At 71.3% G+C, this 86,749-nt stretch carries 67 protein-coding genes, 1 tRNA gene and 1 pseudogene; 21 read left to right on the forward strand and 48 right to left on the reverse strand.

Translation table 11 applies throughout. From position 1 onward, the window contains the following. Positions 1-1,330, reverse strand: a pseudogene (locus tag IH68_RS0143160) (homocysteine S-methyltransferase family protein); the annotation flags it as partial. 295 nt (positions 1,331-1,625) lie between these two features. On the opposite strand from IH68_RS0143160, the gene IH68_RS0143170 reads away from it, so the two are divergent. The 8 genes from IH68_RS0143170 to IH68_RS0143210 all read left to right on the forward strand — a co-directional run bounded on the left by IH68_RS0143170 (position 1,626) and on the right by IH68_RS0143210 (position 11,664). Beyond that, positions 1,626-2,390, forward strand: coding sequence for an IclR family transcriptional regulator (locus IH68_RS0143170; protein ID WP_030947599.1), 765 nt, complete (start codon positions 1,626-1,628; stop codon positions 2,388-2,390). 387 nt (positions 2,391-2,777) lie between these two features. Beyond that, a complete protein-coding gene (locus IH68_RS0143175; RefSeq protein ID WP_030947607.1) occupies positions 2,778-3,578 on the forward strand; it encodes an MIP/aquaporin family protein in 801 nt (266 codons plus the stop codon). A 79-nt stretch (positions 3,579-3,657) separates the two neighbouring features. Continuing rightward, positions 3,658-5,199, forward strand: coding sequence for a glycerol kinase GlpK (gene glpK, locus IH68_RS0143180; protein ID WP_030947610.1), 1,542 nt, complete (start codon positions 3,658-3,660; stop codon positions 5,197-5,199). Positions 5,200-5,251: 52 nt separating this feature from the next. Next, a complete protein-coding gene (locus tag IH68_RS0143185) occupies positions 5,252-6,868 on the forward strand; it encodes a glycerol-3-phosphate dehydrogenase/oxidase (protein WP_030947614.1) in 1,617 nt (538 codons plus the stop codon). A gap of 352 nt (positions 6,869-7,220) precedes the next feature. After that, entirely contained in the window at positions 7,221-7,892 is a 672-nt protein-coding gene (locus IH68_RS0143195) for a FadR/GntR family transcriptional regulator (protein WP_030947615.1), read from the forward strand. A gap of 161 nt (positions 7,893-8,053) precedes the next feature. Next, complete coding sequence (locus IH68_RS0143200; protein WP_030947617.1) at positions 8,054-9,034, forward strand: PAC2 family protein; 981 nt, start codon at positions 8,054-8,056, stop codon at positions 9,032-9,034. 256 nt (positions 9,035-9,290) lie between these two features. Then, a complete protein-coding gene (locus tag IH68_RS0143205) occupies positions 9,291-11,012 on the forward strand; it encodes a S8 family peptidase (RefSeq protein WP_030947620.1) in 1,722 nt (573 codons plus the stop codon). A 34-nt stretch (positions 11,013-11,046) separates the two neighbouring features. Beyond that, positions 11,047-11,664, forward strand: a complete 618-nt coding sequence (locus tag IH68_RS0143210) for a hypothetical protein (protein WP_030947624.1) — start codon at positions 11,047-11,049, stop codon at positions 11,662-11,664. Positions 11,665-11,764: 100 nt separating this feature from the next. Here the strand turns inward: IH68_RS0143210 and mshC are convergent, their stop codons facing one another. The 4 genes from mshC to IH68_RS0143230 all read right to left on the reverse strand — a co-directional run bounded on the left by mshC (position 11,765) and on the right by IH68_RS0143230 (position 15,376). Continuing rightward, positions 11,765-12,994: a cysteine--1-D-myo-inosityl 2-amino-2-deoxy-alpha-D-glucopyranoside ligase gene (gene mshC, locus IH68_RS0143215; RefSeq protein WP_030947627.1), complete on the reverse strand. Its 1,230-nt coding sequence runs from the start codon at positions 12,992-12,994 to the stop codon at positions 11,765-11,767. Between the two features lie 200 nt (positions 12,995-13,194). After that, complete coding sequence (locus IH68_RS0143220) at positions 13,195-14,025, reverse strand: SCO1664 family protein (RefSeq protein ID WP_078912874.1); 831 nt, start codon at positions 14,023-14,025, stop codon at positions 13,195-13,197. Next, the gene (locus IH68_RS0143225; protein ID WP_030947631.1) at positions 13,989-14,579 is read right to left on the reverse strand and encodes a DUF3090 domain-containing protein; all 591 of its coding nucleotides are present in this window, start codon (positions 14,577-14,579) and stop codon (positions 13,989-13,991) included. Before IH68_RS0143225 ends, IH68_RS0143220 begins: the two co-directional genes overlap by 37 nt. 110 nt (positions 14,580-14,689) lie before the next feature. Beyond that, the gene (locus IH68_RS0143230) at positions 14,690-15,376 is read right to left on the reverse strand and encodes a histidine phosphatase family protein (RefSeq protein WP_030947633.1); all 687 of its coding nucleotides are present in this window, start codon (positions 15,374-15,376) and stop codon (positions 14,690-14,692) included. 62 nt (positions 15,377-15,438) lie between these two features. Between IH68_RS0143230 and corA the strand changes: the two genes are divergently transcribed. Then, positions 15,439-16,437, forward strand: coding sequence for a magnesium/cobalt transporter CorA (corA, locus tag IH68_RS0143235; RefSeq protein ID WP_030947636.1), 999 nt, complete (start codon positions 15,439-15,441; stop codon positions 16,435-16,437). 1 nt (position 16,438) lies between these two features. Here the strand turns inward: corA and IH68_RS0143240 are convergent, their stop codons facing one another. Next, positions 16,439-17,227 (reverse strand): ferritin-like domain-containing protein, encoded by a 789-nt coding sequence (locus tag IH68_RS0143240; RefSeq protein ID WP_030947638.1) that lies wholly within the window; start codon positions 17,225-17,227, stop codon positions 16,439-16,441. Positions 17,228-17,492: 265 nt separating this feature from the next. Beyond that, positions 17,493-18,548, reverse strand: coding sequence for an LLM class F420-dependent oxidoreductase (locus IH68_RS0143245; protein WP_030947642.1), 1,056 nt, complete (start codon positions 18,546-18,548; stop codon positions 17,493-17,495). A 112-nt stretch (positions 18,549-18,660) separates the two neighbouring features. On the opposite strand from IH68_RS0143245, the gene IH68_RS0143250 reads away from it, so the two are divergent. Both IH68_RS0143250 and IH68_RS0143255 read left to right on the forward strand, forming a co-directional pair. Further along, entirely contained in the window at positions 18,661-19,647 is a 987-nt protein-coding gene (locus IH68_RS0143250) for an aldo/keto reductase (protein ID WP_030947644.1), read from the forward strand. Further along, a complete protein-coding gene (locus IH68_RS0143255; protein WP_030947646.1) occupies positions 19,644-22,037 on the forward strand; it encodes a helix-hairpin-helix domain-containing protein in 2,394 nt (797 codons plus the stop codon). The genes IH68_RS0143250 and IH68_RS0143255 overlap by 4 nt, the downstream gene beginning before the upstream one ends. Before the next feature lie 196 nt (positions 22,038-22,233). Here IH68_RS0143255 and IH68_RS0143260 read toward each other — a convergent pair whose 3' ends face one another. Beyond that, positions 22,234-22,944 carry a hypothetical protein gene (locus IH68_RS0143260; RefSeq protein WP_030947649.1) on the reverse strand — a complete coding sequence of 237 codons (711 nt, stop codon included), beginning with the start codon at positions 22,942-22,944 and terminating at the stop codon, positions 22,234-22,236. Between the two features lie 47 nt (positions 22,945-22,991). On the opposite strand from IH68_RS0143260, the gene IH68_RS0143265 reads away from it, so the two are divergent. After that, positions 22,992-23,180: a DUF5703 family protein gene (locus tag IH68_RS0143265; protein WP_005485166.1), complete on the forward strand. Its 189-nt coding sequence runs from the start codon at positions 22,992-22,994 to the stop codon at positions 23,178-23,180. 114 nt (positions 23,181-23,294) lie between these two features. Here the strand turns inward: IH68_RS0143265 and IH68_RS0143270 are convergent, their stop codons facing one another. The 3 genes from IH68_RS0143270 to IH68_RS0143280 all read right to left on the reverse strand — a co-directional run bounded on the left by IH68_RS0143270 (position 23,295) and on the right by IH68_RS0143280 (position 26,084). After that, the gene (locus IH68_RS0143270; protein ID WP_030947651.1) at positions 23,295-24,245 is read right to left on the reverse strand and encodes a chaplin; all 951 of its coding nucleotides are present in this window, start codon (positions 24,243-24,245) and stop codon (positions 23,295-23,297) included. Positions 24,246-24,386: 141 nt separating this feature from the next. After that, the gene (gene chpH / locus IH68_RS0143275; protein WP_030947654.1) at positions 24,387-24,620 is read right to left on the reverse strand and encodes a chaplin ChpH; all 234 of its coding nucleotides are present in this window, start codon (positions 24,618-24,620) and stop codon (positions 24,387-24,389) included. Between the two features lie 138 nt (positions 24,621-24,758). Beyond that, complete coding sequence (locus IH68_RS0143280; protein ID WP_030947656.1) at positions 24,759-26,084, reverse strand: M20/M25/M40 family metallo-hydrolase; 1,326 nt, start codon at positions 26,082-26,084, stop codon at positions 24,759-24,761. 187 nt (positions 26,085-26,271) lie between these two features. On the opposite strand from IH68_RS0143280, the gene IH68_RS0143285 reads away from it, so the two are divergent. From IH68_RS0143285 to IH68_RS0143300, 4 genes are all read left to right on the forward strand, one after another. After that, a tRNA-Leu gene (locus tag IH68_RS0143285) sits at positions 26,272-26,359 on the forward strand. A 264-nt stretch (positions 26,360-26,623) separates the two neighbouring features. After that, positions 26,624-28,759, forward strand: coding sequence for a glycogen debranching protein GlgX (glgX, locus tag IH68_RS0143290; protein WP_234341775.1), 2,136 nt, complete (start codon positions 26,624-26,626; stop codon positions 28,757-28,759). A 4-nt stretch (positions 28,760-28,763) separates the two neighbouring features. Next, entirely contained in the window at positions 28,764-30,911 is a 2,148-nt protein-coding gene (locus IH68_RS0143295; RefSeq protein WP_030947661.1) for an AGE family epimerase/isomerase, read from the forward strand. Between the two features lie 66 nt (positions 30,912-30,977). Further along, positions 30,978-32,192 (forward strand): transposase, encoded by a 1,215-nt coding sequence (locus IH68_RS0143300; protein ID WP_051834019.1) that lies wholly within the window; start codon positions 30,978-30,980, stop codon positions 32,190-32,192. Here the strand turns inward: IH68_RS0143300 and IH68_RS0143305 are convergent. Next, positions 32,135-33,847, reverse strand: coding sequence for an ABC transporter family substrate-binding protein (locus IH68_RS0143305; protein WP_063763593.1), 1,713 nt, complete (start codon positions 33,845-33,847; stop codon positions 32,135-32,137). The two genes, IH68_RS0143300 and IH68_RS0143305, sit on opposite strands and share 58 nt — an antisense overlap. Positions 33,848-34,021: 174 nt before the next feature. Between IH68_RS0143305 and IH68_RS0143310 the strand changes: the two genes are divergently transcribed. The 4 genes from IH68_RS0143310 (at position 34,022) to IH68_RS0143330 (ending at position 39,805) form a co-directional block, all read left to right on the forward strand. Continuing rightward, positions 34,022-35,005 carry an ABC transporter permease gene (locus IH68_RS0143310; RefSeq protein ID WP_030947670.1) on the forward strand — a complete coding sequence of 328 codons (984 nt, stop codon included), beginning with the start codon at positions 34,022-34,024 and terminating at the stop codon, positions 35,003-35,005. Further along, entirely contained in the window at positions 35,002-35,880 is an 879-nt protein-coding gene (locus IH68_RS0143315; protein ID WP_051834008.1) for an ABC transporter permease, read from the forward strand. Before IH68_RS0143310 ends, IH68_RS0143315 begins: the two co-directional genes overlap by 4 nt. Beyond that, complete coding sequence (locus IH68_RS0143320; RefSeq protein ID WP_234341777.1) at positions 35,877-37,976, forward strand: ABC transporter ATP-binding protein; 2,100 nt, start codon at positions 35,877-35,879, stop codon at positions 37,974-37,976. Before IH68_RS0143315 ends, IH68_RS0143320 begins: the two co-directional genes overlap by 4 nt. A 467-nt stretch (positions 37,977-38,443) precedes the next feature. After that, entirely contained in the window at positions 38,444-39,805 is a 1,362-nt protein-coding gene (locus tag IH68_RS0143330) for a helix-turn-helix domain-containing protein (protein WP_030947676.1), read from the forward strand. A gap of 40 nt (positions 39,806-39,845) precedes the next feature. Here the strand turns inward: IH68_RS0143330 and IH68_RS0143335 are convergent, their stop codons facing one another. From IH68_RS0143335 to IH68_RS0143405, 14 genes are all read right to left on the reverse strand, one after another. After that, complete coding sequence (locus IH68_RS0143335) at positions 39,846-40,451, reverse strand: DJ-1/PfpI family protein (protein ID WP_030947678.1); 606 nt, start codon at positions 40,449-40,451, stop codon at positions 39,846-39,848. A 2-nt stretch (positions 40,452-40,453) separates the two neighbouring features. After that, entirely contained in the window at positions 40,454-42,133 is a 1,680-nt protein-coding gene (locus tag IH68_RS0143340; RefSeq protein WP_030947680.1) for a thiamine pyrophosphate-binding protein, read from the reverse strand. Positions 42,134-42,163: 30 nt separating this feature from the next. Next, a complete protein-coding gene (locus IH68_RS0143345; RefSeq protein WP_030947682.1) occupies positions 42,164-43,009 on the reverse strand; it encodes a type 1 glutamine amidotransferase domain-containing protein in 846 nt (281 codons plus the stop codon). Between the two features lie 231 nt (positions 43,010-43,240). Beyond that, a complete protein-coding gene (mdlC, locus tag IH68_RS0143350; protein ID WP_030947685.1) occupies positions 43,241-44,893 on the reverse strand; it encodes a benzoylformate decarboxylase in 1,653 nt (550 codons plus the stop codon). A gap of 5 nt (positions 44,894-44,898) precedes the next feature. After that, entirely contained in the window at positions 44,899-46,287 is a 1,389-nt protein-coding gene (locus tag IH68_RS0143355) for an FAD-binding oxidoreductase (RefSeq protein WP_051834009.1), read from the reverse strand. A 102-nt stretch (positions 46,288-46,389) separates the two neighbouring features. Continuing rightward, a complete protein-coding gene (locus tag IH68_RS52140; protein ID WP_051834010.1) occupies positions 46,390-46,686 on the reverse strand; it encodes a hypothetical protein in 297 nt (98 codons plus the stop codon). Next, positions 46,683-47,315 carry an NADPH-dependent F420 reductase gene (locus IH68_RS0143365; RefSeq protein ID WP_030947689.1) on the reverse strand — a complete coding sequence of 211 codons (633 nt, stop codon included), beginning with the start codon at positions 47,313-47,315 and terminating at the stop codon, positions 46,683-46,685. The genes IH68_RS52140 and IH68_RS0143365 overlap by 4 nt, the downstream gene beginning before the upstream one ends. A 12-nt stretch (positions 47,316-47,327) precedes the next feature. Beyond that, the gene (locus IH68_RS50790) at positions 47,328-47,726 is read right to left on the reverse strand and encodes a cupin domain-containing protein (protein ID WP_051834011.1); all 399 of its coding nucleotides are present in this window, start codon (positions 47,724-47,726) and stop codon (positions 47,328-47,330) included. 19 nt (positions 47,727-47,745) lie between these two features. Continuing rightward, positions 47,746-48,981 (reverse strand): MFS transporter, encoded by a 1,236-nt coding sequence (locus IH68_RS0143380; protein WP_051834012.1) that lies wholly within the window; start codon positions 48,979-48,981, stop codon positions 47,746-47,748. Further along, positions 48,968-49,675, reverse strand: a complete 708-nt coding sequence (locus IH68_RS0143385; protein ID WP_030947699.1) for an EthD family reductase — start codon at positions 49,673-49,675, stop codon at positions 48,968-48,970. Before IH68_RS0143385 ends, IH68_RS0143380 begins: the two co-directional genes overlap by 14 nt. Positions 49,676-49,708: 33 nt before the next feature. Continuing rightward, positions 49,709-50,017, reverse strand: a complete 309-nt coding sequence (locus IH68_RS0143390) for a muconolactone Delta-isomerase (protein ID WP_030947702.1) — start codon at positions 50,015-50,017, stop codon at positions 49,709-49,711. A gap of 24 nt (positions 50,018-50,041) precedes the next feature. Then, positions 50,042-51,076: an ankyrin repeat domain-containing protein gene (locus IH68_RS0143395; RefSeq protein WP_051834013.1), complete on the reverse strand. Its 1,035-nt coding sequence runs from the start codon at positions 51,074-51,076 to the stop codon at positions 50,042-50,044. Beyond that, entirely contained in the window at positions 51,073-51,510 is a 438-nt protein-coding gene (locus tag IH68_RS57445) for a nuclear transport factor 2 family protein (protein ID WP_030947708.1), read from the reverse strand. The genes IH68_RS0143395 and IH68_RS57445 overlap by 4 nt, the downstream gene beginning before the upstream one ends. Before the next feature lie 38 nt (positions 51,511-51,548). After that, a complete protein-coding gene (locus IH68_RS0143405; RefSeq protein ID WP_030947711.1) occupies positions 51,549-52,001 on the reverse strand; it encodes a nuclear transport factor 2 family protein in 453 nt (150 codons plus the stop codon). Positions 52,002-52,356: 355 nt separating this feature from the next. Here IH68_RS0143405 and IH68_RS0143410 point away from each other — a divergent pair, with 355 nt between their 5' ends. Beyond that, the gene (locus IH68_RS0143410; RefSeq protein WP_030947714.1) at positions 52,357-53,232 is read left to right on the forward strand and encodes an LLM class F420-dependent oxidoreductase; all 876 of its coding nucleotides are present in this window, start codon (positions 52,357-52,359) and stop codon (positions 53,230-53,232) included. A 53-nt stretch (positions 53,233-53,285) separates the two neighbouring features. Here IH68_RS0143410 and IH68_RS0143415 read toward each other — a convergent pair whose 3' ends face one another. The 22 genes from IH68_RS0143415 to IH68_RS0143530 form a co-directional block, all read right to left on the reverse strand. After that, complete coding sequence (locus tag IH68_RS0143415) at positions 53,286-54,182, reverse strand: LysR family transcriptional regulator (protein ID WP_030947716.1); 897 nt, start codon at positions 54,180-54,182, stop codon at positions 53,286-53,288. Positions 54,183-54,293: 111 nt separating this feature from the next. Continuing rightward, complete coding sequence (locus IH68_RS50795) at positions 54,294-55,307, reverse strand: LuxR C-terminal-related transcriptional regulator (RefSeq protein WP_051834014.1); 1,014 nt, start codon at positions 55,305-55,307, stop codon at positions 54,294-54,296. A gap of 130 nt (positions 55,308-55,437) precedes the next feature. Next, positions 55,438-56,421 carry a TauD/TfdA family dioxygenase gene (locus IH68_RS0143425; protein WP_199931989.1) on the reverse strand — a complete coding sequence of 328 codons (984 nt, stop codon included), beginning with the start codon at positions 56,419-56,421 and terminating at the stop codon, positions 55,438-55,440. Between the two features lie 5 nt (positions 56,422-56,426). Then, positions 56,427-57,530 (reverse strand): aspartate kinase, encoded by a 1,104-nt coding sequence (locus IH68_RS0143430; protein ID WP_030947723.1) that lies wholly within the window; start codon positions 57,528-57,530, stop codon positions 56,427-56,429. Next, positions 57,527-58,570 carry an aspartate-semialdehyde dehydrogenase gene (locus IH68_RS0143435; RefSeq protein WP_030947726.1) on the reverse strand — a complete coding sequence of 348 codons (1,044 nt, stop codon included), beginning with the start codon at positions 58,568-58,570 and terminating at the stop codon, positions 57,527-57,529. The genes IH68_RS0143430 and IH68_RS0143435 overlap by 4 nt, the downstream gene beginning before the upstream one ends. Then, on the reverse strand, positions 58,567-59,466 hold the full coding sequence (locus IH68_RS0143440) for a DMT family transporter (protein ID WP_051834023.1): 900 nt from the start codon (positions 59,464-59,466) through the stop codon (positions 58,567-58,569). Before IH68_RS0143440 ends, IH68_RS0143435 begins: the two co-directional genes overlap by 4 nt. A 100-nt stretch (positions 59,467-59,566) precedes the next feature. Then, the gene (locus IH68_RS0143445) at positions 59,567-60,511 is read right to left on the reverse strand and encodes a transporter substrate-binding domain-containing protein (RefSeq protein WP_030947730.1); all 945 of its coding nucleotides are present in this window, start codon (positions 60,509-60,511) and stop codon (positions 59,567-59,569) included. Positions 60,512-61,058: 547 nt separating this feature from the next. Then, positions 61,059-62,336, reverse strand: a complete 1,278-nt coding sequence (locus tag IH68_RS0143455) for a methylaspartate mutase (RefSeq protein WP_037886225.1) — start codon at positions 62,334-62,336, stop codon at positions 61,059-61,061. Beyond that, positions 62,336-62,800 carry a cobalamin B12-binding domain-containing protein gene (locus IH68_RS0143460; protein WP_234341778.1) on the reverse strand — a complete coding sequence of 155 codons (465 nt, stop codon included), beginning with the start codon at positions 62,798-62,800 and terminating at the stop codon, positions 62,336-62,338. The genes IH68_RS0143455 and IH68_RS0143460 overlap by 1 nt, the downstream gene beginning before the upstream one ends. Before the next feature lie 86 nt (positions 62,801-62,886). Beyond that, positions 62,887-63,108, reverse strand: coding sequence for a helix-turn-helix domain-containing protein (locus tag IH68_RS0143465; RefSeq protein ID WP_030947744.1), 222 nt, complete (start codon positions 63,106-63,108; stop codon positions 62,887-62,889). A 27-nt stretch (positions 63,109-63,135) separates the two neighbouring features. After that, positions 63,136-64,497: an acetyl-CoA carboxylase biotin carboxylase subunit gene (gene accC, locus IH68_RS0143470; RefSeq protein ID WP_030947748.1), complete on the reverse strand. Its 1,362-nt coding sequence runs from the start codon at positions 64,495-64,497 to the stop codon at positions 63,136-63,138. 19 nt (positions 64,498-64,516) lie between these two features. Continuing rightward, positions 64,517-65,014: an acetyl-CoA carboxylase biotin carboxyl carrier protein gene (locus IH68_RS0143475; RefSeq protein WP_037886227.1), complete on the reverse strand. Its 498-nt coding sequence runs from the start codon at positions 65,012-65,014 to the stop codon at positions 64,517-64,519. After that, positions 65,004-66,710: an acetyl-CoA carboxylase carboxyl transferase subunit gene (locus tag IH68_RS0143480; protein WP_030947754.1), complete on the reverse strand. Its 1,707-nt coding sequence runs from the start codon at positions 66,708-66,710 to the stop codon at positions 65,004-65,006. Before IH68_RS0143480 ends, IH68_RS0143475 begins: the two co-directional genes overlap by 11 nt. Further along, positions 66,707-67,201: a DUF4188 domain-containing protein gene (locus IH68_RS0143485; RefSeq protein WP_063763595.1), complete on the reverse strand. Its 495-nt coding sequence runs from the start codon at positions 67,199-67,201 to the stop codon at positions 66,707-66,709. The genes IH68_RS0143480 and IH68_RS0143485 overlap by 4 nt, the downstream gene beginning before the upstream one ends. 20 nt (positions 67,202-67,221) lie before the next feature. Further along, positions 67,222-68,637, reverse strand: coding sequence for an aldehyde dehydrogenase family protein (locus tag IH68_RS50800; RefSeq protein WP_234341779.1), 1,416 nt, complete (start codon positions 68,635-68,637; stop codon positions 67,222-67,224). Next, complete coding sequence (locus tag IH68_RS0143495) at positions 68,634-69,263, reverse strand: RNA polymerase sigma factor (protein WP_051834015.1); 630 nt, start codon at positions 69,261-69,263, stop codon at positions 68,634-68,636. The genes IH68_RS50800 and IH68_RS0143495 overlap by 4 nt, the downstream gene beginning before the upstream one ends. A 140-nt stretch (positions 69,264-69,403) precedes the next feature. Then, positions 69,404-70,213 carry a 4'-phosphopantetheinyl transferase family protein gene (locus IH68_RS50805; protein WP_051834016.1) on the reverse strand — a complete coding sequence of 270 codons (810 nt, stop codon included), beginning with the start codon at positions 70,211-70,213 and terminating at the stop codon, positions 69,404-69,406. 7 nt (positions 70,214-70,220) lie between these two features. Further along, positions 70,221-71,978: an acyl-CoA dehydrogenase family protein gene (locus tag IH68_RS0143505; protein WP_030947771.1), complete on the reverse strand. Its 1,758-nt coding sequence runs from the start codon at positions 71,976-71,978 to the stop codon at positions 70,221-70,223. After that, on the reverse strand, positions 71,975-74,116 hold the full coding sequence (locus tag IH68_RS52145) for an acyl-CoA dehydrogenase family protein (protein ID WP_051834017.1): 2,142 nt from the start codon (positions 74,114-74,116) through the stop codon (positions 71,975-71,977). The genes IH68_RS0143505 and IH68_RS52145 overlap by 4 nt, the downstream gene beginning before the upstream one ends. Then, on the reverse strand, positions 74,113-75,720 hold the full coding sequence (locus tag IH68_RS0143515) for a PfaD family polyunsaturated fatty acid/polyketide biosynthesis protein (RefSeq protein WP_030947777.1): 1,608 nt from the start codon (positions 75,718-75,720) through the stop codon (positions 74,113-74,115). The genes IH68_RS52145 and IH68_RS0143515 overlap by 4 nt, the downstream gene beginning before the upstream one ends. Positions 75,721-75,853: 133 nt before the next feature. Further along, a complete protein-coding gene (locus IH68_RS58705; protein WP_063763596.1) occupies positions 75,854-84,079 on the reverse strand; it encodes a beta-ketoacyl synthase N-terminal-like domain-containing protein in 8,226 nt (2,741 codons plus the stop codon). A gap of 23 nt (positions 84,080-84,102) precedes the next feature. After that, positions 84,103-86,749 (reverse strand): SDR family NAD(P)-dependent oxidoreductase (locus tag IH68_RS0143530; protein ID WP_234341780.1); only part of this gene is annotated, 2,647 nt, incomplete at its 5' end.

An 86,749-nucleotide genomic window follows, 5' to 3' on the forward strand; every position in this document is an offset into this window, starting at 1 on the left:
CCGGTACAGATGGTGAAGGTCAGGGTGTCGATGAGGATGTCCGACTCGTGGATGCCCCAGGTGCCGGTCAGGTCGCCGATCAGCCGCTCGGCGATCTCGACCTTCTTCTCCGGGGTGCGGGCCTGGCCCTCCTCGTCGATGGTCAGCGCGATCAGCGCCGCGCCGTGCTCGCGGGCGAGCCGGGTGACCTTCGCGAAGCGGGAGGCGGGGAGCGGCCGGCCAGCATCGCCTCACGGAACTTCTTCGAACCGTTGGCATTCGTCCGCTCACCGATCGCCAGGTAGGAGGTGTCCTGACGGAACGGCACACTCTGGTACAGGGAGGCCGCACCCGGCTCGGGCTGCGGGTTGCGCTCGGTCGGGGTGAGGTCGCGGACGCGCTCGACGACCTGGCGCAGATGCTCGGGGGTGGTGCCGCAGCAGCCGCCGATGAGGGAGAGGCCGTATTCGCGTACGAAGGTCTCCTGGGCGTCGGCGAGCTCCGGCGCCGTGAGCGGGTAGTGGGCGCCGTCCTTGCCGAGGACCGGGAGGCCCGCGTTGGGCATGCAGGACAGCTGGATACGCGAGTGGCGGGCCAGGTAGCGCAGGTGCTCGCTCATCTCGGCGGGGCCGGTCGCGCAGTTCAGGCCGATCATGTCGATGCCGAGCGGCTCCAGTGCGGTGAGCGCCGCGCCGATCTCCGAGCCGAGCAGCATGGTGCCGGTCGTCTCCACTGTCACCGACACGATCAGCGGGACCTGGTACCCGGCGGTCTCCATGGCCCGGCGGGCGGCCAGGACGGAGGCCTTGGTCTGCAGCAGGTCCTGGGTGGTCTCGACGAGCAGCGCGTCCGCGCCGCCCGCGAGCAGGCCCTCGGCGTTCTGCTGGTAGGCATCGCGGATGGCGCCAAAGGTGGTGTGGCCGAGGGTGGGCAGCTTGGTACCGGGGCCCATCGAGCCCAGCACCCAGCGCTGCCGGCCGTCGCGGGCAGCGAACTCGTCCGCCGTCTCGCGGGCGATGCGGGCGCCGGCCTCGGAAAGCTCGGCGACGCGCTCGGGGATGTCGTACTCGCCGAGAGCGGTGAGGTTCGCGCCGAAGGTGTTGGTCTCCACGCAGTCGACACCCGCGTCGAAGTACGCGGAGTGCACCGAGCGGACGATGTCGGGGCGGGTCACGTTGAGGACCTCGTTGCAGCCCTCCAGCTGCTGGAAGTCGTCCAGCGTGGGGTCCTGCGCCTGCAGCATGGTGCCCATGGCTCCGTCGGCGACCACCACTCGGGTGGTGAGCGCCTCGCGGAGCGCGGACACACGGGTCCGGCTGTCGGCGGAAGGGGTCAGTGGCGACGAGGCCATTAAGGGGCTCCCTTAGGTGCGACGGCTGTCGGCTTTGCGTCTGTCCGGGAACTGCCCCCGGTAGGCGCACCTCGCCAGGGTAACCGGGGTCGGCCGGGGATGGTCAGGGGCGTCCACGGGGCGGACGAGGATGACGGGCAGGTCACTCCCGGGATACGAGTGACACAACAGAACCCGACGGATGCGGACCGACCATTAGCGGGAGGTCGGCATCGACCGGTAGTGTTCGACATTGCCGAACAGCGGCAGCGACGTCGCTACGTCGACGGTCGAAGGGGACGGAGGCAGTACGGCGATGGCACGGAACATCCAGTCGCTCGAACGGGCGGCCGCGATGCTGCGGCTGCTCGCGGGCGGCGAGCGACGGCTCGGCCTCTCGGACATCGCCTCGTCACTGGGCCTCGCCAAGGGCACCGCCCACGGGATTCTGCGCACCCTCCAGCAGGAGGGTTTCGTCGAGCAGGACGACGCCTCCGGGCGCTATCAGCTGGGCGCCGAACTGCTGCGCCTGGGCACCACCTACCTCGACGTGCACGAACTGCGGGCGCGCGCCCTTGTATGGACGGACGACCTGGCCCGGTCCAGCGGGGAGAGCGTGTACCTCGGCGTCCTGCACCAGCAGGGCGTACTGATCGTGCACCATGTCTTCCGGCCCGACGACAGCCGTCAAGTGCTGGAGATAGGGGCCATGCAGCCCCTGCACTCCACGGCCCTGGGCAAGGTCCTTTCGGCGTACGACCCGGTCGCGCACAGCGAGGCGATCGAGGCCGACCGCAAGCCCTTCACCGACCGCACCGTGTGCGAGCCGGCGGACTTCGAGCACATCCTCGACATGTCACGCGCGCGTGGCTACGCGGCCGACGTCGAGGAGACCTGGGAGGGCGTCGCGTCCGTCGCCGCGCCCATCCACGACCGGCGGCGGATGCCGGTGGGCGCGGTAGGGATCACGGGCGCCGTGGAGCGGCTGTGCCGGGACGGCGAGCTGCGCCCGGAGCTGATCGCCGCGGTGCGGGACTGCGCCCGTGCGGTGTCGCGGGACCTGGGCGCCGGGCGGTTCTGAAGGACCTGGCAGGACACAGGAGAAGGCCGGGACGTCGGGCGGCGTCCCGGTCTCGGTCGTGCCCGGACGCGACCAGGCGAACCATCCGGTCGGTACGCGCCGCGCTTGTTACCCGGCCGTACGCAGTCATAGGCATCTGACCTGCAAGATCGACTGTTCACAGTCGATCGATAACGATCGCATTTTCGCCAACACAGGCCTTGACGCACACCTGACGCCGGAGCAAGACTCCCGTCCATCGGTCGGCATTGTCGAACACCTACCGGCAATACGCGCTAGAGTGTGACAACGCCAAGGGCCGGTATTCGCTCTCACCCCCGAGGGCAGCTCGAACTCCCGGAGGGACCCGGGGTTCGGTCCCCTGGACGAAGGACAAAGGAGTCGCGGGTGTCCAGCTCCGACATCTTCATCGGCGAGACCATCGGTACCGCCATACTCATCCTGCTCGGCGGCGGCGTCTGCGCCGCCGTGACGCTGAAGGCCTCCAAGGCCCGTAACGCCGGCTGGCTGGCCATCACCTTCGGGTGGGGCTTCGCGGTACTCACGGCGGTCTACACCTCGGCACCGCTCTCCGGTGCCCACCTGAACCCGGCCGTGACGCTCGCGCTCGCGCTCAAGAAGGACGGCATCGACTGGAGCGACGTCCCGATCTACTGGGGCGGGCAGCTGCTCGGCGCCATGATCGGTGCGGCCCTGGTCTGGGTCGCCTACTACGGCCAGTTCCACGCGCACCTCACCGACAAGGAGATCGTCGGTGGTCCGGGCGCGCAGGCCACGGCCGCCAAGGCCGTCGAGGCGCAGGAGAAGGGCGCAGGCCCGGTCCTGGGCATCTTCTCCACCGGCCCCGAGGTCCGGGTCGCCTGGCAGAACGTCGCCACGGAGGTCATCGGCACCATCGTGCTCGTGCTCGCCGTCCTCACGCAGGGCCTCAACGACAGCGGCAAGGGCCTGGGCGTCCTGGGCGCCCTGATCACCTCGCTCGTCGTCGTCTCCATCGGTCTGTCCCTCGGCGGTCCGACCGGTTACGCGATCAACCCGGCCCGTGACCTCGGTCCGCGTGTCGTGCACGCCCTCCTGCCCCTGCCCAACAAGGGCGGTTCGGACTGGGGCTACGCCTGGGTCCCGGTCGTCGGTCCCCTGATCGGCGCCGCGCTCGCTGCAGGCATCTACAACGTCGCTTTTGCTTAAGAGCACCGGACTTCACCGCACTTAAACAGCACCGCGCCGTACAGACAGCCCTCCCTTCCAAGGACTTCAGGAGCACACCGTGACCGACGCCCACACCGCCGGCCCCTTCATCGCCGCGATCGACCAGGGCACCACCTCCAGCCGCTGCATCGTCTTCGACCGCGACGGACGTATCGTCTCCGTCGACCAGAAGGAGCACGAGCAGATCTTCCCGAAGCCGGGCTGGGTCGAGCACAACGCCAACGAGATCTGGACCAACGTCCAGGAAGTCGTCGCCGGAGCCATCCAGAAGGCCGGCATCACCCGCGACGACATCAAGGCCATCGGCATCACCAACCAGCGCGAGACCACGCTGCTCTGGGACAAGAACACCGGTGAGCCCGTCCACAACGCCATCGTCTGGCAGGACACCCGCACCGACGCCCTGTGCAAGGAGCTCGGGCGCAACGTCGGCCAGGACCGCTTCCGCCGCGAGACCGGCCTGCCGCTGGCCTCCTACTTCGCCGGTCCGAAGGCCCGCTGGCTGCTCGACAACGTCGAGGGCCTGCGTGAGCGCGCCGAGCGCGGCGACATCCTCTTCGGCACCATGGACAGCTGGGTCATCTGGAACCTGACGGGCGGTGTGAACGGCGGTCACCACGTCACCGACGTCACCAACGCCTCCCGCACCATGCTGATGAACCTGCACACGCTGGAGTGGGACGAAAAGATCGCCGAGTCGATCGGCGTCCCGCTGGCGATGCTGCCGGAGATCCGCTCCTCCGCCGAGGTCTACGGCGAGATCAAGGGCGGCAAGCTGGGCGACCTGCTCGGCGGCATCCCGGTCGCCTCCGCGCTCGGCGACCAGCAGGCGGCCCTGTTCGGCCAGACCTGCTTCGCGGAGGGCGAGGCCAAGTCGACGTACGGCACCGGCACGTTCATGCTGCTGAACACCGGCGAGAAGATCATCAACTCGTACAGCGGCCTGCTGACCACCGTCGGCTACCGCATCGGCGACGACAAGCCGGTCTACGCCCTGGAGGGCTCGATCGCCGTCACCGGTTCGCTGGTGCAGTGGATGCGCGACCAGATGGGCCTGATCTCCACCGCCGCCGAGATCGAGACGCTCGCGCTCTCGGTGGAGGACAACGGCGGCGCCTACTTCGTGCCGGCCTTCTCCGGTCTGTTCGCCCCGTACTGGCGCTCCGACGCCCGCGGTGTGATCGCCGGCCTGACCCGCTACGTCACCAAGGCGCACCTCGCGCGCGCCGTCCTGGAGGCCACCGCCTGGCAGACCCGTGAGATCACGGACGCCATGACCAAGGACTCCGGCGTCGAGCTCGCGGCCCTCAAGGTCGACGGCGGTATGACCTCCAACAACCTGCTGATGCAGACCCTCTCGGACTTCCTGGACGCCCCCGTGGTGCGCCCGATGGTCGCCGAGACGACCTGCCTCGGTGCCGCCTACGCCGCCGGTCTCGCCGTCGGCTTCTGGACCAGCACCGACGACCTGCGTGCCAACTGGCGCCGGGCCGCGGAGTGGACCCCCCGCATGGACGCGGACACCCGCGACCGTGAGTACAAGAGCTGGCTCAAGGCCGTCGAGCGGACCATGGGCTGGCTCGAGGACGAAGAGAGCTGACGAGGCCTCTGCCAAGGCCCTCGTAAGCTCTGATGAGGAGTAAGAACCCGAAATGACCAGTCAGCCCACCCTGCAGTCCGTGCCTGCCCTCGGTACGCGCCCGGCCTCCGGCTCCAACCCGAGCCGCGCCGAGACCCGGGAGCAGCTCGCCAAGGCGTCGTACGACCTCCTCGTGATCGGCGGCGGCATCCTGGGCATCTCCACCGCCTGGCACGCCGCGCAGTCCGGCCTCAGGGTGGCGCTGGTCGACGCCGGCGACTTCGCCGGCGCCACCTCTTCCGCCTCCTCCAAGCTCCTCCACGGCGGTCTGCGCTATCTGCAGACCGGCGCGGTGAAGCTGGTGGCGGAGAACCACTTCGAGCGCCGTGCGGTGTCCCGCCAGGTGGCCCCCCACCTGGCGAACCCGCTCACGTTCTACCTCCCCGTGTACAAGGGCGGGCCGCACGGCGCTGCGAAGCTCGGGGCGGGCGTCTTCGCCTACTCCGCGCTCTCCGCGTTCGGTGACGGCGTGGGCCACCTCCTGTCCCCCGCGAAGGCGGCGCAGGACGTGCCCGAGCTGCGCACCGAGAACCTCAAGGCCGTCGCCGTCTACGGCGACGACCAGATGAACGACGCGCGCATGGCGCTGATGACGGTCCGCGCGGCCGTCGAGGCGGGCGCCGTCGTCCTGAACCACGCCGAGGTGACCGGACTCCGGTTCACCAAGGGCCGGGTGACGGGCGCGGACCTGAAGGACCGTACGACGGGTGACGAGTTCGGCGTCAACGCCCGTCTGGTGCTCAACGCGACCGGCCCCTGGGTCGACCACCTGCGTCGTATGGAGGACCCGAATGCCGCTCCGTCGATCCGGCTGTCGAAGGGCGCGCATCTGGTCCTGAAGCGCACCTCCCCGTGGAAGGCCGCGCTCGCCACCCCCATCGACAAGTACCGCATCACCTTCGCCCTCCCCTGGGAGGACATGCTGCTTCTCGGCACCACCGACGAGGAGTTCGAGGGCGACCCCGCGGATGTCTCGGTCACCGAGAAGGACATATCCCAGATCCTGGACGAGGCCGCGTTCTCGGTCCGGGACCAGCAGCTCAGCCGTGACCTGATCACGTACTCCTTCGCGGGTCTGCGGGTGCTGCCGGGCGGCCCCGGCGACACCGCGAAGGCCAAGCGCGAGACCGTGGTCACGGAGGGCCGTGGCGGGATGCTGTCCGTCGCGGGCGGCAAGTGGACGACCTTCCGGCACATCGGCCGTACGGTGATGCAGAAGCTGGAGGCGCTGCCGGGCGCTCCGCTGGGTGACGACTTCGAGCCCATCTCCTCGCTGCCGAAGAAGCTGCCGCTCCCGGGTGTCGCCAACCCGCGTGCGGTCGCCCACCGGCTGCTGGTCGACAACCCGGCGCCCGGTCCGCGTATGGCGGCCGACACCGCCAAGCACCTGGCCACGCACTACGGTTCGCTGTCCTTCGACATCGCCCGCCTCGCCAACGAGAACCCGGAGCTGGGCGAGCGTGTCCACCCCGACGCTCCGGAGATCTGGGCGCAGGTCGTCTACGCCCGGGACAACGAGTGGGCCGAGACGGCGGACGACGTGTTGCGCCGTCGTACGACGCTGACGATCCGCGGCCTGGCCACGGACGACATCCGCGCCAAGGTCCAGGGCCTGCTCGACAAGAAGTGACCTCGCGCCGGCCCCTTCCCTGACCAGGGCCGGCACGATCGGGGAACGGCCCCTCTCCCCTAGGGGGCCGGATCCGCGAGAGGGGCGACTCCGCGCCGACGGAGCCGCCCCTTTTGCTTGTGTTGCGTCGTGAGTCGTCTGCGGGTGTGTGTGGGCTGGTCGTGGCCACGCGGCGGAGCCGCACATGCGGGACCGTGGGCTGGGGACCCTCGGCGAGGGCGCCGTCCTCGCCCACCTGGAGGTTCTCGCCCTGAGCTGAGCATTCGGCCCTCCGTTCAGCCCACTGAACCCCCATAATGGCCTGATACATCGGATGTCTGAACGACAGGTCTGAACGACAGGGAGGCCGCCCATGGCAGTCACCGACGAGGCGATCGAGAAGATCAAAGGGATGATCGTCTCCGGCGCGCTGCGCCCCGGCGACCGGCTGCCCAAGGAGAGCGAACTGGCCGCCGAGCTGGGACTGTCCCGCAACTCCCTGAGGGAGGCCGTGCGTGCCCTGTCGCTGATCCGGATCCTGGACGTGCGGCAGGGCGACGGCACGTATGTGACCAGCCTCGATCCGCAGCTGCTGCTGGAGGCACTGAGCTTCGTCGTCGACTTCCACCGCGACGACACGGTGCTGGAGTTCCTGGCGGTGCGCCGCATCCTGGAGCCGGCCGCGACGGCGATGGCCGCCTCCCGGATCAGCGAGCAGCAACTGGACGCGCTGTCGGCCCAGTTGGAGAAACTCGGGGACGCCCCCTCCGTGGAGGAACTGGTCGCCTGCGACCTCGACTTCCACCGGGGCATCGTGCAGAGCTCCGGCAACTCGGTGCTCTGCTCGCTGCTGGACGGCCTGTCGGGGCCGACCACCCGGGCCCGCATCTGGCGCGGCCTCACCCAGGAGGACGCGGTCAGCCGCACCCTGCACGAGCACCGCGCGATCCTGGCCGCCCTGCGCGACCGGGACGCGGAGGCCGCGCGGTCCTGGGCGACGGTGCACATCGCGAGCGTGGAGCAGTGGCTTCGCTCGACGCTCTGAGCGGCTGCGCGCGGTGGGGCCGCGGTGACGATCATGGGTGTTCGAGGGCCCCGGACGGGGCAGTGATCCGTTCACTCCCCCGTGCAAGGGGGCTGCGGGCGCCCCCGCCGCACGCCGTAAGGTTGGGTGGTCAAGCGAGGGCACGTCGGAAGGAGGCCTGGGTGATCGAGCTCGAGGGGGTTCCCGAGCTGATCGACCCGGTCATGGTGGCCGCGTTCGAAGGCTGGAACGATGCCGGCGACGCCGCCTCCACCGCGGTCGCGCATCTGGACAGGGAGTGGAAGGGCGAGGTGTTCGCGGCGCTGGACGCCGAGGACTACTACGACTTCCAGGTGAACCGCCCCACGGTGTGGATGGACGGCGGCGTGCGCAAGATCACGTGGCCGACGACAAGGTTGTCGGTGGTCCGGGTCGGCGGCGAGAAGCCGCGCGACCTCGTACTCGTCCGAGGTATCGAACCGTCGATGCGGTGGCGCTCGTTCTGCAACGAGCTGCTGGGCTTCGCGCACGAACTGGGTGTGGAGCTGGTGGTCGTGCTGGGCGCCCTGCTGGGCGACACCCCGCACACCCGGCCGGTCCCGATCAGCGGCACCACGTCCGACTCGGACCTGGCGCAGCGCATGGACCTGGAGGAGACCAAGTACGAGGGCCCGACGGGCATCGTCGGTGTGCTGCAGGAGGCCTGTACGCACGCGGGCGTGCCGGCGGTGTCCCTGTGGGCGGCCGTGCCGCACTACGTGTCGCAGCCGCCCAACCCCAAGGCGACGCTGGCCCTGCTCAACCGCCTGGAGGACCTGATCGACGTGCGCATCCCGCTGGGCGAACTGCCCGAGGACGCGCGCGCCTGGCAGGTCGGCGTGGACCAGCTGGCCGCCGAGGACAGCGAGGTCGCGGAGTACGTGCAGACGCTGGAGGAGGCCCGCGACACCGCGGAGCTGCCGGAGGCGTCGGGCGAGGCGATCGCCCGCGAGTTCGAGCGCTACCTGCGGCGCCGGGACGGCGGAGGTCCGTCGAGCGGCGGACACGCGACCGCGGACGGCAGCGACAGCACGTCGTATCTGCGGGACAACCCGAGCGGTCGTACGAAGCCACCGAAGCCACCGAAGCCGGGTCCGGACGACGAGGAGTCGTCGGAGGAATAGCCGGGTCGACCGAATGAGGGCGGTGCGCAGCTTGCGCACCGCCCTCTTTGCGTTCTGCCGCCCCATCCCATGACTGACAACTCTTCAGTCTTTGGCCGGTTTGCTACGTGACCTCTATTTCAGGACGGATTGCACACGCTACCCAATTCAACTTGTTTTCAAACCGAGTTGGTGAAGACGGGGTGGACGGACCGCCGAGGGCGTGCTTGGTTGTGCAGCGATGGCGCACCCGCACGGACCGAAGGGAGCGGTACCGATGAGCGACCAGGTACAGCCGGCGCAAGGGCCGGGAACGTCCGGGCCGGGGCCCGACGGAGCGGGATTCACCTATCGAGGAGCCGAGCGGGAACTGATCGTCGTCGCCCGTCCCGAGGCCCGGCTGCGCGCCCAGGCCGAGGGCGTGCGCTCGGCGGCGGGAGCCGACGTATCCGCTCTCAACATGTTCCTCAGCGATGAACAGCTGGCCCTGGAGCCGCTGTTCGGCAGCGAGGAGCGGCTGCAGCAGTCCGCCTCGCCGAGCGACGGCAACGTGCCAGACCTCGCGATGTTCTACCGGGTGCGCGGCGGCGAGAGCCGCGCCGAGGAACTGCGCTCGCGGATCGCCGCGCTGCCGGGCATCGAGACGGCGTACATCAAGCCCGGTGCCGTACCGGCGTCCTTGGCGGAGGAGAGCGGCCGGCTGAAGGAAGGGGCGCCCGTCACCCCCGACTTCAGCAGCCGGCAAGGCTATCTGCGCCCCGCGCCGGAGGGGATAGACGCCCACTGGGCCTGGCAGCGCCCCGGTGGGTCGGGTCAGGGTGTGACGGTCATCGATGTCGAGGGCGCCTGGCAGTTGGGCCATGAGGACCTGGCCGCCAAGCTGGCCGGCGTCGTGGTCGGCACCCCGCTGACCGATCTCGCCTGGCGCAACCACGGCACGGCCGTGATCGGCGTGATCGGCGGCGACCGCAACGAATACGGCGTCAACGGCATCGTGCCCGAGGCGGTGACCGCGGCCGCGTCCTTCCAGGGCATCGGCACGGCGGCCGCGATCCACGCGGCGGCCGACCGGCTCGGCCCCGGCGACGTCGTACTGATCGAACTGCACCGCCCCGGACCGCGGTTCGAGTACGCCGAGCGCGACGACCAGCGCGGCTATGTCGCCGTCGAGTGGTGGCCGGACGACTACGCGGCGATCCGGTATGCCACCGCCAAGGGCGTCCTCGTCGTCGAGGCGGCCGGCAACGGCGGGGAGTCGCTGGACGATGCGGTCTACGAGCGCCGCCCGGACGAATTCCCCGAGTGGTGGCGCAACCCGTTCAATCCCTCCAACCAGTCCTCCGGTGCCGTCCTGGTCGGGGCGGGCGCACCGCCGCCCGGCACGCACGGCCGCGACCACGGCCCGGACCGCTCCAGGCTCGCGTTCTCCAACTACGGCGCCCGGCTGGACGCCCAGGGCTGGGGACGCGAGGTGACGACCACCGGCGGCTTCTGGGACAAGCCCGGCGATCTGCAGGGCGGGCCCGAGGAGATCGCCTGGTACACGGACACGTTCTCCGGGACCTCCTCCGCCTCCCCGGTGGTGGTCGGCGCCCTGGCGGCACTGCAGGGCATGCTCAAGGCGGCCGCCCAGCAGCCGATGTCCCCGGAGCGGGCCCGCGAGGTGCTGCGGGCCACGGGCTCCCCACAGCAGGACGCGCCGGGCCGGCCCGCCTCGCAGCGGATCGGCAACCGGCCCGACATCAAGGCGGCGGTCACCCATCTGCTGCCGGAGGCGGTCGGCTCGGGCCAGGCCGAACGGTACTGGGACGAGCTGCTGCCGTACCCCCGTGAACTCCCGCCCAGGCTGAGGCTGTTCGTGGCCGGTGCCTGGCGGAACCTGAACCATCCGTCCCCGGAAATCCGCCAGGCGGTGCACTCCGCCTTCGCAGGGGGACGGCCCGACGTCCGAGTGTGGTTCTCGGACGACGAGATCGTCGGCCTGGTCGTCACGGGCTGACGCATCCCAACCATCAAGGGAAGGTGACACCCGCATGAGCACCACCCCGCAGATGAGCCAACTGGGACAACAGCAAGGCCAGCAGTTCCCGAGCACGTCGCCCTACCAGCAGCACCAGCAGCAGCCGTTCGGGCAGCAGCAGGGCTACGGCCAGCAACAGCCGTTCGGGCAGCAGCAGGGCTACGGCCAGCAGCCGTTCGGACAGCAGCAGCCCATGGGTATGGGCGGCTCGCTGGAGCAGCTCCAGCAGCTCGGCCAGCAGCAGCCCTTCCAGCAGCTGCTTCAGCAGCTCGGCCAGCAGCAGCACATGGGCCAGCAGCAGATGAGCCCGCAGCAACAGGCCGAGCAGCAGGTGCAGCAGCACCTCCACCAGATCGCCCAGGCCGCCGCGCAGCACGCCCAGCAGCAGGTGCAGGCTCAGGTGCTGCAGGCCGGCGTCGCGGACGGCTACATCGACGTCGTCCAGCCGCTGCCCGGGCAGCCCAGCCTCATCGCGCTGCGCATCAACGGCCAGCTGAGGATCTTCGCCAACCCGAACGCCCAGACCCACGACCAGGTCCAGGAGGCCTTCGCGTTCGGCCACCAGGTCGTCGGCATCTGGGACTCCGGCTCACCGCAGGTCCTGCGCAGCATCCAGATCCGCAGGATCTGATCCACAGGTCTGATCCACACGGTCCGACCCGCGCGAAGTGACACGAGGGGCGCTTCCTCCACGGAGGAAGCGCCCCTTTCCTGTGCCTTGCCAGCTGCGGCTACAGGGCCACGCCCAGCAGAGCGTCCACCGCCCGCGACACGACACCGGGTGCGCCGATGTCCGTACCGCCCTCGGTGTCCTGCTGTGCGGCCCAGCGGTCGACCGCGGCGAGCGCGGCCGGAGCGTCCAGATCGTTCGCGAGAGCCCCGCGGATCTCCTCGACCAGGGCCTCCGCGGGCGGCCCGTCGGGCCGGGAGACGGCGGCGCGCCAGCGCCCGAGCCGGGCCACGGCGTCCTCGAGGACCTGGTCGGTCCACTCCCAGTCGGCCCGGTAGTGGTGGGCGAGCAGCGCCAGCCGGATCGCGGCCGGGTCCACGCCGTCGCGGCGCAGCTTGGACACGAAGACCAGGTTGCCCTTGGACTTGGACATCTTCTCGCCGTCGAGGGCGACCATGCCGGCGTGGACGTATGCCTTGGCCATGGGGAACTCGCCGGTCAGCACCTGGGCGTGCGAGGCGCCCATCTCGTGGTGCGGGAAGGCGAGGTCGGAGCCGCCACCCTGCACGTCGAAGGTCATGCCGAGGTGGTCCAGGGCGATGGCCACGCACTCGATGTGCCAGCCGGGGCGGCCCCGGCCGAGCGATGCGCCGTCCCAGCTGGGTTCGCCCTCCCGGGCGGCCATCCACAGCATCGGGTCGAGCGGGTTCTTCTTGCCCGGACGGTCCGGGTCGCCGCCGCGCTCGGCGGACAGCAGCCGCATGGCGGCGGCGTCCAGGCCGGACACCTTGCCGAAGTTGGGGTCGGACTCCACGGAGAAGTAGATGTCGCCGTCGAGTTCGTAGGCGGCGCCCGCGTCCCGCAGCCGCTCGACGAGCGGCACGATGCCGGGTATCGCCTCGACGGCGCCTATGTAGTGCTGCGGCGGCAGCATTCGCAGGGCGGTCATGTCCTCGCGGAAGAGGGCCGTCTCCTGCTCGGCGAGGGCCACCCAGTCGATGCCGTCACGGTGCGCCCGCTCCAGCAGCGGATCGTCCACGTCGGTGACGTTCTGGACGTACTGAACCTGCCGCTTGGTGTCGAGCCACACGCGCTGAACGAGGTCGAACGCGTTGTAGGTCGCCGCGTGACCCATGTGGGTCGCGTCGTACGGCGTGATGCCGCAGACGTAGATACGGGCGACGGGACCGGGGTCGAGGGAGACCAGACCGCCGGTCGCGGTGTCGTGGATCCTCAGGTCGCGGCCCTGACCAGGCAGGGCGGGGACCTCGGAAGCGGGCCAGGCATGCATGTCATGAGCGTAACCGGACGGAAGTTCCGCATACGAACCGGACCGGGCCGGATGGCCGGTAAGGCGCTCTTGCGCGATATCGCTCCGCTGGGGTAGGGGGTACACCGCGGGCCGGTGGGGGCTTGTCGCGCCCACGCGGCGGAGCCGCATATCGATACAGCCCCGCGCCCCTTTGGGGGCGCGTAACCCCACCGGAGTTCTCAGACGGGCGGCCAGGGGATTGCCGGCCACTCGCCGCTCGGCTCAGGATGCTTGCCCGTCTCCAGGAGTACGGCGACACGCGCGCGCGTGGCTTCGAGTTCGGCCTCCGTGATCAGCCCCGCCAGCCGCGTGGCCAGGGCTCCTTCGGCGCCCAGGGCCTCCTGGAGGGCCTTGAGGACGTCGACCGCCTCCGGCTCCAGCGGCTCCCCCGCCCAGCCCCACAGCAGCGTCCTGAGCTTGTTCTCGGTGTTGAAGGTCACCCCGTGGTCGATCGCGTACAACCGGCCGTGGGCCGTGGGCAGCAGATGGCCGCCCTTGCGGTCCGCGTTGTTGATCACGGCGTCGAGCACGGCGAGTCGGCGCAGCCGCTCGTCGTCGGCGTGCACCAGCAGCGCCGTCTGCCCGTCGCCGACCTCCGCGAAGCCGATCGCCTTCCAGCCCGGCTCCGGCTCCTCACCGTCGACCAGGGCGAGCAGCTCGGCCTCGGGGCTCACCTCGATCCACAGCTGGACCATGCCCTCGCCGTACGGCCCCTCCCGCAGCACGGTGGGCGGAACGAGCCCCCAGCCGGTCGCCTCGGAGACCTCGTAGGCAGCCACCTCGCGCCGGGCGAGATTGCCGTCGGGGAAGTCCCACAGGGGCCGCTCACCGGCGACGGGCTTGTAGATGCAGGACGCTTCCCGGCCGTCGTGGGAGATCGTGCAGTACAGCGCCGCGTTGGACGCCTCGCGGATACGGCCGCGCACAGTGAGCTCGCCGTGCGTGAGCAGGTCGGCGAGCGGCTCGTCGGTCGTCACGCTCCGCGGCGGTATCCGTTCTGGCGCGGACATACGTGTCCTTCCGGGTCGAGCGGGAGGCTGCACAGCGGGCACGGCGGCCGCCCGGCGTTGACGACGTCGAGGGCGCGCTTGGCGAAGGCCCGTGCCTGCGCGCCGGTCAGCCGGACCCGCAGCATCGGGGGCCCGTTCTCCTCGTCCTGGAGCAGGCGCTCCTCCGCCTCGGCGAGGTCCTCCTCGGAGTCGGCGTCGAGCTCCACGAGAGCCTGCGCCTCGACGATCATGCGCTGTTCCTCGCCGTCCCAGGCGAGGGCCATGGTGCCGACCCGGAACTCCTCCTCGACGGGGGTGTCCAGCGGATCGGTGTCGGAGATCTCGGCGGGCGACACGGCCGGGACGGCGGCGCTGCCGCCACTGCGCCGTACGACCTCGTCGAGCAGTTCGTCCATGCGCTCGGCCAGGGCGGCGACCTGGGTCTTCTCCAGGGCCACGCTGGTCACGCGGGGGCCCGCGGTGGCCTGGAGGAAGAACGTACGGCGTCCGGGCATACCGACCGTACCGGCCACGAAGCGGTCCGGGGGGTCGTAGAGGAACACCTGACGGGACACGTCCTGTCTCCTGGAATCGTGGATCGACATCGGACCGGATGACCGCACGGACTGCTGGTGCGGACGGGTGCGGGGCTACTGCGACCGCTTCACCCTACTGCGCCCGACGATCACGGTGCGCCCGCACCGCCCCCGACCGTGGCGTCGTCGGCCGGGGGTTCCTCGCGCGGCGCCAGCGAGGCGAAATCGCCGGTGTCACCGAGCCGTACGAGAAACGGCCTCAGACGTGTGTAACGGATCGCGGTGATGGAACACGGTTCAACGGAAATCCTCTGGAAAAGGTCGAGATGAAGTCCGAGTGCATCCGCGACGAGCGACTTGATGATGTCGCCGTGCGAGCACATGACGTAGACGGCGTCGGCGCCGTGGTCGCGCTCCACGCGCGCGTTCCATTCTCGTACGGCTTCGGCGGCGCGGGTCTGCATCGCACGCATCGATTCACCGCCGGGGAACGCGGCGGCCGACGGGTGCGCCTGCACGACCTCCATCAGCGGCTCGTCCTTGAGCTCGGCGAGCTTGCGGCCGGACCAGTCGCCGTAGTGGGCCTCCCCGATCCGCTCGTCGGAATGCGCGGTCAGCTCGGGGCGGGCGTCAAGCAGCGGCCGGATCGTCTCCTGGCAGCGCTGCAGCGGGCTGCTGACGACCTCGGAGATCGGCAGCGCGGCGAGCCGCGCGGGCAGTGCGGCGGCCTGTGCGGCGCCGCGCTCGTCGAGAGCGACACCGGGCGTCCAGCCGGCGAGCACCCCCTCGGTGTTGGCGGTGGAACGTCCGTGCCGGACCAGGATCAGCGTGGGCATGCGGCCAAGGGTAGGCATACGCGGGGGTGCATCGGCGGGCGTGGGGCGGGAGAATACGCTCCGTGATCGTCGACTGCGCCATCTACCGGGACGGGCACCGGACGGAGGGGCCTGCGGACTTCTCGCACGCCCTGGCGCAGTGCCGTCGCGGGCGCGACGCCTTCGTCTGGATCGGCCTGTACGAGCCGACGGAGAAGGAGTTCGACCGGGTCTCGGAGGAGTTCGGGCTGCATCCGCTGGCCGTCGAGGACGCCCTGAACGCGCATCAGCGGCCCAAGCTGGAGGTGTACGACGACTCGCTGTTCATGGTCCTCAAGCCGGTCGGGTACGAGGCGAAGAGCGACATCGTCACCTCCGGGGAGGTCATGGTCTTCATCGGCGACTCGTTCGTGGTGACGGTGCGGCACGGCGAGGAGGCGCCGCTCGCGGCCGTGCGGCACCGGCTGGAGGAGGAGCCCGAAATGCTCCGGCACGGCCCCACGGCGGTGCTGTACTCGATCGCCGACGCCGTGGTCGACCACTACGTGGAGGTGGCCGGCGAGCTGGGCACCGACCTGGAGGAGCTGGAGGCGGAGGTGTTCTCGCCGACCGGCGGGGGCTCGCGACACACGGCGTCCCGCATCTACGCCTTCAAACGGCAGATCCTGGAGTTCCGCAGGGCCACTGGCCCGCTGGCGCAGCCGCTGGCCCGGCTGGCGGGCGGCGGCGTCTTCAGCGCCCGGGTGCCCTTCGTGCACGAGAAGGCGCAGCCCTTCTTCCGGGACGTGAGCGACCACCTGACGCGCGTGAACGAGTCGGTGGAGGGCCTGGACCGGCTGGTCTCGGACGTCCTGTCGGCGCATCTCGCGCAGATGAGCGTGCGGCAGAACGACGACATGCGGAAGATCTCCGCGTGGGCGGCCATGGCGGCGGTCCCCACGATGATCGCGGGGGTCTACGGGATGAACTTCAGGCACATGCCGGAGCTGCGCTGGGGGTGGTCGTACCCGGCGGTGATCCTGGCGATGGCCGCCCTGGAGGTGCTGCTGTACCGCCTCTTCAAGCACCGGGACTGGCTGTGACTCACGCGAATCCGGGTGCCGTCGTGGCGGGTGAGCCGAGTGCGTCGCGCCGCTCGGGCATCCGCAGGCTCACCATGCGCCGCCAGCCCGCGCACCGCTCGTACGCGTAGACGGCGTGGATGCCGGCGGCGAGCAGCGCCGACTTGGCCCTCGGCCAGCCGAGGATGCGCCCCATGTGGTCCATGACGGCGAGGCTGACGTCCCGGTAGATGCGGATCTCCGCGAGCGCGCACTCCCGCAGCGTGCGCTGGATGGCGCGGCCGTGTCCTGCGTACGCGAAGCGCAGCAACTCCTCGTGGCAGTAGGCCAGGTGGTTGTCCTCGTCGTCGGAGATCATCCGTACCGCCCGGCCGATGTCGGGGTGGTCGGCGAAGTGCCGGCGCAGGAGTTCCATCTGCTCGGAGGCGCGCTGCTCGGTGACCCGGCTGTGGGACAGGTAGGCGACGATGTCCTGCACGGTGAGCGGCTCGTCGCTCTTGAGCTTCTCGTGGGGGAGACCGATGCCGTTCTTCTCCAGGAGCATCGTGTAGTCGGTCTCGGGCGGTACGGGGACGGGTTTGAGACCGCGCTTCTTCATCAGGGCGTTGAAGATCCGCCCGTGCTTGTCCTCGTCTGCGCCGTGCCGGGTGATCTTGGAGGCGAGGGCGCGTTCGCTGTTCGGGACGAGCGCGGCGATCCGCCCGTTCTCCCAGCCACCCTGGGACTCCCCGCTGGCCGCGATGGAGCAGAACAGGGCGAACGACTCGTCGTCGTCGAGGATCTCCTGGAAAAGACTCCTGGCCGAAAGCATCGTGGGCACCTCTCTGCCGGTCTCTGTCCTGCCGGTCCCCGCCGCATTCCGCGGGCTTCCGCAAAGAACGAGTCAAATGCGGCGTAAGAGGTGCTGCAACAGCTGTGTCGGACAACTCCGCCAAAAGGAGGACCCAAGGGGTCGGTTCGGAGGCGTAACCGTGCGCGCCCGGGCGCGTTGTTCCCCGTGACGGCCGTGGCGGGGAAGACCCCCGAGCCCCCACCACGGCCGCAGAAACCTCTCCCCTGCCGCCCCGGACCGTGCGTTACGCCAGTCCGGCGCGCTCCAGGGCTTCGGTGCCGGCGCGGAGCGAGGCGATCCGCTCCTCCAGCGTGAAGCCGGCCGGGTTCAGGCTCAGGGTGGTGACTCCGGCCGCCGCGTACTCCTTCATCCGGTCCGCGATGCGGTCCACGGAACCGAGCAGCGCCGTCTTGTCGATCAGGTCGTGCGGGATCGCGGCCGCGGCGCCCTGCTTGTCGCCGGACAGGTACTTCTCCTGGACCTCTGCGGCCGCCGCCTCGAACCCCATGCGCTGGGCGAGCTGGTTGTAGAAGTTCTGCTTGGCGCTGCCCATGCCGCCGACGTACAGCGCGGTGTAGGGACGGAACGCGTCGGCAAGGGTGGCCACGTCCTTGTCCTCGCCCACGGAGAGCGGGAGCGTCGGGCAGACGTCGAAGCCGTCGAGGGTCTTGCCGGCCTTCTCGCGCCCTGCGCGCAGGTACTTGATCGTGGTCTCCTCGAGGTGCTCGGCCGAGGGGAAGATCAGCAGGGCGCCGTCGGCGATCTCACCGGTCTGCTCGAGGTTCTTCGGGCCGATCGCGGCGATGTACAGCGGGATGTGCTCGCGCTCGGGGTGCACGGTCAGCTTGAGCGGCTTGCCCGGGCCGCCGGGCAGCGGCAGCGTCCAGTGCTCGCCCTCGAACGAGAGCCGCTCGCGCGTCATCGCCTTGCGCACGATCTCGACGTACTCACGCGTGCGTGCCAGCGGCTTGTCGAACTTGACGCCGTACCAGCCCTCGGAGACCTGCGGTCCTGAGACCCCGAGGCCGAGGCGGAAGCGGCCGCCGGAGAGCGAGTCGAGGGTGGCGGCGGTCATCGCGGTCATCGCGGGCTGGCGGGCCGGGATCTGGAAGATGGCCGACCCGACGTCGATCCGCTCGGTCTGGGCGGCGACCCAGCTGAGCACGGTGGCCGCGTCCGAACCGTAGGCCTCGGCGGCCCAGCACACGGCGTACCCGAGCCGGTCGGCCTCCTTGGCGACCTCCAGGTTGTCCGCGTCCATTCCGGCACCCCAGTAGCCGAGGTTGATCCCGAGCTGCATGCGCCTGCCCCTTACCGATCAGTAACGTCCCTGTTCGGCAGACCCTAGCGCGTGGAAACTGGTTGTCCACAGGCCCCCACGCCGATGGTTCAGGCCAGTAATCTCGGCGTTCATGGAGCAGAGGTATCTCGGCCGGACCGGCCTTCGTGTGTCCCGTATCGGACTCGGCACGCTCACCTGGGGCAGGGACACCGACGAGCACGACGCCGCGGACCTCTTGAAGACGTTCTGGGAGGCGGGCGGAAGCCTTGTCGACACCGCGGACGTGTACGGCGACGGAGAGGCCGAGTACCTGCTCGGACGCCTGATAGAAGGCCTGGTTCCGCGCCGGGACCTGGTGATCTCGACCAAGGCGGGCAGTGTGCCGGACCCGGACCGCAGGGTCGACGGCTCGCGCGGGCACCTGCTCTCCGCGCTGGACGCCTCGCTGACCCGGCTCGGCACGGACTACGTCGACGTCTGGCACATCCACGCCTTCGACCCGTACACCCCGCTCGAGGAGACCCTCCAGGCCCTCGACCTGGCGGTCAGCAGCGGCCGGGCGCGCTATGCCGGCGTCTCCAACTTCTGCGGCTGGCAGCTCGCCAAGGCGGCGACGTGGCAGCTGGCGGCTCCCGGGCTGCGGACCCGGCTGGCGAGCACGCAGATGGAGTACTCGCTGCTGCAGCGCGGCGTGGAACGCGAGGTGCTGCCGGCCGCGCTGGACCTGGGCATCGGCCTGCTGCCGTCCTCCCCGCTGGGCCGCGGGGTCCTGACGGGCAAGTACCGGGGCGAGGCCGTGCCCTCCGACTCGCGCGGCGCCTCCGAGCACCTGGCGCCCTTCGTCGAGCCGTACCTCGACGACACCGCGAGCCGCATCGTGGACGCCGTGCAGACCGCGGCGGACGGGCTCGCGGTGACTCCCCTCCAGGTCGCCCTCGCCTGGATCCGCGACCGGCCCGGCGTGGCCGCACCCGTCGTCGGTGCGCGCAACTCCCAGCAGCTCACGGCGGCATTGTCAGTGGAGGCCCTTACTCTTCCTGACGAGATCTGCCGGGCGCTCGACGACGTGTCGGTGCCCGTGCACCGCTATCCCGATCACGACTGGAGCACGCTGTGAGCACGGAGCCCGAGCCCACCGAGGACGCAGAGAACGCCGAGCCGGGGACGCCGGGCGCCGCGGGGCAGAGCGGCGAACCCGACGTCCCGGTCCCGTCGGCCGGAACAGGCGGTGACGGCGACTCCGCGGCTCAACTGTCCGAAGCCGAGGCCGAGCTGGCGGCTCAGCGGCTGGAGCGGGAGCGGATCGAGCGGCGCAAGGCGGAGAAGGCGGGGCCCGTCGAGGCCGGAGCGAAGCTCAGCGGGAAGGCCGCCGATCTGCTGGCCGCCGTCCGTGCCGTGGAGAGCGGCGAGAAGCCCGTGGCCACCGTGTTCAGCGAGTCCGCTCCGCGCCGCCCCGCCCCCGAGCCGGTACGGCGTCCGCAGTCGGCGCCCGCGGCCGCGCCCGCTGCTCCCGCGCCGGAGGCCGTCGACGCGGTACGGGGCGTGCTGAGCGACGGCGGCGCACCGGACGCGCTCGCACCGCAGGTCGCCGCGGTCCTCGGCGAGGGCGCGGACGGAGTTCTGCGGGCGGATCCCTGGCTGCTGTTGCGCGTCGGCGGTGTGCGGCCCGAGCAGGCCGACGGCTTCGCGCGGGCGCTGCTCGGCGCGGAGTGCCGTCCGGACGACGAGCGGCGGGGCCGGGCGCTGACGGGGTGGCTGCTGGAGCAGGCGGCGCTCGCGGGGCACACGGCGCTGGAGATGCCGGCGCTCACCGCGGCGCTGTCCCAGCGGGGCGTGACCGACGCAGACGCGGCCGTGCAGAGCGCTGTCGCGGAGGGCGAGGCCCTGGTCTTCCAGGACGCCCTCGACCCGACCGCTCCGGCACCGCAGACGGCCGAGGAGGGCGAGGAGGCCGAGGAGCGTCCGGTACGGATCCTGGTCGGCCTGGAACGCTGTGCGCTCGCGGAGGAGAGCCTCGCCGACGGACTGGCCCGCCTGATCAACTCGGTGCCGAAGGAGGACGGTTCGGCCGAGGCCTGGGAAAGCGAGGCCGCCGCCGCGCCGGACTCCACCGCCGAGCTCATCCGCGCGGTCGCGGGCCACGGCCTGGTCCTGCACACCGGCGGCGAGGCGTCCCTGGCCGAACCGGCGGCACTGCTGCAGACAGCAGCCGCCCTCGGCCTGCGCGCCTGGGCCGCCACACACAGCCCCGCCGGCCGCGACCGCTTCGCAGCGTTGAGCGGGTCCCTGCCGGGCGGCAACGAAGGGAGCGGCACCGCTGCGGACCGGGTTCCAGAGGGCGACACCACGCCGGCCCCCACCGGGGCGAGCGGCGGCACGTCCAACGGCCGCACCCCGGACGACACCGCAGGGGACGGGCCCGCGCCGGGCGGCGGCACGGCGGGCAGCACCACGCCGGACCACACCGCAGCAAGCGGCGCCCTGCCCGACAACCGCACGCAGGGTCGATCCGGGTCCGAGGTGGACGGGGCCGCAGGCGGGCTCGCTGCGTCCGGCGTCGTCAGCGTCGCCGGGCTTCTCTCCGGTGACGAGGGGCCCGGGCGGGACGCGGAAGGGGCGCTGGATCTGGATCTTCTCATCGTGCTCGACGCGCCCCAACTGGACGTCGAGACGGGGGCCCTGCTCGTCGAGTCGTTGCCCGACGGTGCCCGGCTGGTGCTGGCCGGGGATCCGGGGGTGCTGTGGTCGGCCGGGCCCGGGCGGGTGTTCGCCGATCTGCTGGCGGCACGGGTCTGCCCTCGGATCGCCTCGCGGCGGCCGGACCTCGGCCCCCTGGGCGAGCTGGTCTCAGGCATCGGCATCGGTGAGCTCAACCAGGTCGAGGCCCCCGGCAAGGAGGTCGTGATCGTCCCCGTGCGGGACGCGGGCGAGGCGGTCCACCGGACCGTTCAGCTCGTCGCCGACTCGGTGCCCCGGGCGATCGGCGTGCCGCCCGAGCAGACCGTGGTGATCACGCCGGGCCACGGCGGCGCGGCCGGCACCCGCGCGCTCAACGCGGCGCTGAAGGAGCGCCTCAACCCCGGCCCCGGCCGCTTCGGCGGCTTCGACCCCGGTGACCGGATCGCCTACTCGCCCGCACCCGGCCGTACGGCAGCGGGCACGGTCGTGACGGCCGACGCCGACGGACTGCACCTGTCATGCGCGGGCACCCCCGTCGTCGTACCGAAGGAGCGGGTGGAGCAGTCCGTGCGGCACGGGTGGGCGCTGACCGCGCACCAGGCGGTCGGCACCCGGTGGCCCGCGGTGGTCGTGGTGCTGCCCGGGGACGCGGCGCAGTCCCTCAGCCGGCCGTGGGTCTACACGGCGTTCGGCAGGGCGGACCGCCACCTGTCCGTGGTCCACGGCGTGGACCAGGCACTCCCCCGGGCCGTCGCCGAGGTCCCGGCCAAGCCGCGCACGACCCGCCTGCCGCTACTGCTCAGCACACAGGTACCGGCCACCGGCTGACCGGGGGTCCCGACAGCCTCCCAAGGGGCGCGGGGCTGTGTTGAATGTGCGGCTACCGCCGCGTGGGCGCGACCAGCCACAGACGCCCCGCAGCCAGGCACCCACCACGCGCACGAACAGCGGCGGCGTTCACGGAGATCATCCGTGAACGCCGCCGCAGCGACAGCTCGGCCCGACCCGGCCTCAGCGGCCCGCGCTAGCGGTCCGCGTCCAGTGGCTCCAGGTCCTCGTCGCCGTCCAGATCGGTGTCGAGGTCGTCCTCGAGGTCGTCGTCGTCCACGCCGGCCAGGCGGCCGTCGTCGATCTCGTCGTCGAAGACCGCGCTGACATCGAAGCGGCAGACCACCCGCTGCGGATCGATCTGCTCGAACGGCGCCTCCAACCAGTCGCCCGGCTCGGCCGGTTCGTCCGCAGCCGTCACCCAGAGCGTGGAGTCGCCCTCCTCAAGGCCGAACTCCTTGTGTCGCGAGGCGATCTCGTCCGGTTCGAACTCGCCGAACAGGACGCTCAGCGCCCCGTGCACGGTCGCGGAGGTCTCCGCCCCCCGCCCGTCGTCGTCCGCCGCCTCCACCCGCTGCGCCTGCGCCAGCAGCCGATGCGGTTCCGCCACGGCGTAGTCGCGGCGGATCAGCACACTCAGCGCGTTCGGCTCCTCGGGGCCCGTGTACGGCGGCAGCGTGTCCTCCGCACCGGGGATCTCGAAGGGCGTGACCTCGTCATAGCGGTCGTAGAGCAGCTCGTCGTACGTCTCGGCGGCCGCGGCCAGCTCGTTGAACGCCTCGTAGACGGCCTGGTCATCCTCCCCGGACCTGCGTTCGACCGCGGCCAGGTGGCGGTCGAGCGCGGTCTTGACCGCCTCGGCGGCGGCTCGTACCTCGGCAGCGGTGGGCTGCGCAGCATCAGACATAGTGCAGACGCTATCCGTACCGGGCCCCAGCCCGCACAATAGATGCGATGCCGGAATACGAATTTGTCGACGTGTACGTACCGCGCGGGGTTTCCCGCAAGGACGCCACACGCCTGCTGACGGACCATGCCGAGTACGGACACTGGGAGTTGGACCGTCTGAGCCTGCTGCGCGACGGCAGCCGCCGGGTGCGGTTGCGCCGGCGGATCATCCGCCAGGTGCGGGCCACGTGGTGAGCTGAGGCGACGACGGAGACGACGGAAACGGAGCGGGCCCCGCCAGCACGGGGCCCGCTCCGTTCTGTGCACCGTAGGGGAAGATTGCGGTGCTTGACGTGGAGATGCGCCGGTTCAGACCGAAGCGCGCGCCTTGCGGTACATGACCGCGCCGGCCAGCAGTGCCCCGGCGCCCACCGGGAGCACGACGCCGATCGGCAGGTCGCTGCCGGTGTGCGCAAGCTGTGCGCTGCCCTGCGGCTGGGTCACCGTCTGGGTGCCCGGGTGGTTGGTGTGCGAGGAACCGCCCGGCGTGCTCGGGTTGCCGGGGTGACCGGGCTGGTTCGGGTTGCCCGGGTGGCCGGGGCTGCCCGGATGTCCGGGGTGACCCGGGTGACCCGGGTGACCGGGGTGACCCGGGTGCCCGGGCGGCGGCGTCTGGTGGCCGCCTCCCGGAGGTGTCGAGTGCCCGCCGCCCGAGCCGCCGTTGGCGCACTCGTTGTCCTCGGCGGCGTTGCCGATGCCGACGATGTTGACGCTGTTGCCGCAGACATTGACCGGCACGTCGACCGGCGCCTGGACGGTGTTGCCCGAGCCGATGCCGGGCGAGTCACTGGCGTGTCCGTTGGCCTGGGATCCGCCGCCGGAACCGCCGTGCCCGCCGGACGAACTGCCGCCGCCCCCGTTGCTGCACTCGTTGCCGTGCGCCGGGTTGTGCAGTCCGACGACGTTGACCGTGTTGCCGCAGACGTTCACCGGCACGTCGACCGGCGCCTGGACAGTGTTGCCCGAGCCGATGCCGGGCGAGTGACTGGAGTGTCCGCCGGCGTGGGCCCCGCCGCCGCCCTCGTTGCTGCACTCGTTGCCGCTCGCCGGGTTGAGGAGTCCGACGACGTTGACCGTGTTGCCGCAGACGTTCACCGGCACATGTACCGGCGCCTGCACCGTGTTGCCGGACAGTACGCCGGGCGAGTCCGAAGTGGAGCCGTTGGCTCCCGAGTCGGCGTGGGCGTAACCGCCCGCCGCGGCGAGCACACCGGTCGCCGCCATCACCGTCATCAGGCCCTTGCGGGTGACCTGTCGCATTGCTGAATTCTCCCTGCCTTCATTCCTGACCTGGAATCTCGCGACATCTCGCGTGGAAATTCGCGAAAAGGCCGGTCGGCTCCGGAGCGCATGGCGCGCGCTCCGGAGCCGACGGGCGTGACGACCCTCAGCGGGTCGACGTCACTTGTTGATGCAGGTGTTGCCGAAGGCGGGGTTCAGCAGCCCGATCACGGAGATCGTGTTGCCGCAGACGTTCACGGGGACGTGAACGGGCACCTGAACGACGTTGCCGGAAGCGATACCCGGGGAGTGCACCGCGGCACCCTGAGCACCGGCGTCGGCGACGGCCAGGCCCGCACCCGCGAGAACCAGACCACCAGTGGCAGCCGCAGCAGCGACGACCTTCTTGAGCATTATTCCTCCTTGTTGGCAAAAGCGATCTCGTGTTGCTGATCGCATTACCTGTAACGAGGAGGAAGTAATGGAGCTACGAGCTGATGGTCGCATTCACCCTTCTCGGTCCCGCTCCGCACGTGCGGACGATTACGAAGGTCACGAGGCGTCGATGAAGCGGTCCAGCACGCGCACGCCGAACTTCAGGCCGTCGACCGGCACCCGCTCATCGACACCGTGGAACATGCCCGCGAAGTCCAGCTCCGGGGGCAGCTTGAGCGGTGCGAAGCCGAAGCCGCGGATGCCCAGCTCGTCGAAGGACTTGGCGTCCGTGCCGCCGGAGAGCATGTACGGGATCGCCTTGGCCGCCGGGTCCTCGGCCACCAGCGCGGACTGCATGGCGTCCACCAGCGCTCCGTCGAAGGTGGTCTCGACGGCCTTGTCGGCATGCACGTCCTCGCGCTGCACCTTGGGCCCGAGGATCTTGTCCAGGTCGGCGAGGAACTCCTCCTCGAACCCGGGCAGGAAGCGGCCGTCGACATGCGCCGTGGCCTCGCCGGGGATGACGTTGACCTTGTAACCGGCGCCCAGCTGTGTGGGGTTGGCGGTGTTGCTCAGGGTCGCGCCGATGAGCTTGGCGATGCCGCCGAGCCTGGCCAGGGTCCCCTCCATGTCCTCCGGGTCCAGCTCGGTGCCGAGCGCGTCGCCGAGTTCGTCGAGGAAGGCCCGGGTGGTCTTCGTCACCCGCACCGGGAACCTGTGCCGCCCGAGCCGCGCGACGGCCTCCGACAGCTCGGTGATGGCGTTGTCCCGGTGGATCATCGAACCGTGACCGGCGGTGCCTGCCACGGTCAGCTTCATCCAGTGCATGCCCTTCTCGGCGGTCTGGATCAGATAGAGCCGCCGCTGCTCGTTGACCGTGAAGGAGAAGCCGCCGACCTCGCTGATCGCCTCGGTGACGCCCTCGAAGAGACCGGGGTGCTTCTCGACCAGGTGCCGGGCGCCGAACTTGCCGCCCGCCTCCTCGTCGGCGAGGAAGGCGAGGACGATGTCGCGCGGGGGCCGGCGCCCGCTGCGCAGCCGGTCGCGCACGACCGCCAGGGTCATCGCGTCCATGTCCTTCATGTCGACGGCCCCGCGGCCCCACACGCAGCCGTCGGTGACCTCGCCGGAGAAGGGGTGGTGGGTCCAGTCGTCGGCGTTGGCCGGTACGACGTCGAGGTGGCCGTGGATGAGGAGGGCGGGCCGTGACGGGTCCTCGCCCTCGATCCGGGCGACCGTGGAGGCCCGGCCCGGGTGCGACTCGAAGATCTTCGATTCGAGACCCACCTCGGCGAGCTTCTCCGCGACGTACTCGGCCGCCTCCCGCTCACCCGGACCCGAGTGGTCGCCGTAGTTGCTGGTGTCGATCTGGATCAGCTCGCGGCAGAGGTCCACGACCTCGTCCTCGCCGGTGACGCCCCTGGCCGTGTCCGTCTCGCTCACGCTGCTTCCTCCCGCTGTCACTGCTGGTGGTTCCCCTCATCCTCCCTCCCCGCCCGGCCCCTCCCCAAGACCGGACCCGGCCCGTCACACGCCGTTCACGCCGGACGGGGGGTGACCGGGGACCTCTCGAAAGCCTGGTAATGTTTCCTTCGTCGCCGCGGGGGAAACCCCGCACGACAGACACCTTGTCCGGGTGGCGGAATGGCAGACGCGCTAGCTTGAGGTGCTAGTGCCCTTTATCGGGCGTGGGGGTTCAAGTCCCCCCTCGGACACCAGCCGAAGCCCCCGGCCGCTCAAGCGGCCGGGGGCTTCGTCGTACCTTCACGGCCGCTCTGGCCACAACCCGCCGCCCGCCGCTGTCCCGGTGCGGATTCCGCAAGATTCCCCGAGGTCCGGCGAAGCCCCAGCTCCCTCCATGCGCTCCGGCGCGCGCCGGGCTCCGTGACGCCCTCCGGATTTACAATTCACTTGACTCGACCTTACAAGGCTTGTTGACTGGTTCGGAGCCAGTACTCCCAGGTGACAAGAGGTGAAGCTCTGTGAAGACCCAGGGAAGCCTGACGATGGAGCGTCGGCCGGAGGCCGTCCCGAGAGTCACACCGGGGCGCCCACAGCCACTGGGCGCCACCGTCGACGCCGACGGCGTGAACTTCTCGCTCTTCTCCGAGCACGCGACACGCGTCGACCTGCTGCTGTTCGACCGCTGTGACGCGCCCCTCCCGTCCCGCGTCGTGCGCCTGCACCCCGAGCGGCACCGCAGTTTCCACTTCTGGCACTGCCATGTGGCCGGGGTCGGCCCGGGGCAGGTGTACGCGTACCGGATCGACGGCCCCCGCAACACCCACCACTCCGGGGCCCGTTTCAATCACCGCAAGGTGCTCCTCGACCCGTATGCGCGGGCCAACATCAACAGCTGCTGGGACCGCACGCACGCCATCGGCGGCGGGGACAACGTGGAGCACTGCATGCGCAGCCTGGTCGTCGACCTCGACGACTACGACTGGGAGGGCGACCGTCCGTTGCGGACGCCGATGACGGACACGGTCATCTACGAGATGCACGTCCGCGGCCTGACCGCGTCACCCACCTCGCGCGCCGCCCACCCCGGCACCTTCTCCGCGGTCGTGGACAAGATCCCGGAGCTGAAGCGGCTCGGCATCACCGCCGTGGAACTGCTGCCCGTCTTCGACTTCGACGAGACGCAGATCCTGCGCACCGGCCCGGACGGCACACTGCTGCACAACTACTGGGGCTACGACCCGTACGGCTTCTTCGCCCCGCACACCGGCTACTGCGCCGAGCCCCACCTGGCCGGGCACATCACCGAGTTCCGGGACATGGTCAAGGCGCTGCACCGGGCAGGCATCGAGGTCATCCTCGACGTGGTCTTCAACCACACCAGCGAGGGCAACGAGTACGGGCCGACGATCAGCTTCCGGGGCCTCGCCAACGAGGCGTACTACCACCTGTGGCCGCAGGACCGCAGCCGCTACATGGACTTCACGGGCTGCGGCAACGCGGTCAACGCCAACCACCCCATGGTCACCAAGTTCATCCTGGAGTGCCTGGAGTACTGGGTGACCGAGCACCATGTCGACGGCTTCCGCTTCGACCTGGCCTCGGAGATGTCCCGCGGGCCCATGGGGTACGAGATGGCCGTACCGCCGGCCCTCTGGGCGATCGAGCTGTCGCAGGTGCTCGCCGAGACGAAGATCATCGCGGAGCCGTGGGACGGCGGCGGCCTGTACCAGGTCGGCCGGTTCCCGGGGAAGCGCTGGGCGCAGTGGAACGGGCCGTTCCGGGACGACGTACGGCGTTTCGTACGCGGGGATGCCGGCCTGGTCGGGGAGATCGCCTCCCGGCTCGGCGGTTCTGCGGACCTGTTCTTCCCGCAGCAGGTGCTGCCCACCAACAGCATCAACTTCGTGACCTGCCACGACGGGTTCACCCTCAACGACCTGGTCTCGTACCAGCACAAGCACAACCACGCCAACGGCGAGTCGAACGCCGACGGTGCGCACGAGAACTTCAGCTGGAACTGCGGGGTGGAGGGCCCGACGGACTCCGAGGAGGTGGAGCGGCTCAGGGTGCGGCAGATCAAGAACTTCCTGTCGATCCTGATGCTCAGCCGGGGCGTGCCGATGCTGCTCGCCGGGGACGAGTTCCGCAACAGCCAGCAGGGCAACAACAACGCGTACTGCCAGGACAACGAGACCTCCTGGCTGGACTGGGGCCAGGCGGAGAAGGAAACGGAGATACGTTCCTTCACCGAACGGGTCATCGGGCTGCGGAAGCGTTTCAGGACCTTCCGTGAGGCCCGCTTCTTCACCGAGCGCCGCAATGAGCGGGGTCAGGCCGACGTCACCTGGCACGGCACCAAGCTGCTGTGCCCCGGCTGGGACCACGACGACGCGCGGGTGCTTGCGGCCACGCTCGGCGGCTTCGACGGTGACCCCGATCTGCATCTGATCCTGAACATGTACCACCTGGGCCTGGACTTCGAGCTGCCGCCCGTCGAGGGCCACCGCTGGTTCCGGGTCCTGGACACGGCCTGCTCCGGGCCGCACGACCTGCTGCCCGCCGGCGCTGAGGAGCCGGTCGACGGGGCCGTCTTCCACGCCCACGGCCGCAGTGTCGTCCTGCTTGTGGCGCTACCCGACGAGAAGGGCACATGACGAGATGAGTGCCACCACCGACCGCCGTATCTTCTCCGACACCCTCGCGGGATATGTGACATACCACAGCCCCACCCAGCACCGTTTCGGGCTGCGCACCTCCGACGGCCGCGAGTTCACCGTGCATCTGGCCCGCAACGTCGTCTCCCGCATCGTCCGCAACCTGGGCGACCCCTACCAGGACACCACCTCGCGCACCCGGGACATGCTGGGCACCGGGCGCTTCCTGTTCGCGTACGGGATCTTCTACGAGTGGGAGGGCGGCGCGCGCTTCGAGGCGAAGGAGATCACCTTCCCCGAGGAGAGCCGCGGCCACTACGTCTTCGAGCATCCCAACTGGTGGGTGCAGCAGGCCGCCGCGATCGCCGACTTCTATCTGCGCGGCCAGTTCCCCGACGGCAAGTTCGACTGGCGCAACTACCGCACCCATCTCACGCTCGACGGGGCGCACCTGCCCGAGCACGCGGGGGAGAACGTGCGGCAGGAGACCGACACCATCTCCCGGCTGGTGTACGGCCTTTCGACCGCCTATCTGCTGACCGGCGAGGACCGGTTCCTGGACGCGGCCGAGAGCGGAACCGAGTACTTACGGCAGTACATGCGCGTCGACGACAAGCAGGACGGGATCGTCTACTGGTACCACGGCATGGACATCACGCCCACCGGGCGGCGCAAGGTGTACGCCTCGGAGTTCGGGGACGACTTCGACGCCATCCCGATGTACGAGCAGATCTATGCGCTGGCCGGGCCGACCCAGACGTACCGCGTGACCGGCGATCCGCGGATCCTTGAGGACATCGACCGCACGGTCGCCCTGTTCCAGCGGTACTTCCGTGATGAGGAGCGCGGGGGCTTCTTCTCGCACATCGACCCGATCAACCTCAGCCCCTGCGACGACGCGCTGGGCCGCAACCGCTCCCGCAAGAACTGGAACTCGGTCGGCGACCACGCCCCGGCGTATCTGATCAACGCCTATCTGGCCACCGGCCGCGAGGACTTCGCCGAGCTCCTGGAGGAGACCGCGGACACCATCGTGGCCCGCTTCCCGGACGAGCCGGACAGCCCGTTCGTGCAGGAGCGCTTCCACGAGGACTGGAGTCCGGACCGCACCTGGGGCTGGCAGCAGGACCGGGCGGTGGTCGGGCACAACCTGAAGATCGCCTGGAACCTGACCCGGATCCGAGCCCTGCACGACAAGCAGGAGTACGCCGAGACCGCCCGGCGGATCGGCGAGATCATGCCGCCGGTCGGCAGCGACCAGCAACGGGGCGGCTGGTACGACGTGGTGGAGCGGCGGGCGGATGCGGACAGCGGCATCCACCGGATGGTGTGGCACGACCGCAAGGCCTGGTGGCAGCAGGAGCAGGCGATCCTCGCCTATCTGATCCTGGCGGGGACGGCGGACGACCCCGAGTCGCTCAGGCTGGCGCGGGAGGCCGCCTCCTTCTACAACGCCTTCTTCCTCGACCACCAGGACGGCGGGGTCTACTTCAACGTGCTGGCCGACGGGATCCCGTATCTGGTGGGCACCGAGCGGCTCAAGGGCTCGCACGCCATGGCCGGCTACCACTCGCTGGAGCTGTGCTACCTGGCGGCCGCCTACACCGGTCTGCTGATCAGCCACGAGCCGCTCACCCTGTACTTCCGGCCCCGCCCCGGCGACCTGCCCGAGCGCGAACTGCGGGTGGCGCCCGACCTGTTGCCGCCCGGGACGGTCGAGCTGACCCGGGTCTGGGTCGACGGGCGCGAGCACCATCACTTCGACGCCAAAGAGCTGACCGTGAAGCTCCCCGAGAGCGACGGGCCGGTGCGGGTGCGGGTGGAGCTGGAGCCCGTGCAGATGCGCCTGAGGATGCGCAGCGAGTTCGACGGCGGCACCGCGCACGTCCGCTGCGGCGGCGCGGTCGACGGCGGCGAACTGGACAAGTTCCGCCGGGTCCTCGGCGAGGTGATGGCCGCGGGTCCCCGGCGTGTGGAGTTCCATCTGTCCGAGGTCAGCGAGATGTGCCGGCCCGCGGTCAACGAACTTCTCGTGCAGCGCACCAAGGCAGGGCTCGACGTCGACTTCGTCGTCGTCGGCGCCGTTCTGCCCGAGGTCCGCGAAGCCCTGATGGCCACCGACGCCTTCCTGCTAGAGGGCGAGGAGGACTGAACCGTGACCACCACCCTGCCCCCCGGAATCCTTGCCGCGGAGCCGGACTTCGGCCCGCCCTACGAGGTGCCCGTAGAGCCGGTGGACCTGTCCGCCTACTGCCAGGACCTCTTCGGCACCCTCAGCCGCTCCGACCAGCGGCGCTGGGGAGAGGTCTATGTCCGTGGACTGCTCGGCGTGCCCGGCCGCAAGACCCCGGCCCGGATCTCCGAGCAGGTGCTGGGCCGCCGGGCCGTGCAGCAGATCCAGCAGTTCGTCAACCAGAGCCCGTGGCCGTGCGGTCCGGTGCGCCGGCGGCTCGCCGGGCAGCTGAGCCGGGCCTTCCGGTCGGAGGCCTGGTGCGTCGACGAGGTCGTGTTCGCGAAGAACGGCGACCGCTCCGTGGGCGTGGCCCGACAGTACGCGCCCTCGCTGGAGCGCACGGTCAACTGCCAGCTGGCGCTGGCCACTTCGCTGGTGGGCCGGCACGGCGGGGTTCCGGTCAGCTGGCGGCTGATGCTGCCGGCCCGCTGGGACCGCGACGAGCGGCTGCGCACCCAGGCGCATCTGCCGCCGGAGGAGCGCTCCCGGCCGCGCTGGCGGTACGTCCTGGAGGCCGTCGACGAGATGCTGGAGGAGTGGTATCTCGAGCCGCTGCCGGTGCTGGTGGACTGGAGGGGTGAGGCCGATGTGGCGCCCCTGCTGCGCGGGCTCGAGGCGCGGGGGCTGGCGTATCTGGTCGAGGCCTCGCCCAGCACCGCGGTCACCCTGCCCAGGCCGTGCGCCGGATCCCCGTACGGCAGCGGGACGTTGACGGAGCTCGCCGTGCACGCCGTGCAGCACCGCAAGCGGATGCCGATCGCCTGGCAGGACCGGACGACGGCCCGGATGCGGCAGTCCCAGGTGCTGTCCGCACCGGCCCTGCTGCTGACCGAGGCGCCCCACGGCGGGGGTGCGGGCGCCCGGTCCGCGGGGGCGCATCCGCCGCAGCGGCCGAGGCATCTGGTCACCGACTGGCCGTACGGCCGGCCCACCCCGCGCACGTACTGGCTGACGAATCTGGCCGGGCGCAGGCTGTCGGACGTGCTGCCGCTGGCGCAGCTGCGGGCGCTGTCGGGCGAGAGCCTCGGCCGGCTCCAGCAGGACTTCGGGCTCGCCGACTTCGAGGGCCGCTCCTTCCGCGGCTGGCACCATCACGTCACGCTGGCCTCGGTGGCGATGGGCTACGACACGCTGAGCCGCCCCTACCGCTGCCAGCCGACCGCGGTGAAGTCGATGTCGCCGAGGCCGGGCACACCGTAGTTGGCGAGGCCCTTCCTGACCGCGAGCACCTGCGGGCGCTGGTAGAGCAGGACGTCGTGGCCCAGCTGCCAGATCAGGCGGTCGGCCTGGTTGTAGAGCTGGTCGCGGCGTCCTGCGTCCAGGGTATGCACGGCCCGGCCGAGCAGGGAGTCGATCTCGGGGCTGGAAATCCTGCCGTAGTTCTCGTAGGACTGGCCGCCGCTCGGCCGCCGGTAGACGGGGTACAGGGTGCTGGGATAGGTCAATCCTCTGAATCGGAAGATCGCCAGGTCGAAATTCCCGCGGTTGAGGTACTTCGGCAGGTAGTCGTCGGCGGGGACTTTCTGGATCTCCACCGCAATTCCCGCGCGCTGGAGCATCTGCTGGATCAGCTGGGAGAGGTCGAGACCAAGTCGGTTGGTGGACTGGCTGAGTACGAAACGCAGGCGCAACTCCTGTCCGTTCCTGCTACGGGTGCCGCTTCCGTCGGTGCGGTGCCATCCCCGCTGATCCAGAATTCGCTCGGCGGCCTTCAGGTCGTGGCTGCCGAGCGCAGCGGAATTATCGGCGTATCCGGGCTGGTTGGTCATGAAGAAGTGGTTGCCGAGCAGCGGCACCCCGACCGGCAGGCCGGTGCCCGCCACCTCGGCGAGGGCATGGCGGTCGATGGCCCGCAGCACGGCCCGGCGCACCTGGACGTCCGCGAGCGGGCCCGCGGCGCCGTTCAGGGCGACCTGGACGTCGTCCCAGGCGGAGCCGGTGCGGATGTCCGTGCCGCCGGCGTTCTTGAGCCGGTCGTAGAGGTCGGCGGAGGCGGCGTTCACGGTGTCGATCTCACCGTTGAGGAAGGCCTGGACGGCGGTCGTGGGGTCGAGGGTGCGGAAGACGACCCGGTCGAGACGGGGGCGGGTCCCCCACCATGCGGGGTCGGGTACGAGGGTCAGGGTCTGGCCGGTGTCGTCCTTCGAACCGACCCTGAAGGCACCGGCGGTGATCGGCGCCTTCCCCTGCCAACCGGTGTTGAAGTCCGCAGGGTTGCCGAAGCCCGCGGCCGGATACAGCGGCGTGAACAGCCGCTGCCAGTCGGCGAACGGCCGCTTGAAGGTGACCTTCACCTCGTGCGCGTCCGCCCCCTGACGTACCGAGGCGATGTCCTCGTAGCCACTCGGATCGGCGATCCGGAACCGCGCGTCGCCTCTGCCCAGCGCACGCCACTGGGCCGCGAAGTCCCGCCAGCCGAGCGGCTTTCCGTCGGACCACCTCGCTTCGGGGTTGAGGCGGTAGGTGACCGTCTGGGGGGTGGTGGAGGTGACGGAGGCGGAGCGCAGGTAGTCGGGCACGCGCTGGGGGGCGCCTTCGGCGTCGCGGGTGAACAGGCGCGGTTCCAGCATGCTGACGACCGTGAACACGTCGTCCAGGGTGCCGTCCGCCTGGTAGTAGTTGAACTGCGTCAGCCACTGGTAGATCGGCAAGGTCAGGGTGCCGCCCTGCCGGAGTTCGCTGCGCGGGTGGGGGTTGACGTCGGTGCGGCCGTAGGCCGGAACCGCCGCGCTGGAGCTGCTGTTGCCGGGCGCGGCGCGGCCCTGGACCCCGGTGCAGCCGCCCAGCAGAGCGCAGAGGGCGATCCAGACCAGCGCGGGCCACAACCGTCTGCCGCGTATGCAGAACCCCGTCATTGCGTTGCCCTCTCCCCCGTGTGACTGCAAATCCTGCCGCTGCCGCGGCGGGCGCTTCGGCGAGCAGTCTGCCGTAAGAAAGCGCAAACACGTCTTCAAGGGGCGTCGGCGAGCTTAACATTGGCCCATGTCAAGCACATGAAGCCGACGGGTTGCCGAGGAGTCCGACACCCGATGCTCGCATTGTTGGCAAAACGTCTGACGAACTGCCTGATATTGCTTCTCGCTTCAACGTTCCTCTGCTATTTGATTTCCTCCGCGGCGCTTGATCCGCGGGCCTACTTCGAGGACCGTACGCCCCGGCCGCCGGCCGCCGTGGTCGATGCACGGCTCGCCGAAATCGGGCTAGACAGCAGCACTCCGGTCACCGAGCGGTTCGGCCACTGGGCGTGGCGGGCCCTGCACGGGGATCTCGGCCGCACGCTCGACGGCACACCGGTGGACGCCGAGTTCGGCCGGCGGGTGGGGGTCACCGCGCGGTTGCTGATCGTCGGGACGGCCGTGGGCACGGTGCTGGGGGTGCTGGCCGGGGTGTGGGCGGCGGTGCGGCGGGGCCGGCTGCCCGACCGGGCGCTGACTCTGTTCTCCTTCGCGGTGCTGTCGGTGCCGCCGTTCGTGCTGGGGCTGCTGCTGCAGGCGGGTGCGCTCACGGTCAATGACGCGGCGGGCCGCACGGTGATCCGGTACACCGGCGAGCGGACGCCCGGTCTGGAGGGCGGTGCGGCGGCCCAACTCCGGGATGCAGCGGTTCACTTGGCCCTGCCGACGGTCTCGGTCGCGCTGGGGGCGGTCGCCGCGTACAGCCGCTACCAGCGCGGGGCCACGCTGGACGTCCTCGCCTCGGACCATCTGCGCACCGCCCAGGCCAAGGGGCTCACCCCCGGGCGCGCGCTGCTCCGGCACGGCCTGCGGACCTCGCTGATTCCGCTCACGGCGTTCTTCTCCTTCGGGTTTCTGACGCTGTTCACGGGCGCCGTGTTCACGGAGAAGATCTACGGCTGGCACGGCATGGGCAGTTGGTTCATCGAGTCCGTGCAGAGGGGCGATGTGAACGCGGCCATGGCGGTCGAGGTGTTCAGCGCCGCGCTCGTCCTACTGGCCGGCCTGGTCGCCGATCTGCTGCACAGCGCACTCGATCCGCGGGTGCGGTACACGTGAGATCCGCGCGGGGGGCCTCGGTACGGCGGCGGCTGGTCCGCGCACCGGGCGCGGTGGCGGGCGGCGCGCTGCTGCTCGCCCTGTTCCTGTTCGCCTTCGCGGGACCGCATCTGTCCGGGTGGGGTTACGCCGACATCGACTACTCGGCGCTGCACCGGCCGCCGGACGGGCGGCACTGGCTCGGCACCAACCGGATAGGCCAGGACGTCTACGCGCAGTGCGCCAGGGGGCTGCAGAAGTCGCTGCTCATCGGGGCGTTGGCGGCGGCCTTCTCGACGGGGCTCGCCGCGGTGGTGGGAGTGTGCGCGGGGTACTTCGGGGGCTGGGCGGATCGGGCGCTGATGCTTCTCGTTGATCTGATGCTGGTGGTGCCGGCGTTCCTGGTCCTGGTGGTGGTGGCGCCGCGGCTGCGCGCTCTCGGCTGGCTCGCGTACGTCGGGCTGATCGCCGCGTTCGGCTGGATGATCACGGCGCGGGCGGTGCGTGCCATGACCCGTTCCCTGAAGGAGCGTCAGTTCGTGCTGGTAGCCCGGCACATGGGGGTCGGCCCGGTCGTGGTCATCCGGCGGCACATCCTCCCTCACATGGCGTCCTTCCTCGTGACGGACGCGACGGTGGCGGTCGCCGGGGCCGTCATCAGCGAGACCGGACTGTCGTACTTCGGCTTCGGGGTGCAGCCGCCCGACGTGTCCCTCGGCACGCTGATCGCCGATGCGGCGGACGTGCCGACCACGTATCCATGGATGTTCGGCTTCCCGGCGGGGCTGCTGGTCCTGCTCGTGCTGGCGTTCCATCTCATCGGGGATGCGTTGCGGGATGCGCTGGATCCGGAGCCGGGGGCGGTGGTGGGCAGGGAAGCGGGGAGCCGGGTGTGACGGGCGATGTGGTGCTCGATGTGCGGGGGCTGCGGGTCGGGCGGGCGGGGAGCCGTCGGGCGGCCGGGGTGCCGCTGGTGCACGGTGTCGATCTCCGGTTGCACCGGGGGGAAGTCCTCGGTCTGGTGGGCGAGTCGGGGGCGGGGAAAAGCCTCACCGCGCTGGCGCTGCTCGGTCTGTGCCCGCCCGGCGTGGAGGTGAGCGGTTCGGTGCGGCTGCTCGGGCGGGAGCTGGTCGGGCTGCCCGTGCGCGAGCTCGCCCGGGTGCGGGGGCGGCACATCGCCATGGTGTTCCAGGACGCGCTGAGCGCGTTCACCCCGGTGCACAGGGTGGGAGACCAGATCGGTGAGGTGCTGCGTATCCATCAACGCCCGCGCCCGGGGCGGGAGTCGGCGCTGCGGGCCGCGACCGAACTCCTGGACACGGTCGGGGTGCCGGAGCCGGACCGGGCCGCCCGCTCCTACCCGCACCAGCTGTCGGGCGGGATGCGGCAGCGGGCCATGATCGCCATGGCGATGGCGGGCCGCCCCGAGGTGATCGTGGCCGACGAACCCACCAGCGCCCTGGACGTCACCGTGCGGGCCCAGGTCCTCGAGGCGCTGTCGACGGCACGGCGGGCCACGGGCGCGGCGCTGCTGCTGGTCAGCCACGACCTGGGGGTGGTGGCGGGGACGGCGGACCGGGTCGTGGTGATGTACGGCGGGCGGATCGTCGAGAGCGCGGGCGTCGACGCGCTCTTTGCGCGGCCCCGGATGCCGTACACCAAGGGGCTGATCGGGGCCGTGCCCCGGATCGACGGGGAGACTCCGCCCACCCCTGTGCCGGGCGAACCTCCGTCCGCGGGTGGCAGCGGGCCGGGCTGCGCCTTCGCCCCGCGGTGCCCGCTCGCCGAGCAGAAGTGCCGGGAGCTGCTTCCCGAACTCAGGGGAGACGACGGGCATGTGGCCGCCTGCCATCGGGGCGACGAGGCCGTGCAGCGCAGCTCCGTCGAGCTGTTTCCGCCGTCCGTGTACCGCAGGCCGCCCGCGGGAGGGCCCGAGCCGGAGCCGGTCCTCAGGATCACCGGGCTGGCCAAGTCCTTTCCCGCGCCCGGCGGCTTCGGGGCGTGGAGCCCGTGGAGTCTGCGACGGGGGCGACGGACGGTGGCCGAACATGTCGTTCGCGCCGTGGAGTCGGTCGATCTGGAGGTGCGCCGGGGGGAGACCCTGGCGCTCGTGGGAGAGTCCGGGGCCGGGAAGTCCACCACGCTGCTCGAAGTGATGTCCCTGGCGGTCCCGCAGAGCGGGACGATCGAGATCCTCGGGCAGGACACCTCGTCGTTGTCGCGGGACGCGGCCCGGAGGTTGCGGAGCGCGGTGCAGATCGTGCCCCAGGACCCGATGTCGAGCCTGGATCCGCGGATGCCGGTGGGTGACATCGTCGCCGAGCCGTTGTGGGTGCAGCGGATGCCGGCCGACCGGGTCGCCGCGCGGGTGGCGGAGGTGTTGCGGCTCGTCGGGCTCGGCCCGCAGGACATGTCCGTCTGCCCGCACCGGTTCTCCGGCGGTCAGCGGCAACGGATCGCCATCGCCCGGGCCCTGGCCGCCCGGCCGCAACTTCTGCTGCTGGACGAGCCGCTGTCGGCGCTCGACGTGTCCGTGGGGGCCGGGATCCTCGATCTGCTGCGCAGGCTGAGGGAGGATCCCGGCCCGTCCTGTCTGTTCGTCTCGCACGACCTGGCCGTGGTGCGACAGATGGCCGACCGGGTCGCGGTCATGCATGCCGGTCGCGTCGTCGAGACCGGCGAGGTCAAGGAGGTGTTCGAGTGGCCTGCCCACCCGTACACCAGGGCGCTGCTGGACGCGGTGTCGGTGCCTGATCCCGCGCTGCAGCGGACACGTACGGCCGTTGCCCTGCGGGGCGATCCGTCGACGGGCGGCGAGTACGTGACGGGATGCCGGTTCCGGACACGCTGCCCCGTGTTCGCTTCACTTCGACGGGAGGAACAGCGCAGGTGTGAACGGGAAATCCCGGCGACCCTGAAGACGGCTGTGGGGGGTGGCCGTTCAGTCGCCTGTCATTTTCCGCTCACGGACCCTCGGGGCGTTTCCGGGTAGGACTCCCTTTACGGCAGCCGGCCGAGGTGCGCCGGCCGGCTCAGCAGCAGCCGCCGCCCGCCGGTCCGTTTTCCTTCGCGGGCTCGACCGTCTGCACGGACGCCCCTCCTTCTGCGAGGAAGGTTCCACCGCCGACCAGTCCGGCGACGAACAGTACAGCCACAAGTATTGCGGCGAGTTTGTGAATCACTCCTTTTCTCCATTCCCCCTAGAGGTTTTTATTTACGATGCAAGTCAATCGAACATTACATCGTTAGTCAAGTACATTTCAGTAAAATGGAGAATGCATTGTCGTTATTGGAATCGGAATTTCCGTGTCCTGTTCGCGCACACGACAACCACAAGCGGAGCAGGGTGTTTTCGGCCGCTCCGGGCCACAACCCGGTCAAGCCCATTGGCGTGGCCCAGTCATGCTGGTATTGTGATCTATGACACCTGAAGTCATGTGCTCACCCCTGGGAAGCCAAATGGATCAAACAGAAAGCGCAGCTCCGGTCGAGTTGGGCAGGCGCATCCGGACCCTCCGCGTCAAACTCGGGCTGAAGCAGCAGGATCTGGCCTCCTCGGATATCTCGGCGAGCTACATCTCGCTCATCGAATCAGGGAAAAGGGCTCCCTCGGATGCGGTGCTCTCCGCACTCGCCGGGAAACTGGGGTGCTCGCCGGACCATCTGCGCACCGGTCGCGACGACCATGCCCTGGAGGACACCAGGCTGAAGCTCTCTTTCGCCGAAATGGCGCTGCGGAACGGCGACAACGGCGAGGCCCTGCAGGCCTTCGGTGAACTCCTCGCCAAACCCGCCCTGCTGGACCCGCACATGCGGCTGCGCGCCCGCATCGGTCAGGCGACCTCGCTGGAGAAGCTCGACCGGATCGAGGCCGCCATCCCCGTACTGGAGGAGCTCGGCAAGGACCCGTCTCTCGCGGCCGGCTCCGACGAGTGGTGCCGCGTTCAGGTCGCCCTCAGCCGCTGCTACCGCAACATGGGCGACATCACCCTCGGCATCGAGATCGGCGAGCGGGCCATGGCCAGGCTGGACGCGCTCGGCCTGGACGTCACCGTGGACCACATCCAGGTCGGTGCGACGCTCATCGGGTCGTACCTCATGCGCGGCGACATCACCCGCGCCCACCTTCTCGCCCAGAAGCTCGTTCCGGTGGCGGAGGACCACGGCGGACGCGCCGGGCGTGGCGCGGTCTACTGGAACGCCGGGCTGGTCGCCCTCTCCAGGCGGCAGCTCCCCGAGGCGCTCGCGCTCACCGAGCGGGCCCTGGCGATGATGGCCGACGACGACAACCTGCGGCATGTGGCGATGCTCAAGATGACGGTCGCCTGGCTGGAGCTGCAGTCCGACGTGCCCGACCCGGCCCGGGCGCTGGAACTCCTTCAGGACGCGGGCCAGACGCTCGCCGAGCTCGGCACCGCCGTGGAGCAGGCCAGGTGCGAGATCTGCCTGATCGACGCGAACACCCAGCTCGGCCGGTGGGACGAGGCCGTCTCCCACGCCCGGCGCGCCCTCGGACTGCTCAGCTCGGGTCCGCGTGTCGAGGCGGTCGGGGCACGCGTCAGGATCGCCGAGATCCATCTGCTGCGCGGGGAGACGGAGGAGGGCCTGCAGGGCCTGCACGCGGCGACCCGCCAGCTGAGGCATTTCGCGGCGTCGTACGAGACCGCGCAGGAATGGCGCCACCTCGGTGACGTGTGGAAGCGCCAGGGCCGCGCGAAGGAGGCCCTGGACGCCTACGACCAGGCGCTGCAGGCCTCCGGGATGCCCACGACCTACGATCCCGCGCAGGCCCTGACCGGCCAGCAGCAGCACCAGAGCTGACCGGCCGGCCCGGCGCGTTCCCCCGTGGGTGTTCATCAGCTCACCGTGCCCACAGGCCGGTGCCGGCGCTTCTCGTACCGGGTGCGGCGAGCAGGTCGATGATGGTGCGTGCGAAGAGATGGCAGTGCTCGCCGGTGCGGGCGGTGACGAGGTCGTCGTCGACGACGACGTCCTGGTCGACGTAGCTGCCGCCCATGTTGCGCAGGTCGCCCAGCAGGTTGTTGTGCACCACGGCGCGCCGGCCGCGGACCAGTCCGGGCACCGGGGCCGCGAGCCACATGCCGTGGCAGATGACGCCCTTGAGGATGGCGGGGTCGGCGAACGCGCGGCGCAGGAACCGTGCGGCGGGCGGGAGACGATCCGGGTCCTCGGTGTAGCGCAGCCGGTCGGCGACCATCCCGGAGGGGACGATGACGGCGCTGAACTCCTTCAGCGCGAACTCGTCGACGTCCTCGAAGGATTCGGTGACCGTGAACGGCATCCGGTGCTCGTGTCCCTGGAAGGTCATCTCCTTCTCGCCCCACAGCCGGGACAGGAAGTGGACCTCGGCGCCCTCCTCGGGGAAGCGGTGCTTGTAGTAGAGGATCTCGGGTTCGTAGAAGTCGCTCTCCATCAGTACGGCGATCTTGTGACCCGTCAGTCGCACCGTTACCGTCCCCTCCCCCGTTCGGTGACCAGGTCGATCAGGAACGGGCCGCGGTGCGACAGCGCCTCGGTGACGGCCGCCGCGGCCTGGCCCGGTTTCTCCACGCGCAGGGCGGGCACGCCCAGGGACCTCGACAGGGCGACGAAGTCGATGGCCGGCCGGGAGAGGTCGAAGATCCCCGGGTGTTCGTGGACCGGGATCCCCTGCTCCCTCCAGTACTGGTCGATGTTGAGTTCCAGCAGCCGGTAGCTGCTGTTGTTGCAGACAACGAACTTGGCGCCGATGTCGTGCCGGGCCGCCGTCCACAGCGCCTGGAGGGTGTACATGCTGCCGCCGTCGCCGGTGAAGCCCACCACCGTGGCGTCGGGGCGGGCGAGCTGAGCGCCCAGAGCGCCGGGGATGCCGACGCCGAGGGAGCCGCCGCGGGTCTGGTGCCAGCGGCCGGGCTCGGCCGCCGGGAGGGGCCCGAAGAGGTCCGGGGAGGCGGTGAGGGACTCGTCGAACAGAACGATGTCGTCCGGGAGCCGGGCCGCCAGCTCCTCGGCGAAGGCGATGTGCGGGAGCTCCGCCGCGTCGGCCCGCTCGTGGGCGCTGTGGGCGGCGGCCGCCCGGGCCTCGGCCCGCTCGGCGGCACCTCGTCGCAGCCGGTCCTCGGCCGCCGTACGGTCCGCGCGGCTCATCCGGGCCTCGATCGCGTCGGCGAGCAGCGCGAGGGACCGCTTCGGATCGGCGACCAGGCCGATGTCGACGGGGAAGTTCTTGGCGATCGCGTCGGTGTCCAGGTCGATGTGGACCACCGGCGCGCCCTCGCCGAAGACGCCCTCCAGGGCCGGGAACACCTCGGGCAGCGCATACGTGCCGCACAGCAGCACGGCGTCCGCCGCACCCGTGACACGACGGCTGCTCTCGCCGAACATGTGGCCCAACTGGCCCGCATAGGCGGGGTGTTCGACCGGCAGGTTCACCTCGGCCCAGTCGGCGCCCCACACCTCCGCGCCCCACACCGAGGCCAGTCGGCCCAACTCCTCCTGTGCGCCGGAGAAGTGGATCCCGTCGCCCGCGATCACGATCGGTTTGCGCGCCCCGGCCAGCAGCTCCGCCGCCCGCGCCAGCGACTGCGGATCTGGTGCGGAGGCGGTGTCGGGGTAGGACACCGGCACCGCCTCCTCGCGGGTGGGCCGGTCCATCACGTCGGCGGGCAGCACGACGAGGACCGGTCCGTACGGCGGGGTGCCGGCCTCCTTGAACGCGCGGCGCAGCACCCTCAGCGTGGAGTCGGGGTCGACGACCCGCGTCGCCCATTTGGTCACCGGCTCGGCCATGGCCACCAGGTCGGCGGCCATCTGCGCCTCCATCGCGTCGTAGCGCAGGCCGGCCTCGCCGACCAGGACGACGAGCGGGGCGTGGCCGCGCTTCGCCTGGTAGAGCATGCCGATGCCGTTGCCGAGGCCCACCCCGGAGTGCAGCTGGACCACGGCCGGCCGACGGGTGGCGCGGGCGTAGCCGTCCGCCATGCCGACGGCCACGGCCTCCTGCAGGGTCAGCACGTACTCGATCGCCGGGAAGTGGCGCAGTTCGTCCAGGAAGCCCTGCTCGACCGTGCCGGGGTTGCCGAACATGTACGGCACCCCTTCGACGGCGAGCTGTTCGAGGAACGCCGCCCGGGCCGGCCTGCTGTCCATGGTGGTACCGCCTCTCGTCCGGATCGGTGGCTACGACTGGGCGGCGGCCCTGAAGCCCCACTGACGCAGGCCGTGGTCGAGCACCTCGACGGTCTTCTGGCCGGTGAGGTAGGAGTCGGGGGTCGAACGCCCGGTGATGAACGGGTAGTCGACGATCACCGAGGTGGTCTTGCCGAAGTTGCCGTGGTAGGCGCCGCCGGGGGCGGTCGCGTCGCGCAGGATGTACTCCAGCGGGTACGGCGGCGGGCCCATGTTGAAGTCGGTGCCGACGAACCCGGTGCCGTCGAGGTAGTCGTACTCGATGCAGTGCCCGGTGACGTGCTTGCCGCGGATGATGCTCTCCCGGTCCTCCTGGTCGCGGGCGAAGGCCAGGCAGGCCACGCCGTAGCACTCGGCGGCGATCGGGCGGTCCAGGTGGTGGAAGGCGAGGATCAGGTCGTGGACGCGCCAGTTGTTGGCGAGGTCGACGATCGGGCCGCTGCCGCCCACGATGAGGAGGGCGTCGTAGCGGTCGGCGATCTGGTCGCGGACCTTCTCCACGCGGCTGTTGTACGCCTCCCAGTCGCGCAGGAAGTACGGCTTGGAGCGGTAGGGCCGGTCGGGCAGCCAGGAGGACAGGTCGAGGGGGTTGTCGAGGCGGTCGGAGGCCTCGACGGCCTTGACCTTCGCCGCCATCTCCGGGGTCGTGACGGAGCGGCCGAGCGGCGGGTCGACGTAGTCGGGGTCCATGCTCGGGGGCAGCGCCACGGGCCGCTTGCCGGTCGGGGTGGCGAAGGTGAGGTGGTAGCCCGCCTTGTCGAAGGTCTCCAGGGGGCCGATGAGTTCCTCGCCCCAGTAGCCGTACTCGGACAGGACGACGAGGATGCGCCTGCTCATGAGGTTCCTCTCGGTCGGCTGGGTCGGCGTTCGGTTCGGACGCTTGAACTGCCGAACTCATGTCTAGTTTTCGGGGTTTGGCCGGTACCAGGAGGGAGGGCTCCGGGTGCCGCACATCCCCAAGTGGCAGACCGCACTACGGCAAATCGGGCCCTGGGCAGGGTTGTTGTCCAATGCGCAACAAAAGACGCCCTCCGCTGGGCGGAGGGCGTCCGGTGTCGGTGTGCGGGGTCAGAGGCGGAACAGTCCCGGGTCGGCGACCACGACGTCGAGGAGGACCGGGCCGTCGGCCGTCAGGGCGCTGCGCAGGGACTCGCGGAGGTTCTCCGGAGTCTCGATGCGTTCGCCGCGCACGCCGAAGCCGCGGGCCAGCTGGGCCATGTCGACGCCGCTGAGGTCCCAGCCCTTCTGCCAGGACTTCTGGTCCTGGAGGTAGTACTTGAGGGACAGATAGCCGGAGTTGTCGGGGATGACGAAGGTGACCGGCAGCCGGTGCTGGGCCGCGGTCCACAGCGCGTGCAGCGTGTACTGGGCCGAGCCCTCGCCGACCACGACCACGGCACGCTTCTCGGGGTGCGCGAGGGCGTAGCCGACGGCTCCGGCGAAGGGGAAGCCGAGGGCGCCGCTGGCCGTGGCGAAGTAGCCGTTGTCCGCGCCGAGCGGTATCTGCTCGTGGAAGTCGGCGCGGGCGATGGGCAGTTCCTCGAACAGCTGGGCGTCGTCGGGGAGTTCCTGGGAGAGGACGTGGAAGAGGTACGCCTGGGTGAGCGGCGTCGAGGGTTCGGGGACCGCCACCGGCTCGCGCACCGGGGCGAGTTCGACGCTCTCGCGCTCCTCCACCAGCGGGACCAGCCCCTTCACGACCGCGCCGGGCGGGGCCACGAAGCTGGTGTTCGCGAGGGTGGCCGCGGCGGCCTGCGGGTTGTCCGTGACATGCAGGAACCGTACGTCAGAAGTGAGTTGGGGACGCGGCGTCCTGTCCAGGTCCGCGGGTGCCGTCGAGAACAGGTCCCACGCCGTGAAGAGAGTGAACGCCGGGCCGCCGAGGACGACGACCACGTCGTGCTGCTCGGCGAGCCGCTGGTTGACCAGCTCGGGGATGGGCGGCAGGACTCCGGCGAACAGGGGGTGGTTCTCCGGGAACGCGCCGCGATTCCACACGGGGGCGCCCCACACGCGCGCGTTCAGCTTCTCGGCCAGGGCGATCAGGTCGCCGCGCGCGCCCTGCGCGTCGACCGGGCCGCCGGCCACCAGACCGGGCCGCTCGGCGCCGTTGAGCGCTTCGGCTATCCGGGCGAGGACCGCCGGATCGGGTACGACGGCGCTCTCCACCTCGGCGATCCGCACCGGCTCCGGATCGGCGGGGCGGACCCAGTCGTCCTCGGGGACGGCCACGAACACCGGGCCCTGCGGGGCCTGTTTGGCGATCTGGTAGGCCTGGGCGATCAGCGCGGGCACGTCCTGCGGACGCCCGGGCTCGCCGGCCCACTTGATGTACGGCTTGGGCAGCTGGGTGGCGTCCTTGGCGACGAGGAAGGGGTCCCCGAGGAGCATCTTGCGGGCCTGCTGTCCGCCGAGGATGACCATCGGCGTGTTCGCCGCGGCCGCTGTGTAGACGCTGCCCATGGCGTTGCCGAGGCCCGGTCCGCCGTTGATGAGGACGAGGGCGGGTTCCCCGGTGCCCTGGGCGTAGCCGTCGGCCATGCCGACGACGGCGGCCTCCTGCAGGCCCATGACGAAACGGAACTCGTCCTCGGGCCAGTACTCGAACAGCTTCATCTCGGTGTGACTGGGGTTGCTGAAGACGGTGGTCAGACCCAAGGTGCGCAGGACGTCCAGGGTCGCGTCCCGCACGGTGCGGGCAGTGCTCGCCGCTTCGGTCATGGTGATCAGGCTCCTGAGTCGTTGGGGGTCGGTTCGAGCGCCGCCACCGCGCTGAAGACGTGGTCCGGGTCGTAGCGTTCCTTGGTCTTCAGCAGCCGTGCGGCGCCCGGGCCGAACGCGGCCGCGGCGCGCCGGCTCTCCTTGGGGCCGAGCAGATTGGGGTAGCCGCCGGGCAGGGCGTGCTCGGCGAACGCGGTGGACACCTCGCGCGCCCAGCGCCGGTGCGGCGCGGCCTGCTCGGCGCCCTCCCAGGCCGCGGCGACCTCGACCAGCAGATGGTCCCGGCGCAGTGCGAAGGCGGTGTCCGCGGCCGGTACGCGGGCGGCGGCGCCGTGGAAGTGGTGGATGTACATGCCGGAGTACGGCGAGGTCGCGCCGGCCGCCGCTTCGACGATCAACTCGACGGTTGTGTCGGTGAGTTCGGGCAGCCACTGGGTGCCCATCTCGTTGTGCCGGCCGTCGACGACGACCTGGTCGAACATGCCGAGGACGCCCGCGTACTCCTGGGGGCAGACCTGTCCGGCCAGAGGGGTGCCGAGGGCGGTGAAGCGGTCGATGACCGGGCGGCCCCGGGCGATGTCGCCGCACCACACCGGCAGGACGTAGATCAGGGGCTGTCCGTCGGGTCCGCCGAAGAAGCCGGTCATGACGGTCAGTTCGTCGGCGGCCGAGGCGGTGATCTCGCGGTACCCGCGCAGGACGGAGGTGGCCCCCGCGAGGGGGTAGAGGATCATGCCGGCGAGGACGGTGCTGATGGGGTGCAGGCGTACGCGCAGTTCGGTGACGACGCCGAAGTTGCCGCCTCCGCCGCGCAGCGCCCAGAACAGGTCGGGGTTCTGCTCGGCACTGGCGACGACGGGGCGGCCGTCGGCGAGCACGACCCGGGCGGCGACCAGGTTGTCCAGGGCGAGTCCGCACCGGCCGGCGAGCAGCCCGTAGCCGCCGCCGAGGGTGAGGCCCGCGAAGCCGACCGCCTTGACGGTGCCGGTGACGGGGGCGAGCCCGAGGGCCCGCGTCGCCTCGACGAGGTCACCGGCGCGGGCGCCGCCCTGCGCCACGGCGGTGCGGGAGGCCCGGTCGACGGTGACCCGGCGCATCGCGGACAGGTCGATCATCAGGCCGTCGTCGGCGGTCGCCCGGCCCGCCCAGTCGTGGCCGCCGCCGCGGACGGTCAGCGGCAGCCGGTGCGTGCGGGCGATGCGGACCGCCCAGGTCACGTCGGTCTCGTCGGCGGGCCGGACGATGACCGCGGGCCGTGCGTCGACCGCGCCGTTCCACAGTTGCCGCGCTTGCTCGTAGGACGGGTCGCCCGGCGCGAGCACGTCCCCCCTGAGGGTGGTGCGCAGTGCGCGTACGGCGGCCGCCGACGCGGGAGTGGTCGTTGAGGGTGCCATGGCTCCCCCTTCTCTTCTTGTCGACAGGTGGGCCGGGCCGGCTCCGGATCCCTCACAGTCCTGGAGCAGGCCCGGCCGGGGAGAAAGCCCGAGGAGAAGGCCTCAGCTCTCGATCAGCTCGTAGCGGCCGGGCTGTACGGTCTCCAGGTCGACGGCGGCGAGGAACGCCTGGGTCTCGGGGGCGGCGAAGAAGGCCGCGATGGTGGCCTCGGCGTCCTCGGGGGACGCCCAGTGGACGGTCACCAGGTACTCGCCGTCAGCGCTGCGGGCGGTCGAGCGGGCGAGAAAGCCGACGCGGGTCTCCAGGTACTCCTTCTCCATCGTGCGGTTGAGCTGCTGGAACTCGGCGTCGTCGACATCCGCGTGCAGCTTGAACCGGATGGTCTCCACAGTGGTCATGTGCTCCACCTCTCTTGGGCGAGACGTGCGTCGAGGGGGCGGTTGAAGACGGGGGTGCCGGGCTGCTGCCGGCGTCCTCCCCCGGCGAGGGAACCCGTCGGCAGGGGTGCGAAGCCGAGTTCGTCGAGGAGTTCGGTGACGAGCCGGTTGGCCTCGGGATCGTCGCCCGCGACGAACAGGGCGGTCCGCTCCGCGCGGGGTGCGCCCGGCCGGGCGAGGTCGAGCAGGTACTTGTAGTTGAGGGTGTTGACCGCCTTGACCACGCGTGCGCCCGGGAGGTGGGCCGCGATCAGCTCGGACGACGTGGTCCGGTCCGACTCCAGGTCGGGGAAGGTGCCGTCCCTGCCGGGCGTGTAGTTGGTGGTGTCGACGACGACCTTCCCGGCGAGCGCGTCGGCGGGCAGGCTCTCGTAGGCGCCGAACGGAATGGCCACCACGACGAGCGGGTCGCCGAAGGCGATCGCGTCCTCCACGGTGGCCGCCCGCGCCCGCCCGCCGAGTTCCGCGACCAGCCCGGCGAGGGAGCCGGGCCCACGCCGGTTGGCGACGGCGATCTCGTGTCCGGCGGCGGTGAGCAGACGGGCGACGGTGCCGCCGATCTCTCCGCTGCCCAGGATGCCGATCCTCATGTGCGGGTCCTCTCAAGCGCCCGGGCGGTTGTACGCGTACGACTCGTTGGTGTCGGCCTCGTCGGGGACGAACTCGGTGACGATGTCCTTGGCAGCATGGATGTTGACCATGCGGGCCCGGCCGGGGCCCAGGTTGGCGAACTTGTGCGGCATTCCGGCCGGTACGACGCAGATGTCGTCCGGCGTGGCGTCGACGGTCTCGCCGCCGGCCTCCAGCCGTACCGTGCCCTCGACGATCACGAAGATCTCCTCGTAGGGGTGGGTGTGGCGCGGGGGCCCCGCGTCGGTCGCGACGTCGACGATGAACGCCGAGACGCTGAGACCGGGATGGTCGCTCGCGTTGAGGATGTGGGCGGCCACCTCGCCGTTGATCTGCACGGTGGGCAGGCTGTTCTTCGCGATGATCTGCATGGGTCGGTCCTCGGGGTCCTCAGGTGGGATCGGCGACGGGGTCGGCGACCGGGGACACCGCCCGGACGGGCTCGTCGGCGGCCGGACGCAGACGCGTCGCGGCCCAGGTCGCGGGCAGCGCCACGACCATGACGATCAGGGCGAGTACGAACACCGAGCCGACGCCGTGGGCCTCCACGGCCCAGCCGCCGGCGGCCGCTCCCCCGGCGATGCCCGCGTTGACGGCGGAGGCGCCGAGGGTGGCGGCGAGGTCGCCGCCGGGTCCGGCCAGGGTGATCACCCGGAGCTGGAAGGAGGGCACCAGGCCGAAGCCGACCAGCCCCCACACGGCGAGCGCGACGGCGGTCAGCGCCGGGTTGTCGCCGACGTAGTGCAGGGCGGTGAGGATGAGCGCGAGCGCGATATTGGCCACCACCAGCGTGGTGGCCGCCCCGCGGTCGGCGAACCGGCCGCCGCCGAATACGCCGACGGCGCTGGCGATGCCGTAGATCAGCAGGAAGGCGCTGACCGCGCCGCCGGAGATGCCGGTGACGTCCTCCAGGTAGGAGGCGAGGTAGGTGAAGGCGGCGAACTGGCCGCCGAGCAGCAGCAGTCCGACGCCCAGCTGGGCCAGCACCCTTGGTGCGAAGGCGTGTCGGGCCTGTGAGCCGAGCCCGGTGGGCCCGGTCAGGCCGACCCTCGGGACGAAGGCGAGCGTGGCGACCAGGGCCAGCGCGCCGAGGGCGACGATGCCGACGAAGGTGGCCTGCCAGCCGATCGCGTTGCCGACCAGGGTGCCGAGCGGTACGCCGATGACGGTGGAGACGGCGATCCCGCCGAACACCATGGCCACGGCCCGGCCCTGCTGCCCGGCCGGGACCAGGTGCGCGGCGAGCGCCGAGGCGACGCCGATGAACAGGCCGTGGATGGCGCCGGTGATGACGCGCGCAACGATCAGCGCGCCGAAGCTGGTCGTGACCGCGGCGAGCAGGTTCCCGACGAGGAACACGGACAGCGCCGACCACAGCAGCAGATGGCGGCCGAGCCGGATGGTCACGGCCGTGAGCAGGGGGCCGCCGATGCAGATGCCGAGGGCGTAGGCAGTGACCAGCAGACCGGCCGTGCCGACCGAGACGCCGGTGTCCTTGGCGATGAGGTTCAGGATGCCGACGATGACGAGTTCCGCCGTGCCGATGACGAACGCGCCCAGGGCGAGGGTCGCGAGGGCGAGCTGAGTGCGCCCCTGGTTTTTGTCCGTGTGCTCAGCCGTGTTCACGTGCGCTGTCCTCCGAGCCGATGATCCAGTGCTCCTTGACCGCCATGTGGTGCAGATAGCGGGGCTGTACGAAAGTGACGAGGTCGTCCTTGGCCCTGGCGTACTCCTCGGAGGCCGCGGCCTTCTCCAGGTCTTCGAGGCTGTCGAAGGAGAGGAGGTAGGCGGCGTCGAGGAGGGCCTCGCCGATGGTGTAGGCGCCGTCGCGGGTGAAGCACTGGAGGTAGCGGCGCAGGCCCGGCACCTGGAGCATCAGCTCGGCGTGCTCGCCCAGGCTGCGCTCGCGGAACTGCTCGACGCTGGTGCCCTCGTTCCGCTTCACCAGGGCGACGATCTTCACGCCGTCCTCGGGCGCCGGGTGGTCCCCGGCCCGCAGGACGTGGGCGTCGGTGTCGAGGACGACGGTGCGCCAGAAGGCGGCCCACTTGGGCTCGTCGAGCCGGGCACCCTCCAGGAACTCCGGTGTCTGCAGGGAGGCGAGCTGGTCCTCGTCGTTCTCCAGCCAGATCTCCGCGATGCCGCTCCACAGCGGGTCGTCAGGTTCCGGCCCGAAGGGGATGCGGGTGTCGATCAGGTACTTCTTGATCTGCGGGATCTTGCTCGCGTACTGCACCGCGTGGACGTCGACCCAGTAGTCCTGGAACTCCTGCTCGGACATTCCGGGTTTGGGATGGGCGAAGATCAGCTGGTGGATCATGACGGTCTCCAGGGGAGTCGGTCGGACGGTCGGTCAGACCTTGTAGGCCTTCTTCACGTCCTCGGCGAAGCCGAGGTAGTCCCGCAGCGGCCAGACCTCCTCGAACTCGAGGTACTCGCGCATCGGCAGCCGGCCGAGCGCGGTCCGGTCCAGTTCCTCGGCGCTCGGGGACTCGATGATGCCGATCACCCGCTTCTGCGCGGCGACCTTCCACAGGCCGACGGCGAAGCCGGAGTCGAGGGTCTCCTGGGCGTGTTCGGCCTCTTCGCGCTCGATCTCCCAGAGCTCGTCCAGGGAGATCCGACCCTCGTGGTTCCAGCGCATCTGGACGTAGAACAACATGGGTGATCCTTAAGGGAGTTGGGGTCAGGCCGCCGCGAGTGCCGCGATCCGCCCGGTGATCGGGTCGTCGTCGCCGAAGACCTCGACGGCCAGGTCGAGCGGGGTCTTGCCGTCGTGGCCGACCAGGTCGGTGCGGGCGCCGGCGTCGAGCAGGACGGTCACGCAGTCGGCGTAGCCGTGCCACAGGGCGTCGTGCAGCGGGGTGTAGCCGTTGGTGGCGCCCTGGAAGTCGAGGTCGATGCCCGGGTGGGCGACCAGGTCGGCGGTGATGTCGGCGTGGCCGTTGTAGACGGCCTTGTGCAGGGGTACGGCGCCGAAGCAGGGCTCGACCGCGTTGATGTCGGCGCCCGCCCCCAGCAGCAGCCGGACGATCTCGCCGTGGCCGTCGCGGGAGGCGACGAGCAGCGGGGTGTGGGCGTCGTTGAACCCGTTGAGCATGGGGGCGCGGGCGTCCACCTCGGCGCCGTCGGCGAGGAGTCGGCGTACCGCCTCGGTGTCTCCGGCGGCGGTGGCGGCCATCAGGGGCTGGGCCTCGACGGCGCCCGCGTCGGCCTCCCGGCGCTCCTTCAGGAGCTGCTCGGCGCGCAGCAGCTTGTCCTTGCCGAAGGTGTTGACGTTCAGCTCGTAGGCGAAGTGCTCTTCGAGCGAGAACCCGTAGTGGGTGTGGAGCTTGAGGCCGGCGCCCTGGTCGAGGAGGTACTCCACGAGGTCCGGGTACTTGTACCAGAGGGCGTCCATCAGCGGGGTGTGCCCGGTGGTGGGGGCCACGGCGTCCACGAAGGCGCCGGCCTCGACGAGTTGCCGGGTGACGTCCAGGCTGCCGCCCTGGCACGCCTTGTGCAGGGCGGTGGCGCCGGCCCTGGTGTCGGCGGTGTGGACGTCGGCGCCGGAGGCGATCAGCGTCTCAGTCGTCGCCGGGTCGGCCTGGCCCGCGGCGATCATCAGGACCGTGAGCCCGGAGGAGTGCTCGCGCGTGCTGGGGTCGGCGCCCGCGTCGAGCAGCCGCTGGACCTCTGCGGTGGCGCGGCCGCGCACGGCCGTGATGAGAGCGGTGCTCATGAGGTCACCGTCCCGCCCCGGATGGCCCGGATGATCTGCGAGGGGTCGGTGTGGGACTCCCAGCGGACGATGCGGCCGTCGCGGACGGTCAGCCAGTGCGTGAAGATGATCTCGAAGTCGATGCCGGTCTCCTTGACCCGGGAGATCTCGTGGATGATCCCGGCGGCCTTCTCGCCCTCGACGACGAGGTCGAGCAGTTCCTCGGAGATCACGTCGCACTGACCGGCGAACACCCCGACGCTGTCCGCCACTTCGGCGCTGCTGTGCAGGGTGCCGATCCACTTCATGTCGTCGTTGTAGCCGGGCACGGGGCGGTAGTTGATCCATTCGACGTCGTCGGCGAGGAGCCCGAGCGCGGTGCCGAAGTCGCCGCTCGTCAGGGCGGCGAACCACCGCTTGGCAACGTCCCGGGTCTGCTCGGTGAGGTCGCTCATGTCGTCTCCTTGTGGCCGTTTCCACGGCCCAATGGCTGTCACTGGCTGTCCGGAGGGGTCATGATCTGCTGGTTGCCGTCCGCCCACACCGCCGTCATCACCACGCCGGCGATACGCCAGCCGGACGCGCTGCGGGTCAGGTCGAAGCGGTAGCGGCCGCCGAGCGTCCAGGTCGGGCCGCCCTGGGCGTTGGGCAGTAGATGGGTGGCCTGGAAGTGGGCGGTGAGGACCGCCTCGTCCCCGTACACCTCGGCGATCTGGTTGCCGATCATGTGCTGGGTGGCCTTCAGGTGGCCGAGCCCGGCCCGCCAGTCGGCGATGACCCGGTCGGGGGTGCTGACCACGGGTTCCCCGCCGAAGAGGCTCGTGTAGTCCAGGGTCACCTTCTCCGCGAGCAGGGCGGGCAGTGCCTCCCACTGGCGCAGGTCGACGTGCCACAGCATCCTGGTGCAGGTCTCGATCACGTCGATCCGGTCTTCGGCGGAAGTCATCGGCAACTCCGTGGGGGCGCGCCCGAGTCAGGCGGGCGTGCTGGACGATCGGTCCCGGCCGAAGCTAGTGACGGGGCCGGACACGAGGTCCCGGCGCCGGGTCCGCCCGGCACACTCTGCGAGCTCCGCCCGGGTACTACGTCAGTTCATTCGATCTGACCGCTCACTTGACGCAGTGTCATCCGTCGTGTGACGGAGTGCCGGAACCTGCGGCGTGGCACCGCGCGGGCGCGTGGCCGGGTGGGGACGGTGGGACGACCGGATCGACCCACGAGGAGGCACCGATGGTGAACAACGCCAGAGCACGGCGGACCAGGTCAGGAGAGGACGACGGCTGGGGTCTGGTCGGCTAGTCATGCGTATCGGAGCTGTTTTCCCGCAGACGGAGATCGGCGCGGACCCGGGCGCGGTGCGCGCCTGGGCCGAGGCCGTGGAGGAGCTGGGCTTCCGGCACGTGGTCGCCTTCGACCACGTACTCGGCGCAGGCACCGCCGGCCGCCCCGGCTGGTACGGCTACACCAGCGAAGACCTCTTCCACGAGGTCTTCGTGCTGTTCGGCTACCTGGCCGGGATCACCCGCACCCTGGAGCTCGCCACCGGGGTCCTGGTGCTGCCGCAGCGGCAGACCGCCCTGGTCGCCAAGCAGGCCACCGAGGTCGACGTGCTCAGCGGCGGCCGGCTGCGGCTGGGTGTCGGCATCGGCTGGAACCGGGTCGAGTACGACGCCCTGGGCGCGACCTTCACCGACCGGGGGGCCCGCAGTGCCGAGCAGGTGGAGCTGCTGCGGGCGCTGTGGGCCGAGCCCACGGTCACCTTCGAGGGGCGGTGGCACCGGGTCGAGGACGCGGGGATCCTGCCGCGGCCGGTGCGGGGGCGTATCCCGGTGTGGTTCGGGGGGAACGCGGAGGCCGTGCTGCGGCGGGCCGGCGCCCTCGGCGACGGCTGGCTCCCTCAGCGCGGGCCGGACGAGACGGCGCGTGCGATGGTGCACCGGGTTCGCTCCTACGCCGTCCAGGCGGGGCGCGACCCGGACGAGCTGGGCTTTGAGGCGCGCCTCAAGCTTGCCGAAGTGCCGGAGAGCAAGTGGGCGGAGTTTGTTGCCGGTTGGCGGGATCTGGGGGCGACGCATCTTTGTTTGAGCACGATGGGGTTGGGTTTGGCGACAGTTGATGACCACGTGCGTATGCTGCGCAGTGCGTTGCGGGATTTGGGGCCTGTCGCTAGTGAGTGAATCTGCGGGGCGGTGGGGGCTTGTCGCGCAGTTCCCCGCGCCCCTAAAAACCCTCAGCGGCCATATTCCTCGGCCAGGAATCGGATCGATTGGTCGGTGAAGACCCGCATCTCACGCGTGAGGTTTTTGCCGCGTCGCCACGCCAGCTGTGTGAACACCTCGAACGGGATGTTCCAGTCCAGCTTCACCAGCAATCCGGAATCCAGGGTGTCCTGAACACACGCCGTCGGCAGCAGGCTGATCCCGAGGCCCGCCGCAACCCCCCGCTTGATGGACTCGATCGTCCCGAACTCCAGGAACGGCAGGGCCTCGCCCGTGCCGTCGTTCAACTCGGCCTCGAACAGCTCCCGATAGGCGCAGCCGGCCTCCGCGGAGATGACCTGCGTCCGGCGCAGCTCCTCCGTCGTCACCTTCGGTACCTGCGTCAGCGGGTGGTCGGGCGCGGCCACCACCGTCAGCGGTTCGGAGCCGAGTACCTCGGTCTGGACCCCCGGGTGCTGCGTCTCGGCCTCCATCAGGAAGCCCATGTCGAACATCCCCTGCCGTAGCGCGTGGCAGGTCTCCGCGCACAGGCTCGGGCGGAGCACTATGTGCAGGGCCGGGTAGCGGTGGTGGAAGAACTCCAGCAGCGGCGGCATCCTGTAGGACGTGATGCTCTCCATCGAGCCGATGGTGAGCACGCCGGAGGGGTCTCCGGAGCCGACCGTGGCGCCGCGGGCCTCGCCGGCCAGGGCCAGCATCTGCTCGGCGTAGGGCAGCAGCCGCTGGCCCGCCTCGGTGAGCTGGATGCGGCCGCCGAGGCGGTCGAAGAGGTCGACGCCCAGGGACATCTCGAGTCCCTTTATCTGGCTGGTGACGCTGGACTGCGCGTACTTCAGTTCCGTCGCCGCCTTCGAGAAACTGAGCAGCGTGGCCACCTTGTGGAACGCCGCCAGCTGCCTGATGTCCATGGGTCTCTTCTCCAGGGGTAGACAACGGATGGATTTCCTACTCCAGGAAACCAAGGAGTGACGGTGAGCGCGATGTCCCGGCGATGTCCCATTGGGGACATGCGACGTCAGCTAGCGGCCAACATCCCCGTTTTCGTGGCTCTCGCGGCCGATTATCAGGCCTGCCTGGAATCGGCTGACCGCGCCCATTTCCTCCATGACGGCGGAGATGTGGCGGCGGCAGGTCCGGGTCGCCATGCCGAGCCTGCGCGCAATGACCTCGTCCTTCAGCCCGAGGGCCATGAGGCGGATGATGGAATGCCGTACTTCTTCCGCGACTTGCGGATATTCGGCGGTCTGCTGGTCCACCTCGAAGGGGCGGCCGACCTGCCACACCGACTCGAAGGTGCGGGCCAGATAGCCCACCACCGTCGGTTCGGTGATGACGGCGGCGCCGGGCGGCTGCCGGCCGGTGCGCTCCTTGGGGATGAAGGCGATTCTGCGGTCGTAGATGATGAGCCGCTCGGAGAGTTCGTCGACGGTGCGCACCTCGGCGCCGCGTCGGCTGATCTCCTGGACGTAGGTGCGGGTGGCGAGGCTGGTGCGGGCGGTGTGCTGGTAGAGGGTGCGTACGCGGACGCCCCTGCGCAGCAGTTCCAGGGTGTGTTCCCGGTCGGCTTCGAGGAGTCCGGGCGGGCGGCCGCCGCCGGACTGCAGGCTCATGCGCTCCTGAGTGCAGCCGTAGCGGGCCCGGTCGATCTCGCGGCGCACCTCCTCGACGTCGTCGAGGACGGTGATGGGTACGTCGGCCGGTGAGCCGTTGGGCCGGGCGCGGTAGTCGGCGGCCAGGGAGCGCAACTCCTCGTGGATACGGCCGATTTCGCGTCGGCGCCGGCCGATCTCCACCTCCAGTGGCGTGACCAGCTCGGCCTCGGCGACCTCGGGGTCGAGGGGGACGACGGGACGCCCGGGTGCGCTCGGGCTGAGCAGGTGCAGGTCCTGGAGCGACTTGCGTATCTCCTCGACCGTGGTGATGTCCGCACCGAGGGCGGTGGCAAGCTCCTGGTCGTCGAAGCGGCCCTTCTGCAGCGCCGTTTCGTAGGCCTTCACCGCGAGGTCGCCGAGAAGGGGAATCTCGTCCGTCAATTCATCACCCCCGCGCACGCCACGAAATCGCCGACCGCTGCTCCTTGCCGCTTCAGCCTAGGACTCCGCCGCCGACCCGAACTCCCGTGCGGCGAACGCCGGCTTGAGAGCGTTAGGTACGGAACCGCATTCAGTAATGAACACGCCGGTCCTCCTGTGTGGCCCGGTAACGGACGTTCCACAGGTTGCGGCGGATGTAGGTGCGTTGGAGCCAGCGGTCGCGGCCGTCGTGGCGGGCCCGGAAGGTGGAGCGCGCGTGGACGCCCTTGCGGTTGTTGATCAGCAGGGCCTGGCCCGGTTCCAGCCGTACGGTGTGGGCGACGGACCGGCAGGCGTCCTGCAACGCGTCGAGGGCGGTGCCGGCTCCGCGGGTGAGCGGGCGGGTGCCGTTGGCGGAGACGGTGATCTCCGGGAAGCGGGCGGCGCCGCTGAGGATGGGCACCGGTTCGGACAGCACCTCCTCCCCCACGCTGGTGGTGTAGCTGCCGGGTGCGTTGAGTCGGTAGAGCGGGCTGCGCAGCGTCTCGACCAGAGGGTCCGGCAGGTGCCGGCACAGGTCGCGGGCGTCGGCGTAGTACGTGAAGGCGTCGTTGCCCGCCGCGCCGCGCAGGCAGTTGAGGACGAGGAAGTCCGGGTTGGCGACGTCGTAGCGGCCGGTGGTGTCGTAGGTGATGTCGCTGTGGAAGTTGAGGAAGACCGCGGAGCCCTGGTTGGTCTGGGCCCGCGCTCCCTCCCGGACCGGGACGACGTCGTGGACGAGCCGGCCGGCCTTCTCGGTGAGCACGCCGATCGGCTCGCCCAGCAGTCCGGTCAGGCCGAGCAGCACGCCTTCGGCGACGAAGCTGTTCTTGGCGGCGGACGGTTCGCCGTCGACCGGGGTGGGCGGCAGTTCTGCGTCCAGTGGCAGGTTGCGTACGAGCATCACGCCCGGGGAGTCGTTGTGCCGGCCGAAGTCCATGATCTGCTGCAGGAGTTCGGTGGGCAGGGCGGCGAAGATGCGGTGGTAGCGGGTCAGCGCCCGGTCGACGTCCGCGGTCGGGTCGGGCAGCAGACACAGCTCCGCACCGATGGTGTCGCGCACCCGGTCGGGCAGTTCGAGGTCGGCGAAGGTCAAGGCGGTCACACTCCGGCGAGGTGGGGCTGCGGTACGGGTTCCATGACGGGCAGGTCGATCCGGTCGTGCAGGCGCTGGGCGACGTGCAGGGCGTCCTCGCCGCTCTCCGCGATGTGCGTGGTGACCTTGGAGCCGCGGATCTCGGCGACCGGGACACCGACGTAGGTGCCGGGTTTGAGGTTCTGGCGGCGCTGCACGGCCTCCAGGTCGACGAAGCCGCCGACGACGGCGACCCACGGTTTCTCGGTCAGCCGCACGGTGTCGATGCCGGCCGCGTGGAAGACGCCGTGCGCCAGGTCGGCGCAGTCGTCGGAGTCGTAACCGAGCACCACGGAGCGCTGGTTGAAGACGATCGCCGCCATCTGGTCGCCCTCCCGGCTGATGGTCGTGCCGCGCGAGAACGGCGCCCGGTTGTAGCGGCAGACGATCTCGATGCCGTGCCGCAGGGCGAGCTGCACGGCCCGGCGGTGCAGCACCTTGGCGCCGTACAGGGACATCAGGGCGGCCATGTTGAAGGAGACCGTCGGCAGCAGCCGTGCGCCGCGGACCAGGTGCGGGTCCGAGGTGTAGATGCCGTCGACGTCGGAGTGGATCTCGCAGGCGGTGCCGCCGAGGGCGCGGGCGACGGCGATCGCCGACAGGTCGGAGCTGTTCTTGCCGAGCCAGGTGGGCCGCCCCTGTGCGTCGATCGCCTGTCCGCCGGGGACGACGACGACCTCGTACTCGGAGAGCGTCCGGTCGAGCGGCCCCGGGTCGGTCTCGATCACCCGGGCCCACAGGAAGGACGAGTTGGTGACCAGGCCGATCTGGTGGCCGGCGAGCACGGTGGCGGTGCGGCCCCTGCGGTGCAGGGCGGTGGCGAGCAGATGGGCGCTGATCAGGTCGGCGGTGGCGAGCATGCCGGCCGGGGTGGCGTCCTCGGGGTGGGCGTTGACCTCGTGCAGCCGGCCCCGCAACTGCTCGGTCTCCCCCTGCATGGCGCTCACCACGACGGCCAGCCGGCGGCCCTCGCGCTCCAGCCTGGCTTCGAGGCCGGCCGCGAGCCTGTCGTAGGCGGCATGGGTACGGAAGGTGGAGCCGCCGAACTTCAGAATGGCAGCGTCGGTCACAGCAACCCCCGGTCGAGAACGGTCTCGGCGATCTGTACGGCGTTCAGGGCGGCCCCGATGCGCAGGTTGTCGGCGACCAGCCAGAGCCAGAAGCCGCGCGGGTTGTGCGGGGCGACCCGGACCCGGCCGACGTGGACGTGGTCCGGGTTGCCCGCGGTCAGCGGGGTCGGGAAGCGGCCCGGGGTCTCCTGGTCGTGGACGGTGACCTCGGGCAGGGCGGCAAGCCGGCCGATCAGCTCGGTGCGGTCGACGGGGGCCGCGGCCTCCACCCACACCGCCTCGGAGTGCGAGTTGACGACCGGGACGCGGACGCAGGTGGTGGTGACGTCGAGGTGCGGCAGGCCGAGGATCTTGCGGGACTCCTGGAGCATCTTCTGCTCCTCCATGGTGAATCCCGTGTCCAGGAGCCGGTCGATGAACGGCACGACGTTGAAGGCGAGCGGGGCGGTGAAGCGTTCCGCGGGCAGATCGGCGTCGGGGTCGTGCAGGGCGAGTTCGCTGCCCTCCTGGAGTTCCTCGATGCCGTGCTGGCCCTGGCCGGAGGCCGCCTGGTAGGTGCTGACGACCACCTGCCGTATCCCCCACCGCTGCTCGACCGTCTGCAGCAGCCGCACCAGTGGGATGGTCGAGCAGTTGGGGTTGGCGATGATGCCGCTCGCCGGGCGGCCGGTGAGGACGTCCGCGTTGACCTGCGGGACGACCAGCGGGGTGTCCGGGTCCATGCGGAAGGCGTTGGTGTTGTCGATGACCAGCGCGCCCTGCGCGGCGGCCGGCCGGGCCCACTTCTGGCTGACGGACGTACCGGCGGAGAAGAACGCGATGTCGACGTCGGAGAAGTCGAAGCCGTCCAGGTCCTCCACCGTGCAGGTACGGCCGTCGACCTCCAGCTGCCGTCCCGCCGAACGCGCGGACGCGGCGAGGCGTACGCCCTTGTGGCGCAGGCCCCGTGTCTCGATCAGCTCGATGAGGGTGTGGCCGACCGCTCCGGTCGCGCCGACGAGGGCGATGCTCGGCGCCTTGCTGTCGCTGACGAAGGTCATCGGGGTTCTCCGATCCGGGTGAGCGCGGGTGCCGCCGCCTTGTCCCCGTGCGTACGGCGGCCCCCGGACGGCAGCAGCCGCCAGCCGAGGTTCACGCCGAGGCCCGCCAGGACGATCAGCGGGACGCCCAGGGCCTGCAGGAGCGTGATGTGGTGCCCGTACACGGTGAAGTCGGCGAGGATGGCCACCGCCGGGTAGACGAAGGACAGGACCGCGATCTTCGCGGTGGGCAGCTTCTGGTACGAGGCGTACAGCAGGATGTACATCAGGCAGGTGTGGATCACGCCGAGTCCGACCAGCCAGGCCCAGTCGGCACCCAGACCGGCGGTCCTGCCGAGCGACGTGAACGGCAGCAGCAGCGGGATGCCGACCAGCACCTGGGTGAGGGCGGTGAGTTCGGGGCGTACGGACTTCAGATGCTTGGCGATGACGGTGGCGAAGGCGTACAGCAGGGCGGCGAGCAGGGCCTGGCCGACGCCCAGGAAGTAGGCGTCGCCCTTCTTGCCGTCGGCCGAGGTGAGGTCGGCGACCAGGAGCACGCCGAGGAAGGCGAGCACGATCCAGCCGGCCTGGTGGCGGTTGAGCTTCTCCTTGAAGAGGACGAGCCCGAGGATCACGACGTAGAACGGCTGGGTGTGGTAGACGACGGTCGCCACCGAGATCGACGTCTTGGTGTAACTGCTGAACAGCAGCACCCAGTTGAAGACGATGCACACGCCGCCGAGGACCGCGAGGGCGAAGGTGCGGCGGGTGAAGTTGTGGTTCCTGAACAGGCCGCGGGCCAGGCAGTACGCGGCGAGGGCGACGGCGCCGAAGACGCAGCGGAAGAAGACCACGTTGAAGCTGGGCTGGCCGGACTCGACGACGAAGACGCCGAGGGTGCCCGACAGGACCATGGCCGCGGTGAGTTCGACGGCTCCTCTGGTCTGCTGCTGACGGCTGGGGGTGCTCACAGTCGGTACCTCTTCTCCGGGGTTCTCCGGGTGGATCCGCGTCTCAGTGCAGGGGCACGGCGTAGTGCAGACCGCCTCTGGTCCACAGCTCGTTGGGGCCGCGCGGCACGTCGAGGCCCGAGGCGCGGCCCAGGTTGCGTTCGTACAGGTCGGCGTAGCTGCCCACGGCGTCGAGGACGCGGGCCGCCCACCGCTCGTCGAGGCCGGCGGCGGGGCCGTGACGTCCGGCCTGGCGGGCGACGGCCTCGCGGCCCGCGGCGCCCGTGCGATGGCTCTCGTACTCGGCGGCGAACAGCAGTTGCAGCACCCAGCGGCAGATCCGGAACCATCCGGGGTCGTCGTCGCGCACCACGGCGGCCATGGGCTCGCGGGAGATCTCGGCGGGCAGGATCCGGTGCGCCTCAGGGTCGGGCAGCGTACGCCTCGCGCCCGCGAGGGCCACCTTGTCGAGGACGTACGCGGCGCACTCGCCGGAGGCGTAGGCATGCAGCGCCGCGGCGGGGCTGTCGAAGGTGACCGGTTCGACGGCGAGGCCCCGCGGCCGGTACCAGGCGGTCAGGTTGGCCGGGGAAGTGGACCCGGCGTGCACGGCGAGGCGACGGCCCGCAAGGTGGGCAGGGTCGTCGACACCCGAATCCGAGGGAACGAGGAAACCCTCCCCGTCGTAGCAGGTGACCCCGGCGAAGAGCAGCCCGTGCGCGGCCTCGCGGCCCATGGTCCAGCTGACGTTGCAGACCGTCAGATCGGCGGCGCCGTCGGCGAGTCGGCTGAGCCGGGCGGCGGATCCTGCCGGGCACCAGTCGACGGCTTCGGGGTCGTCCAGTACGGCGGCGGCGACCGCGCGGGCGATGTCCGCGTCCAGACCGGTCCATCGGCCGTCGGCGGCGCACAACGAGAGCCCCGGCTGCCCCTGGGAGACCAGGGCACGCACGGCACCGTGCGCACGGACGGCGGCCAGAGTGCCGGCGAGGGCCGTACGGGCGGTCATGCCGCGCTCCGCGGCACACGGACGTAACGGTGCTCCATACGGACCGACCCCGCCGACGGCCGATCGGCCCCCGGCACGGCCGTACACACCGCACCGACGAGACCGGACCAACCAACAGAGGCACGGGCGCCGAGCCCGGCCAGGGGGGCGGCGACCGCCGTGCGGGCCCTCATGCCACGCTCCCCAACAACGAACCGACCACGGTCCTCACGGTCGTAACACCGCTCCCTGCAGGCCAACCCCACCGACCACCGGCCGGTCCCCGGCACGAGCGTGCACACCGCACCGGCCAAGCGCACACAGGGACCGAACCGGCCGCCGAGCGCGGTCAGAGGGGTGGCGAGCACCGTGCGGGGCCTCATGCCGCGCTCCCCAACAGCGAACCGACCAAGGTCCTCACGGTCGTCACACCACTCCCTGCAAGCCAACCCCACCGACCACCGGCCGGTCCCCGGCACGAGCGTGCACACCGCACCGGCCAAGCGCACACAGGGACCGGACCAGCCGCCGAGCGCGGTCAGAGGGGTGGCGAGCACCGTGCGGGGCCTCATGCCGCGCTCCGTAGCAGCGAGCCGACCAGGTCCTCGCGGTCGTAGCGGCGTTCGTTGTAGGCGAGCATGGTGGTCAGGCGGTCGGCCGTGAGGGGGGACGTGCATGCGGTGTCCGTGTCGCGGACCGTGACCGGCATGCCGCCCGCCTTCGACCAGCTGAGCATGCCCTGCTCGTCGATGACGGCTCGGGCGGCGCCCGCGTTGTCGCGGTGCAGGCAGAACGGCACGTCGAGGACGCCGCGGGCGAAGGCGGTGACCAGGGCGGAGCCGACGGTGCGGCCGAGTTCGAGGGTGGCGTGGATCAGGGTGCGGGCCTCGGTCAGGAGGCCTGTGTCCGTGGGCGGGGGGCACTTGGTGACCGCGCAGTCGGCGGCGGCCTGCCGGGCGACGGCGTCGGCGAACTCCAGCGCCTCGGCGTTCTCCTCGATCGCGGGGATACGGCGGGCCTCGGCGGGCGTCTTGACGATCAGCCGCTCGGAGCCGCTGTGCACGGCGAGGCGGACGCTGTCCTCGACGAGGCGGTAGGAGCCGATGGGGGTGCGCGGGAAGACGCCCATGTAGGTGTAGAGGGTGACGTGCCAGTCGACGCCGGGAAGGTGCTCGGCCGCGAGGCGGCGCAGGGCGGCCAGGGCCTCCAGGTCCTGGCCCAGGTGCACCTGTTGGGCGTAGCTGAGGGAGATCGAGCGCAGCCCGTGCTCATGGAAGAACATCGCCTCCAGGACGCTGAGCGCGACCAGGAGGGAGGGCGGGCAGAGCTGGCCGAGCATGCAGCCGCCGAAGGTCTCCAGGTGCATGGGGTCGGGGGCGCCGGCGGCGAGTTCGCTGCAGCGGGCCCAGTTGTCGGTCGCCTCGGGGAGGGGGACACGCCCGTAGGGCAGGCAGTACGACACCGGTCCGCCCTCGGTGGCGTCGACGCCCGCGGCGACCATCGTGCGGAACAGGTCGAGCGGCAGGGGCGAACCGTGCCGTACCTGGACCGGGAAGTCGGGACCCGAGACCTCGCGCAGCAGGTCGCGCACGGTCCCCGCGCCGTGGGCCAGCAGCGGGAAGCCGTTGAGCTCGGCTCCCTCGCGCAGGGCGCGGCGGGCGGAGGCGTGGTCGCCGACCCGGGTGTAGCTGTCGAGCGTGATGGTGCCGACCGAGGTGGCCCGGCACTCCCGCACCGCGCTCAACCCGGCCCGCATCCGGGCGAGTTCACCGAAGCCCATACGGGGCTGCACGACCAGCTGCCCGGCCGCGGCCGCCGTCCGGACGAAGTCGGCGAACCGGGGCATCAGCGCGGCACCCCGGCGGTGAGGGGTTCGCGTACGGCTGTTGCCTGGGCCAGCCCGGCGAGGTAGTCGCCGAAGGCGGCCAGGGTGCGGCCGGCCGGCTGCTCCGACTCGTTGAAGACGGCGTCGAAGCCCGCGTCGAGCAGCCGTCGGCCCTCCTCTGCGTCCGCGCCCCGCACGCCGAGCTTGCCTCCGATGACGACCGGCAGGGCGGCCAGTTCGGGATCGCGGCGCAGGGCGCGGATCAGGCGCAGGCCGTCGAGGTGGCCGTGGCCGTTGACGGTGCTCAGCACCAGGAGATCGGGGCGGTCGGCGCCGCGGCAGGCGTCCATGACGGTCCCGTCCGGCGGGCACACTCCGAGATTGGTCACCTCGTGCCCGGACTCCTCCAGCAGCAGCTGCAGATAGACCAGATTCCACATGTGCGCGTCGGAAGAAACGCTGGAAACGACGATACGGAGAGACATACCCATCACTCTTGGATTCGCCCGGGCGAATGTACAGAAGCCGCCGAACGGATTCCCCGGAACCGGAGATCAGGAATTTCCATACGTCAGGTGTCCGGGGTGTCCACGGCGCCGAGCAGACCGAGCCGGGCGGCGGCCGCGCCCAGCTGGAAACGGGTCACCACCCCGAGTTTCGCGCACATTCCGGCCAGATAGCGGCGCAGTGTGCGGGTGGAGACGCCGAGGCTGCGGGAAATGGACTCGTCGGATCTGCCGCATTCCAATTGCCGCAGTATGGCCACTTCGATGTCGCAGATGTCGCCGAACATGTCGGCCTCCGGGATTGCTACGGATCGCTACAGAGCGAAGTGCCGCTCCAGGAAATCCGTGGCGACTCCCCCGCGGCGGAACTCCGGGTGGCCGAGTATCTCCTGGTGCATGCGGATCGTGGTGTGCACGCCGGGGCCCGACACCTCGAACTCCGACAGGGCGCGCAGGGCGCGGTCCAGGCAGGTGGCGCGGTCCGGTCCCCAGACGATCAGCTTGCCGATCATCGAGTCGTAGTAGGGGCTGACCCGGGAGCCCGGCACGTAGTCGGTGTCGACGCGGACCCAGGGGCCGCCCGGGGTGCGGTAGTTCTCCAGCAGGCCGGGCGTGGGCGCGAAGCCGCGGTCGGGGTCCTCGGCGTTGATGCGGCACTCGATGGCATGGCCGCGGACCTCGATGTCCTCCTGCTTGACGGTCAGCGGGGAGCCGGAGGCCACGCGCAGCTGTTCGCTGACCAGGTCGACGCCGGTGACGAGTTCGGTGACCGGGTGCTCGACCTGGATCCGGGCGTTCATCTCCATGAACCAGAAGGCGTTCTGCGCGTCCGGGTCGGCCTCCAGCAGGAACTCCACGGTTCCCGCACCGCGGTAGCCGACCGCGCGCGCCCCGGAGACGGCCGCCGCGCCGAGCCTGGCCCGTAGTTCGGGCGGGATGCCGGGGCCGGGTGACTCCTCGACCAGTTTCTGGTGGCGGCGCTGTACGGAGCAGTCGCGTTCGCCGAGGTGGACGGCGCCGTCGAAGTCGTCGCACAGCACCTGGATCTCGATGTGCCGGGTGTCGGTGAGGTAGCGCTCGATGTAGACGGCGCTGTTCTTGAACACCGCCAGGGCGCCGGCCCTGGTCGTGGTGTAGGCGTCGCGCAGGTCTCGCGGCCGGCGCACGACCGTGATGCCGCGCCCGCCACCGCCCGCCGCGGCTTTGATGATCACCGGGTAGCCGATGTCCCGCGCGATCTCCTCGGCGGCCTCCACCGAGTCGACGGGCTCGGTGGTGCCGGGCAGCAGCGGGAGACCCGCGGCCGTCATGAGCTTGCGGGCGGTGGCCTTGTCGCCGACGTTCTCCATCACGTCCGGCGGCGGGCCGATGAAGGTGATGCCGTCGTCCGCGCAGATCTCGGCGAAGTAGGGGTCCTCGGAGAGGAATCCGTAGCCGGGGTGGATGGCCTCGGCGCCCGTCTTCACGGCGGCGCCGATGATGTTGGGGATGTTGAGGTAGCTGCGGGTGGGCGCGCCGGGACCGATGTGCACGGCCTCGTCGGCGGCCTTCACGAACTGCGCGTCGGCGTCCGGGGTCGAGTACACGGCGACCGTGCGGACCCCGAGGTCGCGGCAGGTCCGGATGATCCGCAGCGCGATCTCGCCGCGGTTGGCGATGAGCACCTTGTCGAACATGTCGTCGTCCGCCCCTGCCTCAGCCGGCCGGGACGAGGTCGATGAGCGGCTGTGCGTACTCGACGACGTCCCCGTCCTGTACGTGGATGGCGTGCACGGTGCCCTTGACCTCGGCGGTGATGGAGTTGAGCAGCTTCATCGCCTCGATGATGGCCAGCTGCTGCCCGGCCTCCACGGTGTCGCCGACCTTGACGAGGGGCTCGGCTCCCGGGGAGGAGGCCTGGTAGTACGTGCCGACGAGGGGCGCGGTGACCCGTACCAGGTCGGCGGGGGCGGTCTCCGGCTCCGGGGCCGCGGCCGCTGCCACGGGGGCCGCCTGCACGGCCGGGGCGGCCGGAGCTGTCGGCGCCGGCGGGTTCTCCCACTCCACGTCCACGCTCAGAGCGCCGGCCCGCAGGGTGATCCGCCGCAGTGTGCCGGGGAGTTCACCGGCGAGGCGCAGGGTGTGGGCCCGTAGCTCCTCCACCGTCATGTCGGTGCTGTCCTCGGCTCGGGTGGTGCTCGCCTCAGTGCTCATCGTGCGTCTCCCAGTCCACTACGGGCTGCAGTTGGGGGTCCCCGAAGCGGTCGTACCGCCTCCGTCGGGCGTCGACGAGCTGCTCGCCGGAGAGGTCGAGCAGCGGGGCGAGGGTCCGCGCGAGGGCGCTCTTGACCGTCAGCGCGGTGGTGTGCGGGGCGGTGTGGGCTCCGTCGGGCGGCTCGGGCACGATGCCGTCGACGACGCCGAGGCGGAGCAGCTCGGACGCGGTCAGGCGCAGGGCGTCGGCCGCGCGGCCCGCGTGTTCGGCCGTGCCGAAGAGGATGGTGGAGCACCCTTCGGGGCTGATGACCGAGTAGTAGGCGTTCTCCAGGATCAGCACGGAGTTGGCGACGCCGAGGGCGAGCGCGCCGCCGCTGCCGCCCTCGCCGGTGACGACGGAGACCACCGGGACGCGCAGCCGGGACAGTTCGAGGATGCACTCGGCGATGGCCACGCTCTGGCCGCGTTCCTCGGCACCGATGCCCGGGAAGGCGCCCGGCGTGTCGATGAACGCGATCACCGGCAGCCCGAACCGGTCCGCGAACCGCATCAGCCGCAGCGCCTTGCGGTAGCCCTCGGGGTTCGGCATGCCGAAGTTGCTGCGCACCAACTCGGCCGTGTCATGGCCCTTTTGGTGACCGAGGACGACGACGCTCTGCCCGCCGAACCGGGCGATCCCGCCGACCAGCGCTTCGTCGTCACCGAAGGCGCGGTCGCCGTGCAGGCCGACGAAGTCGTCGAAGACGTACCCGATGTACTCCAGGGTGGTGGGCCGCTGGATGTCGCGGGCAAGGGCGACGGTCTCGCGGGTGGTGCGGGTGCTGGGCACCGGGTGTGTGAGCACCGAGTTCCCGGATCCTTCGGGGAGTTCGGGAACGGAAGGGCCGAGCAGGGCGAGCAGTCGCGCCAGCTGCTCCCGTTGGCTCTCCCGCGGTACGACGGCGTCGATCATTCCGTGTTCGAGGAGGAACTCGGCGCTCTGGAAGCCGGACGGGAGCTCCTGGCGGATGGTGTTGCGGATGACCTGGGGCCCGGCGAAGCCGAGGAGGCTGCCGGGCTCGGCGAGGACGACGTCGCCGAGCATCGCGAAGGAGGCGCTGACCCCGCCGAAGGTCGGGTCGGTGTTGAGGTTGATCACCGGGACGCGGGCCTCGCGCAGGGCGGCGATCCACTGGGAGGTCTTGGCCATCTGCATCAGCGACAGCGCGCCCTCCTGCATCCGCGCCCCGCCGGAGGCGGCGATCAGGAGCAGCGGCAGCCGCTCGGCGAGGGCGGTGCGGGCCGCGGCGGCGACGGTCTCACCGACGACCGTGCCCATGCTGCCGCCCATGAAGGTGAAGTCGAGGACGGCGACGACCAGTTGACGGCCGCGCACACTCATCCGCCCGGCGAGCACGGCGTCCTGCCGTCCGGTCCGGGCCTGGGCGTCCCGCAGCCGGTCGGGGTACGGCTTGCTGTCGCGGAAGCCGAGCAGGTCGCGCGGCGCATAGCTGTCGGGGAACGCCTCGAAGCTGCCGGCGTCGGCGAGCTGGGCGATCCTCACGTCGGGCGGGATACGGAAGTGGAACTGGCACTCGGGGCACACCTTGCGGTTGCGGTCGAGTCGTTTGCCGTAGATGTAGGCGCCGCAGGACGCGCACCGGCGCCACTGGACGTCCTGTCCGGCCCGGATGGGCCCTGGTGTGGTCGTCACGTTGTGCTCCGCTCTTGTCGACTGCCGCTGCCGCGCTCCCGTGGCACCGGCGCGGCCCGCTGGGGCCGGCTCCCGGTGGCCGCGGCGATGCCGAACGGCGGCATGTTGCGGTAGACGGTGTGCATGCGCGCCGGGTCGACGACATACGCCTCGTGGTAGATGCCGACCGCGCCGTTGTCGGCGACGGTGCGGTTGAAGCGGCCCCAGGCGGGCCGGTGGGCGGCGTTCGTGTCGTGCGCGTACGCCATCAGTTCGTCCATGGAGCCCCAGTACTGGATCACCACCACCGTGCGGCCGATCCAGGTGCGGGCGCCCAGAAAGCCGTACTCCTTCTGCTTGTGGAGCTCGACCAGCATGGGGACCATCGCCACGAAGGACGGCAGCCAGCGGTGCACCTTCCAGAAGCTGTTGATCCGCATGCCGATGAGGAACACGACGGTTCCCTCGGGCGGGTCCGCCACCTGGGGCACTAGCTCGACCTTGGCTGCCACGGAATCTCCTGGAGGGGGGCTCAGAAGGGGTACGTGCGGGGTGGGGTGCTGGTGGTGAGGGTGCGCCAGCGGGTGAACGCCTCGAGGCTGGCGCGCCCGCCGAAACCGGAGCCGTTGCCGGAGGCGCCGATGCCGCCGAAGGGCAGAGCGGCGTCCTGGACGACGGTCTGGTCGCCGATGTGCGTGACTCCGCAACGGAGTTGACGGCCGATCACCGAGCCGCGGCCGGTGTCGCCGGTGTAGACGGCGGCGGTCAGGCCGTGGTCGCTGGTGTTGGCGAGGCGGACGGCCGCCGCGTCGTCCGCGAAGGCGGTGACCGTGGCAACCGGTCCGAAGACCTCCGTGTGGAAGACGTCCATCTGCTCGCTGACGTCGGCGAGGACGGTCGGCGGGTAGTACGGCGGCTGCGGGCGCCCTCCGGTGACCAGCCGGGCGCCCTGGGCGACGGCCTGCTCGACGGCGTTGGCGACGGTCGTGAGCTGGCGCCGGTCGATGACGGGGCCGATCTGTGCGTCCGAGCGGTACGGGTCGCCGATGCGCAGGGCGGCCGCATGCCGGGCGAGCGCCTCCGTGTACTCCGCGACGATCGACCGGTGCACCAGGTGACGGCGGGCGGACATGCAGATCTGCCCCTGGTGCAGGAAGGAACCCCAGGCCCCGGCGGCCGCGGCCTGCTCCACGTCGACGTCGTCGAGCACCACGAAGGCGTTCTGGCCGCCGAGTTCGAGCACGACCCGCTTGAGCAGCCGCCCGCACAGCGCGCCGATCTCGCGGCCCACCTCGGTCGACCCGGTGAACGACACCATGGCCACGTCGGGCGCCTGCACCAGCGCCGAGCCGGCCTCCGCGTCGCCGTGCACGACCTCCAGGACGTTCGGCGGCAGCCCCGCGTCGGCGAACGCCTCGACGAAGAGGCGGCCGCCGCTGAGCGGGGTGTGCGGGTCGGGCTTGAGGAGCACGGTGTTGCCGAGGGCGAGCGCGGGGCCCAGGGAACGGGCCGCGAGCAGCAGCGGGAAGTTCCAGGGCACGATCACGCCGACCACGCCCAGCGGGACGCGGGTCACCTCGGCCGTGCGCTCGGGGTCGTCGGCGGGCGGGTGCGGGAGCCCGGGATGCCGGGCCAGCCGTGCGCCGTGCCGCAATTCCTGTGCGGCCTGGTGAACTTCGAAGAACGCCTTGCCCGGGATCGCGCCGCCCTCCCGCACGAGCAGCTCCTGTGCCTGCTCGGCGCGCTCCACCAGGAGGTCGGCGGCGCGTTCGACGATCGCGGCGCGCTCATCGGCGGGCGTGGCCGCCCAGGCGGGTGCCGCGGCGCCTGCGCGGCGGGCGGCGGAGGTGACGCGGTCGGGGGTGGACAGCTCGACGGCGCCGAGCGCTTCGCCGGTGGTGATCTCCCGGCTGACCAGCCGGGTCTCGGACGCGGTGAGGGCGGTCACCTGGGCACCTCGGTTTCGGTTGCGTCGTGGGTGCGTACGGGGCAGCGGGCGCAGTCGTCGTCGAGGGCGGCCGGAGTGCCGTCCCGGTCGAGGGCGCGCCGCAGCCGGCGCAGACAGCGGGTGCGGATCGGGCCTACGGAGCTCACCGGCATGGACAGCGCGGCGGCGATCTCCTGGTAGGAGGCCGGCGGGTCCTGCAAGGCCCGCAGCAGCAGCTCTCGGCACTGGTCGGAGAGGCTGTCGAGGGCGCGCAGCACCTCCTGGCCGCGGTCGGCGCGCAGGGTGATCTGCTCGGGGCTCTCGTGGTGGTCGAGCAGATGCTCCAGCGAGGCGCTGTCGCCGACCATGACCAGACGCCGGTCGCGGGTGGCCGCCTTGATGGCCTCGCGGCGGGCGACGGTGGCGAGCCAGTCGCCGAGCCGGTCGGGGTCGCGGATGCGGTCGGCGTTCTGCATCAGCCGGAACCAGGTCAGCTGGCGCACGTCCTCGGCGTCGACCCGGCTCACCCGGTGGCTGCGGGCCACCGACCAGACCAGCCGGCCGTACCGGCCCACGGTCTCGTCCCAGGCCTCCGCCTCGCCACGGGCACAGCCCGCGAGCAGCTCCGCGTTCCCCTTCGCCGGCATCGCTCGTCCTCCGTCTGCGACCGCCCGCACGGCAGCGGGCTCCGGCTTCCATGCAACACAGCGGGCGTTACGGCCGGAAACGGATGGCGGCGTCAGGTAGCGGTCAGACCAGGAGTGGACAGCGTGGGCAGGGCAGTTGCTCATCGGGGGCCGCCCGCGGGGGATTCCGGCAGCAGCTCGGCCATGGCCGAACGCAGCCGTACGGGTATCGGCCCGGGCTCGTCCTCGCTGCCCCGGATGGCGATGCCGAGCGCGAACCGGTCCCACACCTGCAGCACCTGGATCTGCCACAACGGCCGTTCGTCCTGCGGGATCTCGTCGTCGACGACGGCCAGTCCGCCGCCCCGGAGGCGGTGTACGGAGAAGGCGTCGAAGCCGCGGGCCATGCCCATGCCGGTGGCCTTGGTGTACGCCTCCTTGGCCACCCAGGAGTCCGCGAAGGCGTGCCCCTGCTGGTCCTCCCGGTCCCGGCGCAGCACCTCCTGCTCCAGTGGGGTGAAGACCTTCGGCGCGAACTGGAGGGCCTCGGGACGGGCCGGGGTGTTCTCGGCGTCGACGCCCGCGGTACGACCGCGCACCACGATCGCGGCGATCAGCCCGTTGGTGTGGGTGATGTTGAAGTCGAGCCCCCAGTCGGCTCCCTGGACGGACGGCCGCCCGAAGCGGCCCTTGTCGAACCGCCACTGCGCCGGCGCCACGTCGGCGTACTGCGACAGCACCTGGCGGGAGAGCAGCCGGGCGCCGAGGAAACGAGTGCGGGCGGCGGGGAAGAGCAGCCGGTCGTGCCGGGCCCGCTCCTCCTCGGTGAGCAGTTCGAGGCCGCCGGTGGCCTCGGCGAACCATTCCACGTCCTCCTCGGCGAGGAGCCAGACGTCGGCGCCTTCGGCCAGCGGGTCGCCGACGGGCTCGCGTTCCGGCGACATGTCGGGAGCCTCCGCGGTCGTACGCATCTCCTGGTCACCAACTCACCTGGAACGGACGGAAGGAGAACAGCAGCCCCTCGCGGTGGGCGCCCGCCATGACCTCGGCGACGGCGTCGACGTCGTCGGGTCCGGTCACCCGGCGGGTGGGGTGGAAGCGCCGCAGCAGCCGCTCCAGGCAGAGCAGGAGGACCGCCGGTGAGCGCAGGGCGGGCGCGAAACTGTCGCGTCCGTGCAGATAGAGGTGGACGCAGGCGGCTGCTGCCGACACGGCCGCGTACTGCTTGGCCAGGTCGTACAGCTCGGCGGACTGCCCGGCCTGGCGCCCCTGTTCGGCGAGGAGTTTGGCGTGCTCGTCGGCGAGGCGGTGCACTTCGTCGGCGATCAGCCCCGCGGTGTCGGCGCAGCCGGCCAGCCACGCCGCCGCACGCCCCTCGGCTGCCTCCGCCGCCCGGCGAAGTTCGGCGACGGCCGAGCGGAGGGCGAGTACGGAGTCGTCGCCGCCACGGCTGAAGAGCTGCTGCGCGGCGGGCTCGTAGGGATCCATGGGATGGGCGGGATCGAAGAGCCGGGTGGTCGTGGTGACCGCCTCGGCCACCGGGGCGGGTTCCTGAGCGACGGCGTTCGCGAGCAGGTTCTGCAGCTGCAGCGCGATGTTCTTGAGGTTCACCACGGTGTTGCCGTCGGCGAAATTGGATATCGCGAAGTCGCGCAGCACCTTCTGGAAGATGCCGTGGCGGGGGTGGTCGCGCAGGTAGTAACGGGCGCCGAGCACGGTGGTCAGCCGGGAGAGGGTCTCCTCCAGCAGGGTCGGTACGAAGTACTTGACGACGGAGGACCAGATGCTGGCCTGGGCGGGGGCGAGCTGCAGCGAGCGTACGGCGCCGGTGGTGAGCGCGTCGGCGATCAGCAGCTCGGCGAAGCACTCGGTCAACTGCCGTTTGGAGTACGGGACTTCGAGCACCGTCCCGCCGAAGATGACGCGGCGGGAGGCGAAGTCGAGGGTGGTGCGCAGGGCGGTGTCCACGCAGCTCATGGCAATGCTGGAGATGGCAATGCGCGCCAACTGACTGCTCTTCAGGGCGACTTCAAGCCCCTGCCCGACTCGTCCGACGAGCGCCGAGTCGGGCACGAAGCAGTCGGTGAGCCGCACGCCGCTCATGTCCAGGCCGCGCAGCCCGTGGAGCGGTTCGTCGCGCAGGTGCTCCAGCTGCTGCGCCGGGATGCCGGCCTTCTCGACGGCGAAGACCGAGTATCCGCCGGGCCCGCCCTTCTCCGACGTACGGGCGAAGACCATGACCGTGGCGGCGACGGTGGCGTTGCCGATGGTCCACTTCTCGCCGCTGAGCAGCCAACCACCGTCGGTGCGCCGGGCGACGGTCTCGTTCGCCAGTACGTCACTGCCGTGCCGTCGCTCTGACAGCCCCCAGGCCAGCTTCTTGCCGTCGCGGATGGCGTCGGCGAAGTGCTGACGTTGGCCCGGGCTGCCGGCGATCCACACCGGCATATAGCTGAGGCTGGTCAGGACCATGGCGGTGGCGGAGGTGGGGTCGCGTCGGCCGACGAGGCGGTAGAGGTTGAAGCCGTCCTCGACGTGGACCGCCTTGCCACCGTTGGCGGCGGGGACGATCCAGTCGTACAGGCCCCATTCGGCCAGGGTGTCCACGAACTCGTGCGGGTACGCCTGGCGTTCGTCGAGGTCGAGGATGCGCGGGTACGGCATGGGGCCGCCGGCGTCCCACGGGTCGCCGAGACAGCGCTCCAGGTCCGCCATCAGCGCGGTGAGGTCGGTCATGTCGTCTCGTCCTCCTCGGGTGCCGGTCCGTCGGACAGCTGGACCGGGAACGCGGTGAACAGGAGCCGCGCGGCGTCGAGCGAGGTGACCGCGCGGGCTGCCGGCGGCAGATCTGAAGCCGCCTGCCGGGGATCACGCCCCTCGGCCATCGCAAGCAGCACGGCCAGAACAGCGGTGAGCCATCCCGCGCCGGCGGGCCCCTCGCCGTACAGACCGCGATCGGGCTGCGCATGCCAGGCGAGGGCGGCCGCGGCGGCCGCATACAGCAGACAACAACGGTCGGCAAGATCGAGCAGCTCGGCCGAGGCCCCGAGCCCACGGGACCGGTCACGCTGGGCCTCGGCGGCGGTGGCAAAGGTGTCGGCAAGTCCGGTACGTACGTCACGTACGAGACCGGCGGCCCGTTCTTCACCGCGTGCCGTGAGGTCCCGCGCGAGTTCTTCTGCGTGTGCCGCAAACCCGAGGAGCACAAGATCCTTGGGCCGTACTGAGAGGTCGAGCGCCCCGGGCTCGAGCCCGGGAAGCGGCTCACCGAAGGCGAAGAGGGCGTCGAGCCCGGCTGGGGCCACGGGGACGGCCACGTGCGCCAGTTCACCGCCGGCCGGCACCTCCCAGCGGATCGGGGTACCGGACTCGGCCGCGACAGGAAGCCCGCCGCCCGGCCTCGCCGACACCCCGAACTGAACGGGGGAACCGAGACCGTCCGCGGCCGGCACGACCGCATCGGCCCCCGGCCGCACCGAGCTCTCCGCCCCGGCCGCAGAACCGGATCCGGCCGCGAGAAGCCCACCCCCGCCAACGGCCCCACCGCTCCGCCCCGCCGCAAAGAGAGCCGGGGAACCAGAACCAGCGGCGCCCGGCACGACCACGTCTGCCCCCGAGCCTGACCCCGGCCGCGCCGAACCCGCGGATCCGGCGGTGGGGAGCTCGGGCGCGCCGACCGTCTGAACGGCGGGCCTCGTCCAGTGGGCGAACGTCGGTGCGTAGCCCGGGAGTTGCAGGGACACTGCGCGCAGTACGCCGAAAGGGCTGGTGTCGATGGACTCCACGATGGCGTTGTCGCGCTGGGCCTTGTCGACGACCGCGCCGGGGCCGTGGGCCAGGACGCCGCGGGCGCCGAGCAAGGAGCGCGAGCGGGACACCGTGGACGCCGTCAGGCGGGTGGCTGCGCGCTTGACGACCGACGAGCACAGGCCGAACGTCGCCGGTGACAGGTGGGCGTAGCGGGCGGCGGTCAGGGACAGGAGGTCTGCCGCGAACAACTGTGCTGCGGCGACGGCCAGTTCGCGGGAGCCGTGGGCGGTGTCCGCGACCCGGACGCCGCCGATCCGCCTGCTCTGCGTGAACCGCAGTGCCGTGCGCAGCGCCGTGTCCGCCGTCGCCAGGCAGGCCGCCGTGCTGAGCAGCCGTACCACCTGCTGGGCCCGCATCGCGCCGGCGAGGCCGCCGCCCGGGCCCCCGATCACCGCCGCCTGCGGTACAGGAGTGCCGTCGAACGCCAGGTCGGCGAAGTCGATGCCCCGCATTCCGGTGACGGGCTGTGCGGGCTGCCGCCGTACGCGGGACAGCTCACTGGGTCCGAGCAGTACCGCCGTGAACGCGGCCGGGCCGCGCGCTGCCGTGCGGGCCACCACGACCGCGGCGTCGGCGGTGGCACCCCGGCCGACGAGCCATTTGCGGCCGGTGAGTCGGAACCCGCCGTCCTGCGCCTGGTCGAGGCGGCACTCGCCCGCCAGGACGTCGCTGCCCGAGTGCTCCTCGGAGAGTGCGAACGCGATCGTCCGCCCCTCCTGCACCCAGTCGGCGACGGTCTTCGCCTGCTCGGGCGTGCCCGCCGCCAGGACCGTGAGCACTGCGGAGCAGGACAGCAGGGTGGCCGGCATGATCGCGGCATCCCGCCGGGCGGCCACCCGCACCAGCAGCAGCGTGTCGTCCAGGCCGCGCAGTGCGCCGCCCAGCGACGGGGGCAGGTAGGCGAGCGGGAAGTCGACGGAGTCGAGACGGGCCGCGAAGGCGTGCGGGAAGTCGCCCCTGGCATCGCGCGCGACGCCGGCCTCGAAGCCGTAGACGTTGTCCTTCCGCCAGGGGTCGCCCAGCAGTTCGTCGAGGAGCGCCGCGGCGGCGAACGCGGCCGTCATGGCCGTACCTCCAGGGCCGGGTCGGGCTGCGGCACCGGGTAGTCGGCGATCGCAGGTGAGAGCGCGAGGCCCGCTGCCCGCAGCATGGACAGCCGCTGGTGGAAGGCGGCGCCGGTCATGATGTGGCGGGCGACGTCGGCCACGCGGCGATTCCGCGGGGCGGCCAGGTACGTGCCCCGCACCCAGGAGTTGAAGCTGCCCATCGCCGGGCCGCACCAGATCTGGTAGTCGACCGCGCGGTCCGCCTCCCCCGTCTTGGCCCAGCGCGAGGCCATTCCCAGGTACCAGCGGAAGATCAGCGCGGCCCGCCGTTTGGGGCTGGCGGCGGCGCGGGCGAGCTGGTCGGGGTCGCGACGCTCGAAGTAGGAGACGGTCTCCGCCCAGACGTCCTCCAGGGGACGCCGGAAGAGCTGCTTCTCGATACGGGCGCGGGCCGCGGCCGGGATCGCGTCGATGCCGTCGTGGTCGCGGTAGAGCTCGTAGAGGAGCCGGGCGCGCATCGGGAACAGGGTGCCGCGCTTGAGGACCTGCAGCTCCACGCCCATCTCGAACATGTCCGCCGCGGGCGCCATCTCGAAGTCCGCGAGGTCGGCCTGCGCCAGCATCTCCTTGACCTGCACGGAGGTGCCGGCCTCGACGCAGGACTGGTTGACGGAGCCGGTCACCACATAGTCGGCGCCCATCGCGAAGGCCGCCCAGGCCGCCTCGGGCGTGCCGATTCCGCCCGCCGCCCCGACCCGGATGCGTACCGGATGGCCCAACTCCCGCATCAGACCGTCCCGTTGACGGATGATGACCGGCAGCTGCGCGGGCAGCGGGCGCCGGTCGGTGTGTCCGCCGGAGTCGGCCTCCACAGTGATGTCGTCGGCGAGCGGCACCCGTTCGGCGAGCCGCGCCTGCTCGGCGCTGATCGCGCCCTCGTCGAGCAGCGCCCGCACCATCGGCTCGGGCGCGGGCCGCATGAACAGCTCCGCGAGTTCCGTACGGGAGATCTTGGCGATGACCTTGTTGTCGGCGACGACCCCGTACGGCCCGCCGGCCCTCAGCCCGGCCAGCCGGTAGCGCACGATGTGCGGGGTGAGCGCCAGGAACGCGGACGCCTCCACGCACGGCACCCGGTGCTTCAGATACAGGTCGACGGCGGTGCGCTCCAGACGCTCCTCGCTGGGGCTGTGGATGAGGTTGCAGGCGTACGGCAGCCCCGGGATCTCGGTCGCGAAGCGGACGAGTGCCTTCTCGACGGCCTCGGGCAGCAGCCCGGCCGCCCCGTACGAGCCGAGGTAGCCGGCCCGTGCCATGGCGATCACCAGGTCGGCGGAGGCGATGCCGTTCGCCATGGCGCCGCTCATGTACGCCTCGCGCACCCCGTACGCCTCCAGGAAGGCGGCGCTGCCGAGACGTTCAGGCCCGAGCGGCGGCACGGCGGCGACGATCTCGTGCTCGCCACCGGGCCGCACGCCACCGCCCACGGCGGCGCCGAGGCCGTAGGGGCCGCGCAGGATGTAGACGGGCTCGTCGAGGCGCATCAGCGCCTCCTGGATCCCGGTTTCGCCGACCGCGGGTGCGGGTCCGCTCCACCGCGGCCGCGGCTGTTCGGTGCTCATGAGTACGTCTCCTTGGTCCGTTGGCCGCACTTCGCTCCGCGGGTAGTGCCGCAAATGGCCGTCGATCGTCTTCGGGTCCGTCCTGGCTGGTCGCGCAGTTCCCCGCGCCCCTTTGGGGGCGCGGCCGAACCGCCTAGTCGTGGTGGATCTCGATGCCCAGGTCACCGAGGCGATAGATCCGCAAGGTCGACTTCCAGACGTGGGCGTCGCCCAGCAGGACTATCCGGCCGGGTTCGCGGCGGATCTCCTTGACGTGGACGTCGAACTCCATGTCGGGGTCGGTGCGCAGGATCTGGCCCCGGTAGCTCCAGGTGGTGTCGGTGCCGGTGCTGAGTGCGAAGCGCGGGTTGCGCAGTCCGTCGGTGAGGCCGGTCTCGACGGCGTACACCTGCATGCCCTGCAGCAGTGCCTCCACGCCGAGGGAGCCGGGCATCACCGGGTCGCGGTGGAAGTGGCAGGAGAAGTACCACTCGTCGGGACGGATCGAGCGGTGTCCGCGCAGGTATCCCTGGCCGTGTTCACCGCCGCCGGGCAGGATGTCGACCCATTCGACGAGGTCGAGGTGCCGGTCGGCCAACCGCGGGCCGCGGCGGGCGGACTCGGCGGCCCGGAAGTCGCGCAGATCGATGCGGCGGGTGCCGGGGGGCCTGGCCGGCTGCGTGTCCAGCCAGGGAAGCACGTGCTGCCCCTTGTCGAGGCCGACCTGGTGGGCGAGTGCCTTCTCGTTGAAGTAGCCGAAGAGGGACTCGCCGGTGTAGAAGACCTCGCCGTCGCAGGAGAGTTCGTAGGAGAAGTTCTGCAGGATCGAGCCCGGCATCCGGTCGCTGGACAGCAGCGTCGACCGGTGCTGGACGGTCTTCCCGCGCAGGTCGATGTCCTTGACGAGGGTGGCGTGGCCGTCCAGGTTGCGGATGCTGAACTGCTCCTCGGGGAAGGGCAGGGTGGCGCCCAGGTAGTAGCCGAGGAGGATGGCCGCCTGGAGGCTGGACTCCATGTAGACGCAGTTCGGCATGTACGGGTGGCCGTTGTCGGCGTAGTACCAGGCGTCCTCGGGAACGTCGTACTCGGTGACCATCACGGCCCCGCGCTTGAGCGTGCCGCGCGTGCCCTCCAGCTTCATCACCCGGTCGACGAAGAGGAAGTCGCCGTTGGGGATGTACGGTGCCCGGCTGTCGGCGTAGATCTCGAACTCGGGCCCCATCGCGACGGCGAGGTCGCCTTTTGCCGCGTGCGCCATGTGGAACTCGTTGAGCAGCGCGGGTTCGCCGGTGGCCGGGGAGAGCCGGCCGAGGAAGTGCGGGACGGTGCCTGCGGTCTCCGGGCGGTAGGGCGTGCCGGGTTTCTCGCGCAGCCGGATGCCGAGGCCGGTGACGCTGATCGACGGGGTGCCGTCGCGCAGGACGACCACGTCGGCGACGAGTGACGGTCGCGGCAGCAGGTTCAGGTCGGTGATGTCGATGCGGTATTCGATACGGGCGTTGCGCGGGGTGATCTGCCCGCGCACCTTCACCTCGGTCCGCAGGTCCGGCACGGGCTGGAAGCGGGCGTCGGGGAGGGTGAGGTGCAGGCCGAGGGAGAGGGCGTAGGTCTCGAGGAGCTGTACGGCTCCTTCGGCGACGAGTGATCCGGCGAGCACGGGGTCGTCGGGGAAGTGGCTGGTGAAGTACCAGGCGTCGGGGGCGAGTTCCTTGACGGCCTCGATCCGCCCGAGCCCGTGGCTGCCGCCCTTGCGGTCGAGGACCGTGACCTCGTCCGCCATCAGCAGCGGCCGCGTGGGCAGCCGCAGCGAGGTGTTGCAGCCGGGGGGCTGCCGGTGGCCGGGGCCGAAGACGTCGGCAATACGGCCTTCGGCGAGCGCGTCGAGGTCGGCGGAGGTGAGGGAGGTGCGGTGGGTGGTGGCGAGCGGCTTGAACGCGGTGCGCCCGGGGTCCGCCGCCTGCTTGGGGCCGGGGGCCACCCGTCCCTGCACCAGGCCCGGCGAACTCTCCAGCTCCTCATCCGTGAAGAAGCCCGCGCAGGCGTTGTTGAGTTTGAGGATGAGCTCGCCGTCGGCGTAGCAGTCGTAGTGGAAGAAGAAGAGCAGGGTGTCGCCCTGGCGGACGAACTGGTCGATCCAGATGTCGTAGCGCAGGGTCTGTCCGGTGCGCGGCAGGTCTCCCAGGAAGCTGAGGCTGCTGTCGAGGAGGCGGTAGACGCGCTGGCCGCGGTTGGTGAAGTCCGCGCCGAGATAGCTGATGAGCAGCAGGTCGCACTGGCCGGCCTCGATGGTGACGGCGGGCGGGACCTGGCCGTCGACCGCGTACCAGGCGTCCTCGGGCACGTCGTACTCGGTGCGGATGAAGGACGGCTTGAACTCCCCGGGCTCTGCGTCGAGTTGGGTGACGCGGGTGGCGAAGAGGTAGGGCGGGGCGGGGAGTCGTACGCGGCGGTCGTAACCGTCGATCCGGGTGAAGCGGGGGCCGAAGACGTTGCCGACCTTCCCCACGGCGAACTCGAGGAGGTCGTGTTCGTCCCAGACGACGCCCTCGGGCTTCGGCGGGCGCTCAGTGGCTGCCGGTGTCGGCCGGCCGGAGGTCGAGGCGGACAGTACGGCGGTGAGTTCCTCCCGCAACTCCCGCTGGGCGTCCAGGACTTCCTGGTGGGCTTCCAGGATCTCGGCACGCAGGCTGCGGACCAGGGTCAGGGTGGCCGCGTGGTCGTCCTTGGGCCGGTCCGGCTGCTGCGGCTTCTCCGGTACGGGCAGGGGGGCGCCGAAGACGGCCGGGCGGGGCGGCACGTCGGCGCGCCCGGCCTGCGGCGGGACGGCACCGAGGGACGGCGCCGACACCGCGTCGGCGGGAAGCATCGTGATCGGTTCCCGCTCCAGCGAGAGCGCGGGTACGGGCGGACCGTCGGGGCGGGTCGGCATCGCGGTGTCCCATTCCGTGGCGTGGAATGCCGTGGCAGGCAGTTCCGGGGCTTGGTCGGGGGCCCCGGCGGTCACCGGGACGGAGGGTGAGGCGCCGGGCGGGGCGACGGCGGTCAGGGTCGGCGCGGGGGCTGCGGCGGGCGCAGCCGCCCGGCTCCGCTCGGAGCCGTGTCCGACCGGCACCGACGGCACGGCACGCTCGCGCGGCTCGGCTCCGCCGCCCGGCGCGGACGCCACCGGCACGGGTGGCTGCTCCGCGGGGACTGCGGCCCGTCGCACCGCACCCGCCACCGCTTGGGCCGGCGCGGCGGTCATGGCCGGCGCGCGGGCTCCGGTGGGCGCCGGTGCGGGCGGGACGGTCGCTGAGGCGAGGGGCGCGGCTGCGGACGCCGCTACCGGCACGGGTGGCCGAACCGCCGGCACTGCGGCCCGTCGCACCGCACCCGCCACCGCTTGGGCCGCCGCGGCAGTCACGGCCGGCGCGCGGGCTCCGGTGGGCGCCGGTGCGGGCGGGACGGTCGCTGAGGCGAGGGGCGCGGCTGCGGAGGCCGGTACCGGCACGGGTGGCCGAACCGGCGGCACTGCGGCCCGTCGCACCGCACCCGCCACCGCTTGGGCCGGCGCGCGGGCTCCGGTGGGCGCCGGTGCGGGCGGGACGGTCGCTGAGGCCGGGGGCGCGGCTGCGGAGGCCGGTACCGGCACGGGTGCGTCCTCGACCGGGACCGGCGCGGCACGTTCCTGTGGCTCGGCTCCCTTACCCCACGCGGTCGTCAAAGGCACGGGCTCCGGCGGGTGAGCACGTTCCGCCGGGACCGGCGCCGGTGGCGTCGCGGGCGGATCGGCCTCACCACTCGGCACGTTCGTCGCCACCGGGGCCGGGGCGGGTGACTGCAGCGGGGGCGTACCGGACTCTCCCCGCCCGGCTCCGCCACCCATGACGGCAGCGGCAGGCGTCGGCGGGGTGACGAGCCGGCGGGTCGGCGCGGTCACCCGTCGTACTGCGCTCACCACCGGCGCAGCCGCCTCCCTCACCAGCGACGCGACCGGTGTGCCGCCCACCGTGAAGGTGCGCAGGCCCGGCGGGCGTCGGTGTGCTGCCGTTCGGGGGCGGAAGGGGGTCAGGTCGACCGGGACGCCGTGCGCTGCGAGGCGGGCGACGAGGCGGGCCGTGTCCGTTGCGCCGCGGGCTCCCCGGCGGTCGACGGGGACCGCGAGGTGCGGGTCGTCGCCGAGTGTCTCGTGGATCCAGCGGGTGCAGGTGCTGGAGGGGCCGACCTCGATGAAGCAGCGGAAGCCGTCCTCGTAGGCCCGTCGGATCAGGCGGGGGAAGTCGACCGTCTCACGGAGGGTGACGGCGATGTTGTGGGCCACCACGTCCTGGTCGAGGGCGCCGACAGGGGCGTAGTGGCGGCTGCTGTAGAGGACGAGGTCGCCCACGTCGCCGGTCGGGTAGCGGTTCAGGTCGGCGAGTTCCGAGAGCACGCCGTCCACCACCGGGCAGTGCATCACGTGGTTGGCGGGAGAACGTGCGCTCTGGCAGCCCAACTGGTCGATCAGGTCGCGGCATTGGGCCGGGTCGCCCGCGACCACCACTTCGGCGGGTGTGTTGACGTGGGTGATGAACACCCGGTCGAAGCGCGCGACGGCCGCCCGCACGGCGTCCGCGGGCGCCAGCAACACGTGTGTCCCCCACACCTGCTGGTCGGGGACGTCCTCCCCGATGCCCCACAGCTCCCGTACCGTCTTCTTCGGGCCGCGCAGCCGGTCCACGAAGAGCGGCGAGGCGTCGATCTTCGTCGTGGCGCGGGCCTCCTTGATCCAGCCGCCGGTCGCGAACAGCATGCTGCTCTCGCCGAGGCTGTAGCCGAACGCCCCGTGCACCGGCACGCCGAGCACCTCGCGCACCAGGTCGGTGGAGAGCAGGGCGTAGCTGGTGCCGACGGCCAGCATCAGCGGGATGTCCTCGATCAACTCGGCCTCGCGGCCCATCAGTTCACGCCGGTCGAGCGGCTTGAGCGCACGCGGGTACAGCGCCGCCGAGCGCAGCATTTCCGCGGGCAGTTCGGCCTGCGTCTCGAAGCGGGGCAGGAGTCCCGGGAAGGCACGGAAGAGCGAACGCCCGAGGCCGAGGTACGAGTTGAAGGCGCCCGGGTAGACCAGTGCCGTCTTGGTGCCCGGCCCGCCCGCCGGACGCGCGGCGAAGCAGCTCCCGGACGGCGAGGTCCACTCGCCGCCCGCCCGGTGGACCCCCGGCAGGTCCTTGGCCGCCTGGTCCAACTGCCGTACGAGCCCTGCCGGATCGTCGGCGACCAGTACGGCCTTGAGCGCGGCGGGCCGGTCCTCGGCGAGCTGCGCGGTCCAGTCGCCGCCGCTGTCGACGGCGTCGCGCAGTTCGCCCAGCCGCCGCATCAGGGTGTCGATGTCGTCGGCGCCGACCGGCACGACGAGGCTGCCGCCGGAGCGCACCCAGTCGGTGGCCGCCACCTCGCCGCGCGTCTGCGCGCCGCCGAGCACGACATGGGCGTGGCTGCCCGCACTGCCGATGACGCTGACACTGGCCGTACGACGGCCCTCGCGGCGTTCGCGGAGCCAGGGCCGCGAGTCGCCGGCGAGGAAGAACGCGGACCCGGTGAGCCGGGCACCGTCGACGCCTTCGGGTGCGATGGGCTGGTAGCCGTAGTGCAGGCACAGCGCGGCACGGATGACGGAGGCGAGTGCGGAGGCACAACCGGTGTCCCCGACCGCGGAGTTGACCGCGCTGACCGCCGTCCGCAGCGCCCCGCCGGCCCGCTCGGCCGACCAGACGCGGACGAGCCCTTCGAGCATGCCGTCCTGCGCGGCCCCGGCCTCGACGAGTTCGACGTCGGCCGGTGTCACTCCGGCGGCGGCGAGGGCCTCCTCGGCCGCGGCGGCCACGAGCTCCGGCGCCGGCCGGGGGTCGAGGGTCGGCGAGTGGTGGACGGCCAGGGCGTCGACGGTGGCGTACACCGTGCGCTCCGGCGGGACGGAGCCGGGACGGGTCACGACGACGGCACCGGCTCCGTCCCCGAGCACGCCCTGGGACGCCAGCAGCTGCCGCGCCTGCGTGGACTCCGGACCGGCGGCCAGGTCGACCGCGCCCACCAGGACCGCCTCGATGCTCGGGTCGAGCAGCAGCAGCCGTGCCGTGTCGAGGGCGTCGACACCGACGGCGCTGTCGGAGGAGACGGTGAAGGAAGGGCCGGTGAGGTTCCACAGGGAGGAGATCCGCGCGGCCATGATGTTGCCGATGTAGCTGAGGACCTCGTTGGCCTCGATGGAGTCGTGGATGCCGTCCCGGGCGGCCCGGGTCAGTGCGGCCAGCTGCTCGTCCCTCGGCTCCAGGCCGGCCGCGGCGCACCAGGCGGCGAGCTTGCGGCCGAGCGCGTAACGGGCGCCGTGCCCCTCGGCGCTGGGCTCCATCTCCATGCCGAGGACGACGGCGACCCGCCGCCCCTTGGCCCCGTCCCTGCCCCCGGGGGCGGGGCGCTCGTAACCGGCGTCCTTCAGGGCCTCCTCCGCGACCCGCATCATCAGCAGGTGCTGCTGGTTGAAGTGGTCGAGGTCCTTGGGCGGGATGCGGTACGAGGTGGCGTCCACCTCGAACCCGTCGATGTACGCGGCCTGCGGCGCCCCGCCGTCGCCGAGCGTCTCGAACCCGCGCCAGCGGTGGGGCGGCAACTCCCGTACGGCACCCGTGCCTTCGTAACCCGCCCGTTCGAACTCGTCGAGTGTGGTGAAGGACCCGAAGTGTGCGCCCATGCCGATGACAGCGAGGGACTGCGGTGTGCGCCGCTCGGTGCCGTCGTCCTCCGCGTCCGTCTCGGGGCCGGACAGGACTACGTGTGCGTTGGTGCCGCCGAAGCCGAAGGCCGAGACGGCGGCCCGGCGTACGCCCTCGGGGGCGGGCCAGGGCGTGGGTTCGCGTACGACACGGTCCGCGACCGTGCCCGGCAGCGGCAGCTCCACGCCGAGGGTGGGCGGGATGACGCCGTGTCCGAGCGCGAGAACGACCTTGACCAGGCTGCTCATGCCGGCCGCGGTCAGCAGGTGCCCGATGTTGCCCTTGACCGAGCCGAGCAGCGGGCCGCGCCCGAAGTGCCGTTCCACACCGTCGAGTTCGGTTCGGTCGCCCAGCGGGGTGCCGGTGGCGTGGCACTCGACGTACTGGATGTCGTGCGGTTCGATACCGGCGTCCCGGTGGGCGAGTTCGTACGCGGCGAGCTGGCCGCTGACGTTCGGGGCGAGCAGGTGCTTGCCGGGGCCGTCGTTGCCGAGGGCGACGGCGTCGACGACCGCGTACACCCGGTCCCCGTCGCGGCGGGCGTCGGCGAGCCGCTTGAGGGCGACCATGGCCGCGCCCTGCCCTGTGATGATGCCCTTGGAACGGGCGTCGAAGGGCTGGCTGAAGCCGTCCGGCGGGTAGGCGTGCAGGTCGGAGAAGGACAGGTGGATGACGGTCGGGTCGGGGGCGCAGACCCCGCCGGCCAGCATCAAGTCGGCTTGCCCGGTGGCGAGTTGGGCGCAGGCGAGCTTGATGGCATACAGCGCGGAGGAGCAGGCCGCATCGAGGGTGTGGCGGGGGCCGTCGAGCCCGAGGGCAGCGGCGACCACATGGGCGGGGAGCCCGCCGGGCCAGAGGTTGTGGGCCTCGGCCCTGGCGGCGAACGACCCGAGATTGTGAGCTTCGCGCCGGGCGCCGAACGGCCCCTTTGCCGGACCGGCACCCCGATCACCGGCCGAGCCCACGCCGAACGACCCGAGATTGTGAGCCTCGGCCCGGGCGCCGAACGGCCCCCGTGCCGGACCGGCACCCCGATCACCGGCCGAGCCGACACCGAACGACCCGAGGTTTTGGACCTCGGCCGGGGCGCCGAACGGCCCCCGTGCCGGACCGGTGCTCCGGTCACGGGCCGGGCTGCCGTCCGCCGCACCGGACGGCAACCCGGCCGCGGGGAAGCCGGCCGCCGCGAGGCCCTCGGAGACCGCGGCGTCCCACAGCTTCCCCGCTGTTCGGCCGGAGGCCGGGGTGGGGAACGGGTAGTTCCCGAACACCACCCCGGTCCTCCGGCCGGCCGCCCGGCCGTCCGCGGCAGCGGGGGATACACCCGCGTCGGCCAGGGCGTCCGCGGCCACCCGGAGCGCCCAGTGGAACGAGCGGTCCAGGCCGGCCAGGTAGTCGGCGGGCAGCAGGTACCCGGAGGGGTCGAGGTCCGCCGTGGCCTCGAGGAATCCGCCGCGCGTGCAGTAGATGCGGTGCCGGTCCCGCGCGTCCTCAGGACCCCTCTCCTCGGTCAGCGGGTCGTGCCCGAAGACCCGCTCACCGCCCTCGGTGCGCGAGTCGACCGCGCCCATCAGGTTGCTCCAGTAAGCCTCGGGCGTGGCCGCCCCCGGGAAGAGGCAGGACAGTCCGACGATCGCGTACTTGCCCATGACGGATCAGCCTCCGAGCCTCGTCAGACCGTGACCGCGGCGGCCGCCCGGCCCGGCTGCCTGAACCGTGCGTCCAGTTCCGCGTCCTCGACCGCGACCACGTCCTCCAGGACGGCGAGCACCCGGCCCTGCGGGTCGAGCGCGGTCACCTTGCAGGTGACGCCGGTCCGGCCGGGCCGTACGTCCTCGACCGCGGTGAGGAAGTCCCCGTCGGACGGCAGCGGCGCATACAGGCTCAGGCGTCCGATCTCCATCGGCAGGCAGGCCCGCCCGCGCTGCTCGCGCACCCACACCAGCACGGCCTGCAGCAGCAGGTCGGCCAGAACCGGGCTGTGCAGCCGGGTGTGGTAGCCGCCGAGCGCGGGCCGGTCGTCGGTGAGCCGGGCCCGTACGAGAAGCCGCTGCTCGTCGCCGGCCAGCACCGTGCGCAGGCCACGCAGGGAGGGCCCGTGGAAGAGCGTGCCGTCGCGGTACAGCCGCGCCGCGTCCTGCCCGGCCGCGCTGCGGGCGAGGCCCGCCAGGTCGCCGCGGTCGGCGGGCCGCTGCCCGGCGTCACCCGTGCTCAGCCGGACGCTGTACGCGGGCCGGCTGCGACCGCTGCCGTCCACGGAGGAGGCAAGTACGTCGATGCCGTCGTCCGCGGGCTCGATGGACAGCCGCAGCCGCTGCGGCTGCTGCCCGTCGGGCTCGTCCCAGGCGACGCCCTTGAACACCTTGAATCCGCTTGCCCCGACGACGGTTTCGCCAGTCGCTGTCTCGACGGCGTTCGCCAGCACGCCGAGTGCCGCGGTGGCGGGCAGGACCCGCCGGCCGCCGATGGTGTGGTCGGTCAGCAGCGGCTGGTCGGCGAGGTCGGTCAGGGTCCGGTCGACGACCAGGGGGCTGAGCGCGGAGCCCTGCTCTGCGGGCGGCGCGGACAGCGGGGTGAGCGGTCCGGTGACGATCACGGTGTCGTGCCCGTGTCCTGCCGTGAACTGCTCGGCGAACATGCCCGCACCGGTCGCGAGCGGCACCAGGGCGATCCCGCGCGAGGCGAACATGGCACGCAGGTCGTCGGAGACCATGCCGCCGTCCCAGGCGCCCCAGTTCATCGCGGTGACGCGCGCGGAGGGCAGTTCCCGCTTCAGCCGTACGGCGATGCGGTTCAGGGCCTCGTTGGCCATGGCGTAGTCGGACTGGCCGCGGTTGCCGAAGAACCCGGCGACGGAGGAGAAGAAGACCAGGTGTCGCAGTTCGGCGATCCCGCGCAGGGCGTCCAGGACATTGCCCAGCCCGATCAGCTTCGTGCCCAGCACCCGGCGTATTTCGTCGGCAGACTTCTGCGCGATGAGCCGGTCGGCGAGGACACCCGCCCCGTGCACGACACCAGTGACCCGTCCGGCGTACGGCGTCAGCGCGCGGCGCACCTCGCCGGCGTCGGTGATGTCGACGGTGAGGTACTCGACGCGGGCGCCGGTGTCGGTGAGCCGGGCGAGGTTCGCGGCGATCTCCCTGGATGCCGTGATCTCACGGAACTCCCCCTCGATCGCACGGGGGTTGGGCTTCTGCCCGCTCTGCGCGGCCCGCCGTGCGATGAGCCCGCGCAGTGCCGGGCCTTCGTGCCCCACGGCCCAGTCGGGCTCCGGCGCGGGCCGGCTGCGGCCGAGCAGCAGCAGTCCGGTGGGCCGGGCGGAGACCAGGGCGTGCAGGCAGTCGGCGGTGATGCCGCGGGCGCCGCCGGTGACGACGAACAGGTCGTCGGAGGAGACCTCCGGGACGGCGGCCGCGTGTGCCTCGTGCGGCTCGGCCGCGAGCGCGATCGTGCGCCGCCCGGCCAGGTCGTGCGCCACGTCGGCGTGCTCGGCCGACAGGTCGTGGATCTCGCCGAGGAAGCGGGCACCGACGGTGGTGGGGGCCAGCTCCGGAGCGAAGTCGACCGTACGGACGAAGAGTTCGGGCGCCTCGACGGCGAGGGTCTTCACCAGGCCGCCGACCCCGCCGAGCAGCGGAGAGGCGTCACCGCCACCGCGGTAGCCGTTCGCCCCGTCGAGCCGGGTGACGGCCACGAAGGCGGCGCGGGTGCCCTGCGCGGCGACCGGCTTCAGCGCGGCCAGGCTGTGCTTGGCGACGAGCAGGCAGTGCTCGAGCCGCTGCACACCCTCGCCCCACTCCTGTCCCGCCGCGGCAGCCATCTGCACGACGAGGTCGACCCGGCCGCGCACGAGCGTCCCGGCGAGCTCAACCTCGTCCCAACCCGCCAGCCGCCGCACGGCGTCCGCCTCCGGCACGACGCTGTCGACACCGGGCAGCGCGACGATCTCCACCCGCCAGCCGTCCCCGCGCAGCGCTCCGGCGAGCGGCCGGGAGAGCGTAGACCCGTCGTCGACAAGAACCGCCGTCCGCGGTTCGGCGTAGGCGCCGACGAGGACGTGGGGCGGGGCGATCTCGATGACGTCGGCGTAGGTACGGCCGATGCCGGGGGCGGGTGGATAGGTGACGGCAAGCGGGGCGGCGGCGGCCGCGGAGACAGCCGTCTGAGGAGCGGGCCCCGTGGAAACGGCGGACACGGTGGAGGCGAGGAAGCCGGCGATGTCGTCCAGCGTCCGCAGCTCCGCGAGCACCTCCGGATCGACGTCCTCCGACACCGGATACGACTCCTGCAACGCCCCCAGAATCTGCACCCGCTTGATC

The sequence above is a fragment of the Streptomyces sp. NRRL S-646 genome (assembly GCF_000720765.1).
Taxonomy (GTDB): Bacteria; Actinomycetota; Actinomycetes; order Streptomycetales; family Streptomycetaceae; genus Streptomyces.

Bases quoted from the DNA above. Each gene is read 5' to 3' on its own strand.
- IH68_RS0143170 (WP_030947599.1), top strand. From the start codon at position 1,626: ATGGCACGGAACATCCAGTCGCTCGAACGGGCGGCCGCGATGCTGCGG.
- IH68_RS0143185 (WP_030947614.1), top strand. From the start codon at position 5,252: ATGACCAGTCAGCCCACCCTGCAGTCCGTGCCTGCCCTCGGTACGCGC.
- IH68_RS0143195 (WP_030947615.1), top strand. From the start codon at position 7,221: ATGGCAGTCACCGACGAGGCGATCGAGAAGATCAAAGGGATGATCGTC.
- IH68_RS0143205 (WP_030947620.1), top strand. From the start codon at position 9,291: ATGAGCGACCAGGTACAGCCGGCGCAAGGGCCGGGAACGTCCGGGCCG.
- IH68_RS0143210 (WP_030947624.1), top strand. From the start codon at position 11,047: ATGAGCACCACCCCGCAGATGAGCCAACTGGGACAACAGCAAGGCCAG.
- mshC (WP_030947627.1), bottom strand. From the start codon at position 12,994: ATGCATGCCTGGCCCGCTTCCGAGGTCCCCGCCCTGCCTGGTCAGGGC.
- IH68_RS0143220 (WP_078912874.1), bottom strand. From the start codon at position 14,025: ATGTCCGCGCCAGAACGGATACCGCCGCGGAGCGTGACGACCGACGAG.
- IH68_RS0143230 (WP_030947633.1), bottom strand. From the start codon at position 15,376: ATGCCCACGCTGATCCTGGTCCGGCACGGACGTTCCACCGCCAACACC.
- IH68_RS0143240 (WP_030947638.1), bottom strand. From the start codon at position 17,227: ATGCTTTCGGCCAGGAGTCTTTTCCAGGAGATCCTCGACGACGACGAG.
- IH68_RS0143245 (WP_030947642.1), bottom strand. From the start codon at position 18,548: ATGCAGCTCGGGATCAACCTCGGCTACTGGGGTGCCGGAATGGACGCG.
- IH68_RS0143250 (WP_030947644.1), top strand. From the start codon at position 18,661: ATGGAGCAGAGGTATCTCGGCCGGACCGGCCTTCGTGTGTCCCGTATC.
- IH68_RS0143260 (WP_030947649.1), bottom strand. From the start codon at position 22,944: ATGTCTGATGCTGCGCAGCCCACCGCTGCCGAGGTACGAGCCGCCGCC.
- IH68_RS0143265 (WP_005485166.1), top strand. From the start codon at position 22,992: ATGCCGGAATACGAATTTGTCGACGTGTACGTACCGCGCGGGGTTTCC.
- IH68_RS0143270 (WP_030947651.1), bottom strand. From the start codon at position 24,245: ATGCGACAGGTCACCCGCAAGGGCCTGATGACGGTGATGGCGGCGACC.
- chpH (WP_030947654.1), bottom strand. From the start codon at position 24,620: ATGCTCAAGAAGGTCGTCGCTGCTGCGGCTGCCACTGGTGGTCTGGTT.
- IH68_RS0143295 (WP_030947661.1), top strand. From the start codon at position 28,764: ATGAGTGCCACCACCGACCGCCGTATCTTCTCCGACACCCTCGCGGGA.
- IH68_RS0143305 (WP_063763593.1), bottom strand. From the start codon at position 33,847: ATGACGGGGTTCTGCATACGCGGCAGACGGTTGTGGCCCGCGCTGGTC.
- IH68_RS0143310 (WP_030947670.1), top strand. From the start codon at position 34,022: ATGCTCGCATTGTTGGCAAAACGTCTGACGAACTGCCTGATATTGCTT.
- IH68_RS0143330 (WP_030947676.1), top strand. From the start codon at position 38,444: ATGGATCAAACAGAAAGCGCAGCTCCGGTCGAGTTGGGCAGGCGCATC.
- IH68_RS0143340 (WP_030947680.1), bottom strand. From the start codon at position 42,133: ATGGACAGCAGGCCGGCCCGGGCGGCGTTCCTCGAACAGCTCGCCGTC.
- IH68_RS0143345 (WP_030947682.1), bottom strand. From the start codon at position 43,009: ATGAGCAGGCGCATCCTCGTCGTCCTGTCCGAGTACGGCTACTGGGGC.
- mdlC (WP_030947685.1), bottom strand. From the start codon at position 44,893: ATGACCGAAGCGGCGAGCACTGCCCGCACCGTGCGGGACGCGACCCTG.
- IH68_RS0143355 (WP_051834009.1), bottom strand. From the start codon at position 46,287: ATGGCACCCTCAACGACCACTCCCGCGTCGGCGGCCGCCGTACGCGCA.
- IH68_RS52140 (WP_051834010.1), bottom strand. From the start codon at position 46,686: ATGACCACTGTGGAGACCATCCGGTTCAAGCTGCACGCGGATGTCGAC.
- IH68_RS0143365 (WP_030947689.1), bottom strand. From the start codon at position 47,315: ATGAGGATCGGCATCCTGGGCAGCGGAGAGATCGGCGGCACCGTCGCC.
- IH68_RS50790 (WP_051834011.1), bottom strand. From the start codon at position 47,726: ATGCAGATCATCGCGAAGAACAGCCTGCCCACCGTGCAGATCAACGGC.
- IH68_RS0143385 (WP_030947699.1), bottom strand. From the start codon at position 49,675: ATGATCCACCAGCTGATCTTCGCCCATCCCAAACCCGGAATGTCCGAG.
- IH68_RS0143390 (WP_030947702.1), bottom strand. From the start codon at position 50,017: ATGTTGTTCTACGTCCAGATGCGCTGGAACCACGAGGGTCGGATCTCC.
- IH68_RS0143395 (WP_051834013.1), bottom strand. From the start codon at position 51,076: ATGAGCACCGCTCTCATCACGGCCGTGCGCGGCCGCGCCACCGCAGAG.
- IH68_RS57445 (WP_030947708.1), bottom strand. From the start codon at position 51,510: ATGAGCGACCTCACCGAGCAGACCCGGGACGTTGCCAAGCGGTGGTTC.
- IH68_RS0143405 (WP_030947711.1), bottom strand. From the start codon at position 52,001: ATGACTTCCGCCGAAGACCGGATCGACGTGATCGAGACCTGCACCAGG.
- IH68_RS0143410 (WP_030947714.1), top strand. From the start codon at position 52,357: ATGCGTATCGGAGCTGTTTTCCCGCAGACGGAGATCGGCGCGGACCCG.
- IH68_RS0143415 (WP_030947716.1), bottom strand. From the start codon at position 54,182: ATGGACATCAGGCAGCTGGCGGCGTTCCACAAGGTGGCCACGCTGCTC.
- IH68_RS0143435 (WP_030947726.1), bottom strand. From the start codon at position 58,570: ATGACCTTCGTCAGCGACAGCAAGGCGCCGAGCATCGCCCTCGTCGGC.
- IH68_RS0143440 (WP_051834023.1), bottom strand. From the start codon at position 59,466: ATGGTCCTGTCGGGCACCCTCGGCGTCTTCGTCGTCGAGTCCGGCCAG.
- IH68_RS0143445 (WP_030947730.1), bottom strand. From the start codon at position 60,511: ATGACCGCCCGTACGGCCCTCGCCGGCACTCTGGCCGCCGTCCGTGCG.
- IH68_RS0143455 (WP_037886225.1), bottom strand. From the start codon at position 62,336: ATGCCCCGGTTCGCCGACTTCGTCCGGACGGCGGCCGCGGCCGGGCAG.
- IH68_RS0143460 (WP_234341778.1), bottom strand. From the start codon at position 62,800: ATGTCTCTCCGTATCGTCGTTTCCAGCGTTTCTTCCGACGCGCACATG.
- IH68_RS0143465 (WP_030947744.1), bottom strand. From the start codon at position 63,108: ATGTTCGGCGACATCTGCGACATCGAAGTGGCCATACTGCGGCAATTG.
- accC (WP_030947748.1), bottom strand. From the start codon at position 64,497: ATGTTCGACAAGGTGCTCATCGCCAACCGCGGCGAGATCGCGCTGCGG.
- IH68_RS0143475 (WP_037886227.1), bottom strand. From the start codon at position 65,014: ATGAGCACTGAGGCGAGCACCACCCGAGCCGAGGACAGCACCGACATG.
- IH68_RS0143495 (WP_051834015.1), bottom strand. From the start codon at position 69,263: ATGCCGGCGAAGGGGAACGCGGAGCTGCTCGCGGGCTGTGCCCGTGGC.
- IH68_RS50805 (WP_051834016.1), bottom strand. From the start codon at position 70,213: ATGCGTACGACCGCGGAGGCTCCCGACATGTCGCCGGAACGCGAGCCC.
- IH68_RS0143505 (WP_030947771.1), bottom strand. From the start codon at position 71,978: ATGACCGACCTCACCGCGCTGATGGCGGACCTGGAGCGCTGTCTCGGC.
- IH68_RS52145 (WP_051834017.1), bottom strand. From the start codon at position 74,116: ATGACGGCCGCGTTCGCCGCCGCGGCGCTCCTCGACGAACTGCTGGGC.
- IH68_RS0143515 (WP_030947777.1), bottom strand. From the start codon at position 75,720: ATGAGCACCGAACAGCCGCGGCCGCGGTGGAGCGGACCCGCACCCGCG.
- IH68_RS58705 (WP_063763596.1), bottom strand. From the start codon at position 84,079: ATGGGCAAGTACGCGATCGTCGGACTGTCCTGCCTCTTCCCGGGGGCG.